The following is a 114,422-nucleotide window of genomic DNA, read 5'->3' on the forward strand; positions in this document are numbered from 1 at the left end:
ATGGATGCTTGGCCCCGCTGTCTGGAACGTCTCGAAGCCGAATTCCCGCCCGAAGATGTCCACACCTGGTTGAAACCCCTGCAAGCCGAAGATCGCGGCGACAGCATCGTGCTGTACGCCCCGAACGCCTTCATCGTCGACCAGGTTCGCGAACGGTACCTGCCGCGCATCCGCGAATTGCTGGCGTATTTCGCCGGCAACGGCGAAGTCGCGCTGGCGGTCGGTTCGCGTCCACGTGCGCCTGAGCCGGCCCCCGCAGCGGCGGCGGTGCCAAGTGCGCCGCAGGCTGCGCCGATGGTGCCGTTCGCCGGCAACCTGGATTCGCATTACACCTTCGCCAACTTCGTCGAAGGCCGCAGCAACCAGCTGGGTCTGGCCGCCGCGATTCAGGCGGCGCAGAAGCCCGGCGACCGCGCGCACAACCCGTTGCTGCTGTACGGCAGCACCGGCCTGGGCAAGACCCACCTGATGTTCGCGGCCGGCAATGCGCTGCGTCAGGCCAATCCGGCCGCCAAGGTGATGTACCTGCGTTCGGAACAGTTCTTCAGCGCGATGATCCGGGCGCTGCAGGACAAGGCGATGGACCAGTTCAAGCGCCAGTTCCAGCAGATCGATGCGCTGCTGATCGACGACATCCAGTTCTTCGCCGGCAAGGACCGCACCCAGGAAGAGTTCTTCCACACCTTCAACGCGCTGTTCGATGGCCGCCAGCAGATCATCCTGACCTGCGACCGCTACCCGCGCGAAGTGGAGGGCCTGGAGCCGCGCCTGAAGTCGCGCCTGGCCTGGGGCCTGTCGGTGGCGATCGATCCGCCGGACTTCGAAACCCGCGCGGCCATCGTGCTGGCCAAGGCACGCGAGCGCGGCGCCGAGATTCCCGACGACGTGGCATTCCTGATCGCCAAGAAGATGCGCTCCAACGTGCGCGACCTGGAAGGCGCGCTCAACACCCTGGTGGCGCGCGCCAACTTCACCGGCCGCTCGATCACGGTGGAATTTGCCCAGGAGACGCTGCGCGATTTGCTGCGCGCCCAGCAACAGGCGATCGGCATTCCCAATATCCAGAAGACCGTGGCCGATTACTACGGCCTGCAGATGAAGGACCTGCTGTCCAAGCGGCGCACCCGCTCGCTGGCGCGCCCGCGCCAGGTGGCGATGGCGTTGGCCAAGGAGCTCACCGAGCACAGCCTGCCGGAGATCGGCGACGCGTTCGCCGGCCGCGACCACACCACCGTGCTGCATGCCTGCCGGCAGATCCGCACGTTGATGGAGGCCGACGGCAAGCTCCGCGAGGACTGGGAAAAGTTGATTCGCAAGCTCAGCGAGTAGGCCATCGGCTGCCATCGGCGCCAGGCTGGAAAAAAGCGTGGAAACGTTGGGGTCAAATGCGGGAGAATCTGTGGATAACGTTGCACCGCAGTCCGGCTGGAAAACTATCCACAGGTTTTCCGACCAGCTCAGGCGCACTAGTCCAACGCGTTTCAGATGCTGAAATGTCTTTGGAAACAAATAGTTACGGTGGTTATCCGCTGAAAACGGCCCTACCATCACCACCAAGCTTTTGATTTATTCCATATCTTTTAAAGTATAGGGGCACGGAACCACATGCGTTTTACACTGCAGCGCGAAGCCTTCCTCAAACCATTGGCACAAGTGGTCAATGTGGTCGAACGCCGTCAAACCCTGCCCGTCCTGGCCAACTTGCTGGTCCAGGTCAAGGACGGACAGGTCTCGTTGACCGGCACCGACCTGGAAGTGGAAATGATCTCGCGCACGCTGGTGGAGGACGCGCAGGACGGCGAAACCACGATTCCGGCGCGCAAGCTGTTCGACATCCTGCGCGCCCTGCCCGACGGCAGCCGCGTCACCATTTCGCAGACCGGCGACAAGGTCACCGTGCAGGCCGGGCGAAGCCGCTTCACCCTGGCGACCTTGCCGTCCAATGACTTCCCGTCCGTGGACGAGGTCGAGGCGACCGAGCGCGTCGTGGTGCCCGAAGCCGGGCTTAAGGAGCTGATCGAGCGCACCGCGTTCGCCATGGCCCAGCAGGACGTGCGCTACTACCTCAATGGCCTGTTGTTCGACCTGCGCGACGGCTTGCTGCGCTGCGTGGCCACCGACGGTCACCGTCTGGCACTGTGCGAGATGGAGCTGGAGAAAGCCGGCGGCGCCAAGCGCCAGATCATCGTGCCGCGCAAGGGCGTGACCGAGCTGCAGCGTTTGCTGGAAGGTGCCGATCGCGAGGTCGAGCTGGAAGTGGGACGTAGCCATATCCGCGTCAAGCGCGGCGACGTGACCTTTACGTCGAAGCTGATCGACGGGCGGTTCCCGGACTACGAGGCAGTGATTCCGATCGGTGCCGATCGTGAGGTCAAGGTGGATCGTGAAGCGCTGCGCGCGTCGCTACAGCGTGCCGCCATCCTGTCCAACGAGAAGTACCGCGGCGTCCGTGTGGAAGTGTCGCCGGGTCAGCTGAAGATCAGCGCGCATAACCCCGAGCAGGAAGAGGCGCAGGAAGAGATCGAGGCCGATACCAAGGTCGACGACCTGGCTATCGGCTTCAACGTCAACTATTTGCTCGATGCGCTGTCGGCATTGCGCGATGAGCACGTGGTGATCCAGCTGCGTGATGCCAATTCGTCTGCATTGGTGCGTGAGGCAAGCAGCGAGAAGTCGCGCCATGTGGTGATGCCATTGCGTCTCTAACGCTCCGTTCCACGTGGAACACACAAAAGCCCGGCAGATGCCGGGCTTTTTGTTTGCGCCATTCGGGGGCTTGTTGTGTATAAATAGGCATCGTGGCCAAGTCGTCTGTGGCGACCAAATGGGGCGTGGGCCGAGCTATGGCGCCTGTGCATGATCTGAAGGGATAAAGCGCTGACGTAAGCGTGGGAGCTATGCCGTCGATCCGATCGATGGACCAAACGCGCTCCGCGCGCTTGCCACGGCGTTCCTGTATTGGCTGGACATCGGCGCCAGGGTTGAGACTCGGTAAACATCGAGTTTCAGAATTCACATGGGACGGCCGCGGATCCAGCTCCGATTTGGTCAAACGTCAGGACAAGATTCACCGCGGCGCGTACGTGGACCCTCTACGGACTGTTGCCGTCGCCACGCATCTTCGCGTTACGTCTGCAGTGTCCCGAAAATTTGGACGGACCTGGCAACTGGGACTCAGCGAGATCCGAAAGTCTCAACGTGGCCGGAGCCGAGCCTGATTCATTCGCCCTGTCTTTGGCCGTCGAGCTGGCCTGGTCCGAGACACAGCGAAAGCAGGCAGAGAACAAGACATCTTCTCTCTCATGCGCCGTCGGGTTTGAAACTACGTTCGTTAAAACTGAACAAATTCAGCTAAGGTTGAATCAACTGATTTGCTATCGCCCCCTGTCGGCGAGATCTAGCGTTCAGCTGTTCAGCTCCCACCGTTTTTGACTTATACACATAGCGCTTTGCTTTTAAATCTATAAATAACTTAAGAGCTTTGTGGTGATGGTAGGCGCAGATTTCGCGTAAAAACACCTCAAGTGATTGTTCTTAAAGGAAATTAGCGGGTCGAAACCCTGTGTTTATCGACCTGTTTTACGGCTTACAAGCTGTGGATAAGCAAAAACACCGCCCTCGGCCCCTTTTTTATCCACATGTTATCCCCTGCCTATCCCGCCGTTGTTGCCGGCCACAACTGCGCGCGTTTCATGCCGATCCCGTATCCTTCGACCCGACCGGCATGCCGGATTACAGCCCAGAGCACACCGATCGATGCATGTAGTGCGGTTGTCCATTCATCGGCTTCGCCGGTTTCACACGGTCGAGCTTCATCCCTCCAGTACCTTGAATCTGCTGACCGGCGACAACGGTGCGGGGAAGACCAGCGTGCTCGAAGCGCTGCATCTGATGGCCTACGGCCGCAGCTTCCGCGGGCGCGTCCGTGACGGCCTGATCCAACAAGGCGCCAACGACCTTGAAGTTTTCGTGGAATGGAAAGAAGGCAACGGCGCTGCGGGCGAACGGACGCGTCGAGCCGGCCTGCGTCATAGCGGGCAGGAATGGACGGGACGTCTGGATGGTGAAGACGTGGCGCAGCTTGGCGCGCTTTGCGCTGCGCTGGCAGTGGTGACGTTCGAGCCCGGCAGCCACGTGCTGATCAGTGGCGGTGGCGAACCTCGCCGCCGCTTCCTGGATTGGGGCCTGTTCCACGTGGAACCCGATTTCCTCACCATGTGGCGCCGCTACGCCCGGGCGCTCAAGCAACGTAATGCGTTGCTGAAGCAGGGCGCGCAGCCACGCATGTTGGACGCCTGGGACCACGAACTCGCCGAATCCGGCGAGAGCCTGACGTCTCGGCGCACGCGCTACCTGGAACGCCTGCAGGAGCGGCTGGTTCCCGTGGCAGACGCGATCGCGCCCGCGCTGGGACTGTCTGCGCTGACGTTCGCTCCCGGCTGGAAGCGGCACGAGGTCTCGCTGGCAGACGCCCTGCTGCTTGCGCGCGAACGCGATCGCCAGAATGGCTACACCTCGCAAGGCCCGCACCGGGCAGATTGGGTGCCCAGCTTTCAGGCACTCCCTGGACGGGACGCGCTTTCCCGGGGACAGGCCAAGCTCACCGCCCTCGCCTGCCTGCTCGCACAGGCGGAGGACTTCGCCTACGAACGCGGCGAGTGGCCGGTCATCGCCCTGGATGATCTGGGCTCGGAGCTGGACCGGCACCATCAGGGGCGTGTGCTGCAGCGGCTCGCGTCCGCGCCGGCACAGGTGCTCATCACCGCAACCGAAACCCCGCCTGGCCTTGCAGATGCCGGCGCACTATTGCAGCAGTTCCACGTGGAACACGGCCACATTGCGCGACAGGCAGCGGCCCACTGAGCCGCGACGGCCGGCTCGTGCCGGCTGGTATAATTTGCTCGCTATCCCCCTTTTCCCACGGTGCGGAGCGGCTATCGCCGACTGCGCCCGTGTTGTGGAGCCAACGGCACGCGCATGACCGACGAACAAAACATCCCGCCAACACCCAACGGCACCTACGACTCCAGCAAGATCACCGTGCTGCGTGGCCTGGAGGCCGTCCGCAAGCGCCCCGGCATGTATATCGGCGACGTCCATGACGGCACCGGCCTGCATCACATGGTGTTCGAGGTGGTCGACAACTCGGTCGACGAAGCCCTGGCCGGGCATGCGGACGACATCGTGGTGAAGATCCTGGCCGATGGCTCGGTGGCGGTCTCCGACAACGGGCGCGGCGTGCCGGTCGACATCCACAAGGAAGAAGGCGTCTCGGCGGCCGAGGTGATCCTCACCGTGCTGCACGCCGGCGGCAAGTTCGACGACAACAGCTACAAGGTCTCCGGCGGCCTGCATGGCGTAGGCGTCTCGGTGGTCAACGCATTGTCCGAGCACTTGTGGCTGGATATCTGGCGCGACGGCTTCCACTACCAGCAGGAATACGCGCTGGGCGAGCCGCAGTACCCGCTCAAGCAGCTGGAAGCCTCGACCAAGCGCGGCACCACGCTGCGCTTCAAGCCGTCCGTGGCCATCTTCAGCGACGTCGAGTTCCATTACGACATCCTGGCGCGGCGCCTGCGCGAGCTGTCCTTCCTCAATTCCGGCGTCAAGATCACCTTGATCGACGAGCGCGGCGAAGGCCGTCGCGACGATTTCCATTACGAAGGCGGCATCCGCAGCTTCGTGGAGCATCTGGCGCAGTTGAAGTCGCCGCTGCACCCGAATGTGATCTCGGTGACCGGCGAGCACAACGGCATCATGGTGGACGTGGCCCTGCAATGGACCGACGCCTACCAGGAAACCATGTACTGCTTCACCAACAATATCCCGCAGAAGGACGGCGGCACCCACCTGGCCGGTTTCCGTGCGGCGCTGACGCGCGTGCTCAGCACCTACATCGAACAGAACGGCATCGCCAAGCAGGCCAAGGTCGCGCTGACCGGCGATGACATGCGCGAAGGCATGATCGCGGTGCTTTCGGTCAAGGTGCCCGACCCCAGCTTCTCTTCGCAGACCAAGGAAAAGCTGGTCAGCTCGGATGTGCGCCCGGCGGTGGAAAACGCCTTTGGTGCGCGCCTGCAGGAGTTCCTGCAGGAGAACCCGAACGAAGCCAAGGCCATCACCGGCAAGATCGTCGATGCCGCGCGCGCGCGCGAAGCCGCCCGCAAGGCGCGCGACCTGACCCGCCGCAAGGGTGCGCTGGACATCGCCGGCCTGCCGGGCAAGCTGGCCGACTGCCAGGAAAAGGACCCGGCGCTGTCGGAACTGTTCATCGTCGAGGGTGACTCGGCGGGCGGTTCGGCCAAGCAGGGACGCAACCGCAAGAACCAGGCCGTGCTGCCGCTGCGCGGCAAGATCCTCAATGTCGAACGCGCCCGCTTCGACCGCATGCTGGCCTCCGACCAGGTCGGCACGCTGATCACTGCGCTGGGCACCGGCATCGGCCGCGACGAGTACAACCCGGACAAGCTGCGCTACCACCGCATCATCCTGATGACCGACGCCGACGTGGACGGCTCGCACATCCGCACCCTGCTGCTGACCTTCTTCTACCGGCAGATGCCGGAGTTGATCGAGCGCGGCTACATCTACATCGGCCTGCCGCCGCTGTACAAGCTCAAGCAGGGCAAGAGCGAGCTGTATCTGAAGGACGACGCGGCGCTCAACGCCTACCTGGCCAGCAATGCGGTCGAGGGCGCGGCGCTGATTCCGGCCACCGACGAACCGCCGATCACCGGCGAAGCGCTGGAGAAATTGTTGATGCTGTTCACCAGCGCCAACGAAGCGATCGCGCGCAACGCACACCGCTACGACCCCGCCCTGCTCACCGCGCTGATCGACCTGCCGCCACTGGATGTGGAAAAACTGCAGGCCGAAGGCGACCAGCATCCGACCCTGGATGCACTGCAGGCAGTGCTCAACCGCGGCACCCTGGGTACCGCGCGCTACCAGTTGCGCTTCGACCCCGGCAGTGAGAACGCGCCTGCCACCCTGGTGGCCATCCGCCGCCACATGGGCGAAGAGTTCACCCAGGTGCTGCCGATGGGTGCGTTCGAAAGCGGCGAGCTGCGTCCGTTGCGTGAGGTCTCGCTGGCCTTGCACGACCTGGTGCGCGAAGGTGCCCAGATCGTGCGCGGCAACAAGAGTCACCCGATCACCAGCTTCGCGCAGGCCCATGCCTGGTTGCTGGACGAGGCCAAGAAGGGCCGCCAGGTGCAGCGCTTCAAGGGCCTGGGCGAAATGAATGCCGAGCAGCTGTGGGAAACCACGGTCAACCCCGATACGCGTCGCCTGTTGCAGGTGCGCATCGAGGACGCGGTGGCCGCCGACCAGATCTTCAGCACCTTGATGGGCGATGTGGTCGAGCCACGCCGCGACTTCATCGAGGACAACGCGCTGAAGGTGTCCAACCTGGATATCTGAGGCACCCGCATCGGCCGGCACGTCGCAACCGCGGCGTGGTGGCCGGTGCGGTGTTCGCAGGATTGATGATGCGCACCGATCTTCCACCGCCCCCGGCACCACGCACGGTTGCCGGCAAGCCGCCGCTGCTGCCCGTGCTCGTGGGTTTCTGGGTCGACGTGCTCATCGCCGCCGGCCTGCTGTTGACCCTCAGCGTGGCCGGCTTTGCGTTGTGGGGCGCAGTGCGTGGCTTTGGCCACGTACAGGCGGCCAAGGCGCAGGGGCTGACCCCCTCGCCCACCGAGGTCATGGCCGCCATTGGCCAACCCGGCGTGATGGTGCAGCTGCTCACCGCCTTGGTCAGCACGGCCACGCCGGCGCTGCTGTTGTACTACTGGCGCCGCCGCGCCACCGCTGCCGAACAGACCGCCTCGCGGGCTGCCGCGCGTCGCGCCTCCACCTGGGGCTGGACCGCGCTGGTCGCCGCCGCAGTGTTCCTGCTCAGCAACCTGGTCAGCGTGGCGGCTTCGGCGTTAGGCATCAAGCCGGTGCCCACCAACCTGCCGTTGATGGAAGACGCGCTCCAGCAGTGGCCGCTGGCACTGACGCTGTTTGCGGTGGTCATCGCGCCGGCTTACGAAGAACTGCTGTTTCGTCGCGTGCTGTTCGGGCGCCTGCTCGCTGCCGGCCGCCCCTGGCTGGGCATCGTGCTGAGCGGGGCGATTTTCGCGCTGGTGCACGAAGTACCCGGCATCAGCGGCAACGGCCCGGCCGCGATCGCGCAGCTGTGGCTGGTGTACGGCAGCATGGGCGCGGCGTTCGCATGGCTGTACTGGCGCACCGGTACGTTATGGGCGCCCATTGCCGCGCATGGCATCAACAACACCACGGCCCTGGCAGCGCTGTACTTTTTCGGGCTTGGCTGAGTCCACAAGCGGTCACATGCGAGAACCCAGCCGCAGCGGCGCGGCGCCTGGGCACCGAATGGATCCGCACGCTTTGGACAGCCGATCGCCCCGGCTGGGCACGCGTCATCGGCCGCACGGAACCGTTTGACGAAAAGTTAAGACGAGCCTGCCAGAATGCCCCCATGGTTCTAGGGGGATCGAATGAAAGCTAGGCTGTTGATCGTTGTTGCCGTGCTTGCACTGACGGCGTGTGCCACCACAACTTCGCCAACCGGCCGCCGACAGGTGGTGGGCGGGGTATCGCAACAGCAATTGGACCAGTTGGGCGCGCAATCCTTTGCGCAGACCAAGGCCAAGGAAAAAGTCAGCACCGATGGCAAGCAGAACGCCTACGTGCAGTGCGTGGTCAATGCGCTGGTGGCACAACTGCCGCCGCAATGGCGCGAAACCAAGTGGGAAACCGCGCTGTTCGTGGACAACGAAGCCAATGCCTTCGCCCTGCCCGGCGGCAAGGTCGGTGTCAACACGGGCATTTTCACTGTCGCCAAGACCCAGGATCAACTCGCCGCCGTGCTCGGGCATGAGATCGGCCATGTCATTTCGCGCCATCACGAAGAGCGCATCACCCGTCAGCTCGGCGCGCAGACGGGCCTGGGCATCATCGGCGCACTCGCCGGCGCTGCCTATGGCGACGGGGCGGCCAGCGCAGTCAATCAGGTCGGCGGTATGACTGCCCAGACAGTGTTCCTGCTGCCCGGCTCGCGTACCCAGGAAAGCGAAGCCGATGTGGTCGGCCAACGTCTGATGGCCCAGGCCGGCTTCGATCCGGCGCAGGCGGTGACGCTGTGGCAGAACATGATGGCCGCCAGCGGCAATCGCCAACCGCAGTGGCTGTCGACCCACCCCGACCCTGCCAACCGCATCCGCGAACTGCAGGCCGACGTTGCCCAGCTCGAACCGGTGTACCAGCAGGCCAGGCGGAGCGGGCGCGTGCCGCGTTGTGGCTAGTGCTGCTAACGACATCCGTGCGGCCGCCGTCAACCTGGACGAACACCGATTCGATGCGACGCTTGCTTGCCTCCCCTGGTGGCGTACGCGCCGCTACACCGGTCAAGGTCTGTTAGCGACGCTAAGACATCGGTTCCCTGCTTCTGATTGCCGCAACACAACATGGAAACCGTTTTCGGGAACTGAGACTTTCTGCTAAGTTTGCCGGCTCAGATTTTTCGTACAGCGCCCATTCCGCTTTTCGTACCGCCCGACGGCGGATCGTCCGAGGTGAAACATGAAACTGCTCAACCGCAAGCAAGCCCTGTTGTCCCTGTTCATCGCCGCGTCGCTGGGTGGGGCTGTCGTCACCGATGCGGTCGCGCAGTCGGACCGTTCCTCCGAACGCGCCAGCCGCAAATCCAAAAGCGGCAAGGCCGAGGAGCTGTACCCGCAGTCGACCCGCCAGGCACCGACGATCAAGCCGTCCTCCAAGTTGAGCAGCAAGCTGCAGAAGCTGATCGAAACCTTCAACAAGGGCGAGGACTACCAAGGCGTGCGCACCCAGGCCGATGAGATCCTGGCCAACAGCGCTGCCAACGACGCCGACAAGGCGCTGGCGGCCCAGCTGGCCGCGCAGGCTGCCTACAACCTGGACGACACCGCCGCTGCCAAGAAGTACCTGCAGCAGGCCATCGGCCTGAACGCGCTGGACAACAACGGCCAGTTCCAGTCGATGCTGATGCTGGCGCAGTTGCAGATGCAGGACGACCAGCAGGCCGAGGGTTTGGCCACGCTGGACAAATATCTGGAAGAGAGCAAGTCGCAGCGTCCGGAAGACCTGATCCTCAAGGGCCAGGCGCTGTACCAGACCGAGCGCTACAAGGAAGCCATTCCGGTGTTGAAGCAGGCCATCGCTGCCTCGCCCGAGCCCAAGGACAGCTGGAACCAGCTGCTGATGGCGTCCTACGCCGAAGCTGGCCAGACCGGAGAGGCCGTTGCGGCCGCCGAGGCGCTGGCCGCCAAGACGCCCAACGACAAAAAGGCGCAGCTCAACCTGGCCAACATGTACATGCAGGCCGACCAGATGGACAAGGCCGCAGGCGTGATGGACAAGCTGCGTGCCTCCGGCCAGTTGACCGAAGAAAAGGAATACAAGCAGTTGTATTCCATCTACGCCAACACCGAGAACAAAGAAAAGGACGTCATTGCCGTCATCAATGAGGGTATGCAAAAAGGCATCCTCAAGCCTGATTATCAGACATACCTTGCCCTGGCCCAGTCGTATTACTACAGCGACGATGTCCCGAAGGCGATCGAAAACTGGCAGAAGGCCGCACCGCTTTCCAAGGATGGCGAGACCTATTTGAATCTGGCCAAGGTGCTGCATTCGGAAGGTCGCATCCCCGAGGCCAAGCAGGCCGCACAGCAGGCGATCGCCAAGGGTGTTAAAAAACCCGAAGACGCCAAGAAGATCATCAACCTGAAGTAAAAAAAGAAAATAAACCCCCGAAATCCCTGTGTTTTTAGTGGTTACAGGACTCGGGATTGGTATAAGCTTGGGAGTTCCTGCGGTGTCAAAGCCGTCCGAAAACCTGGGGATCATCACAGTGATCCGGGCCCCCACTGAAAGAGCCATTGGCGCATGACGGAACAACTCGTTATCCACAGGCATGACTACGATGCCGGGAACCAGGGTCTGAGCTGGGCCCGCATTATCGGCATTGCTTTTGTAATTGCTTTGCACCTCACTGCACTGATGATGTTGCTGATCCCTGCAGTGGCGCCGAAGGCTCCGGCAGAGAAGGAGCGCACCACCATGGTCACCTTGGTGGATGCACCGCCTCCTCCCCCGCCGCCGCCGCCGCCGCCGCCGCCGGAAGACAAGCCGCCGCCGCCGGTCAAGAATCTGTCGCCGCCGAAGCCGTCACCGGTTCCGCCGCCGCCGGAAGCTCCGGTGGTCGACGTTCCCGAACCGCGTCCGAGCGATATCGTCACGCCGCCGAGCCCGCCGAGCCCGCCGGCTCCGCCGAGCGACATTGGCGCCAGCGTCGATATCTCGTCCAAGAACATGAACCCGCCGAAGTACCCGCCGGCTGCATTCCGTGCCGGTGTCCAAGGTGAGGTCATCCTGATCGTGGATGTGGATGCCAGCGGCAACGTGACCAACGTGTCGGTCGAAAAGTCCAGCCGCAACCGCGACCTTGACCGTGCCGCGATGGACGCAGCACGCAAGTGGAAGTTCAACGCTTCCACCGTCAACGGGCAGAAAGCCGCCGGACGTGTCCGCGTCCCGGTCAACTTTGCTCTGAACTGATCCCACGGGCCGGCTACGGTCGGCCCAGGATCCTGTCTTCCTTTCGCTCCACCCTTCATCACCACACACAACAAAGGTAAGCGTCATGCTGCAGGAATTCTTTATCGCCGCCGCTGCAGGGGGCTCCAATCCGTCGGCCGCTCTGTCGCAGATGGGCTTCGAGCACTTGATCACCGAAATGACCTCCAGCCCCGGCGACTTCGCCGTGTCCTGGGTCGTGTTGATCACCCTGATCGCCATGTCCGCTGCCTCCTGGTACTGGACTGTCATCAACATCTTCCGTGCCACCCGCTTGAAGAGCGCGGCTGACCGCGTCACCACCGCGTTCTGGGATGCCCCGAATGCACAGGACGCCATCCGCGCCATGGAAGAACAGCCGGCTTCCGAGCCGTTCTCGAAGATCGCGCTGGACGCCGCCCAGGCTGCTGCGCACCACCAGCGTGCCGAAGGCAGCACCGGTGGCCTGGGCGAGAGCCTGAGCCGTTCGGAGTTCGTCGACCGCGCCCTGCGTCAGGCCGTGACCCGCGAAAGCACCAAGCTGCAGTCGGGCATGACCCTGCTGGCCACCGTCGGTGCAACCGCACCGTTCGTCGGTCTGCTCGGTACCGTGTGGGGCATCTACGGCGCGCTGATCAAGATCGGTGCAACCGGTTCGGCCTCCATCGACGCCGTTGCCGGTCCGGTGGGTGAAGCGCTGATCATGACCGCGATCGGCCTGTTCGTCGCAATCCCGGCCGTGTTCGCGTTCAACTTCTTCTCCAAGGTCAACAGCTCGGTGATCGCCAAGTTCGACACCTTTGCCCACGACCTGCACGACTTCTTCGCCACCGGTTCGCGCGTTCGCTAATCCGGTCGTCAAGAACGCCTTCGCAACGATTTAGACGGAGCCCGTTATGGCCTTCAGTAGTGGAAACAGCGGTGGCCCGATGGCCGACATCAACGTGACGCCCCTCGTGGACGTCATGCTGGTGCTGCTGATCATCTTCATCATTACGGCACCGCTGATGTCCCATAAGGTCAAGGTGGAGCTGCCAGAGGCCAACTTGATCCAGAAGGAAGATGCGGAGAAACGCGCCGCGCCGATTACTCTGGCCGTCAAGGAAGACGGGTCGCTGTACTGGAACGACGAGCCGATTTCCAAGGAAGCCCTGGAGTCGCGCCTGTCCACCGCTGCACAGCAGACCCCGCAGCCGCCGCTCAACCTGCGTGGCGACCGCACGACCAAGATGCGTACGATCAACGAGATCACCAAGATCGCGCAGGGTCAGGGCATGCTGGACGTCGGTTTCGTTGCAACCAAAGTGAAGGGGCAGTAAGCCATGGCATTTAGTACTGGTGGAAGCCGTGGGCCGATGGCCGACATCAACGTCACGCCCCTCGTGGACGTGATGCTGGTGCTGCTGATCATCTTCATCGTCACCGCGCCGATCATGACCTACCCGATCGCCGTGGATCTGCCGCAGCGGGTGCTCAACCCGCCACCGCAGACGACCGAACCGCCGCCGCCGATCGAGTTGCGTATCGACGCCAGCAACCAGGTGTTCTGGAACAACAGCCCGACTCCGGTCGATGTGTTGCAACAGAAGATGGAAGAAGTGGTGCAGGCCGATCCGACCAATCAGCCGGAACTGCGCATCGATGCAAATCCGGATGCGGAGTACGAGGTGATGGCCAAGGTGCTGGCCGCTGCGAAGAACTCGCAGATGAAGAAAATCGGCTTCATGCAGCAGTAAACGTATCTGCAAGACCGCAACACAACAGTCATGACGCGACTGCAACGCCACCGGAAACGGTGGCGTTTTTTTATGTGTGCTTCGACCCAAGCGCGTTAATGGCAGCGCTTGTAGACCCTTCAGCGTCAAGCCCCCATTGCCGAGCCGATGCCGTGCCGCCAGCGCGCCCGTACCCGCGTCGAGTTGCCGGTGCAGGTCGCAGGTGTGTGCTCGGCCGTGCAGCACCCACGATCACAGCACGGGAGGCAGTCATGGCTTTCAGTACGACAGGGGATCGGGGACCGCTGGCGGAGATCAATGTCACGCCGCTGGTGGATGTCATGTTGGTGTTGTTGATTATCTTCATCGTCACCGCACCGATGGTGACGCGGACAATCGCGGTGGATCTGCCGCAGCACATTTCGCAAGTGACCACACGGCCGGAGCCGCCTGCACCAATCGCCTTGCGTGTGGATGCCGACGCACAGCTGTTCTGGAACGCCAACCCGGTGACCTTGCAGCAACTCCAGTCCAGGTTGATCGAGCAGATGCAGGCAACTGCAGGACATCAGCCGGAACTGCGCATCGCCGCCAGTGTGGACGCCGAGTATGCCGTGATGGCCAGCGTGCTGGCGGCAGCGAAGAACGCGTAAGTGCAGCGCATCGCCTTTGTGCAGTAGTGTTTCTGCAAGCGCGTATTGCGCTTGGCCACGTGCAGTGCATGCAACAACGCACGATGCGGTCGCCCAGGCGCCGCATCGCGGCTTCGGACGCGACAGGTATGGGGAGTTAATCGAGGTTGTTTCTCACCGGCAGCAGCTGGCCGCCGCTAACCAGGCGCTCGTCGTGATGTTCCTGCGTAGCATCCACTACGCGAACGTGGTTGTCGCCAACCCGGGCATCGATCATTTACCGATGGACTCAAGCGCCAACGTGGCTGCCACGCAGGATGCCGACGTACGCGCGCACGCTTGCATCCAATCCCTGGTACAAGGCCTCGCTGATCAAGGCGTGGCCGATGGATACTTCCAGCACCCCCGGCACAGCGGCGAGAAAATCGCCCAGGTTGGCTTGCGACAAATCGTGCCCGGCATTGATGCCCAGGCCTGCGGCACTGGCGCGCTGCGCGGCATCGGCGAACAGCGCCAACGTGGCATCGGCCTGGCCGCTGGCGTGCGCGTGCGCATAGGGGCCGGTGTACAACTCGATACGGTCCGCACCGAGCGCGGCTGCGCGGGCGATGTCCGGGTTACCCGCATCGACGAACAGGCTGACCCGGCTGCCCAGCTGCTTGAACGCGGTGATCAGCTCGGCGAGCTGCGCGGTGTCCTGCGCAAAATCGAAACCGTGATCGGAGGTCAGCTGCCCGTCGCCGTCCGGCACCAGAGTGATCTGCTGCGGGCGCGTGGCACGGCACAATTCCAGCAACCCCGGGTAGCCTGTGCGCGGCGGCGCGAAGGGGTTGCCTTCGATATTGAATTCCACCGCCTGCGCACGCGTGAGCGCACTGAGCGCCAGCACGTCGTCGGCGCGGATATGCCGCTGGTCCGGGCGCGGATGCACGGTGATGCCATGCGCGCCGGCGGCAATGCAGGCGCGTGCGGCCTGCACCACGTCCGGGTCGGTGCCGCCGCGCGAGTTGCGCAGGACTGCAATCTTGTTGACGTTGACGCTGAGCTGGGTGGTCATGCGGTGATCAGGCCTGCGGCTCGCTGTCACGTGCGGCGGCCAGGGCGGCCGACTTGCGTGCTTCTGCCAGCTCGCGCAGGCGGCGCAGCTCGGCCGGATCGATCATGCTGCTGGTATCGCGTTGGGTGTCGCCCATGCGCGAGGCGAACCAACCGCGCGTCCACAACAGCAGCAGCACCAACGCCACCAGCAGCGAGACCACCAGCAACCACACGTGCGGCGTGCTGAAAGCCAGCACCAGCGCACCCAGTGCCATAAGCAGAAACAGCCAGTGCATGACGCGCTCCCCCGTTGAGTGGCGGCAGTGTAGCGCCGCGCCCGGCGCGGTTCCACGTGGGCGCCTCACCGTTGGTCAGAGCAGCGGCGACAACAGCCGGGCGAAGGCCTCCGGCAGGCGCGAGCGCCATAACGGCCGATGCCGCGCGAATTGCACCTCCTGCGCCTGCTGCAGATCGGTGCCGATCAGCCCGGCCATCTCTGCCGCCACCGCCTGGTCGCGGAACAGCATCGACAACTCGAAATTCAGCCGGAAGCTGCGGCTGTCGAAATTGGCGCTGCCGACGATGCAGACATCGTCGTCGGCCAGCAGCGCCTTGGTGTGCAGCATGCGCGGGCCGTACTCGTAGATGCGGACACCGGCTTCCAGCAACTCGTCGAAATACGAGCGTGCCGCGTAGGTGACCAGGCGCGAATCGCTGACCCGCGGCACCAGCAGGCGCACGTCCAGCCCGCCGAGCGCGGCCGAGGTCAGCGCCATGCGCGCTGCTTCGCCGGGCACGAAGTACGGAGTGACCAGCCACACGCGGTGCTTGGCTTCATGGATGGCGGCGACCATCAGGCGGTGGATCGCTTCCCACGACGAATCCGGCCCGGACACCAGCACCTGCGCATCCACCGTGCCTTGCGCGCGGGTGGGCACATCGTCCGGCCACAGCTGCTGGCCGTGGAAGGCCGCGCGGCCCTGGCCGGTGGCATAGAGCCAGTCCTCCAGGAACACCAGCTGCAGACTGCGCACCACATGGCCTTGCAGGCGCACGTGCAGATCGCGATACGCCTGCTTGCGCACCTGTTCGTTCTCGTCGTCGGTGACGTTGATGCCGCCGGTGAAACCCACGCGGCCATCGATGACGATCACCTTTCGGTGGGTGCGCAGGTTCAACCACGGCCGCTTGAATGGCTTGAGCAATTGCGAGGGATGGAACCAGGCGGTTTCCACCCCGGCCTCGCGCAGCGTGCGCAGTGCGCGTCGGGTCATTGCCGATGAGCCGATCGCATCCATCAGCAGCCGCACCTTGACTCCGGCACGGGCACGTTCCATCAGCGCAGCGCAGATCGCGGTACCGCTGTGGTCGGGCTGGAAGATGTAGTACTCCAGATGGATATGGTCGCGTGCGCCCCGGATCGCTTCGATGATGGCGGCATACGTGGCAGCGCCATCCACCAGCCAGTGCACTTCGGTGGCGCTGCTGGGCGCCAGCCCGGTGGTGGACTGGGCGATCTTGGCCAGCTCGGTACAGTCGGCATCCGGCGGGCAGACGCTGCTGTAGCTCTCCATGCCCGAGCGCGAGCGCCCGCGCCGCAGCCGCTGCCGTTTGACCTTTTGCGGGCCCAGCCAGTAGTAGATCAGCAGCCCCAGGTACGGCAGCGCCGCCAGCGACAACACCCAGCTCAGCGTGGCCACCGGTTCGCGCTTCTGCAGCACGATCCAGCCGGCGATCCACAGCAGATACAGCACATAGGCGGCCAGGAGGAGCGCTTCGAGGTGGGGAATGGTGGCCAGCCACTCCCACGCGCCCTGTGCAAGTGCGAGCATGCGCGGATTCTACGGGGCGCATGCGGTGTTGCGATGATCACTGCCCGCGTGAGCGAAGTGGCGATGGCGGCGGCGTTACGCAAACGCTGCCGATACCGGCCTGCACGCGCCGGTGCCCTCGAGCCGGCAAGACCTGCCCGCTCTGCAGGCGTCGGTCGCGTGCCCGGGCGCTTCCAGCCCTGGATGGCATTCGCCAGAGCGCGCTGCAGCGCTGGCGGCCAACCTGCCGGGGAAGCGCGCCGTGTGGGCGCCGATACCACGTTGCGCGCCGTGCCCCAGGCGGCAAGCCTGGGCCGCAGCGCACGCGGTGTCTCCACGCGCCATCGGACGCTTCGCACTCACCTCAAAGTACATGACACGCTCTAGGATGAGCGCCGGAATGCAAGGCTGTCGCGCGAAGGCTGATGGATGTCCAGGACAACCCGCCTGTTTGAACTGCTTGGCCTGCTGCGCGCGCACAGACGGCCGGTGTCGGCAGCTGCGCTGGCGTCCGAGTTGGGGGTATCGCAGCGAAGCGTCTACCGGGATATCGACACCTTGCGCGCGCTCGGTGCGCCGTTGGAGGGCCAAGCCGGCGTTGGCTATTACCTGAAGCCGGGATTCTTCCTGCCATCGCTGGCGTTTTCGCAGGAGGAACTGGATGCGGTCATGCTGGGCCTGGATTGGGTCAAACAACGCGCCGATCCTGCCTTGGCCAGATGTGGTGAAAGCGCCCTGGCGAAGATCTTGTCTGCCAGAAGGCACGGCGATGGCGTCGGCACAGACATGGCGCCAGCGGCGATTCTGACCGCCGCTTCCACATCCGAGTCGGTCGATCATCCGCAGACCGCCGTGTTGCGCGAGGCCATTCGGCGGCAATGCAAATTGGCGATCGGCTATGTCGATGCGCACGACACGCCCTCCGAGCGCATCGTCTGGCCGATCGCCCTGGTGTATTTCGACGACGTACGCGTCCTGGCGGCCTGGTGCGAGCGCCGCTGCGCGTTCCGGCATTTTCGTGTCGATCGGTTGCAGGTGCAGGCACTGCTGCAAACGCGTTACCCGCACTCGCGCCAGGCGTTGGTGAAGCAATGGCGACAGCAGGACCGCGACTGGCGTTCGCTACTGACAGTTTCTGACACGCCGCAACGCTAGCGTGTGTTGGCCGCTTCCACTGCGAGGAAGCCAGACCAAGGAGACTGACATGGTTGCGTTTTTACCCGATGCGCTCGGTGCGTTCCTGGATGACGAGGACACCTCGGCAATCGTCATGTTGAACCTGATTCGCTTCTAGGCCGATGGTGGCCGCGAGCGCTATCACCAGTACCTGCGGTTGGCCACGCCCATCCTGGCCCGGTTCGGCGCGCACATCGTCTTCAGTGGCGATGGCCTGCCGGTGCTGACCGCGGGCCAGGCACAGCCGTGGGATGCGGTCACGCTGGTGCAGTATCCGGGTCGATCCGCCTTCAAGCAGATGATTGCCGATGCGGAGTATCAGCACGCCTTCGAAGTGGGACGTTCGGCAATTGCCGAGATCGTGCTGCAACCCTTCCACGGCATCAGGTTGTAGCCTTCTGCTGGACGCGTTGCAGCGCGTTTGCCGGCGCTGGCGCATTGGTCCTGCTGCCGAACGCGTTGCCTGCGCGTCGGGGCCAAGGCCACTGCAGGCAGCGCGGACCCGGCAGGATCAAAACAAGTCCAGCTGCGGCGTGTCCGGTCTGGGTGGACGGAACTGCGTGGTATCGAGCCTGGGCAGCCGCCCGAATCCAAGGCGCCGATACGCGATGGAAAACCGCTGCGCGATCAGTTCTGCAAACGGGCCTTCGCCGACCATGCGCTTGCCGAAGCGGCTGTCGTAGTCCTTGCCGCCGCGCATCTGCTGGATCAGGCTCATGACATGCTTGGCACGATCGGGATAGTGCAGCTCGAGCCACTCGCGCCATAACTGGGTGAGCTCGTGCGGCAGGCGCAGCAACACGTAGCCGGCCGAACGTGCGCCGTGGGCTGCGGCTGCGTCCAGGATGCGCTCCAGTTCCTTGTCGTTGATCATCGGGATGACCGGAGCGACCAGCACGCCCACCGGTACGCCGGCAGCGTGCAGCGCCTGCATCGCGCGCAGTCGCGCGTGCGGCGCGGCGGCGCGCGGCTCCATCTTGGCCGCGAGGCGATTGTCGAGCGTGGTGACCGAGAAATACACCGACACCAGGTTGTGCTGCGCCATCTCGGCCAGCACATCGATGTCGCGTTCGATCAACGCTGCCTTGGTCACGAAACTGACCGGGTGACGGGCCTGCGCAAGCACTTCCAGGCATTGCCGGGAAATGTGCAGGCGCCGCTCGGTGGGCTGGTAGGCGTCGGTATTGATCCCCAACGCGATCGGCGAGCACTGGTAGGACGGGCGTGCGATCTCTGCGCGCAGCAGCGCTGCCGCATTCGGCTTGGCGAAGATCCGCGTTTCGAAATCCAGCCCTGGCGACAGATCCAGATACGCGTGCGAGGGCCTGGCAAAGCAGTACACGCAGCCGTGCTCACATCCCCGGTACGGGTTCACCGACTGCGAGAAGCCGATGTCGGGCGAGTTGTTGCGGCTGATGATGCTGCGCGCGATTTCCTCGGCCACCACGGTCTTGGGACGCATGGCGGCCTCGCCGTCGGCATCGAGCGCGCCCCAGCCATCGTCTATCTCGACGGCGGTGGTGACCGCGAAGCGGCCGGGCACGTAGGCGGTGATGCCGCGCCCCTTGATGACCGTACGCGAGCTGCGGACATCGCGCTCAGCTGCCGCGCTCGTGCCGGGGAAAGAGTTCTTCTGCATGCCGTTAGTATTCTTACTAACGAAGCCTGGTGCAAGCGACGTGTACCGGTCCGAGGAGCGAGCACAACTGCTACGACGCAGTGCAGGGCGCAGGCGCAGCTGGGGGAATGGAGAATCGGGAAACGGGAATCGGCAAAGCAACAGCAACAGCAACAGCAAAAAGCGCCGCCGTTGCGATTCCCGATTCCCGATTCCCTATTCCCCGCCGTAAAGCGCCTGCGCCGACTGAAACAGAATCCAGCTGGTGGCAATGAACTTGTCGCCGCCGACCGGGCGGTTGCCGCGGTGGGTGTGGGTGAAGGCGGTGGGAGCGATCAGCAGGCTGCCGGTGCGTGGGCGCGCCTTGCGTTGCTGGAACAGGAATTCGGTTTCGCCCTGCTCGAATTCCTCGTTGAGATACAGCGTCCACAGCAGATGTCGATGCAGCGTGTCGGCATTGGCATCGCGCGGATACAGCTCGCAATGCCAGTACGGGTAGCCGCCCTGGTCGGCGGTATACCACTGCAGATTGATCGCACCCGGGCGCAGGCAGGTGCGTGCCAGATCGCCCAGCGCCTGGTCGCTCATCTGCACGATATCCTCGGCCACCAGGCGATGCGCTGTGCCATCGGCGGTGGTGACCTGCAGCATCAGCGGTGAAATCAACGCCTGCGGATACTGCCGCAGATACGTGAGCACGCCATCGAACACGGCCTGTTGCAGGCGGTTTTCCACTTCCGCCCATTCGGCCATCCCACTGATGCGCAAGTCGCGGCTGTGTTTGAGGTCGGGAAAGACGCCGCCACCGATGCGGCCGGGATGCAGCTGCTGGCTCTGGCGCATGCGCTGCACGATGGCCACGCACTCTTCGCGCGCGATGGCGTTGTCGGTGATCTGGATGAAGTCGGGTTGGCTCATGCGCCTGACCATAGCAATCTGGCGCGCCGGCTGCAGCGTGCGACAGGCGGTGCGTGCCGGCGGGATCAACACGCGAGGTTGTCGGGATCACCCGTGCGTGGCCCGGTAGCGCCACCGCGAACGGTGGGCAAGCGCGGTGCCGAGGCGATGTGTCCTGCCTGCTTTGCTTGTTGCTTGTTGCCCGTTGCCCGTATCGTGGGTGGAGCATGCAAGGCGCCAAAGAAAAACCCCGCCGAAGCGGGGTTTTTCGTCACGCAACGCGTGCTGCGGCGATCAGAACTTGTAGTTGATCGAAGCGGCCAGCACGTCGCCCTTCACGTCGTAGCTGCCGGCCAGACGGTCGCCGGTGGCGCTGCGGGTGTCGCTGGTCGGGTCGCTGGTGAACAGGTGGGTGTAGCCGAAGTTGTACTCGGTCTGCGCCGACGGACGCCAGCTCATGCCCAGCGAAACCCACTTGCGGCTCGCGTCCGGCACGCGCACGTCGCGGTGTTCGGCCGTGGTCGGGGTCTGGTCGTACGCCAGGCCGCCGCGCAGGGTCACCGTGTCGCTCATGCGGTAGTCGGCACCGATCGAGGCGAAGGTGGTGTCGCGGTAGGAGAAGTCCAGCACGCTGTCGGGCTGGTTGGAGGCGAAGTCCACGGTCACCTGGTCGAACTTGCTCCAGGCGGTGCGGGTGACGTCGGCCATGATCGACCACTGCTCGTTCACGTTATGCGTGAAGCTGGCGGTGGCGCTGGCCGGCAGCTTGACGGTGGCGCGGCCCTTGGTGTCGACGAAGGTACCCGGCGCGGCTACGCCCAGCACGGCAGCAGCACTGCCCGGCACGGTGAAGTCGGCGGTGCCGTCGGTGATCTTGTGTTCCACCTGCGAGCGGTAGCTGAAGCCGATGTGGGTGTTCTCGTCGATGCTGAACAAGCCACCCAGGGTGAAGCCCACTTCGGTGCTGTCGCCCTTGATGCGCGAGTAGCCATCGGCGCTGCCCGGCGCGAAGCCCGGCACGCGGCGCGCAGCCAGCACGCTGCCGAAATCCACGGCGTTGGCCAGGTCGATATCCAGACGCTCGGCGAACACCGAGGCACCGAAGGACACGTACGGGTTCACGTCATAGGAGAACGCGACGTTGAAGTCGATCGCCTGCAGCTCGGTCTTGGTGCCGTGGTAGCGGCCGACCCAGTCGCGGTCGTATTCGGTCTTGAAGCCGAACGGCACGGTCAGCGAGGTGCCCAGGTGCATGTTGTCGTTCTCGCCGAACGGCACGTGGAAGTACATCGCCGGGACCGGCGCGATCATGCCGGCGTCGCCGCCGTTGCCGCCGGAGACCGGAGCGCCGTTGGCGTAGGCCGCGGTGTCGGGCTGGAACTTGGCCGAGAAGCTGATGGCGCTGACGTCGGCCTGGAACAGGCGACCGTCCAGCTGGCGCATGCCTGCCGGGTTGTTGGCGATGATGGAGGCATCATCCGGGGCGCTGCCCGAACCTGCGAATGCGCGGCCAAGGCCCTTGGCGCTGTTTTCCTTCAGCTGGAACGCGGCGCCGTGCGCCTGACCAACGGCCAGCACGCCAGCGATACCGACGGCCAACAGGGTGGCGCGGCTGAGAGTGGAAGCGGTAGACATAAGTTGTAGCTCTCCGGATAAGGACTGCAATGGTCGGTTCAGCGCCCGCGTCCAGCACCAATCCAGTGCCCGGAGCGCGCCGGAGACCCCCCCCCGACATACGACGCCGTACGCAGTATACCCATGACGATTAACCGAACAATAACGAGGCGCGCGCTGAACGTGCCGTCAGGTTAGGGCTGGGTTCAGCAGCGTGGACCGGCTATTGTCGCCGTCCGATGTTCGTCTCTCTTCCTTCCCGCAAGAAACCCACCCCGCGCTGGGCAGTGCCGTTGCTGTTCGCCACGGTGTGGCTGGCGTATCTGTGGTCGATCAGCCGGCCGGGCGAGGCGCGCAATACGTTGTGGCTGGACTGGGGCGCGCTCTCCAGCGGGGTCTCCAATCTGGGCGACTGGTGGGCCACCTTGCGCGACGGCAGCGTGCTGCGCCTGTTCACGGCGCTGTTCCTGCACGCGGACTGGTCGCATCTGCTCGGCAACCTGGTGTTCCTGCTGATCTTCGGGCTGCCGGCCGAACGCATCCTGGGCCCGTGGCGGTTGTTGCTGCTGTTTCTGGTCGGCGGCGCGGCCTCCAACCTGGCGGCGATCTTTGCCATCGGCACGCCGGACCGGGTGATCATCGGCGCCTCGGGTGCGGTGTCGGCGTTGATCGGCACGTACCTGGCGCTGTTTCCGGGCGCCAAGCTGGGCGTGGTGCTGCCGCTGGGCGTGTTTCTGGAATTCATTCGTGTGCCGGCGCCGCTATTGATCGGCGCCTGGGCACTGCTGCAGGTGGTGTTCGCCTATATCGGCCCGGCGTTCGGCATGGTGGCGTGGTCGGCACACATCGCCGGCTTCGTGTTCGGCATCGTGTACGGCCTGTACGTGCGCGCGGCGATCGCGCGGCGGCTGCGCAAGCGCCACGGTTTCTGAGCCGCGCAGCATCCGGGCTGTAGCGGCAGGCCGCAACCCATGCGTGGCCGAGGTACCGCCACGATGCTGCGCACGTCGCTGTCCAGGCGCGCGCCTATAATCGTGTGCATGTCCAAGTCTCTGTACAAAGTCACCTTCCTCAATCACGGCAAGGTGTATGAGCTCTACGCGCGTGAGGTCACCGGCAGCCATCTGTGGGGCTTCAACCAGATCGGCGAGCTAGTGTTCGACGTGCACGACGGGCTGGTGGTGGACCCCACCGAAGAACGCCTGCGCGAGGAATTCGGCAATACCAAGACCTTGCACCTGCCGATGCAGAGCATCGTGCGGATCGAAGAAGTGGAGAAAAAAGGCCAGTCGGTGATTCGCGATGCCACCACCGGCGACAAGGTGGTCACCCCGTTCCCCTCGCCGATCAAGCCACGCTGATGCGCATTGTGGTGCCCGACGACTACCAGGGCGCCGTCGCTCAGCTGCCCTGCCTGCAGCAGATGCAGGGCCACCCGGTGCAGGTGCTGGGCGCGTTGGGCGCGGAGCTCGACGCGCGTGCCGCATCTCTGGCCGACGCCGACGCATTGGTATTGATCCGCGAACGCACGCGCGTGGATGCGGCGCTGCTGCAACGGCTGCCGCGGTTGAAACTGATCAGCCAGACCGGGCGCGTTGGCGCGCATGTGGATGTGGCGGCGTGCACCGCATCGGGTGTGGCGGTGGCCGAAGGCGTCGGCTCGCCGGTGGCGCCGGCCGAGCTGACCTGGGCGCTGATCCTGTCGGCCAGCCGTCGGCTGACCGACTACCAGCATGCATTGCAGCAGGGACGCTGGCAGGCGCTTGGCGATCCCGGCCTGGGCCGCGTGCTGCATGGGCGCACGCTGGGGATCTGGAGTTATGGGCGGATTGGCCAACGCGTGGCCAGCTTCGGGCGCGCGTTCGGCATGCAGGTGCTGGTGTGGGGCGGGCCGGCATCCTGTGCGCAGGCAGCGCGCGATGGGTTCGCGGTTGCGGGCAGCCGCGAGGAACTGTTCGAACGCAGCGACGTACTGTCGCTGCATCGGCGCCTGACTGCGCAGACACGTCATGACATCACCGCACAGGATCTGGCGCGCATGCGCGCCGACGCGTTGCTGGTCAACACCAGCCGTGCCGAGTTGATCGCCCCTGGCGCCCTGCTCGCTGCGTTGGACGCGGGCCGGCCGGCGCAGGCCGCGCTGGATGTGTTCGAGCACGAGCCGGTGCTGGACCCGCGCGATCCGCTGCTGCGGCATGCGCGCGTGCTGGCGACACCGCATCTGGGGTACGTGGAGCGCGACAGCTACGCGCTGTATTTCGCCGCGGCGTTCGACAATGTGCTGGCGTTCGCGGCGGGCACACCGCGCAACCTGGTCAATCCTGAGGTGTTGGCCACAACCCAGCGGGTGTGATTCCGCGCTGGGTGAGCGCGGCCCGGAAGCAGCCGACCAGCCGCGCGCGCTGCTGCCAGGTGAGCGGCGATTGATGTTGGGTGCCGCATGCACCACTCCCACACCAATCCTCTGCGAGACGACCAAACCCGCCTGACGACGGGCCACGACGTTGCATGGGCCGCTCTCAGTTGGCCGGTTCGGTGGACGCTGGCGTGTCCTTTGGCGGCGCCGGCTGCACCGGTTCGGCTGGCGCTGCGGGTGCAGTGGCCGGCTTGGCCTTGCCTGCCGGTTCGGCCGATGTGGGCTTGTCCGTAGTCGCCGGGCGCGCTGCGGCGGGCTTGGGCTCGGCACCGGTCTTGGCTGGCTTGGCCTTCTGCGCGGCCTGCGCCTTGGCTTTGCGTGCAGCCTGCGCCTTGGCGACGGAGCCGGGTTGCTTGAGTTCGGCCAGGGCTTCGGCGATCGGGCCGTCGCCCGGCAGCACGTCGCCGGCGCTGTAGCCCTCTTCGCCTTCGTCGTCGCCGCGCAGGTGGCCCGGCAAGGTGGCTTCGCTGTAGTCGGTCAGGCTGGCCGGCACATCGGCATCGCCGGGCTGCGGTTCGGGGGTGAGCAGTACGTCCGGCACGATGCCGCTGGCCTGGATCGACTTGCCGCTGGGGGTGTAATAGCGCGCGGTGGTGAGCTTGACCGAGTCGCCGTTATCCAGCGGCAGCACGGTCTGCACCGAGCCCTTGCCGAAGGTGCGACTGCCGATGATGCGTGCGCGCTTGTTATCGCGCAGCGCGCCGGCCAGCACTTCCGACGCACTGGCCGAACCGGCATCCACCAGCACCACGACCGGTGCGCCGCTCAGCAGATCGCCCGGAGTGGCGTCGAACTTGGCATCGCTGATCGAGATGCGCCCGCGCGTGCTGACGATATTGCCCTTGTCCAGCAGATCGTCGGCCACCTGCACCGCCGAGGTCAGCAGACCGCCGGGGTTGCTGCGCAGGTCCAGCACCAGCCCGCGCAACTTGCCGCCGGCCTGCAGCTGCTTGAGGTTCTTCTGGAAATCGGCACCGGTGTCGGCCTGGAAGGTGCTGATGCGGATGTAGCCGTAGCCCGGCTCCAGCAGCTTGCTGCGCACGCTGGCCACGCGGATGGTTTCGCGCTGAAGGGTCACATCGAACGGCTTGGGCGTCTTGTCGCGCATGATGGTCAACACGACCTTGCTGCCGGATTCGCCGCGCAGCGGCTCCATCGCCTTGCTGGCATCGATCGGCTTGCCGTCGATGGCCACGATCACATCGCCGGCGCGGATGCCGGCGCGCGCGGCCGGGGTGTCGTCGATCGGCGCGATCACCTTGAGGGTGTTGTCCTGCTGCTGTAGCAATTCCACGCCGATGCCGTCGTAGGCGCCGGTGGCCTGTTCGTCGAAGGCTTCGGCATCTTCCTTGTCGAAATAGGTGCTGTGCGGGTCCAGGTCCGAGAGCAGGCCGCGCACGGCGGAGTGCATCAGCTTCTTGTCTTCGACAGGGTCGACGTAGGCCTGCTTGACCGCGTTGTAGACCGCCACGAAACGGCGGATCTCATCCAGCGGCACCTTGGAAACAGCGGCTTCATTGGCTTCCGGGTCGTCCGCGCTGGCCTGGGCGGCGGCGGGGCCGGCCTTCTGCGCCCAACCAGGCGACGCGAACAGGGCCAGCGACAGGGCAACGGACAGGACGGCTACGCGCATGAAGCACTCCGACAAAGAGATAAGGCGCCCCGCAGCGCGGAGCTGACCGGATTATGCGCGAAGCAGCGGTAAATCCGCGTTGAATCGCGGGCGGTGCGCGGCGCTCAGCGGCGTTGCAGCCAGCTCGATGGATCCACCGGCTGCCCGTTGCGTCGCAATTCGAAGTACAGCGCCGGCACGCCCTGCCCGCCCGAACTGCCGACCTTGGCGACCGCGTCGCCACGTTTGATCGATGCGCCGGCATCGCGCAGCAAGGTGTCGTTATGCGCATACAGGCTCATGTAGCCGTTGCCGTGGTCCACGATCAGGATCATGCCGTAGCCGGTCATCCAGTCGGAAAACACCACCGTGCCATCGGCCACTGCGGTCACGGTGGTGCCCTTAGGCGCGCCGATCAGCACGCCCTTGCTGGTGTGGCCATCGGGCAAGGTGGCGTTGAAGCGCGCCAGCAGATTGCCCGCCACTGGCCAGCTGAGCCCACCGACCTTGGGGGCCGGTGCGTTGGCGACCACCTTGGGCGGGGTCTTGCCGGGGCGATCGGAACGCTCGGTTTTGCTGCGTTTGGCCTGCGCGGCGGCTTCGGCGGCAGCGCGTTTTGCGGCAGCGCGCCGTTCGGCTTCGGCCTTGGCGGCCGCCGCGCGCAGATTGGCGAGCAGTTGTTCCAGCGCCTTGGCGTCCTGGCCGATTGCCTTTTCGCGCTCGGCGCGCTGCTTGTAACGATCGTCCAGCTGCGCGACGGTGGCCGCCTGTTGCGAGCGGTCCTTCTGCAGCGAGGCCGCCTGCGCCTTCTGCTGCGCGCGTGCGGCATCCAGTGCCTGGCGCCGGGTGGCGATGTCCTGTTCCACTTTCGCAAGGGCATCCAGTTGCGTGGTCAGGGCGTGGATGCGTTGCGCACGTGCGTTTTGCACATAGCGGTGATCGGCCAGCATGCGCGTGGCATCGCCCACCGTGTCCTGCGACAGCAGCACCTTCAACGGTGCATTGCGGCCCACCTGATCGGCAGCGCGCAACAATGCTGCCAGCTGCGTGCGCTGGCTCTGCAGGCCGCGCTGCAACTGCGCGCGTTCCTGCTGCAGGGTGGACAGATGCTGTTCCTGCGCGCGCATCGCCGCTTCGGTTTCGCTCAAGGCGCGTGCGGTCTTGGCCACTTTCTCGTCGGCCTGGCGTAGCTGTTGCGCAGCAGTGCCGCGTTTGCCTTCCAGTTCGCGCCGATCGGCGCTGATGGTCTTGAGCTCATCGCGCAGCTGCTGCAGTTTGCGCTCGGTCTCGCGCTGGCTCTGCGCGCTTGCGCCCACGCTGCCCAGCAACGTGCAGGCCAGCAACGTGCAGGCCAGCACACCCGCCGCCAGCCACATCCGCCCACGGCCGGTGGCGGGAGCGAGCGGCAGGTGCGGCAGCGGTGCGGACGAAGGGGGCAACGAAAGATCCAGTGACTTCAGGCAGGTGCGCGATTGTAGCCAAGCATGATGTGATCGCCGCCACGCCCCAGACTACCGCCGCCGCGCGAGGTTCAGCATGAAGCCCCAAATTCTCCTCCTGGCACTGTCCCTGGTCTGCACGAGCGCCTGGGCCGAGGAGGACGTCAGCAAGGTCAACGGCAAGATCAGCGCAGATGCCGGCAAGACCTACGGCGCCCTGGAAACGGTCAACGGCTCCATCGAGATCGGTGCCGGTGCGCAAACCAAGAACGTGGAAACCGTCAATGGCGGCATCCGCATCGGCGACAACGCGCGAACCGGTGGCGTGGAAACGGTCAACGGCTCGATCACGCTGGGCCAGAAAGTCACCGTGTCCGGCGGGCTGGAGACGGTCAACGGCAGCATCCTGGCCGAGCGTGGCAGCCAGATCAGCGGCGGCGTGGAAACGGTCAATGGCAGCATCGGGCTGGTGGGAACCGAGCTCGGCAAGGGCATCGAGACGGTCAACGGCGACATCACTGTCGGGGTGGGGTCGCATGTGCGCGGCGGCATCGAAGTGAGCAAGCCGAGCTTCGGTTTTTCGTTCCAGCCCTCGCGCAAGCCGCGCGTGGTGATCGGCCCGGATGCGGTGGTCGATGGGCCGTTGCACTTCGAGCGCGAGGTCAACCTGTACGTGCACCGCAGCGCCAAGATCGGCGCGGTGAGCGGCGCCACCGCGCGCAGCTTCGACAGCGACGTCGCACCGAAGGACTGACCAACGCAGCGCGCACCTGCCGGTGCGTGCGCCGGATCCAGGGCGCCCGCTCCAGGCGCCCTGCCCGGCCCGCCATGCAACCGCCGTACACGCAGCCGCGCGCTCACCCCGCCGTCCGACGCACGCTCTAAGATCGGGACTCCGCCGCACGAGGAGTTCCGATGCCCCGCAAGATCCTGTTGTGCCTGGCCGCGACGCTGGCCCTGGCCGGCTGCAAACGCGAACCCGCCGCTGCGCCCGGTGCGCCTGCCGCGCAGACGCCGACCGAGAGCGCGCCCACCGCGCCGGTCAGCCGCCACACCTTCTCCCCGGAAATGACCACCGGCGACTTCGCCGAACTGGTCAAGACACTGGCGTCGGACGACTTCGAAGGCCGCGGCCCGGGGACGCCGGGCGAAGAAAAGACCGTGACCTACATCCGCGACCAGATGCAGCGCATCGGGCTGCAGCCGGGCAATGGCGACAGCTGGTTCCAGGAAGTGCCGATGGTGGAAACCACCGCCGATGCATCCACCGCGCCCAGCCTGCGCAGCGGCGAGCAGACCCGCACCCTCGCCTTCGGCACCGACATCGTGGTCGGCACGCGCTCCGGCCAGGCCGAGGTCAAGCTGGACAACAGCGAGCTGGTGTTCGTCGGATACGGCGTGGACGCACCCGAGCAGCAGTGGAACGACTATGCCGGCCAGGAGTGGAAGGGCAAGACGGTGGTGATGTTCGTCAACGACCCGGGCTTCCACACCGACGATGCCAAGTTGTTCGATGGCAAGCGCATGACCTACTACGGGCGCTGGACTTACAAGTTCGAAGAAGCCGCACGCAAGGGCGCGGCTGCGGCGTTGATCGTGCACGACACGCCCGGCGCCAGCTACGGCTGGGACGTGGTGAAAAATTCCTGGTCCGGCCCGCAATACGACTTGCCGGCCAAGGACGACCCCGACCCGCGTCTGCCGGTGCAGGGCTGGATCAGCGCCGAAACCGCCAAGCAATTGTTCGCCAACGCCGGATTGGACCTGGCGCAGGCCTACAAGGACGCCAGCAAGCGCGGCTTCAAGCCGGTGCCGTTGAAGGCCAGCTGGTCGGTCGATCTCAAGAGCACCATCGCGGCCAAGACCTCGCGTAATGTGGTCGGCGTGCTGCCGGGCACCAGCCACGCCGACGAGGCGGTGCTGTACATGGCGCACTGGGACCACCTGGGCAAGCATCCGGGCGAACGCGGCGACAACATCTACAACGGCGCGGTGGACAACGCCACCGGCGTGGCCGGCATCCTGGAAATCGCCGATGCATTCGCGCACCAGGATCCCAAGCCGGCGCGCTCGGTGGTGTTCCTGGCGGTCACGCTGGAAGAATCGGGCCTGCTCGGTTCCAAGTATTACGTGGCCAACCCGAGCTTCCCGCTGGACAAGATCGCGGCGGTGATCAATCTGGATGCGATGTCGGTGGCCGGGCGCGCACGCGATGTCACCGTGGTGGGCATGGGCAGCTCGGAGCTGGAGGACATCCTCAAGCCGATCGCCGCCATGCAGGGGCGCACCCTGCACGCAGAAGCCACCCCGCAAAGCGGCTCGTACTTCCGCTCGGATCACTTCAACTTCGCCAAGGCCGGCGTGCCGGCGTTGTATGCCGATGGCGGCGAAGACCTGCGCGAGGGCGGCACTGCCGCCGGACGTGCCGCGGCCGAGGACTACGGACGCCATCGTTATCACGCCCCGGGCGACGAATACGACGCCGCCACCTGGAAGCTCGATGGCACCATCGAAGACCTGCAGGTGGTCTATGGCGTGGGCAAGGAGGTCGCTGCCGGCGAACGTTGGCCCAACTGGTACCCCGGCAACCCGTTCAAGGCCGCGCGCGATCGCATGATGGCCGGCAAGCCTGGCGCGAGCGCGGCGAGCGCGCAGCCGGCCGACGCTGACAGCGCGGCCACGCAGACGCACAAGGCCCAATCTCCACGCTGAGGCCGCCGCGCCGTCATTGCCGCACGGTGTGGCACGACTGCATCAGCGGCCTGCCTTGCGCGACCATCGCTGGAAACCAATCTGTTACGCAAAAGGCCTCCCACCGGAGGCCTTTTGCATTGTTGCCTCATATGAGGCCTCTGGCGATCAGCCACGCCACATCGTGCAGCTGCGATCTTGCGCGATCAGGGGCCTGCTGCACTGACCTTACATCTCAGCCCATGGATGGGACGCATGGCCATGCGGCAATCGCGCATGCTCTGCGACGCTCGATCTACCCTACCCGCCTGGCAGGCGAACGAGACGTGCGCCACTCAATCGTTCTCCACGCTCACCACGTGACCGTCTTCCGGATCCACGTGCAGTTCGACTTTCTGCCCGTTGCGCTTGGCATCGGCCTTCCACAGGCCATCCTTGAACTTGAGGTCGTGCACATCGGCATAGCCGCCGGTGGAGAGCGACGCGCGCACGTCGGCTTCGCTGAGCTTGGAGGTGGTCTGGTCGCCATAGACGCGGCCGGTCACCGGATCGATGTGCACGTCCACGTCCTTGCCGTCGCCGCTACGCGCGTCTGCCGTCCAGACGCCATGCTCGAACTTGACGTCGTGCACCTTGGTGTAGCCCTTTGCGGTGAGCATGCTGGTGACCTCACCGGAGGTGAGCGCCTTGGCCGGCTTATCGGCCGCCTGTGCCAACGCACCCTGCGACAGCAAGGCAAGGGCGCCGATCAGTGCGGTCTTCATCAATCGCTGTGTCATGGGAATGCTCCTGCAGTGAAGTGCGCTCATGCTGGAGGGCGGCCTATCGCCGTCAGGTGAAAACGGGCAAGCGGCCGCAACGAAAGTTCAGTTAGCTGAAACGCCGAGGTGCTTGCTCACCTGCGATGCACGCGATGTTTACATCGACGCGGATGTTGCGGCTGAGCACGCGTCGACGTGTTTTATCCACGATGGCAATCGCAGCGACGTGCGTGTGCTTCTCACCTTGCCGACACCGTGTGCCCGCGCGCGCTGCGTGCGCTGGAAAAGCCGCCTTGCGGCGGCTTTGCTTGGCATCAGCGTGTCGTGCGTGCAGCGGATGTGCTTGTTGCCGAGGTCGATGCAGCGGAGCTGCGCGCTGCGGCAGTCGCAACCGGCGCACGCGTGGCGAGTGCGGCCTGTGGCGACAGGATCGCCATCTGCGGCTTGTCGGTGCCGTCCTTGTTGGGGTGCACGTTGTACGCGTAGCTGAGGTTCCACCACGAACCGGCCGCCCACCAGGTCCAGCCCAGCCACACGTCTGCATTGGTTTCCATGTGTGCCAACATGCCTTGCAGCGCCTGGTTGCACACCGCATTGTTGGCGGTGCCGAATTCGCCCAGAAAGCCGCGCTTGCGGTTGGTGCGCAGCCACTGCGTGAAGTTGCGCAGGCGCTCGGCGCCGATGGTGCTGCTGACACAGGTGCTGCTGGTGCCGCTGGAATCGGCATCCAGATACTGGTGCACTTCGAAGGCGTAGCGATTGAGCGGGTCGTAGATGGCGGTCAGCGCGGTGGCGTTGGAATAGCCATCGCTCGTGGGGGAATACCAACTGTGCGCGCCGGTCCACAATGCGCCGGGCACCAGAATCAGGTTATTGGCACCGGTCCTGCGGATGGCATCGATGGCGGCCTGCGCTGCGCCGGCCCATTCGCTGGCCGAAATATTGTTGGGCTCATTCATCAGCCCGAACATCACCGCGTTGTCGCTGTTGAACGCCAGCGCCAGACGACGCCAGAGATCGGTAAACGTGGCCACCGGTACTTCCGGGCCGCCGATCTTGTAGCCGTAATACTTGGCGTAGTTGTGGATATCGATGAGCAGATACATACCGGCTGCCTTGGCGCGTGCCACCGCCTGCTGCAGCAACGCGAGCTGTGCCGGGTCCAGTTCGCCGTTCGCGCTGGGCTGCAGCCGCTCCCACAGGATGGGCAGGCGGATGGTATTCATGCCGACACCGGCGAAATAGGTGTAATCGTTGGTCGCGGGGTACATATAGTCCTTGTTGAGGACTCCGGGCTTCTTGGACGATGCGTACTCGGCACCTGACAGATTGACGCCGGCATAGGTGAGCGCGCGCGTCTGCGCGTGGGCCAGCGACAGGCTCCCGAACACGATGAAAAGCAGCGTAGAGCGCAGTAGCGCGCGCAACGAAAAGCAGACAGCAGACATGACACAACTCCTCAGACGGGGGCGATGCGGGTAAGTGCATGCGCGTTACGTGCGATGCACTGCATCGGTCTAAGTCAATGCATCAGCCGTGCCCAATTGCTGCCGGTGGCCAGTTCAGCGCCAATATGCGAACTGCATCGCAGTCACACTCTGCAAAGTGCGTTGTCGAGATTGATAGGCCGCACAAAAGCGCGAGATATGGGCCGGTATTTGCGCAAGTGCGGCGTGGGTTCGTCCGTGCTGTCGACTTTGCGTCGTATAGAAGCGCCTGCCGTCAGTGGCATGACGTCATGTCCATGACGCCATGCCACATTGAAGTGCCACCGAGGTTGCAGGCATAGGCTGCCTCGATCTTTCCGCGAAAAGACCAGGAAAAGTGGCCAATCGCGGCAATGCTCAGCCCGGTAGAAAGCGCGCTCGCTACCGGATGGAAGAGCGACGTGTGATGACGATTGCCTGCGGCGCCCGCACGTGCCTGCACTGGCGCTGTCGTTGCGAACAGCAGCGAAAGCACCTGCGCGCGGGCGTCAGGCGGGCGCCGCAGGCGTTTGCGTGGACACATCTACGGTGTGGTTTGCGTGCCATCCGCGCCCAGCTGACGACTATTTGCTAGGCGCGTTGGTCGCGCTTAATCGGTAATCCGGCGCGCACGTGGGCCCAATATCGACATCTGCGGCTTGTCGCGCCCCTGCGCATCCGGTTGCACGTTGAACGGATACGCCCTGCTCCACCACGCGCCTGCCGCCCACCAGGACCAGCCCATCCACACATCGCTGTTGGATTCCATGTAGCCCAGCATGCCGTTGAGCGCGAGATTGCAGGTGGCCGTGTTGCCGGTACCGAATTCGGCAAGAAACCCGCGTTTTTTGTTCAGGCGCAGCCATTCGGTGAAGCTACGCAGGCGCTCGACCCCGATCGTGGCACTGACGCACCCGCCGCTGGTGCCGCTGGAATCGGCATCCAGATATTGATGCGCTTCGATGGCATACCGATTGAGCGGGTCGCGAATGGATGCCATCGCCACTGCATTGGATTGCCCGGCCACTGTGGAGTACCAGCTATGCGCGCCTGTCCATAACGCACCCGGCACCAGAATCAGATTGTTTGCACCGGTTTTACGAATGGTGTCGATCGACGCCTGCGCGGCTCTTGCCCACGCTTGCGGATCGATGTCGTAAGGCTCGTTCATCAGCCCGAAGATCACGGCGTTGTCGCTCTTGAAGGCGATCGCCAGCCGTCGCCATAGATCGTTGAAGGTGCTGATCGGCACTTTCGTGCTGCCGATGGTGTGGCCGTAATACTTGGCGTAGTTGTGCACATCCACGATCACGTACATGTTGGCCGCCTTGGCGTTGGCGACCGCCTGCCGGATCAACGCCAGCTGCGCCGGATCCAGCTCGCCGCCCGCTTTTGGCTGCAGCCGTTCCCACAGGATCGGCAGGCGAACCGTGTTCATGTGCTTGCCGGCGAAGTAGGCGTATTCGTCGGCCGCCGGATAGTGATAATCGATGTTGAGCACGCCGGGTTTTTGCGAGGATTTGATCTCGGCGCCGGATAGATTGATGCCTGCATACTTCAGGCCGGAAGTGCTTTGCGCCTGCGCGAGCGGCATGAGGGCAAGCAATAGCAAAGACAGCGCGCGGCAACGCGGCCGGCGCGTACGCGTGGTGAGGGATTTCATGGGGGAACTCCTGAGACTTCTGCGTGCGAAAGACCTGTGCAAGGACGGCGCGCTGATGCGGGTATGAGCTCGTTCGATGTAAGACAGCAACGCGTCCATCACCAGACTAGGCGTATACGCCCGCACAAACCACGGTTGAGAGGGATCAATCGGCCAAGCTGTGCAGTGACCCGCAGTTCTTGTGTTAGAGCGCGCACGCATGGCGCGAACGTACCGCACCGTTTGCACACGCTTCGAACAGTGGCGCGCATCGCCTGCGCGATGGCGTGCTGTACATCGCGGGCGAATGCAGCTGCATTCGTGCAATGCCTTTGCGCTGCAGCGCCTATCTGTCCATCACGATGGGTTGCCTGATTGGCGATGCTGTCGCCGGGCAATGCCAGCCACAGCGGCAGACAGTGCGCAGGTTTAGTGCGGACGTCGACGCGATAGCGCGGATTGGATGAGATCGCTCGCGCGTCGTCCATGCATCGTGGCGCGCAGGCGTCGCATCAGGGCGTCGCCGAGACGGCAGCCTCGCACTGCAAGTTGCACCAGCGCATGGACGATATGGCCAGCGCTCGATACCGGGCTGTTGCATGCGATCGAACAGCGCACATCGGCAACACGCAGCGCGTGAGCTGGCGCGCGATTGCCTCTGCCTTCTGCTGCCCGCAGCGAGCCAGCGGCGGTCTGCCCTTCTCCGAAGCAGGCGGCCCCACGCGCTGCGGCAATGACAAAAAAGTGGCCGCAACACTGGTTGCGACCACCTCTGGCTGCGCCGCTGCTTACTTGCCGGCGCGGCGTGCGTACTTGCTCAGGATCGCCATCTGCGGCTTGTCGCTGCCGTCCTTGCCCGGTTGCACGTTGAAGGGATAGTCCGGCTTCCACCAGGCGCCCGCCGCCCACCAGGTCCAGCCCAGCCACACGTCGCTGTTCTTTTCCATGTAGGTCAGCATGCCTTCCAGCGCCTTGTCGCAGACCGGATTGTTGGCCGTGGCGAATTCGCCCAGAAAACCCTTCTGCTTGTTCTCGCGCAACCACGAAGTGAAGCCCTGCAGCTTTTCTTGGCCTACCGAGTCGCTGGTGCACACCGGCTTGGTGCCGCTGTAGTCCTTGTCCAGGTACTGATGCGCTTCGAAGGCCAGGTTGTTGCCCGGGTCCTTGAGGATTTCCAGCGCCTTTGCGTTGGAGACGCCGTAGCTGGTGCTGCGCCAGCTGTGTGCGCCGGTGTAGGCGGTGCCCGGCACCAGGATCAGGTTCTTCGCGCCGGTCTTGCGGATCGCGTTGATCGCCCCCTGCGCGGCATTGGCCCAGTCGGGTGCGGAAATGCCATTGGGCTCGTTCATCAGCCCGAAGATCACCGCCTTGTCGTCCTTGAACTCCAGCGCCAGCCGGCGCCACAGATCGGCCAACGCGCCGGCCGGCACATCGCTGGTGCCGATGCGCTTGCCGTTGTACGTGGCGTAGTTGTGCAGATCCAGGATCAGGTATTGCTTGTTGGCCTTGGCTGCTTCAAGCGACTTCTTGATCAAGCCCAATTGGGCCTGGTCCAGCTGACCATTGAGCTCGGGCTGCACGCGTTCCCACAGAAACGGCAGGCGGATCGTATTCATGCCTTTGCCGGCGAAATAGCTGAAATCCGAGGCGGCAGGGTAGGTGTAATCCTTGAACAAGGTGCCGGGCTTCTTGCGCGAGTTGAACTCGGCGCCGGACAGATTGACTCCGACATACTTCAGGCCGGCGGTGTCCTTCTTCGGGCCGGGCGGCTCCTTGGCCTGGACCAGTGGGGTGGCGGCGAGCAAGGTCAACGCGAGCGCGGCGATGCGCAAGCGGGGAAAGTGCGGGGGAGTGCGGAACATGGGAGTCTCCTTCGGCATCGACGTGGGCGGCCGCGGGGGAGGGCACGGCCAGCGCAGATGGTGCAGCGCGATCTGCTGCTGCGTGAGTCTGGGAGCTCGCACGTTAGTGCGCCATTCACGCGCATGGCGCGGATTTGACCGCGTGCGAACACGCGCAAGGCGCATCATGCCGCTGCGCTCGCGTTCGCAAGAGACCAGGTAAGACGCACTGTCGCAGGAGTGCGACATCCGCGCGTTTTAAGCTACCGACCCTTTCTTCCCGTTGTTGGCGCGCCTTGCCGACGACGCAACACCCCCCCGGAGTTTTCCCATGAGCACAGCCCACGCCTACGCTGCCCAGGCCGCCGATCAACCACTTGCCCCGTTCGTGTTCGAACGCCGCGCGCCCGGCCCCAACGACGTGCAGATCGACATCGCCTACTGCGGCGTGTGTCACTCGGACCTGCATACCGCACGCAACGAATGGCACAACACGCTGTACCCCTCGGTGCCCGGCCACGAGATCGTCGGCCGCGTGACCGCCGTCGGCAATGCGGTCACCGGCTTCAAGGTCGGCGACCTGGCCGGTGTCGGCTGCATGGTCGACAGCTGCCGCAGCTGCGCCTCCTGCCAGGAAGGCGAAGAACAGTATTGCGAACAGGGGTTCACCGGCACCTACAACGGGCCGATGTTCGGCGGCGGCGAGAACACCTACGGCGGCTATTCCGACCATATCGTGGTCGACCAGAAATACGTGCTGCGCATCACCCACAGCGACAACCTGGCCGCGGTGGCACCGTTGCTGTGCGCCGGCATCACCACCTATTCGCCGCTGGCACACTGGAAGGTGGGTCCGGGCCAGAAGGTGGGCGTGGTCGGCCTGGGCGGCCTGGGCCACATGGCGGTGAAGATCGCCAAGGCGATGGGCGCCACCGTGGTGCTGTTCACCACCTCCGAGAGCAAGCGCGCCGATGCGATGCGCCTGGGCGCCAGCGAAGTGGTGATTTCCAAGGACGAAGCGCAGATGGCTGCGCAGTACAACACCCTGGACTTCATCCTCAACACCGTGGCCGCGCCGCACAACCTGGACCCGTTCCTCAACGCGCTCAAGCGCGATGGCGCCATGGTGCTGGTGGGCGTGCCCGAGCAGTCGCACCCGTCGCCGGCGGTGTTCAACCTGGTGATGAAGCGCCGCACCCTGGCCGGCTCGCTGATCGGCGGCATCCGCCAGACCCAGGAAATGCTGGATTTCTGCGCCAAGCACAACATCGTCTCGGACATCGAAACCATCCGCGCCGACCAGATCAACGAGGCCTACGAGCGCATGCTCAAGAGCGACGTGAAGTACCGCTTCGTGATCGATATGGCGACGTTGGATAAGGCGGCCTGAGTCGCGATGCGTCAGGATGTGATGCCACCGCTTGCGTCCGTCGGACGCAGGCGGTGGCATATGAACATAGCGCCACTTTAAGGATGGGCTACACGTTAAATCTACTCATACGGCCTGCTGCAGCGATGCCATGTATTGCCCTAGCGTGAGCCCACTTTTTTCTACTTCGGCAGTGAGATAGACAATCTTTGCACCAAGTTTTGAAGCCGTTTTTAAGGGCCCCTTATTTTTATCAGTGGTCAGCACGAAGGCTCCAAATGAGCGGGCAGCCAGAGAGGCATCAGCTTGATTGGCACTCAGCCTGCTCTTACGTGGTTTTTTGCCAACCAACTGGGATTTGATCTCAGGTGACGCATAAAATGCGCGATCTGTAGCGGACTGAAACGTTCCCTGGCCAAACCCCCCATAAACCTGGACCTTTGAAGGTATGCCATCAATTCTATGGGTTTTAAAGCCGAATACCGAAGTTGTCTTTATGGACGACCTCTCGATACTAGATTTGATGTAAGCCTTGAGCGGTTGCTTTTTTTCGCCGTCTGGGATTGCCTCAAGTTCGATTTCCACCTCTCGAGTTAGGTATAGCGCATACGTGTCAGGGGGGAGCTCACGTAGGAGATCTATCGCTTTCTCATAAAGATAGTTCCACGCGCAGCTGTCGATATAAACAGCAATGGTCATGTCAAGAGCCTTTACGGGAGCAGGCGCGCCTGCAGCATTCAAGCTGTGCAATCTATTGAGTAGCGTTACTGGATCGGCCTATGAAGTTCGAGTTGTCAGCACGCCAAGTACACATTTTCCTCGAACAAGTGCATAACCCCAGTCAAATGGCTTGCCACTGGCCGGCCAAAGCTGTTCATAAGCCACGAAATAATCACCAGAGCGGTACTGCTTCTTGAGCCACAACCAATCTTTGTTGCCATAAGCAAACGGCACTTGCGGTGCCTTTGTATTTTTAGCGGCGTACGTGAGACCAATCTGCTCCATCTGCACGATGGAAAGAGGCAAGTGATCAAACCGCAGATTGTCCGATTCTTGGCATGTGGCGGCCGGCGCTGCAGTAGCGCTACTGGCTGTCAAGATCAGTAAACAGGTAACGAGTGACCTGAGCATGGGGCCAGCGTCCCTCACGCCGCAGCCGGCTCCTTGACCTGCGCGTTCACCCCCAGCAGCTGCACGATGCTTCCCGCCGCATCGCGGCCTTCGGCCACTGCGGTGACCACCAGGTCCGCACCGCGCACGCAGTCGCCGCCGGCGAACAGGCGCGGGTTGCTGGTCTGGTAGGGCAGGCGGCCGTTGCCGTCGGCCGGGGCGACGATGCGGCCGTTGCTGCCGGCTTCCACGCCCTGCGAGGACAACCAGTCGGGCAGGGTGGGCGAGAAGCCGAAGGCGATGATTACCACGTCCGCTTCCAGCAGCGATTCGCTGCCTTCCACCGGCACCGCATTGCGGCGGCCGCTGGCATCGGGCTCACCTAATCTGGTTTCCACCACGGTCACGCCGATGGCTTCGTCGTCGGCGCCGGATTCGATCGACAGCGGCTGGCGGTTGAACAAAAAGCGCACGCCTTCTTCGCGCGCGTTGGCCACCTCGCGCGCCGAGCCGGGCATGCTGGCTTCGTCGCGGCGGTAGGCGCAGGTGACCTTGGCCGCGCCCAGGCGAATGGCGCTGCGCACGCAGTCCATGCCGGTATCGCCGCCGCCCAGCACCACCACGCGCTTGCCGCTGAGGTCGGGCAGGGCGAGCTGGTCTTCCCAGCCGGCGATCGGCCGGCCGTGCGGGTCGTTGCCGCTGACGATGCGGCTGTTCTGCACCAGGAACGGCAGCGCCGGCAGCACGTTCTTCAGGTCTTGCCCGGGCAGGCCGCCGTCGGTGTAGCGATAGGCGCCGGTCCCTAAGAACACCGCATCGTATTCGCCCAGCAACTGCTCGATGCTGACGTCCTTACCGATCTCCACGCCCAGGCGGAACTGCACGCCCATGCCTTCGAGGATCTCGCGGCGCTTGCCGATCACCGACTTGTCCAGCTTGAAGCTGGGGATGCCGAACTGCAGCAGCCCGCCGATCTGCTCATAGCGGTCGTAGACCACCGCCTCGATGCCGGCACGCGCCAGCCGGTCCGCACACGCCAGCCCAGCCGGGCCGGCGCCGATCACCGCCACGCGGTGGCCGGTCGGCTGCACGTTGCCCAGGTCCGGGCGCCAGCCCATCTTGAAGGCGGTGTCGACGATGTACTTCTCCACCGCGCCGATGGTGACTGCGCCGAATTCCTCCAGCGTGCAGCTGCCTTCGCACAGGCGGTCCTGCGGACACACCCGCCCGCACACTTCCGGCAGCGGGTTGGTGGAATGGCATAGCGCGGCGGCTTCCTCGATGCGGTTTTCCTGCACCAGCTGCAGCCACTGCGGGATGGCGTTGTGTACCGGGCATTTCCAGCTGCAATACGGGTTACCGCAGTCCAGGCAACGGCCGGCCTGGTATTGCGCATCGGCCTTGTCGAACTTGCCGTACAACTCGCCCCAGTCGCCGGAGGTGCGCAGTTCCACCGGAATGCGCGTGGGCATGGTCCGGGGCAGGTCGAGGAATTGGAAGGCTTGCTTGCGGCTCATAGGGGCTGGGATTCGGGAGTTGGGATTGGGGATTCGCAACAGCGGGCGACATGGGTCTGACGCAGTGCGAATCTCGAACAGCAATCGACGCGTGAGAGCAGGGAGTGGAGATTCGGACATCGGGATTTGCCAAGGCGACGACAGGTCGCATGGCTTGAGCGAATCCCCAATCCCGAATCCCCAATCCCGTCACTCAGGCCGCCCGCCTGAGTGACTCCGTCAGCGACTCGATGCTGGCGGCCTTGGGTTTGACCAGCCAGAACTTGCCGATGTAGTCGCGGAACTCGTCAAGGATCTGCTGCGCCCAGATGCTGCCGGTCAGCTCGCGGTGGCGGCTGATCAGCGTATGCAGATGCTGGCGATGGTTCTCGAAGCCTTCGGCCGAGACGCGGTGGATGTCGATGAGCTCGTGGTTGTAGCGGTCCACGAAGTCGCGTTCGATATCCAGCACGTAGGCCAGGCCACCGGTGAAGCCGGCGCCGAAGTTCAGGCCCACCTTGCCCAGCACCAGCACGATGCCATCGGTCATGTATTCGCAGCAGTGGTCGCCGGCGCCTTCCACCACCGCAAGCGCGCCGGAGTTGCGCACCGCAAAGCGTTCGCCTGCGCGCCCGGCCGCGAACAGCTCGCCGCCGGTGGCGCCGTACAGGCAGGTGTTGCCGACGATCGGCGTGTTGCGTGCCTCGAAGCGCGCGCCGCGCGGCGGACGCACCACCAATCGCCCGCCGGCCATGCCCTTGCCGACGTAGTCGTTGGCTTCGCCTTCCAGCTCCAGCTGCAGGCCACCGGCGTTGAACGCGCCGAAGCTCTGCCCGGCGGTGCCGCGGAAGCGCAGGTTCAAGGGCGCATCGCTCATGCCGTGGTTGCCGTGCGCGCGCGCGATGGCGCCGGACAGGCGTGCGCCGATCGAGCGGTCGGTGTTGTGGATCAGGAAGCGATGGTCGCCACCGCTCTTGTGCGCGATCGCACCGGCGAGCAGGCCATCCATCTGCGTGGCCAGGCTGTCGGGCGATTCGTACAGGCGCTGGGCGGCGCAGTGGCTGCCGTCGTAGCGGGCATGCGTCAGCAGGCGCGAGAGGTCGACCTTGACGCCGGGACGCGGCGAAACCTCCAGCTGTTCCAGCAGGTCGGTGCGGCCGACGATCTCGTCCAGCGAGCGCACACCCAGGTACGACAGCCACTGGCGCACTTCTTCGGCCAGCAGGCGGAAGAAGTGCTCCACCCGCTCCGGCAGGCCGGTGAAGTAGCCGGCGCGCAGGCGCTCGTCCTGGGTGGCCACGCCGGTGGCGCAGTTGTTGAGGTGGCAGATGCGCAGGTACTTGCAGCCCAGCACGATCATCGGCGCGGTGCCGAAGCCGAAGCTGTCGGCGCCGAGCAGCGCGGCCTTGACCACGTCCAGGCCGGTCTTCAGGCCGCCATCGGTCTGCAGAATGGTGCGCTCGCGCAGATCGTTGGCCACCAGCGCCTGGTGCGACTCGGCCACGCCCAGTTCCCACGGCACGCCGGCATAGCGGATCGAACTGACCGGGCTGGCACCGGTGCCGCCGTCATGGCCGGACACGGTGATCAGGTCGGCGCCGGCCTTGACCACGCCGGCGGCAATCGTGCCGACGCCGGCATGCGCCACCAGCTTCACCGAGACCAGCGCGGTCGGGTTGACCTGCTTGAGGTCGTAGATCAGCTGCGCCAGGTCTTCGATGGAATAGATGTCGTGATGCGGCGGCGGGCTGATCAGGCCGATGCCGGGCTTGGCGTAGCGCAGCCGGGCGATCAGTTCGTTGACCTTGTGGCCGGGCAGCTGGCCGCCCTCGCCGGGCTTGGCGCCCTGGGCGACCTTGATCTGCAGCACCTCGGCATTGACCAGGTATTCCGGGGTGACGCCGAAGCGGCCGGAGGCCACCTGCTTGATCTTGGAGCGCTTCTCGGTGCCGTAGCGGGCCGGATCTTCGCCGCCTTCGCCGGAGTTGCTGCGCCCGCCCAGGCGGTTCATCGCAATGGCCAGCGCTTCGTGCGCCTCGGGCGACAACGCGCCCAGGCTGATTGCGGCGCTGTCGAAGCGCCGCAGCACATCTTCGGCCGGGGCCACCTGATCCAGTGGCGTCGGGGTGTCGGCACGCTTGAGCTGCACCAGGTCGCGCAGCGTGGAGGCCGGGCGCGCATGCACCGCGTCCACGTACTTCTGCCAGTCGCCGGCATCGCCGGTGCGGGTGGCACGCTGCAGCGTCATGACCACGTCGGGGTTGTACATGTGGTACTCGCCGCCGTGCACGTACTTCAGCAGCCCGCCCACTTCCGGCTTGAGCTGGTCGTTCCAGGCGCGCACGGTCAGCTCGCGCGCCTCGGTGTCCAGCCGTGCCAGATCCACGCCGCCGATACGCGCCGGGGTGTCGGCAAAGCACAGGTCCACCACGTCCGGGTCCAGCCCGACGATCTCGAACAGCTGCGCACCGCGATAGCTGGCGATGGTGCAGATGCCCATCTTGGAGATGATCTTGGACAGGCCCTTGTAGATGCCTTTGCGATAGCGGCGGCCGATCTGCGACTGCTCGCCACCCTTGCTCAGCTGCAGGATGCCGCGCCGACCCAGGTCGAACAGCGTCTGGTAAGCCAGGTACGGATACACCGCGGTGGCGCCGACGCCGAGCAGGCAGGCCATGTGGTGCGGGTCGCGCGCGGTGCCGGTCTCGATGATCAGGTTGACGTCGCAGCGCAGGCCCACCTTGCACAGGTGGTGATGCACCGCGCCGGTGGCCAGCAGCGCATGCGCCATCGGCCGGTCCGGCACCGGGTAACGGTCGGACAGCAGCAGCATCACCGCGCCGTCGCGCGCGGCGGCTTCCACCTCCTGGCAGATGCGCTCCAGCCCGGCCTTGAGGCCTTCTTCCAGGCTGTAGGACAGGTCGATCAGGCGGTTGCGCTCGACGTACTGCTCCATCTTCAGCAGCTGGCGCAGCTTGCGCTGGCTGAGCACCGGCGAGTTGAGGATGACGTGGTTCACCGTCTCCGCACCGGCATGGAAGATATTGGTCTCCCTGCCGAGCTGGGTGGTGAGCGACATCGCGATGCCTTCGCGCAGCGGGTCGATCGGCGGGTTGGTGACCTGCGCGAACGCCTGGCGGAAGTAGTCGTACAGTGGCCGGGTCTGGCGGCTGAGCACCGCCATCGGGGTGTCGTCGCCCATCGAGCCGGTGGCTTCCTGCTCGGTCTCGGCCAGCGGGCGCAGCACCTGTTCCACTTCCTCGGTGCTGAGCTGGAACAGCTTGTGATAGCTGCGCAGGGTCTGCTCGCTGAAGGGCTCCTCTACCAGCGAGGGGTCGATCAGCTCGGTCTGCAGGTAGGTCACGCCCTGCTGCAGCCATTGCTTGTACGGCGCGCGCGCGCGGTTGATGCGGTCGATGGCATCGGAATCGAGCAGGTCGCCGCGCTTGAGGTCGATGGCCATCATCTCGCCCGGGCCCAGCTTGCCCTTGCGGGTGATGCGCTCGGCCGGCAATTCCCACACGCCGGCTTCGGAGGCGACCAGGAAGTGGCGGTCGGAGGTCAGCATCCAGCGCGCCGGGCGCAGGCCGTTGCGGTCGAGCATGCAGGCCGCGTAGCGGCTGTCGCAGGCCACGATGCCGGCCGGGCCGTCCCAGGGTTCGGTATTGAGGCCGTAGAACTCGTAGAACGCGGCCAGGTCGGCGTCCTTGAACTCCAGCGACTGGGTCGCCGGCGGCACCAGGATGCGCAGCGCCTGCAGCAGGTCCATGCCACCGGCGATCAGCAGCTCCAGCATGTTGTCCAGGCTCTGCGAATCGGAGCCGTGCATGGAGATCACCGGATCGAATTCGGCAATGTCAAAGCGCGGGGTCTGCCACACCTTGCTGCGCGCCTGCGCCCAGCGCCGGTTGCCTTCGATGGTGTTGATTTCCCCGTTGTGCGCGAGCAGCCGGAACGGGTGCGCCAACGGCCAGCGCGGCAGCGTGTTGGTGGAAAAGCGCTGGTGAAAGACAATTGCGCTGGAGGACAGGTCGCTGCGCTGCAGATCCGGGTAGAACGTGCTCAGCTTGTCCGGCAGCACCATGCCCTTGTAGCTGATGCCGTTGGGCGAGAGGGTGGTGACGTAGAAGTCCGGCACGCCCTGCAGCTGCTGCTCGGCGCGACGGCGCGCCAGGAACAGCGCCAGGGTAAAGCCGTCTTCGGTCTGCTCCGCACCGGCATCGACGAATAGCTGCTCGATGCGCGGCAAGGTGTCGCGCGCCAGCTGGCCGCACACGCTGTCGTCGGTGGGCACCACGCGCCAGCCGCGCAGCTGCACGCCGGCGGCCTGCAGCTGCGCTTCCAGTTCGGCGCGACATCGCGCGGCCTCACTTTCGTCCAGCGGCAGGAACACCACACCGGCCGCGTAGCGCGTGCCCAGGGGGATGCCGGCATCGCGCGCGAGCCCGCGCAGGAATGCATCGGGTTTGCGAATCAGCAGGCCGCAGCCATCGCCGGTGAGCCCGTCGGCGGCGACACCGCCGCGGTGGGTCATGCGCGAGAGCGCCGCAATCGCGGTATCCACCAGCGCGCGGGAGGGTTGGTCGTCCAACTGGGCGACCATGCCAAAACCACACGCGTCGCGCTCGTCGCGCACGCTGTTGTAGAGACCGTAGTCGTTGAGCCCTTGGCGAGTGCGGGGGGCCATGTCTGCCTCTTTGCGATCTTAGGAGAGCGGCGACGACGTCGCAGCGCTCGATCCGTGGAGCGTTCGAAGAGGTCACCGGATGATCGACTAGACCACAGTTGATGCGGTGCCGCAATACACCGTTACAGCTGCAACGAGAACCGCTGCAACCCCTTGTGCCAGCAGGCTTGGCGCCGGTCTTGCGACAGGCGCCAAGGCCGTCTCAGCCGCAGCGCACCGAGGAGATCACGTTCTTGGCGTCCACTTCCAGATTGAGCCGTTCGCCATTGAATTCCATGGTGGTCATCTGGCCGGGTTTGAGCACACGCACCGACTTGGCGCCGGCATCGCTGCGTGCCTGTTCGCCCACCGCATCGGTCAACGGCTGGCCCACCAGCGATTGCACCTGGGTGGCATCGCAAGTGCCGATCGGCGGCGCTTCCGGCGCTGCATCCGGTGCGGGCGCAGCGGCTTGTTCGGCCGCGTGCTGGGCCTTGGCGGTGACGGCTTCCTGCTCATCGGGTTGCGGTTTGTTGCAGGCAGTCAATGCAGCCAGCATCACCAGGGTGCAGGTCAGGCGAGCAACAGGTAGAACAGCGCGCATCGATCACTCCAGCAAAGGGGGGATGCCCAAGCATAAGCACAAAGTCACGCGACGGGCATGGCTTGCGCACACGGCGTTGTCGTAGCGTTGACGCAGCCTAGTCTTGCTGCGGCCAACAATCGCGGCCAGTCCCTTGACCTGTGCGCAATGAAAGCCAAACGTGTTGTTCGCAATGCCGCAGTCGCCGTCAGTACCGCCGGCAAGCTCGCGGCGGTCGCCACCGGCGCCGCCGTCGCCACGGCCGCTGTGGCAAGCGCAGCCGCTGTGGCGCAGGCCAAGGCGACCGCGCGTGCGGCCGGGCTGACCTATGTCAACGACCAACAGCCCGGCATCAGTCGCCGCAAGGCCGGCAAGAGCTTCAGTTACCGCGATGCCGACGGGCAACGCATCGCCGATGCCGACACCTTGCAGCGTATCCGTTCGCTGGCGATTCCGCCGGCCTATACCGACGTGTGGATCTGCGCCAAGCCCAATGGCCACCTGCAGGCAACCGGGCGCGATGCGCGGCGGCGCAAGCAATACCGCTATCACGCCGACTGGGCGCAGGTCCGCGGCGAAGGCAAGTTCGAACGCGTGATCGCCTTCGGTACTGCGCTGCCCAAGTTGCGGCGGCGGTTGCGTCGCGATCTGGTGCTGCCGGGATTCCCACGCGAAAAGGTGCTGGCGATCGTGGTGGCGTTGCTGGCCGACACCCTGGTGCGCGTCGGCAATGCCGAATACGCGCGCAGCAATCGCTCGTACGGGCTGACCACGCTGCGCAACCGGCACATGGAATTTCTGAAGGGCGGACGCGCGCGGCTGAAATTCCGTGGCAAGAGCGGCCAGGACCACGATATCGAAGTGGACGACAAGCAACTGGTCAAACTGATCCGGCAATGCCAGCAGCTGCCGGGGCAATCGCTGTTCCAGTACCGCGACGACGACGGCCAGTTGCAGCCGGTGGATTCGGGGCAGGTCAACGACTATCTGCGCGAGGCGATGGGCGAAGACTTCACCGCCAAGGATTTCCGCACCTGGGGCGGCACATTGGCCGCGCTGCAACGCCTGGCCCGGCTGCCGCTCCCCGAGCGCAGCAGCGAACGTGCGCTCAAGCAAGTGCAGAACGATGTCATCCGTGAGGTGGCCGATGCCTTGGGCAATACGCCCTCGGTGTGTCGCAAGGCCTACATCGACCCATGCGTCTTCGAAGGCTGGCGTGCGGGCCAGCTGCAGGCCATGGCCACCGGTGTGCGTGGCGAGCGCCAGTGGGAAGCGGCCACGCTGAAGTTTTTGAGCGCTTCGCGCAGCAGGCTCAAGACGCAGTCGACGTCTGCGGCAAGGCGCAAGTCGGCCTAAGCGCCCGAGGCTGACACGCCACGGCATTCGCCACAGCCAGGGTGTCGGCGTGTGCGGGCATCACGTACCGCGCGCACGCCGGTTCCTGCGCGTCGCTCATGTCCGCCTGGCGACGATCAGCGACGCGGTGTCAACCATTCCAGGTGGCCGCCTCGGGACGCAGACAGCAGCGAGTGCCGTACCGGATCCCGAATTTCGATTCCCGAATCCCGAATCCTCAACCGCAATAGATGGCCGTGATGCTGTTGTTCGGGCCGGTTTCGATGGTGAGCTGATCGCCGCCGCTTTCGCTGGCGCCCTGGGCCGGGTCGGCCAGGCCGCTGGCGGTGGTGCCGCCGGTCGCGCGCTCGCCGCGGCGCACGATGACGCGCTGGCTGTCGCTATCCACGCGTGCACGTTCGATGGTCTGCGCGGCCGCCGCCAGACCCACCGCACCACGCACCTTGTCGCTATGGCACTGGCCGGAGATGGCGCCGTCGATGGGCTGCACCTGCGCCACCTGGTTGGAGGCACAGGCCGACAACAACGCAGCGGCAGCGAGTGGGGCGAGGATACGGATCATCGGGAAGCTCCAGGGCAAGAATGCCGCAAGCGTGAAGGTGGCGTTGTCGGGATGGCATGAAGATGCTGCGCGGCAGCGTGTCAGAGACGGGCCTCACCCGTGTCTGCCGATGATCGTCAGCGCGCCGGACACGCTGCGCCAACGCTGGGCTACCTGGATTCGCTTGCCAATCTAGCGTTTCCGGACAGCGCCTCGCCCAGCAGCGCGAGAGGTGCAGACTCCTGCTTCCAACCCAGACGATCAGTCGCATGACCATCAAACCGCTGCTGCTTGCATTGGTTGCCTGCGCGGCGCTGCCGCCTTCGGTTGCACGTGCAGCGCCCGCGCCCAGCCAGGCCACCATGACGGTGGCAGGTCTCCAACGGCCGGCGCAGATCCGCGTGGACAGGTGGGGCCTGGCACATATCTACGCGCAGACCGACGACGACGCGTTCTTCGTGCAGGGTTTCAATGTGGCGCGAGACCGTTTGTTTCAGCTGGATCTACTTCGCCGCAAAGGGCTGGGCCATCTCTCCGATGCGTTCGGGCCAACCTATGTGGAACAGGACCGTGCCGCGCGGCTGTTTCTGTATCGCGGCGACATGGCACAGGAATGGAGCAGTTACGGGCCTACTGCGCGGCGCGACGTGGGCCGATTCGTCGCCGGCATCAATGCGTATATCGCATGGCTGGACAGTCACCCGCAGGCACTGCCCTACGAATTCGACAAGCTGGGGTATCGCCCCGAACGCTGGGCGCCGGAGGATGTGCTGCGCATCCGCACCACCGGCCTGAGCCGTAATGTCAAAAGCGAAGTGGCGCGTGCGAACGTCGCCTGCAAGGCCTCGCTGGCTGTCGATGCGATACGCCTGAGACTGCAGCCGGCCTGGACCACCACGCTGCCGGACGGGCTGGACCCGTGTCTGCCGAAAGACGTGCTGAAGGTCTACGAGCTGGCGACGCAAAGCCCCAAGCTGAGCGCAAGCACGCAACTTGCGGCAATCGCATCGACGTCATCGGCCATTGACCAGGACGCCTCTGCCGAAGGCAGCAACAACTGGGTCATCGCGTCGCAGAAATCCGCCACCGGTCACGCGGTGCTGGCGGACGACCCGCATCGGGCCTACAACGTGCCCAGTCTTCGCTACTTCGTGCATCTCAACAGCCCTGGTCTGGACATCATCGGTGCCGGCGAGCCCACCGCGCCTGGCATCGCGATCGGGCATAACCGAACCAGCGCGTTCGGCCTGACCATCTTCAACATCGATCAGGAAGATTTATACGTGTATCGGTTGCGTCCAGACGACAACGCGGCGTACTGGTACCAGGGCAAATGGGAGCCGCTGCGCAGCGAGCACGAACAGATCGCCGTGCGCGGCGCCGCGCCGGTGACAACAGAGCTGCAATTCACCCGTCACGGGCCGGTGATCTATGTCGATGTCGAAAAACATGTGGCGTATGCGCTGCGGTCGGTATGGAGCCAGCCCGGCGCGGCGCCCTATCTGGGCTCGCTACGCTACCTGCGCAGCAACGCGTTCGTGCAGTTCAAGGCCGCACTCGCCCATTGGGGAGCGCCGTCGGTCAACCAGGTCTATGCAGATGTCGGCGGAACCATCGGCTGGGCCACCGCCGGCATGACCCCGCGCCGCGATCACGGCGATGGATTGCTGCCCGTGCCCGGCGATGGCCGCTACGAATGGAACGGCTTCTGGGACAGCACGGTGTTGCCCTGGTCGAAGAATCCCAGAGCCGGCTTCATCACCACCTCCAACGAGATGAACCTGCCCGCCGGCTACCCGGTTGCGCAGCGCAAACTTGGCTTCGAGTGGGCCAATGAGGCTCGCCATGCCCGCATTACCCAGGTGCTCTCGCAGCTGCCCAAGGTGACGCTGGAGGATTCGGAAAAACTGCAGAACGATCAGGTCGCGTTGCCCGCGCAACGCCTGGCCGCATTGTTGCGACCGCTGCGTTCGCAGGACCCTGATATCAGCGCCGCACTGACGCTGCTGCGGCCATGGAATGGCGAGGTCAGCGCTACGTCCCCCGCCGCAGCGCTGGAAGAGGTCTGGTTCAGTCGCTATCTGGGCAATGCATACAAAGCGTTGCGATTGCAGCCGTCGGAGGCCGACAGCTTCGGCGCGCCCGATGCCGCGGCCATGCTGGATGCGCTGGAACATCCTGGCGCCGCGTTCGGCGCAACACCGGCCGCACGCCGCGACCAGTTGCTGCTGCAGTCGTTGCGCAGTGCGTACCAGGCGCTTGTCTCGCTGCAAGGCCCCGATGCCTCGCAGTGGCAATGGGGCAAACTGCATACCAACAAGATCTCGCATGCGATGAGCGCGGTTGCCGGGGCCGATCGCGCGCTGCTTGATGTCGGTCCGTTCGCCAAGGGCGGCAGCCCTTATACGCCGAATCAGTCCAGCTACGACCCTGCCGATTTTCGCCAGACGATCGGTCCTTCTGCACGATTGATCATCGACCTGGGCAATTGGGATAACTCTCGCGCCATGAATTACCCCGGCCAGTCCGGCGACCCGACCAGCCCGCATTATCGCGACCTCGCACCGCTATGGCTCAAGGGACGCTATTTCCCGCTGCTGTACACGCGCGCTGCGGTAGATGCGGCAACCGAACAGATCTTCGACCTGGTGCCTGCGCAGGCGCACTAACGCAACCGCGAACCGACCTGACGCCGCGCACATCGCGTAGCAAGCGCGAGAATCCCCGCGTTTGCTACGCCGCCTGCGCTCACGCCGGCGCAGTCGCCTCGCGCACGAAGGCTTCGTAGGTGCGCAGCGGACGTCCCAGCAGCGCCTGCAACTGCGCCACCGCGCCCTCTGCCGCATGCATGCCCAGGCGCTGGATGCCGGCCATCATCAGGCGCATGTCATAGGCCAGCCACGACGGGCCGTACGTCGCCAGCTGTGCTTCGAAGGCGGCCACGTCATCGCCGGCGTAGGCGATCTCGCGCCCAAGCGCTGCGCTCCAGACCTTGGCCGCATCCACCCCGGTCAGTGCCTGCGGGCCGACCAAGTCGAGCGTGACGGGTGGCAACGGACCGTCCGCACGGTCGCGGCGCAGCAGCTCGACGACCGCGATATCGGCGATGTCGCGCGCATCGATCATCGCGATGCCCTGTGCGCCGATCGGCATCGGGTAGAGGCCGTATTCGGTGATCGTCTGCTGCACCATGCCTTCGTTCTGCATGAAGTACGCCGGCCGCAGGATCGTTGCCGGAATTTCCAGGCTTTCGATCATGCGCTCGACGGTGTGCTTGCCGGTGAAGTGCGGCACGTTGGTGTACGTGTCGGCATGGATCACCGACAGATACACGATGCGCTCGATGCCGGCTTCCTTGGCCAGATTCAATGCGATCAGCGCCTGGGTCACTTCGTCGGGGGTGACCGCATTCAACAGGAACAGCGTGCGCACCGATGCCAGTGCGGCGCGCATCGATGCGACGTCGGTGAGGTCTGCCACCACTTCGGTGACACCTGCCGGAAAGGAGCGTTTGCCTTGCTGGCGGACCAGCGCCTTGACCTGCGTGCCGGCGTCGGCAAGGCCTTGGGTGACCAGGGAACCGACGGTGCCGGTGGCACCGGTGACGAGAATGCTCATGGTGAATCTCCTGCGTTGGATGGACGGTTGGATCGGAGCGAAGCGGCCGGTGCGGTGGTGCTGCTGCCGGTGCGGCCGCCCGGTGGGTAGGGCAACGATATGCCGTTGCACTGCCAGTACGAAGACGCCAGGATGTAGACATCCCGTTTCAGATGTGGAACAGCATGGACCTCAATGCCCTGATCGATTTCTCGCTGGTGGCCGCCAACCAGGGGCTGGGCAAGGCCAGCCGCGCGAGCGGCAGATCGAAGGCGACCTTGTCGCGGCGCATCACCGAGCTGGAGGAACAGCTAGGGGTGCGCCTGGTCGAGCGCAGTGCCCGTGGACTCAAGCTCACCGAGGCAGGACAGCAGTTGATGGAGCGCACCCAGGTGCCGCTGAGCGAGGTGGCCGAGGCGATGACAGCCGCGCGCGAGGGGTTGTCATCGCCGCGCGGCCGCTTGCGCGTGGCGTCCCCGGTGTTGTTCTCCCAACTGGCGATGGGGCACATCGGCGCCGACTTCTGTGCGGCCTATCCGGAGATCACGCTGGAGGTGGTGGCCGAGGACCGCACTGTCGATCTGATGGAAGAGCAGTTCGATGTCGCCATCCGCATCAACCCAAGCCCGGACAGCCGCCTGGTCGGGCGTTGCTTTGCCAAGGACCGGTTGGTGGTGGTGGCCGCACCGTCCATCGCCATGCCGTCTGGCGATGCGGTGCATCCGGTGCCCGGCGTGGTGATGTCCAGCTTCGAGCCCACGACCTGGACACTGGATGGTGGGCGCCTGGTCCTGGAGCCGATTCCGCGGATGCGGTTTTCCTCGTTCCTGATGGTGCGCGATGCGGTGATTGCCGGTGGCGGCGTTGCGTTGATTCCGCAGTCGATCGCGTGGCAGCAACTCGCACGCGGCCAATTGCTGCAGTGGGGAACGATCTCCGGCGTGGCGCCGGCATTGTGGGTATTGCACACCTCCCGGCGCCTGGCAGCGCCGAAGGTGCGCGCCTTCGTGGATTTCATCTGCGCCCGCTATCCGGACGCGTCGTTGGTGTTGAAGGGGTAGGGCGGTGGCGCCGTTCTGTTGAACGTGCGCCAGGTCCGCCAGCGCGTGGCGAGCTTCTGCGCGCAAGCGGTTGCCCGTGCCATCGGGCCTTGGCAAAGGGACACAGACGCCACGGCCACCCACACGCCCCCCTGCCATCCGACCTATTGACTACAGCTGTCGTCAGGCCTACGGTAGCGACAACTGTAGTCATGGAGAGCGCCATGCGCGGCAAGACCATCGGGGACCAGGAGCTGGCCCTGCTGCAATACATCGAAGAACAGCGGCATGCCAGCGTGGGCGAAGTGGCGGGGGCGTTCGGCGAGCCGCGCGGGCTCGCCCGCTCCACCGTGCTGACCATGATGGAGCGGCTGCGGGCCAAGGGCTTCCTGCGCCGCAAGCAGGTCGAGGGTGTGTACCGCTACAGCGCCACCGCCGGCCAGGACGATGTGGTGCGCGGGGCGGTGGGGCAGTTCGTCGAGAAGACCCTGCAGGGCTCGGTGTCGCCGTTCGTGGCGTGGATGTCGCAACGCGCCGAAGTCAGCGATACCGAACTGGCCGAACTCGAAGCATTGGTTGCCAAGCTGCAATCGCAGCGCAAGGAGGATTGAGTCATGTCGCCCCTGATCGAAGCGGTGTTATGGAAGCTTGGCGCCACCAGCGTGCAGACCGCGGTGCTGGTGTTGGTGGTGTGGGCGCTGTGCCGCGGCGTGCGCCGCCTGCCGGCAGCCACGCAGACCTGGTTGTGGTGGCTGGTGGGCGTGCAGGCGGTGGTGGGCCTGGTGTGGAGCAACCCGGTGCAGTTGCCGGTGCTGCCGGCGCACAGCGTGACCACGGCGCTGGGCTCGGCCGACAGCCTGGCGCCACTGGCAAACGCCACCGCCGCGGCATCCACGGCCGCGCATGCGGGCGTCACCGCGCAGGCCATGCAGGTTGGCGCCCGGTCGACCTGGCCGGTGGCATTGCTGGCACTGTGGGCGGCCGGCGTGCTGGTGCTGGCTGCCGGCACGGCGCGCGCCTATCTGCGCAGCCGTGCATTGGTGCGCGCCGCGCAGCCCTGCAACGACCGCGCCCTGGTGCAGGCGTTGCAGATGGCTGCTGAAGCGCATGGCTTGTCGCGCCCGCCGGCGCTGCGGCTGTCGGCGCAGATCGATTCGCCCCAGTTGATCGGCCCGTGGCAACCGGTGTTGCTGTTGCCCGCTGCACGCTTGCCGCACATGGCCGATGACGATCTGGACATGGCGCTGACCCATGAACTGATCCATCTGCGTCGTGGCGATCTGTGGTGGGGCTTGCTGCCGGCGCTGGCGCAGCACCTGTTCTTCTTCCACCCGCTGGTGCATCTGGCCGCGCGCGAATATGCAATCGCCCGCGAAGCCGCCTGCGATGCCGCCGTGGTCGCCGGGCACCGCCATTGCCGCCACGACTACGGCCGCTTGTTGCTGCAACTGGGTGTGGCGCCGCGCCCGCGCGGTGGCGTGGCAAGCGCCTCGCCTTCGTTCATCAGCTTGAAGCGCAGGCTGTCGATGTTGCAGGACACCCACGCGTTTCCGCGGCTGGCTGCCGCGATGATTCTGGCCGCAGTGGCGGTCTGCGGTGTGCTGCCGCTGCGCCTGGTGGCCATGCCGGTGCCGGCACCGGTGACGTCTGCCGGCATGCAGCCGGTCGTGGTGACGGCCCCGGCAGCGCCGCGTGCACAGGTCAGCAGCACGGCGGAGCCTGCCGACGCCGCAGCGCCGATGCGCGCGTTGCCGGCGCTGCCAGCTGCGCCTGCGCAAGTGGCCGCCCCTGCCACGCACGGTGTCATCGCCGATGTGCTGGGCGCCGAACCGCTGCATGACGAGGACGCAGACCCGATAGACAGCGGCTGGAATCTCGACCTGGACCGCATCCGCCGCGATGCCCGCCGTGACGCGCAAGCCGCCGTGCACGATGCGCTCGCTGCCGACAACCACGACCTTGAACTGCAGCAAGACCGCATGCAGGCCGCGCAGGACGCATTGCAGGACGCACGCGAACAACTGGCCTCGTTAGGCCCGGAACTGGCGCAGGCCAAACAGGAAGCGCAACAGCAAGCGCGGCAAGCCGAGCAGCAGATTCGCGAAATGACGCAACAGCATCGTCAGGCGCAATACGCGTATGCGGCCGCGGTGCGCCAGGCGGACGCGCTGTCGCGGCACCAGGTCGAAATGGCCAAGCAGGCCGCTCTTCAGGGCCGCGCCGAGGCCGAACGTGGGCAACGGGAAGCGGCGCAAGCGCAACGCGAGGCCGAAAAAGCGCAAGCAGAGGCAGACCAAGCGCAAGCAGAAGCAGAGCGGGCGAAGAACAACTAGGCGCGATCGACCAGACGGCTGCGCTCACCGTCAGGGGCGCATGGTCGGTACCAGCAGTCGGCATGCACCACGTGCAGGTTCGGGAACGCATCGCTTCTTGGCGCGCGCATTACGCCAGCCGATCGCCATCGCCGACAGCTGTTCGCACCGGTTTGCCGGCTGCCCCAGCGGCCCAGTAGGGAGAACCAGCGCGGCTCGCGGTAGACCGCACGTTACCGCGGCGATGGGGTTCCGTTGGCCACGGAGCAGCAACGCATGGCATGCAGCCCGCTGCACATCCGGCCGTGCACGGCCGGCACACGCGCGGCCGCAGTAACAGCGGAGAACAGAGCGTCGCGAGCAGTCGTCGGGTGGGCGTGGCCAGCGCGATCGGAATCGCAGTGTAGGCGCGGTACATGCCGTTTCAGAGCACCGCCCGGCACCCACCGGGCGGTGAGTGGAGTCACCTTTCGCTGCTTTTCGGCGCAGGTCCCGACGCCAAGCAGCGGCCGGCGCACTGCATTGGCATCGCCTGGGTAACGGCAGCACCTGCATCACCACGGGCCCGCCACAGCCCGGCACTCCTGCGTCACGACGCCTGCAGCGTCGGCAACGCCGTGGCCGCGTGATCGCTGTTTCCATCCGCCTGCGTGCCCTGCGCAGGCGGCACTCAACTCGCTGTGCCTTTCGTGGAGATCTCACATGATCCAGACCACTTCCCCCGTGCTGTGCCTGCGCTCGGCGTTGCTGTTGGCCCTTGCCGCAGTTGCCGGCGGCGCGGCCATCGCACACGCCTCTGCCGTGCCTGCAGTTGCCGGTGTGCGCAGCTCACCTGCTGCACCGGTATTTGTTGGTTCTGCTGCGTCAGCAACAACGCAGCTTGCATCCATTGCCGATGTCTTGCCTGTGGATGGCATTGCAACGGTTGCGCCAGTCACGCCGGAGAGTACCGTTGCGCGAACCGTGCCGGTTGTCGCGGCACGGCGCGCGCCTGCGATCGCTCCGCTAGCGCCGGCCGTCTCGATGACGCCTGCGCTTGCCGTCGCCGGTGCCCGGACGGCACCAGCAGCGCCCGCTGCGCCTGCCATTTCTCCAGCGCCACCGGTCGCTCCCGCTGCACCGACTGCAGTTACTGTGCCGGCACGGCCGCGCATGGGCATGCCGACATCCTGCGGCCATGCCATTGCAAACACGCAGAGCCAAGGCGATGCCTACGTGCTGGTACATGGCGATCGCGAAGTGATGCACGGCACGCCCGATGATCTGCAGACGGCGCGCCGCTACGCTGGCGATGGAAGACGGGTGTTGTGGTTTCGCGCCGATGGCAAGCAGTACCTGGTGCGCGACCCGACCTTGCTCCATCAGCTGGCCGTGGCGCATCTGCGCAGCCAGCAATTGGCCGACGCGCAAGCCGGGTTGGCCGCACGTCAGCAGGCCTTGAGCGAACGGCAGGCCGCACTCGCCGCGCAGCTGTCTGCGCATGCCGCGCCGCGCCTGCTGCAGGCCTCGACACGCACCGCATCGGCCACGACCTCCACCTCGGCGCAGCCGCCTGCAACCCCCGATGCGCTGCAGGCGTTGTCCAGGCAGCAACAGGCACTGGCGCAACGGCAGGCCGAGTTGGCGAGCAAGCAGGCCGGTGCATCCCGCCTGGCCACGCAGCAGGCATTGAAGGTATTGCGCGAAGCACTGAGAAGCGGGCGCGTGACGCGTATCGACGGTTAGTCGCAGAGTGCCCTCGCGCAACAGCACAAGCGCAGATGACGGTGCGCGCGCCGATACTGTGCACAGACACAGGCGGCGGGCAGGCCATGACGTATCGGGTAGTGGTGTTGGGCGGCTTCGGTCATTTCGGTGCACGCATCGTGCGTGCGCTGGCGGCAACGGCGCAGATCCATGTCATCGCGGCAGGGCGGCATCCGGGCGATGTCGCGACCAAATGGCCGGGTGCCGCACCCGGTCGCATCTCCACCTGTCGCCTGGATATCGATGCCAGCGACTTCCCTGCGCAGCTGGCGGCCACCGGTGCCGATGCGGTGGTGCATACCGCCGGGCCGTTCCAGGGACAGGAGTACGCGGTGGCCCGCTGCTGCCTGCAGGCCGGCATGCACTACATCGATCTGGCCGATGGCCGCGCCTTCGTCCGCGATTTCCCCGCGGCGATGGATGCCGCCGCGCGGCAGGCCCAGCGCGTGGCGATCAGCGGCGCCAGTACCTTGCCGGCGTTGTCCAGCGCGGTGATCGATGCGCTGTTGCCGCGCTTTTCGGCATTGCACGAGATCGGCATCGTCATCGCGCCCGCACAGGGCACGCCATTGGGCCTGGCCACGGTGCGTGCGGTGCTGTCGTATTGCGGCACGCCCTTCCACTGGTGGCAGGCCGGCCGCTGGCAGCAGGTGGTGGGCTGGGCGCGCCCCACGCGCGTGCGCTTCGCGCAGCTCGCCCCACGCCTGGCCTCGCCGTGCGATGTGCCCGATCACGACCTGTTGCCGCAGCGCTATCCCGGCGTGCAGACCGTGCAATTTCGTGCGGCGCTGGAAGTGCCGTTCCTGCAGCGCTGCCTGGCCGGCGTCGCCTGGCTACGTCGACGCGGCGTGCCGCTACCGATGCAGCGCCTGGCCGATGTGTTTGCCAACGCCGGGCGCTGGTTCGACCGCTTCGGCACCGATCTGGGCGGCATGCGCGTGGAGCTGCGCGGCACCTGCGATGGCACGGACGGGGCAAGCCGCCCGCTGGTGCTGCACTGGGACCTCACCGCCGCGATGCTGCACGGCCCGGAAATTCCGTGTTTCGCCGCGGTCTTGCTGATACGCAAACTTGCCGCCGGGCATCGGTTGCCGATCGGTGCGCATGCCTGCATGGGGCTGCTGACGCTGGCCGAGTTCGAGCAGGAGTGTGCCGCGTGGCAGATGACCACGGCGGTGACGCAAGCGCACCGGTAGCGGGCGATGCGCAAGACGAGCGCAGCGCCAGGCCTTTGCCGAGCACGCCAGGCAGAAAACCAAGCGCTCTGTGCGCGGCGGGGAGTTCTGAAACCACGTGGCCGGCGCACATCGCTGCGCCGCCGACTCCACGCAACCTCAGACCTCTTGCACCGTGCGAAACGCGTCCATGTCGTTGAACGTACAAAAATGAAAGCGTGGCACCGTGATCGGCCCCGCGGCTGCCAGCTGTGTGAGCCAGCCGCGCACCGCGGAGCGATACGCCGTCTGTTCTGCCGCATCCAGCGTGTCGCACAGGTAGGCCAGCGAAATATGAAACTGGAAGTTGGTGTAGTCGGGGCGCTGCAAACGTGTCAGTTGCATCAGCGCCTGGCGCGCAGCTTCCAGGCGCTGCGCGGTTTGCGTGTCGGCCGGCTTCAACGGAATCAGCAGATTGTCGTTATTGCCGGTCCTGGCTGCGGTGGGGTTGACCAGGAAGCGGCAAGCGCCCAGCGGCGGTGCGGCGCGCTCCTTCAACCGCGCCAGATAGGCCGCGTTGATATCCGCCAAGGCATGGTCGCGCGGCAGATCGCTCGGCCAGGGCCCACGCGCACGGTCGATCTCATTGACCCCGCCCAGCAAGGTCACGTGGTAGCTGCTCGGCGGCAGCACGGCGAACTTGTGGGCAAAGCGCTGCTCGGGGAACTCGCGGTAGATGTTCAGCACGCGGTCGAAGCTGTCGTAGCCATCGCCCTGTTGTTCCAGGTGACCCACAAAGGTATTGCCGGCAAACGGCATCGGCCGTCGCGAGCGCAGAAACTTGCGGCCCACATCCGAGGGCGGCGGCGTCATGGCCCGTGTGGTGAGACCGGTGGCCAGCAGCGAGGCGCCGGTGGCAGCCATCAGGTGACGGCGGCTGATGCGTGTGTCCAGAAACGACGACATGGAAAAAACCCTCAGAGTTTGACGTTGACGCCGAGCATCACGGTGGGTGCCATTTTCCAGGCCGATTGCACGTATTCCTGGTGGCGGCCGATGCGGTATTCGTAGCCCTGGCCGGTCAGGTTGAGCACATCCAGGCTCACTGCCACTGCCGGCGAGACATCCCAGGCCAGTTTCAGGTCGAGACGGTCCAGCGGCTGTTGGTAGCGGTTGCGATAAAACTCCTGCTGGTTGCTGTAGTTGGGGTAGCGGTCGTCCCACAGCTCGCCGGTACGGCTCCAGGCCAGGGTGCTGCGCAGCGGCCCACGGGTGTAGTTCAGGGTCAGATTCCACAGCTGCTTGGGCTGCTGCGGCAGCACCGACAAGGTGGTGCGGCTGCCATCGCCGAGCACCACCGGGTAGTCCACGTCCAGGAAGGTGACATTGGCACCGACCGACAGCCCGGCCAGCGCGGGCAGCCACGGGCCCAGTTCCTTGATCGCGCCGAGTTCGGCGCCGCGCATGCGGACCGGCCGGTCGGTATTGCGCGGTTGGGTGACCAGCACCTGCTCGCCGTCGATGTTCTGCAGCTGGCCGTAACGGAAAATCTCGTTGTCGATGGTCTTGTGGAACAGCGCGATCGACAGCAGGCTGCCACCGTCGTCGAACGTCCAGTCGTGGCCAAGGTCCAGATTCTGCGAGCGACGCGGCTGCAGGTCCGGGTTGCCCTGGTTGAGCGTGGGCGGGTTGCTGCCCAGCGTGAGCACGCCGCCGTTCAACGCCATCTGGTCCAGGCGCGGTCGCCCGATCGAGCGCGAGGCGCCGAAGCGTAACGTGCCGTTGGCACTGGTCTGCACCTGGCCGGCCAGCGATGGCAACCAGTTGCGGTAGGTGCGTTGCGCACTGACAGGCGCCCAGACGGTGCCGCTCAATTGCTGGCCGCTGCTGCCGAAGCGGGTCTGCTCCAGGCGCACGCCGCCGGCCAACCGCCAGCGCTCGCCGCGCCACTGTGCTTGTGCAAAGCCGGCGCGCACCTGCTCATCCACGCTGTAGGTGCCGCTGTTCTGCGCGGTGATGTCCGCCACGCCGCGCGCCTGGCCGGACACCGCATCCCAGCGCGCGTCGGCCAGGTCCGGGTCGATGATCAACATGGGCGCATTGCAACCCAGGGCGCAGGTGGGGTTGCCCAGCACATCGGCCAGCGAATAAGGCAACCCGCTCCAGGTCGTGCGCTGGAACGCGGTCTGCATGTGCGTGCGCACCTGTCGCAGGCCAAAGGCCAGTCCCAGCCCCTGGCTGTCTTCGTCCATGTTGCGACGGAGCTCCAGTTGCAGGTCGCTCACCCGTTCGGCGTAGGTCGTGCGCTCCTGCTGGTGGTTGAGGTTGGCGTAACGGGTCGGGTCGTCGGCCAGGGCCGGGTCCAGGGCCGTGAATGCCGGCAGGGTGCCATTCCAATCGAAGCCGTAAGCCAGGCCATTCTGCTGGAAGCGGTCCCAGGTCTGCGGGTTGTCCACCGTGGCGCGCGAGGTACTTGCGCGCAGCGCGCCGCGCCACTGGTCAGGCAGCTCGGCCAGCAGTTCGCCGTTGATGCCGGACAGCCCGCGCTTCCAGCGCAGCTGCCCCAACTCGACGAGCTGGTTGAGATTGTCCAGCGTGCCGCTTTGCGGGCCGCTGCGGGTCAGGCGCGCGCTGTTCTGCACCTGGGCGACCTGGGCATTGCGGTCGGAAGATTCGTGCTGGTCGAACGTGTAGCCGGACACATGGCCGCTGAGCGGACCATCCGGCTGCCAATCCACGCGTGCGGTGACGCCGCGCCGTTCGCGGGTGTTGTCGTAGTTGTACCAGCGCCGTTCGCTGGGCACCGCCGCGCCGGTGCCGCCATAGGCCGACGACGCGCGCGTGCCGTCGGCGTTGTACCAATTGAGGGCGCCGCCATTTTCCTGCTGCGGCACCGAAATCTCACGGCGCCAGACGCTGGCCGCCCCCAAAAACGCGAACTGGCCGTCACGCCCGAAGCGCTTGCCCCATTTCAGCTCGCCTTCGCCCACCGGCGTGCGGCCGCCATAGCGGCTTCCCATGAGGTTGGCGCCGCCCTTGGCCGAGGCGGTCAGCAGGCCGTCGGGCCGGGCAAAGCCGGTGGCGGTGACCAGATTGGTGACACCACCGATCGCGCCGCCATCGTTCTCCGGCAGCAGCGACTTCACCACATCGATGCGGTCCACGAAGTTGGCCGGCAGCACATCCATCAGCGCTTGGCGGCTACCGATGTCGTTGCTGGCGAAGGCAAAGCCATCGATCAGCATGCTGTTGTAGTTGCCGTTGAGGCCGCGCACCGTCACATACCGTGGTTCGCCCTGGTACTCGACCGTGCTCACGCCGGTGACCCGGCGCAGCGCATCGCCCACATTGAAGTCCGGCAGTTGCCCGATGCTGTCGGCGGCGACCGAATCGACGATGGTGGGCGCCGCCTGCTTGGTGGCGATGGCGCGCGTGTTCTGCGACTGGAACGGGTTGCGCACCTGCACCGCGTCCAGGGTCAGCGCGTCGCCTCCGCCGGACATGTCGGCTGCGGTGGCGTGCGAAGGAAGCCAGCCGATCAAGGCCAGCCCCAGCGCAAGCGACAGCGCATGCGGAGGCTGTGGCCAAGACGGGGCAATGCGAGTGGGGCGGGAAGGGGGATGCAACAGGCGCATGGCACGATATCAACGTCGGTGGCCCCAACGCAGGGCCGCGGACGGATTAAATTAAGCTGCTTAATTAAAGCAATTATGACAACGAAGGACGTTTCGCCCTGCATGCCCTCTTTGTTCGCAAACGCAGCCATTCGTTCGCATTACCGTCGCCGCAGCGATGGGCAGGCCGCCGGTTCCAGCGAGCGCCTGCTGCTGGATCTGATCCGCAGGGCAGGGCAATTCGAGCGTGCGGATCTGCCGCGCGCCAGCGGGCTCAGCGTGCCCGGCATCAAGGGCATCGTCGACCCGCTGGTGGCGCACGGCCTGCTGCAGCTGCGGCCCTCGTTGCGGCGTGGCCGTGGCCAACCCAGCGCGCAGGTGAGCCTGGTGCCGGGGTATGCATACAGCGTGGGGGTGTCGGTGATGGTCGATGGCTTTGCGGTGGTGCTGATCGACTTCGCCGGCCAGGTCCGCGGCATGCGCCAGCTCACGGCTTTTCCGCTGACGCTGGCGGTGGTGCGTGCACAACTGCCGGCCCTGGTGGAGGCGCTGCTAACGGCGGCCGGCGTGGACCGGCAGCATGTGTTCGGCGTCGGTCTAAGCATGACCGGCCCGCGCATCGGCGACGGCACCCGGGTCAATCCGCCCTTGTCGCTGGCAGCGGAATGGATGCAGGTGGAGCTGGACCGGTTTGTCGCCGATTGCCTGCAGCTACCGGTCTGGATGGACAACGACGCCCATTGCGCCGCCCTGGCCGAGGCCGTGTACGGCATTGGCCGCCAATCGCCGGACCTGGTGTATCTGTCGATCTCCGACGGCTTTGCTGCCGGCGTGATTGCGGCCGGCAACGTGCGCCGCGGCGCGCACGGCAATGTGGGCGAACTGGGGCGCATCTCGGCCATCACCGGCATGGCCCGGCCAACCCTGGAAAGCCTGCGCCAGGCGCTGGCCGCCGATGGCCACGCGCTGCCGGACCTGCACACCATGCTGCAGCACTACGATGCGGCCTGGCCGCAGATCGATGCGTGGCTGGATGCAGTGGAGCCGACCGTGACGCTTGCGGTGGCGGCGATCATTGCGTTGATCGATCCGCGTGTGATTGTTTTTGGCGCGCGCCTGCCCACCGATCTTGCGCAACGGCTGATCGCCCGCATCGCCTTCGAACCTGCGCCGCGGCGTGGCGTTGCATTGCCGTATCCCACGCTGCAGGTTGGGCAGGTGACGGCGCATGCCACCGTGCTGGGCGCGGCCATGCTGCCGTTCAAGGAAACGCTGTTCTAGCGCACCGCATGCGCGGCGATATACGCGCCAAGTGCTGGGCAACGCGTCCAAACAAGGCCTGCGCCGCACGCCTGCCAGCGCGCGCAACGCAGGCATCGTTTCGCATCCGGGCGGTACTTTTCGCCTAATTTGCCAATTGTCATATGCCACGCGCTTTACTGGCCGCCCGCCGCGTTTTCGAGGTCATCATGCGTATCGGTCCTCTGCAACCTTCTGTCGCGCACACTGCCGCGCCGGCACTACCGACGCACACCAGTGCGATCAGCCCGACGCAGGTGCCGCACATGCCGGGCAACACCTCGCCACTGCGAGAAAGGCCGCGTCGCCGCGCCACCAATATGCCCCCGCTGGTGCCGTTGAACGACAGCGCGATGACCGGCAAGCCGGCCCTGGTGGCGCTCGACAGCGAATTCTCAGAGCAGCGTCTGGCCGAAGTGCAGGCGCGCCAGATCACCGTGCAGACCCTGCAAGCCAAGCTTGCCACGCATCTTGCGCAGGCCGGCACGGCGCTCAAACCCGACAGCATTGCCGCACGCTTTGCCGCCGGCACACTGGAGCCGGTGTATCTGGATACCGCCGCCTTCAATGCCATGTCGCGCGGGCTGCCCGCACGCGCACGTGCGGCCGCAGGCCCGGTGCTGATCGATGCACAACAAGGTCGCATCATCTTCAATCTGCAGCGCGCGTTTGCCCCTGGCGACACCTTCAGCGACGCGGCGCTTGCCGCGCTTGGCAAGCAGTTGAATCTCTCCGGCCACGGGCTGGCAACGCCCAACTGGCTGCAGCCTGCCGCAGGCACGCCGGGGCGGCGCAAGCTGCAGCAAGCCGCGCGCTATCACGGCCACGAGGTGCCGGCCCGCGACGGTGGCGCCGGGTTCTTCAAGGCCAACGACCATCGCCTGCTGGAAGGCAAGCAAGCGCTGTTGCGCAATCATCGAAAATCGCTCGTGCACGACCACTACTTCGAGGCACCCAGCACGCGTGCGTTCGGAAAGGACGTCATGGTGCATCGCGGGCTGTTCGATAATCACGCCGGCATTCCGGAAAACTCGCTGGCGTCCATCGATCATGCCTACGAGCAGGGCTACCGCAATCTGGAGCTGGACGTCGAAGTCAGTTCCGATGGCGTGCCGGTGTTGATGCACGATTTCAGCATCGGCCGCATGGCAGGCGACCCGCAGAACCGGTTGGTGTCGCAGGTGCCGTTTGCCGAGCTGCGTGAAATGCCGTTGGTGATTCGTAACCCGTCTGACGGAAACTACGTCAAGACCGACCAGACCATCGCCGGTGTAGAGCAGATGCTGGAGCACGTGCTCAAAAAGCCCGAGCCGATGTCGGTGGCGCTGGATTGCAAGAAAAATACCGGCGAAGCGGTGGCGATGCTGCTGATGCGCCGGCCGGACCTGCGCAAGGCTGCGGCGATCAAGGTCTATGCCAAGTACTACACGGGCGGCTTTGACCAATTCCTGTCCAATTTGTACAAGCACTACCAGATCAACCCGTTGCACTCGCAGGATGCGCCGCGCCGCGCCGCGCTGGATCGCTTGCTGGCCAAGATCAACGTGGTGCCGGTCTTGAGCCAGGGCATGTTGAACGACGAGCGCTTGCGCGGCTTCTTTCGAAGCAATGAGCAGGGCGCCGCGGGGCTCGCGGACACCGCAATGCAGTGGCTGGACAGCTGGACCAAGATGCGCCCGGTGATCGTGGAGGCGGTGGCCACCGACGACAGCGATGCCGGCAAGGCCATGGAAATGGCTCGGACGCGGATGCGCCAGCCGGACTCGGCCTACGCGAAGGCCGCGTATTCGGTGAGCTACCGGTATGAGGACTTTTCCGTGCCGCGCGCCAATCACGACAAGGACTACTACGTTTACCGCAACTTCGGTGAGCTCCAAAAGCTCACCAACGAGGCCTTCGGCGTCAAGCGCACCACGGCCGGCGCATTTCGCGACGATGGCGAAAGCCTGTTGACCGATCAGCCCGAGGCCGAATTGCTCGCCATCCTGGAAAACCGCACGCTGGCCCGGGGCCATACCGGCAACGAACTCGACGTGCCACCGGAAACGCCAATCGATATCAACCGGGATGCCGAGATCGTGAAGCAGCGAACCCAGCAATTTCAGGCCAGCTCCATCCCCGCCGACCCGAATCACATCGCCGCGGTTCGCGAAGGCAAGCAACACGATCACACCGTAGACATGGTCAATGACCCTGCAGCAACGCGTGCGCTGGACAAGCGCGCCAAAGCGCTTGGTTTGCTGACCGACAAATACCGTGGCGCGCCTGTGACCCACTATCTCAACGAGCAGGCCAGGCAGACCGAGACGGATTGAACCTTCCAAGCTCACCGCTTCGGTTGGCAGGTCGAGCGCGTGGGGCGGCATGCAGATGCTCCAAGCCACGCTCGGGCAGCGTCAGGGATTGCGAGAGATCACGCGCCTGCACCGGCAAGCCGGCGCCGGGAGCGGTGGGGCGGCCGATCAGCCGCATTGCAGTACCCTGCGTGCAGGTGCCGCGGCGTGCGCCGCCGCGTTACCTGCGTACGCATCCGACGTTGCCTCCCATCGATTCATCGGTGGAGGCGACTGCGTGGCCTGATCGGAATGACCCGCAGCTGCCTGCGGTGCGCCATCACGGCGTTGCATGTCGTCCACCGCAAGCATCCACCCATGGCTGGCGCGCCACGTGGCTCAACACGCCGCAATGAATGACCGGACGGGTGGTCGTGGAGTGCACGCAGCGTGCGTCAAGCGCCCTGTCGTGGGGCAAGTCCGGCCAACCTCCTGCCCCGCACCAACTCCCCACTTAAATCGCATGACCGGTCAAGGCGTGCGCGCCAATGTCAGCGCATTGCGCTCCTGCGCGTCCACTGCCACCAGCCGTTGCATCAGTAGCGACAGCGTCACCACATCCTGGTGGTTGTGTTCGGCCACGCGGCGCAGGTTGCGCGCGCTGCCGCCGCGCAGGTAACTCAACCAGGCGGCCGGGGCCTCGGAGCCGGGTAGGTCGTCTTCGCGCACCACGCGCAGCAGTTGCCGTTCGATGGTGGACAGCTTGCAGTTCTCCCAGGTGCCGCGATAGCGCCGGCGCGTGGGGAACAGCAGATCCACATGGTCCAGTGCAGAAATCGGGTCGCCGCGACGTGCCAGGCGGTAGCGCGTCTTCAGCAGCGGGGCGTCGTAGCAGCGGCCGTTGTAGCTGGACAGGACGGTGCGCGGTGTCAGCCAGGTGCGGAACAGATCCAGCATCGCGCTTTCGGCCGCCATCGTGGACATCATCAATTGACGCACGCGCAGGCCGTTGCCCTGCACGGCATCGACCACCCAATCGGCCACGCCGATCATGAAGGCGCGGGTGCCGGTACCGCCGGCCAGGCCGGTGGTTTCGGTATCGAAGAACAGCAGGTCCATCGGGTCGACGGCATCGTCGCGTTTGGCGAAGGCCAGCGAGAGTGCCTCGGTGGGAATCGCCTGTGGCAGGAACGCCTGGATCAGATGCAGGCCGGGCGCGATCTCGTTGCCAGGCAGAGATCGGTCGGTGGATGGCGCGCGGATGGGTGCATGCACCGAAACCGCGCGTTCGCGCAGGCCGATCATCTTGCGCAGGCCGGCGATATCGGTGCGGTGCTGTACCGGTGGTGCCGGCGATATCGATGCGGGCGATGTTGTCGCTGTGCTGCGCGCTGTGGGCCAATGGCGTGCGCTATCCGCATCCGCGGCGATGATTGCATCGACATCGACATTCGTAGGCAGCGCCGGCTTGTGGCGCACATCGTGCTCCACCCACGCAAATACCGATGCCTCGCGCGCAGGCGGTGCAGGCATGGGCGCCTGCAAGGCGCGGCGCGTGCGTGTTGATGCGTCGCGCGCCTCGTTGGGGCGAGCGGCCACGGCGCCACGACGTGCAGCTGCGTTCTCTCGCAGCGGCAAGCCCGCAGTAGGTAACGCGGCGCTGGAGACCGCTGCCCGCTGTGCACGTGTCGGCATGATCGCATCGTCCTTGCGCGCTGCCGGCGTCAGGCCGCCAACCTGACGGCGCAGCAGGCGCAGACGTTCGGCGCTGACGCCCGGGGCATGACCAGGCGCAGGCGTCGTGCCCTGCGTGTGGGCGCCGCAAGCTGGCTGCGCGGCCTCATCGACAGGCGCGGCATCCGCAGCCTGCGCATCGACCGCCGGCGCATCGTGCAGCGCATCGCCATCGTCAGCCTTCGCCGGCGCAGGCACATCCCCCTGCCCGGCCTGACGCCGCAACAAACGCAGCCGGTCCGCACTCACACTCATGCAAGCACGTCCAGCGCCAGGTCCTCGTCCACCTGTGTGGCATGCCGCAATGGCGCATCGGCATCGAACAACAACGCCAGCACCGTCAGCGCCAGCGACTTGGGCGATTCGCCTTTGGCGGCTTCATGTGCGGCCAGCACCGGGCCCACGCAGGCCGGGCAGCCGGCGCTGCAATCGCAACGCCGTACCAATTCGTCCGCGCGCTGCAGCAGCTCGGCCTGGCGCAGCCACAGCGGCTCGCTCAAGCCCACCCCGCCAGGGAAGTTGTCGTACAGATACACCGTGGGCACGAACGCCTGCTGCAATTCCACCGTGGCCGCATCGCCTTCTTCCACGCCGCGCAGTTGCCCACGCCCGGTCTGGTCGGCCACTGCAAACCAGGCGCCGTCGCCATTGCCCACCGCCTTTTGCAGATCGCGCGCATCGGCCATCACGGCGACCGTGGCCACCACGTGCAATGCATAGGCAGCGCCCAGAAATCCATCCAGCGCATCCTGCTTGCATGCAAAGGCTTTGCCCAGCGTGGCCTGCGGCAACTGCCACCATACCGCGGTGGTGTGCAATTCCTGGTCGGGCAGATTCACCGGCCCGTAGCCGATGTTTTCGTGCGTGTAGTAGCGGATCTTCTTATAGCCGGACACGCGCCGCACCACGTGCACTTCGCCGTGGTGGCAATCGCCACGGCCGGCCACGCCGCCGTCGAAGCGGTCCAGCACCTTCAACTTGGTGTAGTCGATGCTGTCGGTGTAGTAGTCCACATGCGTGCGCGTCACGTACGCCTTGCGGCCTTCCCAATCCAGCCGCTCCACCTGGTAGGGCGTGCTCTGCACCATGTGGATGGCGCCTTCGTACAATGTAAGTGCAGCGGCCGAATAATCCACCTCGGCGATGATCTGCTGCTTGCCGTCGCTCTTGTCCACCACCACGAAGTTGCCATCGGCCACCGAGCGCAGGCTCACCGCATTGGCCGGGTAGCTGTCGGCGATCCATTCCCAGCGGTCGCCTTCCTGGTGGATCACCTCGCTTTCGGCCAGCGCTTCCAGGATCACCAGCGGGTCGATCGGGCCGAATGGCTCGTCGGCAATGAACGGCAGCTCGAAGGCCGCGCAACGGATGTGATCGAACAGGATCAGCGGTTGGTCCGGCGCGGTACGCGCATGTTCGGGCGAGGCATCGGCAAAGAAATCCGGGTGTCGCACCACGTATTGGTCCAGCGGTTGCGAGCTGGCCACCAGCACGCCCAGCGCCGGTTGCTGGCGACGCCCGGCACGGCCGAAGCGCTGCCAGGTGGCCGCCACGCTGCCGGGGTAGCCGTTGAGGATCACCACGTCCAGTGCGCCGATATCCACGCCCAGTTCCAGCGCCGAGGTGGAAATGATGCCGTCGATCGTGCCGGCACGCATTGCACGCTCCACCTCGCGCCGCTCGGTGGGCAGATAGCCGCCGCGGTAGGCGCGAATGCGTGCCGGCTTGCGCGGGTCGTGGTCGAAGATGTCCTTCAGATACTTGGTCAGCACTTCCACCATCAGGCGCGTCTGCGCAAACACCAGCGTCTTCAGGCCGCTCTTGATGGCAATGCGCGCGATGCGGTTGCTCTGCGAACGCGCCGAGGCACGCAGGCCCAGATCCGCATTGACCACCGGCGGGTTCCACAACAGCACATGCTTGTCGCCGGTGGGCGCGCCCGATTCGGTGATGGCATGCACCTGCTCTTCGATCAAGGCCTGCGCGTGCGCATGCGGGTTGCCGATGGTGGCCGAGCACAGGATGAATTGCGGGGTGGCGCCATAGAATGCGCAGATGCGCTTGAGCCGGCGCAGCACATTGGTGACGTGGCTGCCGAACACGCCGCGATAGGTGTGGATCTCGTCGATCACCACATAGCGCAGGTTCTCGAAGAACTGCGCCCACTTGGTGTGATGCGGCAGGATCGCCTGATGCAGCATGTCCGGGTTGCTCACCACGATGTCGCCATGCAGCCGGATCGCCTGGCGCGCATCGCCGGGCGTGTCGCCGTCGAAGGTGAAGGCCTTGACCCCCAGCTCGCCGGCGCGGTTCAACTCCAGCAGCTCGGCCACCTGGTCCTGCGCCAGCGCCTTGGTCGGGAACAGGTACAAGGCCTTGGCGCCGCTGGTCATCGCCGCGCTCACCACCGGCAGCGTGTAGCACAGCGATTTGCCCGAGGCAGTGGGCGTCACGATCGCCACATGCTCGCCGCGCTGTGTCGCTGCCCAGGCGTCGGCCTGGTGGCTGTAGAGCTGGCTGATGCCGCGCGCCTGCAGCGCATCGGCCAGTGCGCTGGGCACATCATCGGGGATCGGCGCATAGCAGCCCGCGCGCCCGGGAATGGTGAAGCTGCCGGTGATGCGGTCGTGGTAACGCCGTTCCAGGCGCTGCGTGAGCAACGCGCCGTCGCGGCTGGGCCGGCCGTCGGTGGTGGCCAGCGCGCGTTCGGCGGTTTCGGTGCGGGGAGCGAGGGCAAACGGAGGCATACGGCAAGGGCTCCCAAAGAGGGAGATCAAACGAAAAGGATGTCTCAGGGTATGAGACCGGCGCGCCCGCGCCCAGCCTGCCTCACTGAGCGGATTCAGCAAGCCGGGTATCCTGTCGCCCCCACAGCGTCACGGCTGCCTTGCACGCTGTGGGATCCCCCACACCGAAGAAACGCCGTGCCCGTGCCTGCCAACGTCACTGCTCCGCATTACAAGTCCGTTTCTGCCCGCCGCGCCGATATCGCGGTGCATGCTGCCGGCCTGTTGCTGGCCATCGTCGGCGGCGCCTGGATGGTGGTGCGCGCGCACGCCAACCAGACCATGCTGCTGGCCACCTGCATCTACGCGCTGGGGCTGCTGGTGATGTTCGCCTGTTCGGCGGCCTACAACTTCGCACCGCCGCAGCGCCAGCCGATGCTGCGCAAGTTCGACCACGCCGGCATCTTCGTCATGATTGCCGGCTCCTACACGCCGTTTTTCCTGGTGGCGCTGGACGGCACCTGGCGCTGGGTGATGATCCTCAGCGTCTGGTGCGTGGCCCTGTTCGGCGTGTTCGCCAAGTTGTGCCTGCCCGGCATCGCCAAGGGCTTCTGGGTGGCGATCTATCTGCTGCTGGGCTGGGCCGGCATCGTGGTGATCAACCAGATGATCGCCGGGCTGGACAGCGCGGTGCTGTGGCTCATCGTTGCCGGCGGCGCCTTCTACACCGTGGGCGTGGCGTTCTACGTGCGCAAATCCATGGTCTACAACCGCGCCATCTGGCACGCCCATGTGCTGGGCGGCGCGCTGTCGCACTGGTGCGCCATCTGGCTGTGCCTGCGGCCGTTGGGCGAGGGGTGACCACGCAGTGTGGCGTCCTCGGGCCGGCCGCTTGCCCCGCCCGAAGTGATACTTGATGTCACTGCATGCGCACCGAACTTGTCACCACGCTCAAGCGTCAGGCGACCGAACCCCTTGCAGCTGCAGAGCGCGACAAGGAGCCAATCCTGATCACACAGCACGGTTTATCCAATGCCTATCTGGTGGATGTTGCCAGCGATGAGCGCATGCAGCAGCGCATTGCGCTCCTGGAAGGAATCGCCCGTGGAGAAATGGCAGTCGCGCAAGGCCGTACGCTGCGCCATGAACAGGCACAGCAACGCATGGCGCGATGGCTGAAATAATCTGGTCGGTGCCGGCATTGGCTGATCTGGACGCAATTGCGGACTACATCGCAATCGATAACGCACCCGCTGCAGCGGCGGCGCTGGTCAAATGGGTGTTGCCGCAGGTTGAGCAATTGATTGAACACCCGGACAGCGGAAGCCGGCCACAGGACTCCAGCGCTCGCGCTATCGCCAGATTGTCGAACCACCTTGCCGCGTGTTCTACCGCGTGGATGGGCAGCACATTGTGCTGGTGCACGTCATGCGGTGGGAGCGCGCGCTTCGCAGGAACCGTCTTTCACGCTAAGAAGAGCGGCCAACAAAACCACGGCACAGCCACCAGGCGGGCGCGGCCGGTGCTCGGTGCGGCATGCACCGCGCCGACACTTCGGTTGTGAGTGCGCCGTCCACAACCAGCTGACGACTGCTCGCACCGTCTGTTAGCCGCTCTACGGCCGGCAGGCACTCCAAGCGCCTGCCGCATCCCATCATTCCACCACGCGCGGTGCCAACAGATCATCCAATCCCACACGGTGCAGCATCTCCGCGCGCAGGCGATCGAGGACCGCAAAGCCCACGTCCGCGCCGTCGCCCGCCGGGTCGATATGCACCCGGAACGGCCGCTTGCCGAACGGTGCGTTCACCACCTGCACGATCGCCTGCGCCACCTCGGCCACGTCGGCGTCTTCGGGCACCAGGCGCGCAAATGCCTGCTGTACCTGTTCGCCAAAGCCCGCATACGGGCCGGCCTCGTACGCAGCGGCGCGCGCGGCATCGTCGGGCGTACCGGCATGGGCAAAGTGGTTGGTGCCCCTGGTGAAGGCGCCGGGCACGATGATCGAGGTCTCGACGCCCCAACGTGCTAATTCGCGTGCGTACTGCACCGCCAAGGCATCCATCGCCGCCTTGGCCGCGAAGTAAGGGCCCAGATACGGCGGTGTGCCGCCTGCCGAGCTGCTGCTGGACACCCACACCAACAGGCCCTGCTGCTGTGCCCGCAAGTGCGGCAGTGCCGCGCGGTTGACCCGCTGGGTGCCCAGCACGTTGATGTCGTAGACCTGCGCCAGCTGTTCGGCGGTGAACGCTTCGGCCGGGCCGAACACCATGTGCCCGGCGTTGTGCACCACCACGTCCAACCCACCGGCCTGCGCCACGATGGATGCCACCGCCGCGTCGGCCGAGGCCTGCGATTGCACGTCCAGCTCGACCGTGTGCAAGGCCAGCTGCTGCTTGCCCGCCAAGTCGGCCATCTCCTGCACCACGCCGGCATTGCGGCCGGCGGTATCGCGCATGGAGGCGTAGACGGTGTGGCCGGCGGCGGCCAGCGCTTGTGCGGCCAATCGGCCAAAGCCGCTGGACGCGCCAGTCACCAGAATGCGTTTGCGCATGTCATTGCTCCTTGAGAGGGAAAGCCAGCAGCGTGCGCACTGCCGCGCGCCACAGCGGGTCAGACCATGCCGCCGTTGGCGCGCAGGACCTGGCCGTTGATCCAGCCGCCATCCGGGCCGACCAGGAACGCCACCGCTGCCGCGATGTCGTCCGGGCAGCCAAGACGTTCCAGCGGGTTGGCCTTGGACAAGCGTTCGATCAATTCCGGCGACTTGCCGTCCAGGAACAGCGCCGTGCCGGTCGGGCCAGGCGCCACCGCGTTGACGGTGATGGCACGCCCGCGCAATTCCTTGGACAGGATCGCCGTCAGCGTTTCCACCGCCGCCTTGGTGGCCGCATACACCCCGTAGGTTTCCAGCTTCAGGCCGACCACGCTGGTGGACAGGTTGACGATGCGGCCGCCGTCGCGCAGCCGTCGTGCGGCCTGGCGCAGCGTGTTGAAGGTGCCTTTCAGATTGATCGCGATGTGTTTGTCGAACAAGGCATCGTCGCTGTCGGCCAGCGTGGCCAGCTGCATGATGCCGGCGTTGTTGACCAGCACATCCACGCCGCCGAACGCAGTCTCGGCCGCGGCAAACAGGCGCTCGACGGCGACCGGGTCGCTGACATCGGCCTGCACGCTGATCGCGCGGCCACCGGCCGCTTCGATGCTGCGCACCAGTTGATCGGCCTCATCCGCATGGCCGGCATAGTTGAGCACGACGGCAAAGCCATCGCCGGCCAATCGCTGCGCGATGGCAGCGCCAATACCGCGGGAGGCCCCGGTAATCACTGCAACAGTGTGCTGCTGAGTCATGCATGTTCTTCCGTTATGCCGCGGGCTGCGGCGTTGCGGAAACTATCCACTGCAATGACACGACGATCATCGCACTAAACTGCACAGCACTGTTTCCAGCGCCCGAACAGTGGGCAAGGAGTGTCATGGATCGGTTCGACGCCATGCGGTTGTTCGTGCGGATCGTGGAGCGGCGCAGCTTCACTGCAGCGGCCAACGACATGGAAATTCCGCGCTCCACCGCCACCAAGGTCATCGCCGAGATGGAAGCGCGCCTGGGCGTGCGCCTGTTACAGCGCACCACGCGCGTGGTGCGGCCCACGCTCGATGGCGAGCTCTTCCATCAACGCTGCATGCGCATCCTCGACGACGTGGACGATGCCGAAGGCAGCTTCCGTGGCGTGGCACCCAAGGGGCTGCTGCGGGTGGAAGTGCAGGGCACGCTGGCGCGGCACTTCCTGCTGCCCGGATTGCCGGCGTTCTTTGCGCACTACCCGCAGATCCAGCTGGTGATGAGCGAGAGCGACCGCTGGGTGGATCTGGTGGAAGAAGGCATCGACTGCGTACTGCGCTATGGCCCGCTGCGCGACAGCGAACTGGTTGCACGCCGCATGGCCATGCTCGAACGCCTCACCTGCGCCACGCCGCAATACCTGCAACGTTTCGGCATGCCTGCGCAGCTGGAAGCGCTGGAACACCACCGCATGGTTGGCTTGCGTTCGATCACCACCGGCGTGGTTACACCGCTGGAATTCCAGACCGCCCTGGGGCTGCGTACCTTCGCATTGCCCAGCCCGCTCAGCGTCACCGGGACCGAAAGCTATCTGGCCGGCATCCGGCTTGGCCTGGGCATCGCGCAGGTGCCGCGCTTCCATGTGGCGCACGACCTGCAGCAAGGCACTCTGGTGGAGATCCTGCGCGATACCCCGCCGCCGTCCAACCCGGTGTCGCTGCTGTATTCCCGCGCCCGCCAGCCGTCGCCACGCGTGCGCGTGTTTCTGGACTGGGCCGCTGGCGAATTTGCCAGACAGGCCGGCGTGGCGCAGCCCGTGGGGTAGTCGCGCTGGCGGTGCTCTGCGTGACGCAGCCAGGCAGCAGCGAGCGCGAGGCGGACGTCCTGGGGCAGAGCATGCCCACCCGCCGGTAGCGGTCTTGACCCTGCCAGCGCCGCCGCGCAAGGTGCTGGCTCATAGGGAGCAGTGCAGAGCCGGCAGCGTGCAAGCCCGGCACGGTGTGCACGCCAACAGGATCGCCTCATGACATTCGCCCGCATCGCGCTGGCCGCAGTCACCGCCATGGCAGCAACCACCTGCGAACTCGCGCCGCCAACCTCGCCTGAGCACGCGCCGGCATCCATCGCGCGTGCAGCTCGCACGCGCACTGCCAGCGACATCAACGCACCCAGCAGCGCGCCACCGTCGCAGGGAGCTCGGACCCTGAAGACCCATGCCGACACCGCGCCCTATCTCTGCCACCCCGGCTCAGACACCTGCGTCGCTGGCAGCCCGTTGCTGGCCAGCTCGCAGACAGAAGCGCGCTGGCTGATTGCCCACGGCTACCCATCGCCGGCCGAGCACGCACGCTTGAGCAAGCTGGATCTGGCCCAGTTGCAGGTCGAATTGCAGGCGGGCAATCCGGCCGCCACCGTGTTCTACGGCAGCAGGACCGCACTTAGCGGCCGCTTCGAGAGCGGCGTGGCGATCTTGCGCAAGGCCGCAGCCACCGGAAATATCTACGCCTACTACGGGCTGTCCGAGGCCTACAACGGCGACACCCCGCAAAAGAACCTGGTCGAGAGCGCAGCGTATCTGCGGCTCGCCTATCTGCTCGGCGATCGCAAGGCATCGGTGGCCATCGCTCGAAGAGGCTTGAGCGACATCGAGAACATCGCCGCAGACGAGCGCGCTGCAGTGCTGTACCAGATCTTTGCCAACTCCCCGCGCCCGTCTCCACGGCCGTTTGAGTGATGTGCGATGGTGGGCGACAGGCTGCTGCACGACCCTGGACGCGCGGCCGCGTAGATGGCATGCGCTACTAGCAACGGTGATGCGGTTGCACGTCATGACTAGCGCGGCATCATGCAAGCGAGGTCATGACGGGAGCATCATCGGCCCGCAGGCCCGCAGGCCCGCAGGCCCGCAGGCCCGCAGGCAGCTGGGCAGACCTGCACATCACAATGACGCAGCAGCTGTAGCCTGGAGTCAGCTGGTTGCGCTATCAGCAGATGCTCTTGCGACAAACAACCGCGCACCAATCGCGCGCGCTGTGTCCCAGTGCGATTGCGGAAAGCCCGCATCCGGCACTGTCAGCAACTCCGAGGTGCGCACCGGCGCACCGCAAAAATCGAAGATGCCGTGGTTGATCTGCGTTTTCATCGCACCGAAGTAGCCGTGCCGCGCATAGGTGCGCTCGTCCGCACCGCCAATGGCCAGCATGTGCACATCCAGGTGCTGCAGCTTCTTCACGATCTTGCCCTCGGCGCTTTCATCGAACGCCCAGCCCAGCGTAAACACCCGGTCGATCCAGCCTTTGAGCAGTGCCGGAAACGACCACCAGTAAATCGAGAACACCAGCACCAGCGCATCGGCCCGGTCCAGCCGCGCGTGTTCGGCTGCTACATCTGGCGCAGGTGCCGCGCGCTGCTGAAAGAGCGCGATGTCAGCCTGGTTGAAGCGCGGGTCGAAACCTTCCTGCGCCAGGTCAGCAACCTCGAACGTGTGGCCGCCGCCGGCTTCTGCCAGTCCTGCGCCTACCTGCGCGGCAATGGCGTGCGTCAGCGAGCGCGGCTCGGGGTGTGCAACAACAATCAGGGCATGCATGCGGGGAATCACTCCAAAGAAAAAATAAGCGCGGCTTCACGTGCAGCCGCATCAATGCGACAGCACGCTACCGGCGTGTTGCAAAAAGCGCCGTCAACGCGAAACGGGATGCGGTCAGGTAGCGAGCCACGCCAGCGATGGCGGGCAAGATCGCCCGACCACGCGCGGTGTAAAAAGGCCAGCAAGAAGCGAGCACAGCAGTGGCCATCTCACCCCACGCAGCGCCACACGCATCACCACGCAGAGCGCATCAATGAATTCGCAGCGCCGCAATCTTGCCGTCCACTAACCGGAACACATGCTCCAGCTGCAGCGGGCTCTGCGGGAAGGCGCCCGAAACCTGCGCCTCGGTGCTCGCGACCTTCGTCGTATACCACCACAGCATCGGCCAGGTGGGGCAGCAACAACGCCGCATCGCCGCTATTGCTGGCCGCAAAGAAGCAGGCAACCGCATCGGGCAGGGCAAATGCCATGGCGGGGTCTCCATTACAAAACGTGTGTGCCATCATCGGCAGCCGCCACGCCGGCCACAAGAACGCAGGCAAAGGTAAGTCACGCACCCATGGGAAAGCCGCACACCCCGGACACCGCACCGCTTTGGGGCAGGCGCTGTGCCCTGCGTCGGATGCAATGCTTACTTGGGGCGCGGCGCCAAAATAACGGGGTCAGGTTTACTTACCCACCCAAACACCGCTGCCACCCACCGGCAGGAGCCGCCACCTGCTCCCATCCATTGCGCAGCCGCTTCATCGCTTGCCCGCCCACGCATGCATAACCCAGCTGCTTGGCTTCTGCAGTGCCAAGACCCGGCAATGTGATGACGGAGTCCGACGGGGCAGGGCGCCCCTGACGCTGTGCTTCATTGCGCAGCATCATGTTCTCGACGCCTTGGCAGTAACGCACTATGCCCGGATGCGGGTGCGTGCGGTATTGCTCGCAGTTGAAGGGCGTGGTGTCGCGCGCCATCGAGTTATACGGCTGCGGCGTCGGCGCAATGTACTTGCTTGTTGCCGTGCCGGTGGCCGAGCGCATGCCTTGTGCATGCGCCGGCTGCACGTATGCCGCGCCACACAGCACTGACGTTGCCAGCACGAGGCATCGCGCGATGGTGGTGATCCTGTCCATGGTGTTCCCCCTGTATGCACCGATCCTAGCCCACGCGCTGCATGCGCGTGTGGATCAGGTCGCTTGACGGTGCGAGCTTGCGTGCTCGATCACATAGCGCCTTGCTTGCATCGAAGAAAGTGCGTTACCGGGCGGTGCCCAAATCCCCCAGCACATCATCCACCTGCTCAGCCAAGTGCTGCAGGCAATGCGCCCACTGCTGCAGGGGAATGGCCGGCATGCCCATTGCGCCTTCCTCGCGGGTGCGCGGTGTGGCCAAGGTGGCCAGCAGACGCAGTTGGTCGCGTACGCGTAGCAGGCGGTATTGCGTGCCTTCGGACATCCAGTAGCCGGGTTCGTCGTGCATGCCGCTCTCCTTGCCATGGGCTGGCTCCCGCTGCACAACGCAGCGGGATGCCGGGAGGCTAGAAACCGCAGACAGCCGGCGGGCTTATTCCCCTTGCGGGTGTTGTATTCGCCGCCCTCCCGGCGCAAGAACGCCGAGCCGTGCCAGGCCTTTCGGCCAGACACAAAAAACCCACCAAATTCTCGGAGGTGGGTGCCGCTGTCTGTGTGGAGTTTCTAGGCTCCGAGCGGGAGTGTGCGGGCGGTGGTGGCTAGGGTCAAGTTACAGCGCTCGCCCTGCGCCGGTGCGCAACTAGCATATGCGTACTGCGGGTTTGGCGTGTATCAAGCGGTGTGAGGTGATGCAACGCAGACCGCCATCGGGCTCTGATGGCGTCGTGGTGCTCCGCAAGCGTGCGATCTAGCGGGACAGGCTGCCCTGGTTAGGCTCGTTCATTCCACGCGCCAGCTCTTGCTGCTGCGTCAGCGCCCTTTCCTGCGCAATGGCTTGGTTGGCCGCCAGGAGTTTCTGGTCCGACTGTTCCACCGGGGTGCGGATTGCCTGGTCGATCTCCACGTGCACCCGCCTGTGCGCTGGGTCATCTAGCCGCCCTTCTACCGCAAACACGTTGCCGGTCTTGCCCATCACAACATGGTCCACGCGGCTCAACGCATTGTCTGCCAGCGAGCGATCCCCTGCGGCCGGGTAGGCCTCGCGGTTGTCTTTGCACACCGCCAGCAGGCTACGGCTGACGCGCTCGCTCATGTCGTCGTACGGCTTGCCCACGCTTTCGTCGATCTTGCGGACGCCACTGCGAATCTGCTCCAGCATGCGGTGATCCGGGTGCGCAGGATCGTCCGGCCCGAGCGAGCCCGTTGCAGCAGGCGCACTGGGCACAACCGGAACATAGGTATGGTCGTGCGCGGGATTCACGCTTCCATCCTGGGTATGGTCGAAATGATGCAGCGTGGGCGGCCGGGTACTTGTGTCCTGATACGGAAACGGTGACTTGTTGACGCCTCGGTCCAGCCCTTCGTTCTCGATCAAATGTTCTTGAGCCCCAGCGCTGCCATATCGATGGTCACTTGCGGCCGGGCACCTTGATACATCACGTTCGCGCGATCTTCGGCCTGCAGGATCTGCTCGACAGCCCAGGTGCCGTAGTAATTGGTGTAATCCGCAGTGGGCTGCAGCTGGCCAGCTTGATTGCGGTGCTCGCCGAGGCCTACCGGGTGCTGGCCTGGCTGCGCGTAGAGGGGAGATGGACGGTCGAAGTAATGCTGGCCCATTGCGGCGATGTTGCTGACCGTTGGAGGTTGGGCTACCCCTGATATCTCGGACACCCAAAAGCGAGGACAATCCTCGCACGGAGGTGTTCGATGCAGAAGCGTCAGCAATTCACTGCCGAGTTCAAGCGCGAAGCCGTTCGACTGCTTAGGGCCGGCGATCGACCAGCAGCCGTGATCGCGCGTGAGCTGGGGATTCCGCGTAACCGGCTCTACAAGTGGGCTACTGATCTCGATGCGAAAGGGGCCTCGGCGTTTGCTGGGAGTGGGCGCCCCAAGGCAAGTCAGGACGAGTTGGCCGTGCTGCAGCGCGAGTTGGCTCGCCTGCGTGAAGAGAACGAGATCTTAAAAAAAGCGGCGGCGTATTTCGCGCGAGCACTGCCATGAAGTACGCCTGGATCCGTGAGCAAGGCGAATACCGGGTGCGTCGGCTCTGCCACGCACTGGGGGTATCTCCGAGCGGCTATTACGCGTGGCGCGGACGTCGTCCTGGAACGCGTGTGCAAGAGAACGCGCGGCTATTGGAGCGGATCAAAGACATGCACCTGCAGACGTATCAAGCCTATGGTGCCCTGCGCATGTGGCAAGCCCTGCGCCAGCAAGGTGAAACCTGTGGCCGGCATCGGGTAGAGCGACTGCGTCGAGCGCACGGCATCCGCAGCAAGCGCCGTCAGCGCTATCTGCGCACGCGTAGCACCTACCAACGCACCATCGTGGCGCCGAACCGCTTGGCATGGCCCTTCGTCAGCCCTGGACGCGATCGGGTCTGGGTCGCCGATATCACCTTCGTGCCCACCCGCGGCGGTTGGCTGTACCTGGCAGCGATACTGGACATGCACAGCCGTCACCTTGCGGGCTGGGCGATGGGCGCTCGTGCCGACCAGGCCCTGGCCAGTGCGGCGTTGGAGATGGCACTACAACGCCGTCGACCATCAAAGGGCACCATCCATCACAGCGATCAGGGCTCGCAGTACACCAGCGGCGCGTATCAGCGGCAGTTGCAGGCGGCGGGCTTGGTGGCAAGCATGAGCCGCAAAGGCATGCCGTACGACAACGCAGTGATGGAAAGCTTCTTCAGTTCGCTCAAGCAGGAGCTGACGCACCACGAGCAGTTTGGAAGCCTCGACGAGGCACGCGCAAAGCTATTCACATACATCGAGGTGTTCTACAACCGCCAGCGCCTGCACAGTGCTTTGGGCTATCGCTCGCCGGTCGAGTTTGAAAGGACGGATGTTCCTTAATTAACCTGTCCGAGAAATCGGGGATGGTCCAAGACAAACTGCCATCCTGATTGAAGCCGAGGCCAGGATTTGCCACTGCCTTAGTGGTAAGCGGATCCCTGTGTACGAAATCTAGCGTCCTCGCATTCTTGGTGTTTAACATGAGATCAAGGCCATTGGCAGTCGGATTAGACTGTCTTTCGTGGCTGAGTAACGCATTCCAACCCGCGATTTCTGCTTTCGCTTCGTCCTCGCGTCCCGACTGGATATATGAACGCAGCTCGTTGGTGTAGTCGTGCACAGGAGTCTTGGCGATTGCCTGACTCCTTACATCATTCAGAAAGTTGGCGGTAGCTTTTGTTTTATCCGCATGATTAAAGCTGTGTTGAATTTCATGCCCAAGTACGAACACCATATCTTTCTCAGAGAATCTGCCCTGAGGGTTGTTGGCAGATGCTGTCTGCAAGCCAATCGGCGGCAAATTCATAACCTTGTTGTTGCCATCATAGGTCCCGCCGGCGGAGACACCCGGTCCAACAAATCCAAAGCTCTCAAGTTGTGCACGTTTCGGGCTTGATGTATCCGAAGGATCGACGGTGGTTGCCGCTTTCTTAAGCTGATCAGCAAGGAACGGTGATCTGTTTAGCGTGGACTGCAAGTTGTCCACCATATCCTGCGTCACAGGATGACTGACTCTGGCCACATCTTGATACGTGCTCCGAGCAAACACCAGAGTCATATGTTGGACTTGCAGCGTAGCCTTTAAATCACTACTAGGAGTTGTGCCTGCTGGCTGAAAGCTTGCCGTCGGGAGCGTGATAACTCCGCTTTGCATGTCGTAACTGCCCACTAAATTTGGGGCTCTATTGGCTGATGACTGTAAGGAAAATCCCTGCAAATGCCCTTGTTTAGCCTCTTTCTCGAACTCTTTAAGAAGCGTTGTGTTGGAGATAATTGCCGTGCGCAGTTGCTGTGCTTGATCCCGCGTCACACTTGGATCAGTTGAGAAACGGGCAAGCGCTGCTTCGAGTTGGGGGCTGACGGCTGCCATCTTTCGTTCCTTGTTGATTAGTTCAACGTACCGATAGATTTGACGCAAAGTCGACCAGGCTCACGGACCACAATGTTCCTCGGGACAACGGAAATAACGATATCCCCACCAACTCCATCTTTTGCAAATTTTGTGTAACGCCAATCCTCAAGCTGACCAATCGGTCCGTAAGTAGGTGAGGCATTAAAGCCCATTGCTTTAAGTGCCTTGTCATAATGATCAAAATCAAGCCCGCAGACAGCAGACATATTAGACCAATCGCCTTTATCGTTTTGAAAAGTCAAGTCCACGCCTTTTAAAAGCGAGGGCGATTCTGGAACATAGGTAAATGCATAGCGCCACCCATCTTGCAGATCGATGCTCCAGTACGCCACTGACAGCTCTGCTGGATCTGGTTTCTTAAGAGTGATCCCCATAACTTCCCGAATACGTTCGGGACTCAGGTCATCACGGGACTCTAGCCCCTCGATCAGTTTCAAGAACCGATTGCCTATTTCTTCAGCGCTAAGCGTAATTTTGTTGGCGGTGACAGCCTCTGGCAAAGTCATGTCAGCGTGCTCCTTCGGAAGCGGCTTCAGTGGTCCATGGGCACAAGCACTTAGTGCAGGTGCGCAGAGTGCGGTTAGGAAGAGCAGGGCTGCTCGGGGGAAGCGCATTGGCAGATCCTAAGGGGTGACAGACGCAGCATACAATGTGTGAATTCATACGTAGAAAAGCTGGCGAGAGCTGCTTCGAGTTGCGGGCTAGGCGTTGCCATCAGCTTCCGTCCTTGGTTAGTTCAGTGTTCCAATTGATTTGACACATAGCCTGCCGGGAGAAACAGGCACTTCATTTTGAGGAACGAGCGAAATCACAATATCGTTTCCGCTTCCGTCTTTCGCGAAATTAGCAAACCGCCAGCTTTGTAGTTGGCCGATCTCACCATGCACGGGCGAATCCACAAATCCCAACTCAATAAGCGAACTTTTGTATTCCTCAAAATCGACGCAGTTATCTTGAAGACTTGAAGATCCTTCATCCTCGTTGACAAAAGACAGACCAATGCCCTGCTTGAGAGCACGAGACTCGGGAGTAAGCTCCAATAAGTAGCTCCAGCCATTACTAAGCGCTTGGCCGTGGATATACGACTCAAGAGCCTCAGAGGGGAAGGAAACTTTTTTCAGAGAAATGCCAGTGACTTCGCGGACCCGATCGACTGTCAGATCTTTCCTGGAGTCCAACCCGCCCAGCAGTTTCAAAAATCTTCCTGATTAGCCCTGACCTTCAGCCGCCAGTCGCAGGATCTGCGCCGCGCTGGGTGGATGCTGCTGTCACTCTGAAGCCAACGAGGTGACGTGATGAGCATCAATGCGGTGCAGTTCCAGGCTGGATTGTCGATGCCTGAGTTCTTCGCGTTCTACGGCACCGAGGCCAAGTGCTATCGCGCGCTCTACACGTGGCGTTGGCCGCAGGGCTTTCGTTGCCCTGTTTGTGCCGGGCGCGTGCGCTCGCGTTTCAAGCGGCGTGCTGCGATCTACTACCAATGCAGCGCGTGCCGGCATCAGACCAGTCTGATGGCAGGCACGATGTTCGAAGGCACCAAACTGCCGCTGCGCACCTGGATGCTGGCCTTGCACCTGTTGACCTCGACCAAAACCAACATGGCCGCACTGGAGCTGATGCGTCATCTGGGGGTTAACTACAAGACGGCCTGGCGGATGAAGCACAAGATCATGCAGGTCATGGCCGAGCGTGAAGCCACGCGGAAATTGGCGGGTTTCGTGCAGATCGACGATGCCTATCTCGGCGGCGAGCGTAACGGTGGCAAGGCCGGACGCGGATCAGAGAACAAACAAGCGTTCCTGATTGCGGTGCAGACCGATGCCACCTTCACCGCGCCGCGCTTTGTGGTGATTGAGCCGGTGCGCAGCTTCGACAACACCTCGCTGCAGGACTGGATTGCCCGTCGCCTGGCGCCCGAATGCGAGGTCTACACCGATGGGCTGGCCTGCTTCCGCCGGCTGGAAGACGCCGGCCACGCGCACACCACGCTGGACACTGGCGGTGGTCGTGCCGCGACCGAAACGGCCGGTGCACGTTGGCTCAACGTGGTGCTGGGCAATCTCAAACGCGCCATCAGCGGCGTGTATCACGCTATCGCGCAAGGCAAATACGCAAGGCGCTACCTGGGAGAAGCGGCCTATCGTTTTAATCGTCGATTCCGCTTGCGCGAGATGCTGCCGCGACTTGCCACGGCCATGATGCAATCCAACCCATGTCCAGAGCCGGTCCTGCGTGCAGCGAGCAATTTTCATGGCTGAGAGTCAGGGCTAATCAGGAAAATCTTTCGCCAATCTCAACAGCGCTGAGCGTAGGGTTGACCATTGAAGTATCAGGCGTCGTCATTGCACGCGGCTTTTTTGGAAGTGGCGAAGTAGGTTTAACAAGTGTATGTGCGCATGCACATAGCGAAGTTACGCAGAGGATGGCAACTGAGAACATTGCAACCTTGGTGGGTCTCATACGCGATCCGTACACGTAGGCAGGTCATCGTACTTGAGCAAGGCAGGTCGCGGGATCACTTCCGCGCAAAGGATTCACTCATAGCATCGCTGCTCCACTGAGCATGTGACTCAGCGGCAGATCGGTGCACGCATACCATCTCGAATCCGTCCTGACATAACGTCATCGGCCCGGGTCGAAGTCGCGATGATCTTGAGCAGCCACGTCACCTGCGGGAACACTACGCGTTCCTCTCTGCTGTCTTCCATCAACCACAGCTCCGATGTCTTTCGGATGCTGGTGAAGTTAGGGATACTAACTCTTGTTGTCAACAGGCAGATTCTTCGAAAAGCGTGGCTTCCAAACGGTATCGCTTGCTCTAACTCATGCCCTTCAAAGCAGCCGACGTCACCACTCATCGCGTCGCCTCGACGGCATGCCTGTCGCGCTCATGCCGCTGCGCCGCTTCCAGCGCGGCCACGAATCCTGCATCGGCATCGGTATATGGGCTTGCGGTGCAGGTGCCGATGTCTTCTGCAATGCGGAAAACATCGCCTAGGCTGCTGCATTGGTGCGGCTCGCATTGCCGCGTGCTGCACTGCGTAGCAGCTGGCGTGAGGCGGCGAAGCTGCGGCCGCGGGTGATGAGATGGTTACCTTCCGTCTCGCATCCGTCACGCCAGGCGCTGCCATCAGTGAGTAGCCCCCATAGTCCCGGTGCTGGCAAGGCGCTCGCCAATATGCATACCCACCTGCAGACCCGGTTCGGTATGCACGCCAGCCTGCTGTTCCATACGTGCGATACAGCGTCAGCGCCGCGTGCCAAAACGCCAACGCCCCGACCAGGTCGGGGCGTTGGTGATCGAGCGCTGCTTGCGCTACATCACTGCGTGCGATGTACGCGACGCATAGTCCTGATGCGGTTTACAGCACGGCAGGCATCCGCCTACCGATCATGCACCCGATTTACTTATTCGATTTGACAGCGTCGCGCACGTCATCGGCAACTTCGCCGGCCTTGCGCTGCACCTTGCCAACATTCTTTTCGGCGGCGCCTTCCAGTTCGGTGCTCTTGTCGCCAGTGACGCGGCCGATGGCTTCCTTGACCGAGCCCTTGACCTGCTTGGCGGCACCGTCGATACGATTCTTATCCATGGATGTTGCTCGTCGTTTGGGGAACCCGGCCAGTCTGTGCGCGCCGGCGTGAGCATGATGTGCGCTTGCATCCGGATGCCCCAGTTGCGAATGCACTAATTGCGTTAGTGCATTTGCGCCAGCTGCAGCTAGCAGGGCCTGGCTAAGCCGAATCTTCAAGGCATGCAGTGGACATGGTCATCGGCTGATTGACGCTGGGATGCTGCGGTAAGCAACGGCCGTAGCGTTACTGCAACTCACTCCACGCTCGCTGCCACCAGCCGCTGCCACAGTGCGGCGTTGGCGTCGCTGTCCGGCTGCAGGGTGGCCAGGATGCCGAGCGCGCGGTCTTCGTGCTCGGCACCGTGGCGGGCGAGCATGGCCAGGGCGGCGGCGAGGCGGCCGTAGCGCAATGCCAGGCCGAGCGGGGTGGCGAGCAGGCTGGTGTCGTGTTCGGGGCGCTGTTCGTCCAGCGCGGTGCCGAGCTGTGGCGGCAGGTCCCAGGCGGTGGCAATGGTCTTGGCCACGGCGGCGGTATGGCGTTCGACCAGGGCGGCGGCTACCTCCAGGTTGTAGGGCACGCCGCGGCGCTCGGCGTAGGTGTCGCGCAGGACGCGCAGGATCACGATCGCGCCCAGGCCCTGCAGCAAGCCGGCGAGTTGACCGGACAAGGTGTCGCCGCCGCGTTCGCGCAGGTAGGCGGCAGCGGCGGTGGCGGTGCGCAGGGCGTAATCCCACACGGCGGCAGGCAGGCGTGAGTACAGCCCGCCATCCAGGCTCAGCACCGGCTGCATGACGGCCGCGGCGACGATCTGGCGCACGCCTTCGGTGCCGATATGCACGACCGCGCGCTCCAGGCTTTCCAGCGGACCGCCTTGCGGGCGGTACAGCGCACTGTTGGCGATGCGCAGCAGGTTGGCTGCCAACGCGGGGTCCTGCGCGATGATCGCGGCGATGCCGCGGCCGGAGGCATCGGGATCGTTCACCGCACGCATCAGCTGCGGCAACAGGTGCGGGCGACGCGGCAGCAATTGCGGCCGCAGGTCGACTTGTTCGAGCGCGGCGGCGACGGCGGCCAACACCTCGGCCTGGGCGGGGTCGGTGGGCAGCGTGCCCTCGGCCAGCGATGGCGTGGCCATCACCGCCGCATACATGCGCCGCAACAGCGGGCGCATCGGCGGTGGTTCGATTTGCAACGTCTGCGCAGCCGGCGGCGGCACGGGCTGCTGCAGCGGCGCGGCGGGCGATGGTGCCGGTGCAATCGGCGAGGGCGAGGGCGAGGCATGTGCTGTGGACGCATTGCTTGCCGACGGCGGCGCGATGTCATCGGCCTTGGCGTCGCGGCGTCGCGCCAGCAACCACCACAGACCTCCGGCGAGCACAACGGCACCTAGCAGTCCGGCGGCGAGCAGCAACACAGTGACGAGCATCATGGAAAAATCGTCTGATCAGTGCGGCGACTATCCGCGAAGCCGGTCGCGGCGGCAATGCGAGGGTGTGTCGCTGGACATTGCCGTCGGACTCTCGGGCAGGCTGGCGCGCACATGCAGCAGGCCAACGTCGCGTCGTTGCGGGCTGGGGCAACGCAGTGCGTGCAGCAGGCAGCAGCTCATACCTCGCCGAGCCGCCGCCGCCCGGGCGCGATAGTGGCGCACGCGGGCCATGGCCTGCCGATGATGTGCAACGGCCGGTTCATGGCTAGCATGCAGAGACGTTCTCTGCCCAAGCGAGTGCCCATGTCCACCGTCACGCTCCACCGCGTCATACGTGCCAGCCCCGAGCGGATCTATCGCGCCTTCCTCCAAGCCGATGCGGTGGCCAAGTGGCTGCCGCCCAATGGCTTCACCTGCACCGTGGAGCATTTGCATGCGCATGTCGGCGGCACCTTCCGCATGGCGTTCACCAATTTCGCCAATGGCCAGCGCCATGCGTTCGGCGGCACCTACCGCGAGCTGCAACCCAACGTGCTGTTGCGCTACGACGATGCGTTCGACGACCCCTCGCTGCCTGGCACCATGGTCACCACGGTGCAGTTGCATACGCTGCCGTGCGGTACCGATCTGCACGTGGTGCAGGAAGGCATTCCCGCGCAGATTCCGCTACACGCCTGCTAGCTGGGTTGGCAGGATTCGTTGATGCTGTTGGCGCATCTGGTGGAAGCGCATCCGGAGAATTGATCGGCTGCCGCGCACCGCGTGCTTGGTGCAGTGCAGCGATGAGAGGCATGTCTTCAGACTGACCGCTGCGCTGCACGTCGCGCTAACGCGGCGCGCGCCACTATGCATCACCAGCTGTGCAGCCCTAGAGCATCTAGGCAGCTTAAAGGGTGCAGGCATCCGCAGTTGGACCACATTCGCTCACCGACAGACACCGCGCACCGCGCGGTGTCTTCGTTTGGGTAAGAAGCCAATGCCGCGCATCGCACGCGCCGCTGTAGAGCGGTGCCTTCCAGGTCACATTGCGGCCATCGACCTGCGCTACAGCGTGCCCTGCTTCCACAGCTGCACGATTTCCGCAGGTGCATGTTCTTCGGGGATGCGCAGCGGCTCGCTGGCGCCATCCCAGACGATGCTGAAATAGCGGCGATCGCCACCGCCGGCCTGCGGCGCCGGCAACGCGTGCGCCATGCACTGATCCAGCACGCTGCGCAGTCGCACCCGCTGCGCATCGTCCAGCGCATCCATCGCCAACTGGCGCTCGCGGCGCATGGCCGGAAACGCCGCCACCCCGCCTTCGCGCGCCAGTCGCAAGGTCACGCCGGTTTCCACCGGTGGCCGTTGTGGGCTCATGCGAGCACGCCCACGTCGCGCCAGGCTTGCTGCACTGCTGCGGTTTCGCTGCTGTTGGCGCCGTACTCGGCGCTGGCCACCTCGACGGTCAGCGCGGCGAAGGTGGCGAAGTCCGCGCTGGCGGCCAGTTCGCCACCGGTGAGCGCGCGATACCAGATGCGCCCGGTCTTCTCCCACGCCGCACCACCGATCGCGACGGCGGCCCGATAGAACGCGTGATTGGGAATGCCGGAGTTGTAGTGCACGCCGCCATCGTCCTCTTGCGTGTCGACATAGCCGGCCATGGTCGCCGGCTGCGGGTCCTTGCCCAGCGCCGGGTCATCGTACGCGCTGCCGGGCGCCTGCATCGAGCGCAGGCCTACGCCCTTGATGCCGGGCATCAGCAAGCCGGCGCCGATGATCCAGTCGGCCTGGTCGGCGCTCTGGCGCAGCGTGTACTGCTTGATCAGCACGCCGAACACGTCCGAAATCGATTCGTTCAAGGCACCGGACTGGCCTTGATAGATCAGGTTGGCGGTGCGCTCGGTGACGCCGTGGGTGAGCTCGTGCCCGACCACATCCAGGGCGATGGTGAAGCGGTTGAACACCTCGCCGTCGCCGTCGCCGAACACCATCTGCTCGCCGTTCCAGAACGCGTTGTCGTAGCCACGCTCGTAATGCACGCTGCCGATCAGCGGCATGCCCGCCGCGTCGATCGAATTGCGCCCGTACACGGTCTGGAAAAAATCGTGGGTCGCGCCCAGGTAGTCGTAGGCTTCGGTCACCGCCACGTCCTGGGTGGCGGCGGCACCTTCGTCACGCACCAGGGTGCCGGGCAGGGCGGTGCCTTGCTGGGCATCGTAGATGCGCCGCTGCACCGCCGGGGCGGTCTGTTGCGCCTTGGCATCTGCCGCCGGCGCATCGGCGCGTGCCAGCAGCCCCAGTGCGCGCTGCTGCCGTAGCTGGGCGGTGATTTGCCGCGAAAGCAGCGCGCACTGGCGCGCGTGTGCGGGCGCAGCCTGCGCCACATGTTCGAGCAGATACGGCGGCAGGATCCCGGCGCGGCGCGCGCTGACAAACGCGGACATAAGCGACCTCCACAATGGCTGCGCCAGCGACTATGCGGGCGCCGGCTTTAGGAATTCGTTAGCCGGCGCCGGTGGCCGCGTGCAGTGCGGATCGCATGGGGTGTTGCGTTCATTCCAGCTGCGACAGCGCCTGCGCAATGGGGGTCTGCCCGTCGATAAAGCCGATCGTTTTGCCGATGCTGCCCGGCGTTGCCAGTGCGGCGGCGATCACCTGCGCCACGTTGGCACGCGAGACGCCGCCTTCGGCATCGCTGCCCGGGTCGCGGGTGATGCGGCCCGAGGGCGGGTCCAGGGTGAGCCGGCCGGGGCCGAGCACGGTCCAGTCCAGCGTGGTACTGCGCAGGTGCGCATCGGCAGCGGCCTTGGCCTGCGCATAGGCGAAGAAGGCATCGTCCGGCCCGATGCCGTGTTCCAGCCCTGCGCCGAGATAGGACACCATCACATAGCGCCGCACGCGCGCCTGCTCGGCCGCATGCATGGAGCGAATGGCCGCATCGCGATCCACCGCGTAGGTGCGCGCCGCCTCGCCGCCGCCCGCCCCGGCCGACCACACCACCGCATCGTGACCGGCCAGTTGCGCGGCGATGGCATCGGTCTGTGCGTGTTCGATATCGAACACCACCGGCGTGGCGCCATCGGCCATCACGTCGTCTTCGTGTGCAGGGTTGCGGAACAGCGCGGTGACCTGATGCCCGCCTTGCACCAACAGCGGCGCGAGCAGGCGCGCCACCTTGCCGTGGCCACCGATGACGAGAATTCGAGACATGCATCTCTCCAACAGCTGCGCGCCGACATGGCGCGGAAAGGCGGCCATCCTCGCCAATGCGGTGCTAAGGCGGTGTAATCGCGCGCCGGCACTGCCATACCGCGATAGGCGCATGCCTTCCGCAGTTGCGCGCTGCCGCCGTTGCTTCCTGGGTGGCGCTCCTCAGTGCCAAGGCGTGGCGATCGAACAGGCCGGCCAGCATTCCCCGCAGCCACCACATCTAGGACACTGACGGGCCAGAGTCTGCGAGAGTTGCTGATGCCGATGTCTTCCGAGTTACGCCCGCGCGTTGGCTGCGGTGCCTTCATCCAGCGCGTCGATGGCCGCCTGTTGCTGGTGCTGCGCGGGCGTGCGCCCGAGCAAGGCCATTGGGGGCTGCCCGGCGGCAAGGTGGACTGGATGGAAACCGTGGAAGCCACGGTGGTGCGCGAAGTGCTCGAAGAAACCGGCCTGCAGGTGCACCCGCAGCGCGTGCTCTGCGTGGTCAGCCACTTCGAGCCGGACATGGACCCGCCGCAGCATTGGGTGGCGCCGGTGTATCTGGCCAGCATCCAGGGCCCGGAACAGGCGGTGCTGCGCGAACCGCAGGTGCTGCTGGAACTCGGCTGGTTCGCACTCGATGCCCTGCCCACGCCACTGACCCGCTCGGCCATGCAGGCGGTGCAGCAGGTGCAGGCCGAGCGCGCCGCAGCCCGGGCATGACTGCCTGACAGCCGCGCTGCGGCTCTCGTGCGGCGGGCATGTGCTGCGCCGCGCAGGTCACATGGATTTTGTCGCCGCGCTCGGCTATTTTCTGCGCTGCCGGGGCGAGGGGACAGCGCGCCCGGCGGATCGAATCGCACGGCCGGGATGCCGAACGACTGCGTGGCGCCCGGCCACTCATCAGGGGACACGAATGGAATCGCTCTATCCGCAAGGCCCGGCCGTGGTGCCGGAACAGCTCACTGCGCCCAGCAGCAACTATCGTCGCAACGCCTGGCTGGCCATGCTCGGCCTGGGCGGTTTCATCGCCGTGTACCTGGGCCTGCTGGTGTGGTTCGGCTGGACCGCCTACCGGCTGGTCGCCGGCTTGCTGCAGGGTTCCGGTGGCGAGCAGGCGTTCTGGCTTTGGGTGGTGGCCGCCGGCGCGGTGTTTCTGGCGGTGTTCATGGCCAAGGCGCTGGTGTTCAACAAGCGCGCCGAACGCGACACCCGCGCGCTGGAACTCACCCCCGCCGAGCAGCCGGCGCTGTTCGCCTTCCTGTACCGGCTGGCCGACGATGCCGGGGCACCGCGCCCGCACAAGGTGTACCTGTCGGCGCAGGTCAACGCCGGGGTGTTCTACGACCTGTCGCTGATCAATCTGCTGCTGCCCTCGCGCAAGAATCTGGATATCGGGCTGGGCCTGGTCAATGTGCTCAACCTGGGCGAATTGAAGGCGGTGCTGGCCCATGAATTCGGGCATTTCGCCCAGCGCACCATGGCGGTCGGCCGTTGGGTGTATATCGCCCAGCAGATTGCCGCGCACATCGTGGGCAAGCGCGATGCGCTGGACCGCATACTGGCCACGCTGTCGCGCATCGACCTGCGCGTGGCGTGGATCGGCTGGGGGCTGTCGTTGATCGTGTGGTCGATCCGCTCGCTGGTCGAAATCGCCTTCCGCGGCGTGGTACTGGCGCAACGCGCCCTCTCGCGCGAGATGGAATATCAGGCCGACCTGGTCGCCGCATCGCTCACCGGCAGCGATGCGCTGGTGCATGCACTGCACAAGCTGGAAGCGGCCGATGACGGCTTCCAGCGCGCGCTGCGCTTTGCCGCGCGCGAATTCGCCCAGGACCGCCCGGTCAAGGATCTGTTCGCCATCCAGTCGCGCATCATCGAACACATGCGCGTGGTGTTGAACGACCCCGGCCATGGGGCGGTGCCGGCGGTACCGACCGAGACAGCGCCGATGCACCGGCTGTTTCATGGCGAAATCGCACAGCCCTCGCAGATGTGGGCCACGCATCCGCCCAGCGCCGCACGCGAGGAGAATCTCAAGCGCCGCTACATCGCCTGCCCCATCGATGCGCGCCCGGCGATGGAGCTGCTGCACGATGCCCAGGCGCTGCGTGAACGCGTGTCGCTGGGCATGTTCAACGGCCAGGCGCCCACCTGCGTGGACACTGCCGTTTCGCTGGAGCAGTTGGAACGCGACTTCGCCGCGTTGTCGTTGTCGCGGCGCTACCAAGGGCTGTACCTGGGGCGCTCGTGCACGCGTACCGCGCGCACCCTGGACGAGCTGTATGCCACGCCGCTGCCGTCCGGCGACCTGCTGCAGGCGCTGGACGGCCTGTACCTGCCCGACGATGGCCAGGCGATCGAACAACTGCGCGAGCGCGAGCGCCAACGCGCCACCTTGCAAGGCCTGATGGATGGCGGGTTGCGCGCCGCCGGCGGGGTGGTGACCTGGAAGGGCACCACGTTGTCGCGCACGCAGCTGCCGGCGGTGATCGCCGAGCTGGACGACGAGCTGCGGGTGCTGCGTGCGCGCGTCAGCGGCCATGATCAACGTTGCCGCAGCGTGCACCTGGCGGCAGCCAACCGTATCGGCGGCGGCTGGCCGGCGCTGCTGCGTGGCTATCTGGCCGTGCTGCATTACACCGACCACACCATCGCCGATCTGGAAGACGCCAATCTGCTGTACCTGCAGACCTTCCAGAGCGTGATCGCCGATGGCCGCGTCTCGTCCAAGGAATTGCGCAAGCTGGTGGCGGCCTGCAATCAGGTGCAACGCGCGCTGGGTCAGGTGTATGCGCAAGCCGGCCAGGTGCAGATGAACGCGCCGCTGGCGCAGGCCCTGGGCAAGCCGCAGTGGTCGCAGTGCCTGCCGGAATTTGGTCTGGTCGAGGCCGACGAGAACAACATCAATGCCTGGATGAAGGCCGCCGGCAGCTGGGTGCAAGTCACCCTGGACGCCCTGGGCACATTGCGCGATGCCAGCCTGGAAGAGTTGCTGCGTGCAGAAAACGCCGTGGCCGAGCGACTGCGCAGCGGCGACACCTCGCCAACCGACGCCACCCCTCCGGCGGCACCGACCGACTACCCGATCCGCCTGCCGGGCGAGATGCGCCAACGCGATCTGCGGCAGAACCTGTGGCAGCGCTTTCTGGCCGCCGACGGCGTGTTTCCGTCGGTGGCGCGGGTGGCGGTGGCCGCATCGATCGTGGCTGGCGTGTTGTGGGCCGGCGGCGCGGTGGGCATGGCCGAAGTGGTCGCCTACAACGGTTTGCAGCAGACCGTGACGGTGGCTATCGACGGGCAGTCGGCCACCATCCCGGCCAATGAGCGCCATGTGTTTCGCCTGTCAGAGCGTTCGACCCATCATGTGGAAACCCGCACCGCCAACGGCGCGGCGATCGAACGTTTCGATGCGCCCAGCGGCGGCCACGGCGGCCAGTTCGCCTACAACGTGGCCGGTGCCGCGCTGCTGCTGAACTGGCGTGCCAGCTACGGCTCGGCCAGCGAAGACACCACGCGCAGCCTGAGCACCACACGCTGGGAACGCACCCAGGCGCAGGACATCTTCAGCGAGCCGCCGCAGAAGGTCAGCGGCAAGGGCGGCCAGTACCGCGACGTGCTCACGGCCGTGTCCGGGCGTTCGCCCCACGAGCTGTTGGGCGAGCTGGGACCGGAGCGCGATCTGGCGCTGATCACCGCGCATGCGCGCTGGGACGCTGCGGACTCGGCGTATCTGGAGCAGTGGATGGAGCAATTGCGCAGCGCAGCGCCACAGGCCTTGCCCGCCATTTTGACCGAGCGCCTGCAGCGCAACCGGCAAGACGTGGTGGCGCTGCGGATGCAGCAGGACATCGCCACGCCCGAGCAACGGGCGCAGGTGTGCGGCCAGCAGACTACCGCTGCGCAGGCGCATCCGGATGCGCCTGCATTGCAGTACGCGGCGATCCGCTGCCGCAGCGATACCCCCGAACGCGACCAGGCGTTTGTCGCCGCACAGGCGCGCTGGCCGAATGACCCGTGGCTGCAGCGCGCTGCAGCGGCCGTGCAGGTCGGTCAGCTGCATCTGCCGCAAGCCCAGGCGCTGTACGAACAGGCAGCGCGCGCGCCGGCACTGGCCGATGAAGTGCTGCCGCTGCTGGCGCGTTTGCAGCGCTACCGCGGCCTGGCGACGGACCTGCCAGGCATGGCGCAGCAGTCGCCATCACTGGCATCGATCGTGGCACTGGAGGGCGGTGAGCGCACCCAGGGCACGCCGTACCACAGCTATTACGCCCTGGCCCACGGGCAACTGGACACGGCAGTGACAGAGGCGGCCGCCGATGCCGACGTGCAGGCGCGCATCGTCCGGCTCGCGGCCGCGTCCCATGGCGCCAGCGCCGCATTGCTGCAGCAGGCACGCGTGCTACCCGAAAGCGCCGGGCTCGACCCGATCACTGCACCGAGCGCCTGGGCACTGGCCGCGCGCGAGGGCTGGCAGACGGATGCGTTGCGTGCGGCAACCCTGCAAGGGACCGGCGAAGATGGCGCCTACATCGCCCGGTTCTTCGACGCGGTACAGGCCGGCGGCAGCCAGCAGCAGGCCGAAGCGGCGTTGGGCGGCGTGAGCCTGGTCGGCCGCGGCCTGGCCTACACGATGGCGGCGGTCCTACTGGGCCAGCGCTGCCCGGATGCATGGCGGCGTGGCGCCCAGCAGCTGTTGTTTGCCAGCGAGCGCCCCTATCTGGGCTGATGCAGTGCCCGGTGTACGACGATGCAATCGCTCAGGTGAGGGCGCCACGTCCCTCGCTCGGACACTGCCGGCGTAGCGCACGCGATGACGCCGCGTTGCCGAGCGGATGCCCAGCAACGAACAACACCTGCGCTCGCCGCCGTGCGGGTGCGGGCCGGCCGCGGCACAGCTTCCATTTCCCACGCCCCACGGAAAAAGCCAGCAGGCGCTACGCGCCATCGCGCGTTTTTTTCAGCAGGCAGCGCAGCTGCCGTTGCCGAAGTTCGACGCGCAGCCCTAACGCGCTGCTGACACCGGCTAGGCGCAATCCTTACATCTTCTCGCCTAGGTTGAGACCGACTGGCGCTGCAGTGGCAGTGTCAACATCGATCAGGAGAAATGGGATGAGTCTGCAAATTCCTCAGGGCGCCTTGGTAGTGGTGGCCGACGGCGGCGAAGCCCGCTGGTTCACCAACACCGGCAACGAATCCAAGGTGGTGTTGCGCCAGCACGCGCGCACCGACGTGCAGAACGTCGATGACGACGGCCCGGCCGGCAAGGCGCCGCAAGATCTCACCGAAACAGACCTGGACGAAATGACATTCGCCAAGCAGCTCTCGCACGCCTTGAACGATGGCGCCTTGAAGCACGAGTACACGCACCTGGTGCTGGTGGCCGACCCGACCACCTTGGGCCGCGTGCGCCCGTTGCTGCACAAGGAAACCCAGCAGCGCCTGGTGGGCGACCTGGCCAAGGATCTGACCAACCTGCCGCTGGAAGATATCCAGCGCGCCTTGTCGTAATCAAGCGGAGCATCCAGACGATGGGCTTCGTTCGCCAGTACGCCTCCCAGGCCCCGGAACGCAGCGCAGTGGAGGCACAGACCGGTTTGCAGGTTCTGGAATTCGGTACCGACTGGTGCGGCCACTGCATTGCCGCGCAGCCGCTGCTGCAAAAGCTGTTGGGCGGATACGAAGCGATCGACTACCGCAAGATCGAAGACGGGAAAGGGCGGCCGCTGGGCCGCTCTTTTCGCGTCAAACTGTGGCCCACCATTATCCTGCTGCGCGACGGGCAGGAACTGGCACGCGCAGTCAGACCGCAAACGCGTGAGGACCTGCAAGACCTGTTGTCGCTGCTGGATGCAGCCTGATTGCACGCAACATCGCATCGCCTTGAGATGCGCTTGCACGGCGCTGAGCATCGCTGACGAACGTTGGCGTGCGGTCGCCTGACGCAGGCGCAGCAGGTTTTCATTCTCTGTAAAAAGCGGGCTTGCGATGCATCGTGCTGCTGCAGGTGCTGCGTCACGCAGGGCGTGCGCGACATCGTCGCAGCGGATGCGTACACAGCGGACGGGCGCGTACGCATCGCGCACCAGTGCAGATGAATCGGCCAGAAAACAAGGTGTTTTGCGCGCCTGGCGCCGTCGCGCCTGCATCGATCGGCCGGCTGTAGTAACATAGCGCACTGATCAAGCCCTTGGGCAATGCCCATCCCTTGGTCGTCTGTCCCGCAGCGTCGTTGAATCCACGCGGCCGTCCGGGAATGCCTCCGGTGTCATCTAAGTGCAATGCGTTGCCGTACTTGCGTGATGTGCCGTGTCCTGTGCGTTGCCAGGGCGTGTGGGTAGCGACGGCCTGCGCCCGACGAGATATCCCGGGCGCAACTTACGGAGACCATAAATGCACGATGCCCGCGCGATGCGTTCGCACTTTGGCTGGTTCAAACGCCGCCGCCAGCTGCAACTGGATGACGTCACCGTGGTGGACCGCAGCATGCTGCGCAAGGCCGTCGGCGCTGCGGCGCTCGGTAATGCAATGGAGTGGTTCGACTTCGGCGTATACGGCTATTTGGCGGTGACGCTGGGCCAGGTGTTCTTCCCGGCAAGCAACCCCACCGCACAATTGATCGCGACCTTCGCCACCTTCACCGTGGCCTTTCTGGTGCGGCCGATCGGCGGCATGGTCTTCGGACCGCTCGGCGACCGTTACGGGCGCCAGAAAGTCCTGGCCGCCACGATGATCCTGATGGCGCTGGGCACCTTCAGTATCGGCCTGATTCCGGCTTACGAGCGCATTGGCTTATGGGCGCCTGCACTGCTGTTGCTGGCGCGTTTGCTGCAGGGATTTTCCACCGGCGGCGAATACGGCGGCGCGGCCACCTTCATTGCCGAATACGCCACCGACCGCAATCGCGGCCTGATGGGCAGCTGGCTGGAGTTCGGCACGCTGGGTGGCTACATCGCCGGCGCCGCCACCGTGACCGCCTTGCACATGAGCGTGACTCCGGCGCAGATGCTCGATTGGGGCTGGCGCGTGCCCTTCCTGATCGCCGGGCCGTTGGGGTTGCTGGGCCTGTACATGCGCATGAAGCTGGAAGAGACCCCGGCATTTCGCGCCTATACCGAACAATCCGAGCAGCGCGAACGGCAGACCGCCGCGCAGGGCCTGACCACGCTGCTGCGCCTGCATTGGCCGCAACTGCTCAAGTGCGTGGGCCTGGTGCTGGTGTTCAACGTCACCGACTACATGCTGCTGACCTACATGCCCAGCTATCTCAGCGTCACGATGGGTTACGCCGAGAGCAAGGGCTTGTTGCTGATCATCCTGGTGATGCTGGTGATGATGCCGCTCAACATCGTCGGCGGCATGTTCAGCGACAAACTGGGCCGGCGGCCGATGATCATCGGTGCCTGCATCGCGTTGTTTGCGTTGGCGATCCCGTGCCTGTTGCTGGTCGGTAGCGGCAACGACGGGCTGATTTTCGCCGGGCTGATGCTGCTTGGCCTGGCCCTGGTGTGCTTCACCAGCTCGATGCCGTCCACCTTGCCGGCGCTGTTCTACACGCCGGTGCGCTACAGCGCGTTGTCGATTGCCTTCAACGTGTCGGTGTCGTTGTTTGGCGGCACCACGCCGCTGGTCACCGCCTGGCTGGTGGAGCGTACCGGCGACCCGCTGGTGCCGGCGTACTACCTGATGGGCGCAGCGGCGATCGGCTTGCTGACGATGCTGTTCGTGCGCGAAACCGCGGGATTGCCGCTACGCGGCTCGCCGCCGGCGGTGGCCAGCGATGCCGAAGCGCGCGCCCTGCTGCAGGCCGACAGCCCGGTGACGGTGGATGCGCAATTGCCGGTCACCACCACAGCGTCGATGGGCCAACCGCGCACGGCGTGAGTTGTCGGCGATTCGCACGGCATGCATTTGTGGCTTCAGGCGCATGCGGTGCTGTTGCAGCAACCGATGAGATCACGCCAGAGGCGATGCGGGCGATGACGCTGCGCATCGCCGCCAATGTGAAGGCAGGCGACGGCCGGAACCTTTGAAGATGACGGTCGGCGGGCTAATAAAACCGTCGCGAGCAACCGCTTGGCGGTTTGCGTAGCAGCGGTGTTGGCTGTGCTTGTTCGTCACGCACAGGATGGGTGGAAACTTCGCTTCGCCAAGTTTCAGGTCCACATGCTGTTGCCCGTGATCGACGCAGCGCGTTGCACGATGCTGCGGTTCGCCGCTGCTGCCTTTAGCGTGCGGTGTACGGGTTGTGCTCTGGCAACACGGGCATGCGCATATCGGCCGACGGCGCGCCTTCGCCGGTTTCCACATAGCGTTTGAGGCTGCTGCCGAGAAAGAAGCGCCAGCCACGCGCGCAGGCCTCCTTGCACGGCGAATCGCGATACCCGGACTGCACGAAATCCACCTGCGTGCCCTGGCTGATGGAGCGCAGCTCAAAGCGCATCACCGTGCCTTTCCAGGCGTCGGTGTCGAGCATGTTGGAGTCGTGGCAGCGCCAGCACACCAGTTGGTGATCGGCGCCTTCGTCGATGCTCAGTTCCACACGCCAGCCCTGCCGGCTCCAGTCCAGGCGCACCAGATCGTCGGCCAGGCTCACTTCACGGGTCCACCAACGCGCAAGCTGCCTGGGCTCGGACAACGCGGCGCAGACCACTTCCGGCGCGGCGGCAATGACGATGCTGTGGCGGATCTCGCAATTCATCTGGTGAGCATTCGCTGCTTGGACGCCGATGATTGCCGCATTTTAACAGCCAATTGCGCTGCAGGCCCAACAGGGTCCGGTTCGCTTGTGCGGCACTCACATCGCGCTGGGTACCATCGGCCAGGTCCCAACCATGATGAGCAGGCATGACGACGCTTCCGATACCGGTGATGGACGCTGCCGCGCAGCGCGATCTGGCCACGGCCCACGCATTGCTGGAAAACCCCGGCGTGGCAGCGCAACTGGCCAATGCGCTGGGCGCGCCGATCGAGAGCCTGATCACCAAACGGCTTCCCAAAGTAGTGACCCGCAGCATCGACGGCGTGACCCGTCGCGCACTTCAGGTGGCGATGAAATCGGCGTTGCTGAGCCTGCGCGGCAAGGCCGATGCGCAGCAACCGGCATCCACGACGCGGCATACGCTGGCGGTGGCGGTTTCCGGCGGTGCAGGCGGGTTTTTCGGCCTGCCGGGCTTGATGGTGGAGGTGCCGGTGACCACCACGGTGATGCTGCGCTCCATCGCCGATATCGCCCGTGCCGAAGGTGAATCGCTGCACGACCCGGACACCGCGCTGGCGTGCCTGGAAGTGCTGGCGCATGGCGGGCGCAGCGCCAGCGACGACGGCGCCGAATCCGGCTACTTCGCAGTACGTGCGGCGATGGCGCAGCAATTGAGTGCGGCGGCCAGCTACGTGGCCGCACACGGTTTTGCCAGCAAGGGCGCACCGGCGTTGGTCTCGCTGGTCTCGCGCATCGCGGCGAAGTTTTCGGTCAACGTGGGCGAAAAACTCGCCGTGCAGGCAGTGCCGCTGGTCGGCGCAGTCAGCGGCGCCACGCTCAATACCGTGTTCATGCGCCACTTCCAGGCGATGGCGCGCGGACATTTCATCGTGCGTCGGCTGGAGCGTCGCTTCGGCGAAGATGCGGTGCGGCGCGCGTACGAGGCATTGCCGCCGCCGCGGTGATGCGTGCCGCTGCATGCGAAGGTCGCAGATGACTGCAAGGTCATCGTGCAGTAGGTGTCGCAGCCACGGGTGACGCTGGCCCAACGCAACGCAACGAAACGCGCTGCGGGCGAAGGGCCGCGGCATCCGGTTCACCGAACGGTTGCCGCCAAGCGATGCTTGGGCGCGATAATCGCCGCAACCACGACAGATGCCGATGATGCCCAAACCGTTTTCGCCAGCGTCCGCGCGCAACCGCGACCCCATTCTCGAGGTACTGCGCACGCATTTCGCCGACCGGCAGCAGGTGCTGGAAATCGGTGCGGGCACCGGGCAACACGCAGTGCATTTCGCTGCGGCGATGCCATGGTTGCAGTGGCAGGCCAGCGATCACCTCGATCATCTTGCCGGCATGCGGCAATGGCTGGACGAGGCGGCGCTGCCGAACACGCCGCCACCGATTGCACTGCAGGCCGTGCCCACGCCCACGCCCGGGCTCGCACCGCCGCCCAGCCTGCCGGTGCTGCGTGGCGGCCAGCGCGGCTTCGATGCGATCTACAGCGCCAATACCTTGCACATCATGGGCTGGCTGCAGGTGCAGGCCTTGTTCGCCGGATTGCCCGCGGTGATGGCGCCCGATGTGGTGCTGGCGATCTACGGGCCGTTCAACCGCGATGGGCAATTCACCAGCGACAGCAATCGCGCCTTCGACACCATGCTGCGCGAGCGCGACCCTGCCTCGGGTATTCGCGATGCCGAAGCGGTGGATGCGTTGGCGGCATCGGTGGGGTTGCAGTTGATCGATGACGTGGCCTTGCCGGCGAACAATCATTGCCGGGTGTGGCGGCGGCTGACGGCGGCGAGTTAATCACCGGCACTGCTGGGCGGACTTGATGGGCATGTTGTTGGTTCGGCGCGAAGTCTCACCGTGTAGCGACAAGCCTGCGCATTTGCGTGTGGAATCCAACGCGTGCTGCGTCGCGAGGCGCAAATGACGCACCGGTGAGCCGTCTGCTGCGAATCGCACCGCGGGATTCAAGACCACGCGCGACTCTGTGCAGCGGGCCATTCCGCCCTTGGCAACGTCGATCTGCAACGCCGCCTTTCCTAGGTCGTTCAAGCGCTTGTTACGGCACCCGTTGCGAAGGTCGCTTTCGCTCAAACCACCACAACGCGGCGGCCGCGCCGAGCCAGACCAGCAGCCACGGCCAGCGCGCGCCGGGTTGGGTAGCAGGGTGTGCAATGGGTGCGGAGGCAGCGCCGGCCGCCAGGGCGATGGTGGCGAGGCGGCTTTGCTGTGCGTACAGGGCCGGCGCTTCATTGGGCGCGCGGACATGGAGCCAGCGTTGGGTGTTGCCGCTCTCCAGGCGATGCCAGCCGGGGGTTGCCGGCCAGTAGCCGGCGCAACGCGGCCCATTGCCGTTGCGTTCCGGCAGTAATGGGTGGCGAGCCCGGTCAGGGTCGGTCACCAAGGCGTCGGCGTGCAGGTCGCACAGCGGCATGCGGTGTTGCGACCAGCCTTCCTGCACCGGGGTGGGCAGCGCGCCGCCTGGGCGGGCGACGGCGCCGGACAACTGCGCCCAGAGCGCGGCGTGCAGATCGCTGCGGCCGGCCAGCACCAGCGCGAAGCTGTCTTCCACCAGGCCGATGCCGATGCGCCCGCGGCCCTGGGCCCGCCACCAGCCCAGGGCGCTGCCATCGTCGGCGCGGGCGGCGACCAGGGCGTCGGTGGCTTGCGGTTGCAGGTCGCGACGTTGCAGCGGCGCCAGCGTCAGGGCGTCGCCGGGGCCGCCGGCAGGATTCGCGGGCGCGGCCGGCGGCGAGAGTCGCTGCGGTGCGGGCACCGGGCTGCTGGTGCTGCCGCCGCTGACGCCGAGGCCGAGCGCGGCCAGCGCAGCGCGGGTGTTGGCGTCCAGCGGCCCGTCGGTGCGCACCAAGACACCCAGGCCGCGCTGGATCGCGGCGCGTAAGGTCTGGCGCTGCGCAGCACCCAGTGCGACCAGGCGGCGCGGGTCGACGATCAGCAGGTCCAGCCGGTCCAGGCTGGCCGCATCCAGCGCGGCGCCCTCGCCGAGTTGCACGCCAGCGCCGACCGCGATCTGGCTACGCACGTCCAGCCCGGCATCGCTGGCCCAGCGGCGCAGGTATTTCAGCTCCGGCTGCGGCGCGCCGGCCAGGAGCAGCACGCGCATCGGCGCCATGGCAGCGATCAGCACCGGTACCTCCACGCGGCTGCGTTCTGCACCGGCGGCATCGCGTGCACGCACGGCGAACAGCACCTGGCCCGGCGCGCGCGCCAGGCCGCGCAGGCGCACGCGGCCGGCGCGGTCGGCCACGGCGCTGTCCACCACCTGCCCGGCCGGATCGAGCAGTTCCACGCGCGCGTCGGGAAGGCCCTGCACCTGCGCAGACACCGCAATGGTGTCGCCCGGGGCGACTGGCGGTGGGGGCGAGACCGCGACCACGCCGCGTGGGGCGGGGCTGAGCTTCAGCCGCAGCGGAATGTTCAGGCCCTCACGGTCGCGCGCGGGCAGGCCGCTGCCATGCACCACCAGCGCCGTGGTGCCGGGTGCGCGCCGCAGTGCGGTGGCCAGGTCCGGCACGCGCATCACGCCGGGTAATGCGGGCGCCTCGGGCAGGGCGACCCAGCGCGCGAGGTCGCCGGTGGAGATCTGCCCGGCGGCGGTGCTGGCGGTGGCGACATGCAGTTCCCCACCGGTACCGGCGCGCGGCGGGGGCAGCAGCACCGGATAGAGCAGTACCGCGAGCAACGGTTGGGCGGCGAACAGCAGCCAGAGCCGGGTGCGCGCATACGGCTGCCGGTGGTGCGCCCGCACCAGCCGCACGCAGCCGATGACGGCGATCAGCAGCAATGCCGCACCGACCAACCAGGGCAAGGAGGGCGTCATGGTTGGTGCTCCGGGCGCAATGCATCCTGAAAGCGCCCGCCGTACAGCCTTGGCGATGCGGTCCGCGCCCACGACGGCGGACCGCCTGCTGCCAGGTCTAAAGACCACCTCGGTCCGATCGAGCGGTGCACCGGGAGCAGGCGGATCAGTGCGGGACTCACGGCTGCATCTCCTGCCGCAGCGCATCCAGGTAGCGCTGGCCCCGAGCGTCGGGCGCGGCGCGGCGATGCGGTGCTGCCGACGGGGCGAGCAGGGTGCGCCAGACCTGGACGCGCAGCTGGGTGCGGCAGCGGGCGCAATCGGGTTCGGCGCGCAGGGTTTCCACGGCGGCGGCCAGGCCCAGCGGGTCGTGCAGGCGGTCGTGCTGGGTCTGCAGCCACTGCGCGTAGCGGGCCAGGGTGGCGTCGGGCACCGGGGCTGCCTCGCCCAGCGCATCCCACAGCTGCAGCGCGGACGGGTCCGGGGCCGGGCGGGTGTCCAACCCGGCGGCACGGTCGCCCAGGCCGGCGCGATCGCCGCTCAGCCGCCGGCTGGGGTCGATCGGCGGCAACTGCGTACCCACGCGCGCCAGGTAGATGCGTTCGGCCTGCTGCACCTGTTTGATGAAGCCCAGCGCCTTGTTGGCGTACGGCAGCGCGCGCTCGGGGTGGCCCTGGCGCAGCTCGCCTTCGGATTGCCACATCTGGTCCAGCGCGGCGCGCAGAAGGGCGCGGGTTTGCGGGTCGAGCAGGGTGGCGGCTTCGGCGTGGTCGTGGGTATGGCCGAATTCGGCCAGCACGTTCTCTGCCTGGCCGAAGCTGCTGCGCTCGGGCCGGCCGTCGCTGCCGCCATGGTCGTGGTCGTCCAGTGCGGCGGCGCCGGGCTCGCTGGCGTGGGCGTCGTGATCGTGATCGTGAGCGTCGTGGTCATGCGCGGCGTGCGTGTCCGAAGCAGCGGCCGGCGCGCTTGGCGCATCGGCGGTGGGCATGTCGGCGGTGGGTAAATCGTCGGCCGGGGCGTCGCTGGTGGGTGGCGCGTCGGCAGTCGGCGGACCTTGCGGCGCGCCTTCGCTCTCTTCGCCGAGGAATTGGCCATAGCGCAGCCGCAACAGGCGCTGGTCCACGCCGATGGCATCGGAGCGCTTGAGGAAGCTGGCCGCGTCCAGGCGCGGTTTCTCCTTCAGCAGTGCCTGCGCGTCGATGATGATCTGGCGCTGGCTGCGGAAGTAGGCCGGCAAGGTCTGCTTGACGCTGGCTTCCAGGCCGGAGGCCATGGTCTGTTCGGGCGGCGGCCAGCGCAGGATCACACTGGCGCTGCGGCCTTCCTGCGGGCCGGGCTGGCGGGTGTCGTGGACGATGAGCTGGGCAATCAGGTCGTCGCCCGCGGCCATGCCCAGTGCCTGTGGCTGCACAGTGGTGGCAAAGCCGCGTTGCCGGGCCGGGCCGCTGCCGGTGAGCGTGCGGCGCTGGGTGCTGAAGGTGATGTTTTCGCCGCTGCCCTGGGCCAGGGTGAGGCGCAGCTCGGCGCTGGCGGCCACGGCGTAGTCGTCGCTGGCTTCGAAACGTAGCGTCCAGCTGCGGTTGGCCGGGGACCACAGCACCAGGCTCTGTTCGGGGGCGAGCACACGCACCTGCGGTGGGCGGTCGGGCAGCACGTCCAGCCGATGCAGCTGGCGGTCGGCCGGCGCGCCGTCGATGAGGATGCGGTACAGGGTGGCGCGCTCGGCGACCCAATGGCCTTGCCACGTCTCGCTGCTGCCTTCTCGCGCCAGCGCGACGGTGCGGCCGTCGGTAAGCCGCAGGGCCACGCTGCGCGGCGCCGGGCTGACCTGCAGTTGCCAGTTCAGCCGGGTGCCGGCCGGCACCTTCGCATCCAGGCCGGGCAGGCGCGCGGCCGGCAGACCGGTGTAGGCCGGCGGGCTGCTGCGTAGCTGCGCCTGACGCAGCGTGGGGGCGCCACTGCTGGCACGCGCGGCGGCAACTCGGTCGGTTGGCGGGGTGCGTTGGGTGGCCGGTTGCGGCCACAGCAGCAACGCACCGCAGGCGAGCACACCCAGCACGCTCCAGGGCCAGGCGCGGCGCCACGGCCAGGCCGGGCGCAGATCGCGCGGGGTGCTGCGCAGGCGCTGCTCCAGCCGTTGCCGTTGCAGGGTCTGCAGCGGACCGAGTTGAGCGATCGGCGCGAACAGCAAATCGCTGCTGTCCTCCAGATCTGCATCGCGGTCCAGCCGGCGGATCAGCCAGGCCTGGTCGAGACGCCGCGCGGCCAGCAGCGCCGCGCCGCCCACTGCCAGCAGGCCCAGAAGCAGCAGCACCACGACGGCGACCTGCGCACCGGCGCGCCACGCCAGCGCCGCCGGCAGCGCTGCCCACGGCAGCCCGAACAACAGCACGCCTGCGGCCTGTCGCCGCCGTGCCGCCTGCCACGCCCGCTGCAGTGCCGGCGTGCTCATGCGGGAGTGGCCCGGCGCAGCGCGGTGGCCAGCCAGCGTTCGAGCGCAAACAGCAGCAGCACCAGGCCGATCAGCCACGGCGCCAGCGGTCGCGGCGTGGTCGTCAGGCGGGCGGCGGCACCGCGCTGCGGGTGCTGGGTCTGCGCCAGTGCGCGCTGCGGTGTGGGTGCTGGTTGCAGGGCGTCGTGCAGGCGGGTGGGGAAGTCGGCATCCAGCAGCGCCGGCAGTTGCTGCGGTTGCAATGGTGCGGCCCAGCGCAGCACGCGTCCGCGGCCGAGCGCTGCGGTATCGAGCCATGGCGCGCCAGAGGCGGTCTGTTGCACGGGCTGCAGCAGCGCGGCGAGGTTGGGCGGGAGAGGTGTCTGCGCATCCACCAGCAACTGCCCACCGGCTGCGACCCAGGCCATCACCGGCGCCGGCGGGGCACTGCGCGACAGCCACGCCACCACGGTGCCGGGACCCCAGCGCGAAGGCTGCGCGTTGGCCGGCGTGCTTATCGGCAAGCTGCCCGGCAGCGCCCAGGCGGCATGTACGGCACGCAGATAGCGCAGGGCCGGCGTGGTGCTGTCGTCGGCAATCGCCTGCAGTCGTAGCGGCGCGGCAGCAACGGGCGCCGCAAGCGGCGACTGACCGGGCACGACCTGCCAGCGCACCTGATGCGACAACTGCAGCCGTTGCGCATCCAGCGGGCCCCACTGGGCCGGCACGATCACGCTGAGCGCCGCATCCGCCGGCAGGCTGGCATCGAGCTCGCGCAACAGGCTGGAGACCGGCTGCGTCGCGCCTGCAGGCCTAGCGAGTGTCTTGTGGGTATCGGCATCCGCATCTGCATCGACCGGCGGGAAGCCCGGCGCCAGCCATACCCACCGCGCGTCCGCGACGTGGCGCAGCTGGCGTGCGGCGGCCACATCGACTCCCGGGCTGAGCGCAATGCGTGGGCGTGCATCGTCATGATCGCGCACGGCCGGTTCGGCCAGCAGCAGCGCCACCGCAACCAGCAGCAACAAGCGCGCCAGCAGCAGCGGCCATTCGTCCAGACGCACGCGGTGGCGTGGGCGCGGCAGCGCACGCAACCAGCGCAACGCGGCGAAGTCGGTCGGCCGGTGTTCGCTGCGCCGGGCCAGATGGATCAGCAGCGGCAGCAGCAACGCGGCCAACGCGGCCAGTCCCGCAGGGAAAAGCAACAGCAGGTTCATCGCGGCACCCGCCTGGCGGCGTGGTCGCGGCCGAACGGCCAACTCATCGCTGCGCACCTTCGGATCCAAACAACCGGCGCAATGCCGCGTCGGGTGCTGCGTCCAGATACTGCACTGCGTGCGTGATGCCGGCGGCCTGCCAGCGCGCCTGCTGCGCGCGCTGTGCCGCGCCGAAGCGGTGCAGATAATCGGCGCGCATGGCCGCGCCATCGCCCAGCAATTCTTCGCCGGTTTCCGGGTCGCGAAACCGGTGCCCGCCGCTGAAATCGAAATCGCGTTCGTCGCAGGTCAGCACCTGCAGTTGCATGACCTCGCGGCGCGCGGCGGCGAGTTTTTCCAGTGCAGCGTTGAGTTCTTCGTCGAAGCCATCGCCGATCGACAGCACCAGCGCATGCGTGGCGATGCGTTCCCACAACGGGCGCACGGCGGCCATGCCCGGCCAACGCCCACCGGCGCGCAGTCCATGCAGGGCCAGCCATAGCCGGTCGCGCTGCCGCGGACCGCCACCGGCCGGCACTGCCACCAGCCCGCCGCCGTGTACCGCAAACAGGCCGACCTGATCGCCCTGCTGCAGCGCGATCTCTGCAGCGCAGGCCGCCAGCATCGCCATTGTTTGAAGCCGCGTGCTGCCGGGGCGCGCGTGATCGGCCTGGCCGGCAGATGCGGTGGCGTCGAGCAATAACCACAGCGTGAGCGGGCTTTCGCGCTCGGCTTCGCGCACGAAGAAGCGGTCCGAGCGCGCGTAGAGTTTCCAGTCGATCTGGCGCAGCGCATCGCCCGGTTCGTAGGCGCGGTATTGCGCAAATTCCAATCCAGCGCCGCGGCTACGGCTGGCATGTTGGCCGATGCCGTGCGCACCCTGTGCATGACGCGCACGCAGCTGCAGGCCACGCAGGCGGCTGCGTACGTCGCTGGGAATCAATGCCGGCACGTCCACACTCACGCCGCGCGACGCCTCAGGTAGGGAATGGCACGGCGCGCAGCAATGCGGCGACCACGTCGTCGGCTGTGCGTTGTTCGGCCTCGGCCGCGAACGAGAGCAACAGGCGGTGGCGCATCACCGGCGCCGCAAGCGCCACCACGTCTTCGCGGGTGGCTGCAAAGCGGCCATGCAGCAGTGCGCGCGCCTTGGACGCCAGCACCAACGACTGCCCGGCGCGCGGGCCGGCGCCCCACTTGATCCACTGACGCACCTCGTCGCTGGCCTGCGGGCCAGGACGGCTGGCACGCACCAGACGGTTGATCCAGGTCAGCAACTCTGCGCCCACATGCACCTGCCGCACATGCTGTTGCAGCGCCTGCACGCTGGCCGCGTCCATCACCTTGGGTACCTGCGCGATTGCGCTGCCGGTGGTCTGGCTAAGGATGTCGCGCTCTTCCTGCTCGCTGGGATAATCCACCCGCACATGCAGCAGGAAGCGATCCAGCTGCGCTTCGGGCAACGGGTAGGTGCCGGCCTGTTCGATCGGGTTTTGCGTGGCCAGCACGAAGAACGGCGCCGGCAGCGCATAGGTGGTGCCGGCATAACTCACCGTGCGTTCGCTCATCGCTTCCAGTAATGCGGCCTGGGTCTTGGGCGGGGTGCGATTGAGTTCGTCGGCCAGCAGCAGATTGGTAAAGATCGGCCCTTGCTGAAAGCGAAAATGCCGATGCCCGGTGCCGTGGTCTTCTTCCAGCAACTCGGTCCCCAGGATGTCGCTAGGCATCAGGTCGGGGGTGAATTGCACGCGGCGAAACTGCAGTTCCAGCGCCTGCCCCAGCGAGCGCACCAGCAGCGTCTTGCCCAGGCCCGGCGCGCCTTCCAGCAGGCAATGGCCGCCGGCGAGCAGGCCGATCAGCAATTGCTCCACCACCGCGTCCTGGCCCACCACGGCCCGGGCCAGGGCGGCGCGCAACGTGCCCAGCTGGGAGAGCTGCGCGGTGAGGATGTCGTCGTTGGGGGAGGTCATGCGGGAACTCTCGTTGGATGGTTGCTGATGCGCGGCGCGCTTGCGCGCGAGGCCTCAGCGGTGATTCTTGATTGCGCAAGCCTGGTTCGCCATGGCGAGCACCCTGCGGCGATCAATTGGTCAATGCATACATCACGATATTGACGCCGAACTTGGTGTTGTCTTCGGCCAGAAAACGCTTGTTGCGCCAGTCGTAATCCCATTCGCAACCGTAATCCTTGTTGCTGTAGAGCACCCCGAGCCGGCCATCGATGCTGATGCCTTTGAGATAGTCGTGCACCAGGTCGTCGCCCCAGCCATTGAGTTCGAAACCGGTGGCCGGCGGGCCGTCGGGGAAGGTGAAGAAGGCGCTGTAGAGTCGATGGTTCTTGGGCAGTTTCTGCAACGCCGTCTTGCCGAAGATCGAGGTCATCTGCGCTTCGAACGAGGTGGCGAACAAACCATCGATATCGTGGTTGCAATCGTCCACGAACACGAAGCCGCCGTTACGCACATAGCGCTCGAAGTTGCGCCGCTCGGCCGGGTTGAACTCCACCAGCTTGTGACCGGACAGATAGCAGAACGGCGCCTGCAACATGCGCGGATCGGCCAGATCCAGCACATGTTCCTGCGGGTCCACCCGCAGCTGGGTGTAGTCGATCAGCGAGGTGATCAGATTGGACGGCATGCGCGCGTCCACATCCCAATCGCCGGAGTCGTAGCGCAACCGGGTGAACCAGAAATCGTAATTGCCGGCCGCCCGCACGCGCTGCGGCAGCGCCAACGCAGCGACGCTACCGAGCAACAGGCCGAGAAAGTGGCGGCGCGTCGCAGGCGCCGCCAAGTGACGTAGACCGGAAACGGAAGGTGCAGGAAAAGTATCAGGATGCAGAGAGCCTGCTGTGCTCTCCCATTCTCGAATCCCGACTCCCGATTCCCGGCTCCTACTCACACCGCATCCGACAACGAAGTAAACGTAAAGTCCCGCAGCCGCATCGGCGGAATCATCATCACGAAGTTGGATTCATCGCCAGCCACGCGCACCGGCTTGCCCAACTCATCGATGTTATTGAGCATGATCACCGGCGATTCGTTGAAGCGGAAATTCTTCACCGGGTATTTGATCTGGCCGTTCTCGATGTAGAACGTGCCGTCGCGGGTGAGCCCGGTCAGCAGCACGGTCTGCGGGTCGACCATGCGGATGTACCAGGTGCGCGTGACCAGGATGCCCTTCTCGGTACCACGCACCAGCTCGGCGATGTTCTTGTCGCCGCCGGCCATCAGCAGGTTGCCTGGCTCGCCGACCGCACGCTTGCCGTTTTTCTGCGCCCAGAAGCGCGAATACTGCAGGTTGGCGATCTTGCCGTTTTCCACGATGGACATCTTCTCGCGCGGCAGGCCTTCCTCGTCCCACGGCATCACTGCCGCACGCGGGTCCCACGGGTCGGCGGTGATGTTCACGCGCGGGTCGTAGACCTGTTCGCCGAGCTTGTTGCCGCCACCTTTCTTGGACAGGAAGCTGCGCCCCTCATCGGCCATGCGCGCATCGAAGAAATTCATCATGAACGAGATCAGGCCTGCGGCCGCCGCCGGCTCCAGGATCACCGTGTATTTGCCCGGCTCCAGCGCCTTGGCTTCGGCCGAATCGCTGGCCTTGCGCATCGCGATGCGGATGTCCTGCTCGGCCTTGAAGTCGGCGGCATCCTTCAGATTGCGGCCCACCCAGCCCGAGCCGCGACCATCTTCGGTGCGCACGGTGCAGGTGTAGTCGAAGCGCGCACCGCGCTGATAGCCGAAGTTGCCCTTGCTGTTGGCGAATGCGGTAAAGCTCTGGCCGTCTTCGAGGAAGCCTGCGGCGATCAGCCCCTTGCCCTTGCATGGGGCGATCGAGTCGGCCGCCACCTGCGCGCGGAACGCCGGATCGACCGCTGCCGTGGATTCGCTGAAGGTCGGGCTGGGCCTGTAGGTCTGCTTGTCGACCGCCGGCATGAATTCCGGGTTTTCCGGCGCCAGCCGTGCGAGGTCTTCGGCACGGCGCACCACGCGCTCCAGCGAGGCGTCGTCGAACGCGTTGATGGTGGCAACGCCCACGCGCTTGCCGAACGCCACCTGCACCTGCAGGTCGGTGTTGTCGACGATGCCGCTGGTGGACACGTTGTTGAGCGCAAAACGGATATTGCCGTCGATCGAGCCGGTGAGCGTGGCGGTGCACTCGTCGGCCTTGGACAGCTTGATGACCTTGTCCAGGATGGCCTTGGCCTGCGCTTCGGTAAGGATGCTCATGTGGGTTTCTCCTGTCAGCCGAGCGAGCGGGCGGTGCTGATGACATTGATGCCATCGAAGCGGGCGGTGGACGAACCGTGCGAGACCGCCGAGACCTGGCTCGGCTGGCCCTTGCCGTCGAAGAACGAGCCGCCCAGGCGGTAGTCGCGCTGGTCGGCCACGGCGCTGCAGGCATTCCAGAACTCTGGGGTGCGGATCTGGTAGGCCACGTCTTCGAGCATGCGGGTGATGGCGCCGTTCTTGATTTCGTAGAACAGCTGGCCACCGAACTGCGCGTTGTAACGCTGCTGGTCGATGGAGAACGAGCCATCGCCGATGATGTAGATGCCGTTTTCCACGTTCTTGATCAGATCGCTCACGCTCAGCGGCGTCTTGCCGGCGGCCAGCGACACATTGGCCATGCGCTGGAACTGCACGCTCGACCACGAATCTGCATAGCAGCAGCCATCGGAGGCGGTCTTGCCCAGGATATGCGCCTGATCGCGGATGGCCTGGTAGTCCACCAGCTTGCCGTCGCGGATCAGGTCCCACTGCTTGGTCTTGACGCCTTCATCGTCGTAGCCCACCGCGCCGAGGCTACCTGCCTGCGTCTTGTCGGCGAGGATATGCACCTTGTCGCTGCCGTACTGGAAACCGGCCTTGAGCTTGTCCAGCGTGGCGAAACTGGTGCCGGCGTAATTGGCTTCGTAGCCAAGCACGCGGTCCAGTTCCAGCGGGTGGCCCACCGATTCGTGGATGGTGAGCCAGGTGTGCGAGGGATCCAGCACCAGGTCGTACTTGCCCGGCTTGACCGACGGCGCCTTGAGCTTCTCCTGCGCCTGCTTGGCTGCCGCAATCGCATCTTCCTTCATGTCGTAGGACAGGCCGTAATTGACCACGCCGTTGGGCGAGACGAACTTGCCGGAGGCGGCGCCATCGAGATATTCATAGCCCAGCCCCATCGGCGCGGACAACCCGTCGCGGGTGCGGAACTTGCCGCTGGCCTTGTCGATGGCCGTCACGCTCATCGGCGCCCAGATGCGGTGCACGTCCTGGTCGATGTAGGAGCCGTCGGTGCTGGCGAAATACTTCTGCTCGTTGACCACGAACAGCATCGAGTTGACGAAATTGGCCCCGGCCGCAGTGGCGGCGGCATTGACGCCGAGCAGCAGGTCCACCTTGTCCTTGATCGGCACTTCCATGGCGTTTTTCTTGATCGGCGTCTTCCAGCTCACCTCGCCCACGCCCGGCGTCGGCGCCAGTTGCACCGGCGTGCCCTGCACCTTGGCATTGGCCTTGGCGATCGCCGCCGCCTGCGCGGCGGCCTTGGCCACGCCCTGCTCGGTGAGCTCGTTGGTGGCGGCAAAGCCCCACGCGCCGCCCACGATGACGCGGATGCCGGCGCCGATGGACTCGGTGTTGACCACGTTCTGCACCTTGTCTTCGCGGGTGATCACGAACTGGCGCAGGTAGCGGCCGATGCGCACATCGCAATAGCTCGCTCCGGCCTGGCGCGCCGCGTTCAAGCCGGCATCGGCCAGACGCTTCTTGCGGCCCACATCGAAGGGCGTGAGCAACTGCTCGGCGGCAATGGCCTTGCCGAAGTAGGCAGGCACGATCAGCCCGCCCATGGTCAGCCCGGTGAGGGCCAGGAAATCACGTCGCTGCACGGGCAACTCCCCAATAGTCCCGCGCGGCGCGCAGGTGGTGTGGTGACACGCACATGGCTCTGCGCGCGGTATCGGCCGATTCTTGCCGGGCGATGAATGCTGCGTCAAATGACTTTCGGCAGGGGTGCGTGTGCAAACGTTGTGCGCAGGCCGATGGCGTGGCACAACCGGCGTGCATCGAGTGGATGGCGAGCGCGGCTGGCGGTGTGCGATGACTATCGCTGTACGTTGGATGCGCAGATCCATTCCTTAAATCAGGTGCAGAGCGCATGCTCTGCGCGCTCACTGCAGGGTCCTTGCCCGCCCACCATCGCAGGACACGCTGCAAGTACGTCCCTGTAAGCTCCGTGGCGGCATCCATGCCGCCAAGGGTCCCGCGACGGTGAGCAGGCAAGGACCAGTCAAGTTGGTCGGTGTGCAAAGTTTTCAGCGAGCAAACAGCAATGGTCTCGCGCGGTGCTCTCTGTTCTTCAACAAGCAACCAGCGGACTTTCTGGTGCGGTGTCCTCGCCGATTGCGGGACCGTTGGCGGCATGGATGCCGCCATCGAGCCCCCATGGACGGGTTCACGGCGTGTCCCGCGAGCGGTGAGGGCACCGCGCGCTCGACTGACCAAGCTTGAAGATAGTTAAGCGACCGCAACAAACACAATCTCAGTGCCTAAATGTGCTGAGCCAACGCAGACAACTCAATCACCACGCAGTCGATCCACCAACCCTCAACCCAACGAACGCGCGGTATTGATCACGTTGATGCCATCGAAGCGCGCGGTGGACGCGCCATGCGACACCGCCGAGACCTGGCTCGGCTGGCCCTTGCCATCGAAGAACGAGCCACCCAGGCGGAAGTCGCGCTCGTCGCACACGGCACTGCAGGCATTCCAGAATTCCGGCGTGCGGATCTGGTAGGCGCCGTCTTCCACCAAGCGGGTGACCTGGCCGTTTTCGATCTCGTAGAACAGCTGCCCGCCGAACTGCGCGTTGTAGCGCTGCTGGTCGATCGAATACGAACCGCGCCCATGGATGTACAAGCCGTGCTCCACGTTCCTGATCATGTCGGCAACCGCCAACGGCGTCCTGCCTGGCGCCAACGACACATTGGGCATGCGCTGGAATTGCACGTTCGACCACGAATCGGCGTAGCTACAGCCATCGGACGCAGTCTTGCCGAGCAGGTGCGCCTGATCGCGCGTGCATTGGTAGTCGACCAGGATGCCGTCCTTCACCAGCTCCCATTGTTTGGTCTTGACGCCCTCATCGTCGTACCCCACCGCACCCAGGCTGCCCGGCTGGGTCTTGTCGGCGACGAAGGTCACCGCATCGCTGCCCCAGCGGTAACCTGCATCGCGCTTGTCCAGGGTGGCGAAACTGGTGCCGGCGTAGTTGGCCTCGTAACCCAGCACGCGATCGAGCTCCAGCGGGTGCCCGACCGACTCATGGATGGTGAGGAACAGATTGCTCGGGTCGATCACCAGATCGTACTTGCCTGCCTTCACCGACGGCGCGGTGAGTTTGGCGCGCGCCTGCCTGGCCGCGGCGATCGCATCTTCGCGCGCATCGTAGCTGTGCCCGTAACCGATCAGCCCGCCTGGCAGCTGGTGCTTCTGGCCGGCATCGCCATCCAGATATTCGTAGCCCATGCCCATGGGCGAGGACAGCCCATCGCGGGTGCGGAACTTGCCGCTGGCCTTGTCCACTGCAGTGACGGTGAAGGGCAGCCACAACCGGTGCACGTCCTGATCGATGTAGGAGCCATCGCTGCTGGCGAAATACTTTTGCTCATTGATCGCAAACATGCGCGAGGCCACGAAGGTGGCCCCGGCATTGAGCGCAGCTGCATTGACGTCCATCAGCAGCGCCACCTTGTCCTGCAGCGGCACTTCCATGGCGTTCTTCCTGATCGGCGTCTTCCAGCTGACCTGTCCGGCCGGCGTCACCGGCGCCAGCTGCACCGGCGTGCCGCCCAAGCGCGCATTCGCCTTGGCAATGGCCAACGCCTGCCGCGTGGCGGTGGCCACGCCATCGCTGGTCAATGTGTTGGTGGCCGCAAACCCCCAGGCGCCATCGGCCAGCACGCGCACGCCCACCCCGATGGATTCGGCATTGACCACGTTTTCCACCTGCGCCTCGCGGGTGATCACGAACTGGCGCAGATAACGCCCCACGCGCACGTCGCAATAGCTGGCACCGGCAGCCTTGGCGGTGGTGAGTGCGGCATCTGAAAGGCGCCGGTTGCGTGCTGCATCCACTGGGGCAAGCAGCTGCTCGGCGGCGATTAGCCGCGTGTTGGGGAGTAGCAGCTCGGCGGCGCCGATGCCGGACAGGGTGAGGAAGGTACGACGGTCCACGTGCGGTCTCTCCAATCGATGCGTGCAGCGCGAGAGGCGCACACCGGCATCCGAGCGTTACCGCGTACACCGATTTGGTCAAGTGCTAGCGGTGTTCGATCCAAACAGTTCCCTGCAATGCAAACCGAACGTGGCCCGCATAAGCGAACGCGAGCAAGCGTGAATCGTGCGCATGGCGGTGGGCCGCGACGACGCAACCTTGACTCGGCTGCGGATGTACCAGCGCTCCAGCGGGGCGTGCGCTGTCTATCGTACGCAGGGAAATTCGACGACACCCTCGAATCACTGCACTGCACTGCACTGCACTGCACTGCATCTGGGCGCAGGCGCACTACCGGACAGTGTCGGACGGGATGTTGAAGCCGGCACTTCAGCGCAGTCTCAGGGCGTCCCGCTACGGCGGAGCTTTCGGTCCAGTACATAGCCGAGTACGCCGCCCAATGTGATCGGCAGCAACGCGTAAATCGGAATGAAGATCAGCGCCAATGCCGACTGTGCATCGGCGCGTAAATCGAGGGTTGCATGCGCCCAGGCGAGCACACCAAAGCCAAGCAGGCACGGCACCAACAATGCAATCGGCCGCCGGTACAAAAAGCTGATGCACAGCAGCGCACCCCAGGCGATCGCATTGAATCCACCCAACAACAGCCAACCACCGAGGCCGACATCCGTGTACTGGCGCAACCACCCCAGTCCGAATGGCAGGCGTGCCGCATACGGCAGCACCACGCCGGCGATCACGAGCAGGAAGCGGGCACTCGCTAAAGTCATTGCAGTCTTCCCTACCTGTCGTTCAAGAGGAAACGCTAGCGCATGCGCGTGAACCGGAGAGGGTCCTACCTTATGAAATCGGTGGGTCGTTCCAGCTGGAATATCGATTCGCCCAAGTCGTCCAGCTTCTTGGCAACGATGGCCTGCGCATCGCAGATACCCCGATTGTAGAAATAAGCTCCCACCTCTTCGGCGAAGAAATCCAGCAGAAACTCCGCATCGAAGCGTCCTATCTGCTGCTTCAGTTCCTCGGTGAAATACAGCTGGATCTTGCGCGTGATTGCCGCCCGCTCGCCTTCGCTGAATTTGATCTCGGTCATGGATGCTCTGGTTGGCTCAACCACGGTATCGGGGCGATTTGCGTTGCCACACCGGCAACTTGGGGCGATTGCCGGCGGTTGAACCCAATCACTTGCTGGTCGGCATCGAGATGAAGGGTCAGATGGCAACCGGCCAGCGGGAAGGCCGCCCTGCCCGAATGTAGTCAAGGTATTCGGACTCGGCAATCCCGAGCTTGGTCCAGCGAGTAGGGTCCGCCGCCAGGAATGTGCTGGCATACGTCACGGCAGCGGCAGCGTCCGCAAAGATGGCGGCAGGGGCACAAGGCCCGTCTGGCTCGAAATATGCGAAGTCATGCAGATCCGAATAGTCTTCGCTGCCAACGTCCTCGACGTCATACATCCATACCTCGATGCAATCGTTTGCCGGCCGTAGCTCGACATGGCGAACGTATGCTGCATCGACTGGGCTTTTTCCGAGAAATTGCTCGACCGACGTGCTGCGCCCTAATGTGGCTGGAATATCGATCGGCAAAAGATGTCGCATACGGGCTCCCTGCCTTCAAATTGCCGTTGCTCCTCAAGTAAATCGAGCCGCGCCGCGCCGCGATGCGGCGTCGGCTCGATTGTGCTTACTTGGACTGACTTGCCGCGCGCTTGAAATAGGCCGTGCGCATCATCGGGTTGCCGTCCTTGAAATACGCTTCGATTTCGGTCATGACCTTGCCGTCGGCACTGACCGTATAGGTGCGGGTGGAGGCCGGCACGCCTTGATACATCAACTGCATCACCAACACGCCGGGCTCGGGCATTTTGACCGCGGCACGGTCCACCAGGTAGGTGCCCGACGCCTGACCCGGTGTGCCGTCCAGCAGTAGCGTGGATTGCGCCTGCAACTTCGTGTCATCGTGTTCGACGATTTCGGCAGTGGTTGCCCATTTGTTACCCGGAACCTGCTTGAACTGCAGGACGACACGTTTGGGGCGTACAGCTTCCGGCATCGGCAGGCTGCTGGTGTC

92 protein-coding genes, 2 other RNA genes and 6 pseudogenes (1 of these 100 running past the window's edge) are annotated in these 114,422 nt (G+C 65.3%); 46 read left to right on the forward strand and 54 right to left on the reverse strand.

Going from position 1 to position 114,422, the window contains the following annotated elements; translation table 11 throughout:
- The 12 genes from dnaA (at position 1) to ACCQ16_RS00060 (ending at position 13,978) form a co-directional block, all read left to right on the forward strand.
- Positions 1-1,329 (forward strand): chromosomal replication initiator protein DnaA, encoded by a 1,329-nt coding sequence (dnaA, locus tag ACCQ16_RS00005; protein WP_008572980.1) that lies wholly within the window; start codon positions 1-3, stop codon positions 1,327-1,329.
- Positions 1,330-1,605: 276 nt separating this feature from the next.
- Positions 1,606-2,706 (forward strand): DNA polymerase III subunit beta, encoded by a 1,101-nt coding sequence (gene dnaN, locus ACCQ16_RS00010; RefSeq protein ID WP_005912436.1) that lies wholly within the window; start codon positions 1,606-1,608, stop codon positions 2,704-2,706.
- A 1,050-nt stretch (positions 2,707-3,756) separates the two neighbouring features.
- Entirely contained in the window at positions 3,757-4,863 is a 1,107-nt protein-coding gene (gene recF, locus ACCQ16_RS00015; protein ID WP_277573424.1) for a DNA replication/repair protein RecF, read from the forward strand.
- Positions 4,864-4,977: 114 nt separating this feature from the next.
- Entirely contained in the window at positions 4,978-7,422 is a 2,445-nt protein-coding gene (gene gyrB, locus ACCQ16_RS00020; RefSeq protein WP_008572975.1) for a DNA topoisomerase (ATP-hydrolyzing) subunit B, read from the forward strand.
- A gap of 68 nt (positions 7,423-7,490) precedes the next feature.
- Positions 7,491-8,327 carry a CPBP family intramembrane glutamic endopeptidase gene (locus tag ACCQ16_RS00025; protein ID WP_031420453.1) on the forward strand — a complete coding sequence of 279 codons (837 nt, stop codon included), beginning with the start codon at positions 7,491-7,493 and terminating at the stop codon, positions 8,325-8,327.
- Between the two features lie 183 nt (positions 8,328-8,510).
- Positions 8,511-9,317, forward strand: coding sequence for a M48 family metallopeptidase (locus ACCQ16_RS00030; protein ID WP_031420454.1), 807 nt, complete (start codon positions 8,511-8,513; stop codon positions 9,315-9,317).
- Positions 9,318-9,594: 277 nt separating this feature from the next.
- Positions 9,595-10,788, forward strand: a complete 1,194-nt coding sequence (locus ACCQ16_RS00035) for a tetratricopeptide repeat protein (protein ID WP_008572970.1) — start codon at positions 9,595-9,597, stop codon at positions 10,786-10,788.
- 153 nt (positions 10,789-10,941) lie between these two features.
- Positions 10,942-11,613 (forward strand): energy transducer TonB, encoded by a 672-nt coding sequence (locus tag ACCQ16_RS00040; protein ID WP_005912443.1) that lies wholly within the window; start codon positions 10,942-10,944, stop codon positions 11,611-11,613.
- 85 nt (positions 11,614-11,698) lie between these two features.
- Positions 11,699-12,460 (forward strand): TonB-system energizer ExbB, encoded by a 762-nt coding sequence (gene exbB / locus ACCQ16_RS00045; RefSeq protein WP_005912445.1) that lies wholly within the window; start codon positions 11,699-11,701, stop codon positions 12,458-12,460.
- Between the two features lie 46 nt (positions 12,461-12,506).
- The gene (locus ACCQ16_RS00050) at positions 12,507-12,929 is read left to right on the forward strand and encodes an ExbD/TolR family protein (RefSeq protein ID WP_005912447.1); all 423 of its coding nucleotides are present in this window, start codon (positions 12,507-12,509) and stop codon (positions 12,927-12,929) included.
- A gap of 3 nt (positions 12,930-12,932) precedes the next feature.
- Positions 12,933-13,346 carry an ExbD/TolR family protein gene (locus ACCQ16_RS00055; RefSeq protein WP_005912449.1) on the forward strand — a complete coding sequence of 138 codons (414 nt, stop codon included), beginning with the start codon at positions 12,933-12,935 and terminating at the stop codon, positions 13,344-13,346.
- Positions 13,347-13,597: 251 nt separating this feature from the next.
- On the forward strand, positions 13,598-13,978 hold the full coding sequence (locus ACCQ16_RS00060; protein ID WP_029818092.1) for an ExbD/TolR family protein: 381 nt from the start codon (positions 13,598-13,600) through the stop codon (positions 13,976-13,978).
- 268 nt (positions 13,979-14,246) lie between these two features.
- Here ACCQ16_RS00060 and ACCQ16_RS00065 read toward each other — a convergent pair whose 3' ends face one another.
- The 3 genes from ACCQ16_RS00065 to cls form a co-directional block, all read right to left on the reverse strand.
- A complete protein-coding gene (locus tag ACCQ16_RS00065) occupies positions 14,247-15,014 on the reverse strand; it encodes a pyridoxine 5'-phosphate synthase (protein ID WP_277573407.1) in 768 nt (255 codons plus the stop codon).
- Between the two features lie 7 nt (positions 15,015-15,021).
- A complete protein-coding gene (locus ACCQ16_RS00070; protein ID WP_008572960.1) occupies positions 15,022-15,291 on the reverse strand; it encodes a hypothetical protein in 270 nt (89 codons plus the stop codon).
- Positions 15,292-15,366: 75 nt separating this feature from the next.
- On the reverse strand, positions 15,367-16,827 hold the full coding sequence (gene cls / locus ACCQ16_RS00075) for a cardiolipin synthase (protein WP_011345777.1): 1,461 nt from the start codon (positions 16,825-16,827) through the stop codon (positions 15,367-15,369).
- 408 nt (positions 16,828-17,235) lie between these two features.
- Between cls and ACCQ16_RS00080 the strand changes: the two genes are divergently transcribed.
- Positions 17,236-17,961, forward strand: coding sequence for a helix-turn-helix transcriptional regulator (locus ACCQ16_RS00080; RefSeq protein ID WP_218499423.1), 726 nt, complete (start codon positions 17,236-17,238; stop codon positions 17,959-17,961).
- Positions 17,962-18,010: 49 nt separating this feature from the next.
- Positions 18,011-18,376, forward strand: a pseudogene (locus ACCQ16_RS00085) (DUF1330 domain-containing protein).
- A 117-nt stretch (positions 18,377-18,493) separates the two neighbouring features.
- On the opposite strand, the gene ACCQ16_RS00090 reads toward ACCQ16_RS00085, so the two are convergent.
- The 3 genes from ACCQ16_RS00090 to ACCQ16_RS00100 all read right to left on the reverse strand — a co-directional run bounded on the left by ACCQ16_RS00090 (position 18,494) and on the right by ACCQ16_RS00100 (position 22,132).
- Positions 18,494-19,621 (reverse strand): PA0069 family radical SAM protein, encoded by a 1,128-nt coding sequence (locus ACCQ16_RS00090; RefSeq protein ID WP_277573406.1) that lies wholly within the window; start codon positions 19,619-19,621, stop codon positions 18,494-18,496.
- 195 nt (positions 19,622-19,816) lie between these two features.
- Entirely contained in the window at positions 19,817-20,518 is a 702-nt protein-coding gene (locus tag ACCQ16_RS00095; RefSeq protein ID WP_029818096.1) for a 2OG-Fe(II) oxygenase, read from the reverse strand.
- Between the two features lie 273 nt (positions 20,519-20,791).
- On the reverse strand, positions 20,792-22,132 hold the full coding sequence (locus ACCQ16_RS00100; RefSeq protein WP_011345782.1) for an outer membrane protein transport protein: 1,341 nt from the start codon (positions 22,130-22,132) through the stop codon (positions 20,792-20,794).
- Between the two features lie 218 nt (positions 22,133-22,350).
- Here ACCQ16_RS00100 and ACCQ16_RS00105 point away from each other — a divergent pair, with 218 nt between their 5' ends.
- The 3 genes from ACCQ16_RS00105 to ACCQ16_RS00115 all read left to right on the forward strand — a co-directional run bounded on the left by ACCQ16_RS00105 (position 22,351) and on the right by ACCQ16_RS00115 (position 24,464).
- Positions 22,351-23,043, forward strand: coding sequence for a rhomboid family intramembrane serine protease (locus ACCQ16_RS00105; protein ID WP_003482177.1), 693 nt, complete (start codon positions 22,351-22,353; stop codon positions 23,041-23,043).
- 108 nt (positions 23,044-23,151) lie between these two features.
- A complete protein-coding gene (locus ACCQ16_RS00110) occupies positions 23,152-23,472 on the forward strand; it encodes a DUF1820 family protein (protein WP_008572943.1) in 321 nt (106 codons plus the stop codon).
- On the forward strand, positions 23,472-24,464 hold the full coding sequence (locus ACCQ16_RS00115) for a D-2-hydroxyacid dehydrogenase family protein (RefSeq protein WP_011345784.1): 993 nt from the start codon (positions 23,472-23,474) through the stop codon (positions 24,462-24,464). Before ACCQ16_RS00110 ends, ACCQ16_RS00115 begins: the two co-directional genes overlap by 1 nt.
- Before the next feature lie 166 nt (positions 24,465-24,630).
- Here ACCQ16_RS00115 and ACCQ16_RS00120 read toward each other — a convergent pair whose 3' ends face one another.
- Positions 24,631-26,160, reverse strand: coding sequence for a S41 family peptidase (locus ACCQ16_RS00120; protein ID WP_008572939.1), 1,530 nt, complete (start codon positions 26,158-26,160; stop codon positions 24,631-24,633).
- A 104-nt stretch (positions 26,161-26,264) separates the two neighbouring features.
- Positions 26,265-27,578 (reverse strand): murein hydrolase activator EnvC family protein, encoded by a 1,314-nt coding sequence (locus tag ACCQ16_RS00125; protein WP_277573404.1) that lies wholly within the window; start codon positions 27,576-27,578, stop codon positions 26,265-26,267.
- A gap of 97 nt (positions 27,579-27,675) precedes the next feature.
- Between ACCQ16_RS00125 and ACCQ16_RS00130 the strand changes: the two genes are divergently transcribed.
- Both ACCQ16_RS00130 and ACCQ16_RS00135 read left to right on the forward strand, forming a co-directional pair.
- Complete coding sequence (locus ACCQ16_RS00130) at positions 27,676-28,332, forward strand: DUF4097 family beta strand repeat-containing protein (protein ID WP_008572935.1); 657 nt, start codon at positions 27,676-27,678, stop codon at positions 28,330-28,332.
- Positions 28,333-28,493: 161 nt separating this feature from the next.
- Positions 28,494-30,290: a M28 family metallopeptidase gene (locus ACCQ16_RS00135; protein WP_029818099.1), complete on the forward strand. Its 1,797-nt coding sequence runs from the start codon at positions 28,494-28,496 to the stop codon at positions 30,288-30,290.
- Between the two features lie 314 nt (positions 30,291-30,604).
- Here ACCQ16_RS00135 and ACCQ16_RS00140 read toward each other — a convergent pair whose 3' ends face one another.
- The 5 genes and pseudogenes from ACCQ16_RS00140 to ACCQ16_RS00160 all read right to left on the reverse strand — a co-directional run bounded on the left by ACCQ16_RS00140 (position 30,605) and on the right by ACCQ16_RS00160 (position 36,000).
- Positions 30,605-31,048 (reverse strand): PepSY domain-containing protein, encoded by a 444-nt coding sequence (locus ACCQ16_RS00140; protein WP_011345787.1) that lies wholly within the window; start codon positions 31,046-31,048, stop codon positions 30,605-30,607.
- 296 nt (positions 31,049-31,344) lie between these two features.
- On the reverse strand, positions 31,345-32,478 hold the full coding sequence (locus ACCQ16_RS00145) for a glycoside hydrolase family 5 protein (protein ID WP_008572930.1): 1,134 nt from the start codon (positions 32,476-32,478) through the stop codon (positions 31,345-31,347).
- Between the two features lie 628 nt (positions 32,479-33,106).
- Entirely contained in the window at positions 33,107-34,159 is a 1,053-nt protein-coding gene (locus tag ACCQ16_RS00150; protein ID WP_014088879.1) for a glycoside hydrolase family 5 protein, read from the reverse strand.
- Positions 34,160-34,291: 132 nt separating this feature from the next.
- Positions 34,292-34,693, reverse strand: a pseudogene (locus tag ACCQ16_RS00155) (hypothetical protein); the annotation flags it as partial.
- Between the two features lie 233 nt (positions 34,694-34,926).
- The gene (locus tag ACCQ16_RS00160) at positions 34,927-36,000 is read right to left on the reverse strand and encodes a glycoside hydrolase family 5 protein (RefSeq protein WP_033837217.1); all 1,074 of its coding nucleotides are present in this window, start codon (positions 35,998-36,000) and stop codon (positions 34,927-34,929) included.
- 310 nt (positions 36,001-36,310) lie between these two features.
- On the opposite strand from ACCQ16_RS00160, the gene ACCQ16_RS00165 reads away from it, so the two are divergent.
- On the forward strand, positions 36,311-37,369 hold the full coding sequence (locus ACCQ16_RS00165) for an NAD(P)-dependent alcohol dehydrogenase (RefSeq protein ID WP_008572924.1): 1,059 nt from the start codon (positions 36,311-36,313) through the stop codon (positions 37,367-37,369).
- Between the two features lie 105 nt (positions 37,370-37,474).
- On the opposite strand, the gene ACCQ16_RS00170 is transcribed toward ACCQ16_RS00165, so the two are convergent.
- From ACCQ16_RS00170 to ACCQ16_RS00190, 5 genes are all read right to left on the reverse strand, one after another.
- On the reverse strand, positions 37,475-38,047 hold the full coding sequence (locus ACCQ16_RS00170; protein ID WP_029818103.1) for a hypothetical protein: 573 nt from the start codon (positions 38,045-38,047) through the stop codon (positions 37,475-37,477).
- A gap of 78 nt (positions 38,048-38,125) precedes the next feature.
- A complete protein-coding gene (locus ACCQ16_RS00175; protein ID WP_277573403.1) occupies positions 38,126-38,374 on the reverse strand; it encodes a hypothetical protein in 249 nt (82 codons plus the stop codon).
- A 119-nt stretch (positions 38,375-38,493) separates the two neighbouring features.
- On the reverse strand, positions 38,494-39,975 hold the full coding sequence (locus tag ACCQ16_RS00180; RefSeq protein ID WP_014088881.1) for a glutamate synthase small subunit GltD family protein: 1,482 nt from the start codon (positions 39,973-39,975) through the stop codon (positions 38,494-38,496).
- Between the two features lie 193 nt (positions 39,976-40,168).
- A complete protein-coding gene (gltB, locus tag ACCQ16_RS00185; RefSeq protein WP_277573402.1) occupies positions 40,169-44,641 on the reverse strand; it encodes a glutamate synthase large subunit in 4,473 nt (1,490 codons plus the stop codon).
- Between the two features lie 202 nt (positions 44,642-44,843).
- Positions 44,844-45,224 (reverse strand): I78 family peptidase inhibitor, encoded by a 381-nt coding sequence (locus ACCQ16_RS00190; RefSeq protein ID WP_371886696.1) that lies wholly within the window; start codon positions 45,222-45,224, stop codon positions 44,844-44,846.
- 57 nt (positions 45,225-45,281) lie between these two features.
- Here ACCQ16_RS00190 and ACCQ16_RS00195 point away from each other — a divergent pair, with 57 nt between their 5' ends.
- The gene (locus ACCQ16_RS00195; RefSeq protein WP_014088883.1) at positions 45,282-46,559 is read left to right on the forward strand and encodes a DNA topoisomerase IB; all 1,278 of its coding nucleotides are present in this window, start codon (positions 45,282-45,284) and stop codon (positions 46,557-46,559) included.
- 217 nt (positions 46,560-46,776) lie between these two features.
- Here the strand turns inward: ACCQ16_RS00195 and ACCQ16_RS00200 are convergent, their stop codons facing one another.
- Positions 46,777-47,121, reverse strand: a complete 345-nt coding sequence (locus ACCQ16_RS00200; protein WP_008572913.1) for a hypothetical protein — start codon at positions 47,119-47,121, stop codon at positions 46,777-46,779.
- Between the two features lie 248 nt (positions 47,122-47,369).
- Here ACCQ16_RS00200 and ACCQ16_RS00205 point away from each other — a divergent pair, with 248 nt between their 5' ends.
- Complete coding sequence (locus tag ACCQ16_RS00205; RefSeq protein WP_277573401.1) at positions 47,370-49,769, forward strand: penicillin acylase family protein; 2,400 nt, start codon at positions 47,370-47,372, stop codon at positions 49,767-49,769.
- 79 nt (positions 49,770-49,848) lie between these two features.
- On the opposite strand, the gene ACCQ16_RS00210 is transcribed toward ACCQ16_RS00205, so the two are convergent.
- Positions 49,849-50,718, reverse strand: coding sequence for an NmrA family NAD(P)-binding protein (locus ACCQ16_RS00210; RefSeq protein ID WP_277573400.1), 870 nt, complete (start codon positions 50,716-50,718; stop codon positions 49,849-49,851).
- 164 nt (positions 50,719-50,882) lie between these two features.
- Between ACCQ16_RS00210 and ACCQ16_RS00215 the strand changes: the two genes are divergently transcribed.
- The 3 genes from ACCQ16_RS00215 (at position 50,883) to ACCQ16_RS00225 (ending at position 54,070) form a co-directional block, all read left to right on the forward strand.
- A complete protein-coding gene (locus ACCQ16_RS00215; RefSeq protein WP_014088886.1) occupies positions 50,883-51,758 on the forward strand; it encodes a LysR family transcriptional regulator in 876 nt (291 codons plus the stop codon).
- A gap of 191 nt (positions 51,759-51,949) precedes the next feature.
- The gene (locus ACCQ16_RS00220) at positions 51,950-52,348 is read left to right on the forward strand and encodes a BlaI/MecI/CopY family transcriptional regulator (protein ID WP_008572904.1); all 399 of its coding nucleotides are present in this window, start codon (positions 51,950-51,952) and stop codon (positions 52,346-52,348) included.
- A 3-nt stretch (positions 52,349-52,351) separates the two neighbouring features.
- Positions 52,352-54,070 carry a M56 family metallopeptidase gene (locus ACCQ16_RS00225; RefSeq protein ID WP_277573399.1) on the forward strand — a complete coding sequence of 573 codons (1,719 nt, stop codon included), beginning with the start codon at positions 52,352-52,354 and terminating at the stop codon, positions 54,068-54,070.
- Between the two features lie 320 nt (positions 54,071-54,390).
- On the opposite strand, the gene ACCQ16_RS00230 is transcribed toward ACCQ16_RS00225, so the two are convergent.
- Positions 54,391-54,467: non-coding RNA, sX9 sRNA (locus ACCQ16_RS00230), on the reverse strand.
- 740 nt (positions 54,468-55,207) lie between these two features.
- Between ACCQ16_RS00230 and ACCQ16_RS00235 the strand changes: the two genes are divergently transcribed.
- Positions 55,208-55,774 carry a hypothetical protein gene (locus ACCQ16_RS00235; RefSeq protein ID WP_127166473.1) on the forward strand — a complete coding sequence of 189 codons (567 nt, stop codon included), beginning with the start codon at positions 55,208-55,210 and terminating at the stop codon, positions 55,772-55,774.
- Between the two features lie 35 nt (positions 55,775-55,809).
- Positions 55,810-56,991 carry a saccharopine dehydrogenase family protein gene (locus ACCQ16_RS00240; RefSeq protein ID WP_169306447.1) on the forward strand — a complete coding sequence of 394 codons (1,182 nt, stop codon included), beginning with the start codon at positions 55,810-55,812 and terminating at the stop codon, positions 56,989-56,991.
- A gap of 138 nt (positions 56,992-57,129) precedes the next feature.
- On the opposite strand, the gene ACCQ16_RS00245 is transcribed toward ACCQ16_RS00240, so the two are convergent.
- Complete coding sequence (locus ACCQ16_RS00245; protein ID WP_277573398.1) at positions 57,130-57,915, reverse strand: DUF1868 domain-containing protein; 786 nt, start codon at positions 57,913-57,915, stop codon at positions 57,130-57,132.
- Positions 57,916-57,926: 11 nt separating this feature from the next.
- Positions 57,927-60,584: a TonB-dependent receptor gene (locus ACCQ16_RS00250; RefSeq protein WP_277573397.1), complete on the reverse strand. Its 2,658-nt coding sequence runs from the start codon at positions 60,582-60,584 to the stop codon at positions 57,927-57,929.
- A gap of 102 nt (positions 60,585-60,686) precedes the next feature.
- On the opposite strand from ACCQ16_RS00250, the gene ACCQ16_RS00255 reads away from it, so the two are divergent.
- Together ACCQ16_RS00255 and avrBs2 are read left to right on the forward strand one after the other, a co-directional pair.
- Positions 60,687-61,844 carry an ROK family protein gene (locus tag ACCQ16_RS00255; RefSeq protein WP_033478806.1) on the forward strand — a complete coding sequence of 386 codons (1,158 nt, stop codon included), beginning with the start codon at positions 60,687-60,689 and terminating at the stop codon, positions 61,842-61,844.
- A 143-nt stretch (positions 61,845-61,987) separates the two neighbouring features.
- Entirely contained in the window at positions 61,988-64,177 is a 2,190-nt protein-coding gene (avrBs2, locus tag ACCQ16_RS00260) for a type III secretion system effector avirulence protein AvrBs2 (RefSeq protein WP_372380158.1), read from the forward strand.
- Positions 64,178-64,666: 489 nt separating this feature from the next.
- Here avrBs2 and ACCQ16_RS00265 read toward each other — a convergent pair whose 3' ends face one another.
- Positions 64,667-66,124, reverse strand: coding sequence for a ribonuclease H-like domain-containing protein (locus ACCQ16_RS00265; protein ID WP_277573394.1), 1,458 nt, complete (start codon positions 66,122-66,124; stop codon positions 64,667-64,669).
- A complete protein-coding gene (locus tag ACCQ16_RS00270) occupies positions 66,121-68,616 on the reverse strand; it encodes a DEAD/DEAH box helicase (protein WP_372380159.1) in 2,496 nt (831 codons plus the stop codon). Before ACCQ16_RS00270 ends, ACCQ16_RS00265 begins: the two co-directional genes overlap by 4 nt.
- Before the next feature lie 177 nt (positions 68,617-68,793).
- On the opposite strand from ACCQ16_RS00270, the gene trhA reads away from it, so the two are divergent.
- From trhA to ACCQ16_RS00290, 4 genes and pseudogenes are all read left to right on the forward strand, one after another.
- A complete protein-coding gene (trhA, locus tag ACCQ16_RS00275; protein WP_011345814.1) occupies positions 68,794-69,456 on the forward strand; it encodes a PAQR family membrane homeostasis protein TrhA in 663 nt (220 codons plus the stop codon).
- A 65-nt stretch (positions 69,457-69,521) separates the two neighbouring features.
- Entirely contained in the window at positions 69,522-69,779 is a 258-nt protein-coding gene (locus ACCQ16_RS00280; RefSeq protein ID WP_184423124.1) for a type II toxin-antitoxin system prevent-host-death family antitoxin, read from the forward strand.
- A pseudogene (locus tag ACCQ16_RS00285) lies at positions 69,767-70,068 on the forward strand (type II toxin-antitoxin system RelE/ParE family toxin). Before ACCQ16_RS00280 ends, ACCQ16_RS00285 begins: the two are co-directional and overlap by 13 nt.
- A gap of 63 nt (positions 70,069-70,131) precedes the next feature.
- Positions 70,132-70,207, forward strand: a non-coding RNA gene (locus tag ACCQ16_RS00290) — sX9 sRNA.
- A 42-nt stretch (positions 70,208-70,249) separates the two neighbouring features.
- Here ACCQ16_RS00290 and ACCQ16_RS00295 read toward each other — a convergent pair.
- The gene (locus tag ACCQ16_RS00295) at positions 70,250-71,149 is read right to left on the reverse strand and encodes an SDR family NAD(P)-dependent oxidoreductase (RefSeq protein ID WP_127166483.1); all 900 of its coding nucleotides are present in this window, start codon (positions 71,147-71,149) and stop codon (positions 70,250-70,252) included.
- Positions 71,150-71,208: 59 nt separating this feature from the next.
- Positions 71,209-71,946 (reverse strand): SDR family oxidoreductase, encoded by a 738-nt coding sequence (locus tag ACCQ16_RS00300; RefSeq protein WP_008574050.1) that lies wholly within the window; start codon positions 71,944-71,946, stop codon positions 71,209-71,211.
- A gap of 125 nt (positions 71,947-72,071) precedes the next feature.
- Between ACCQ16_RS00300 and ACCQ16_RS00305 the strand changes: the two genes are divergently transcribed.
- Together ACCQ16_RS00305 and ACCQ16_RS00310 are read left to right on the forward strand one after the other, a co-directional pair.
- Positions 72,072-72,983 (forward strand): LysR family transcriptional regulator, encoded by a 912-nt coding sequence (locus tag ACCQ16_RS00305; protein ID WP_218488957.1) that lies wholly within the window; start codon positions 72,072-72,074, stop codon positions 72,981-72,983.
- A gap of 198 nt (positions 72,984-73,181) precedes the next feature.
- Positions 73,182-73,892, forward strand: coding sequence for an SEL1-like repeat protein (locus ACCQ16_RS00310; protein ID WP_057682012.1), 711 nt, complete (start codon positions 73,182-73,184; stop codon positions 73,890-73,892).
- A 234-nt stretch (positions 73,893-74,126) separates the two neighbouring features.
- Here ACCQ16_RS00310 and ACCQ16_RS00315 read toward each other — a convergent pair whose 3' ends face one another.
- The 5 genes and pseudogenes from ACCQ16_RS00315 to ACCQ16_RS00335 form a co-directional block, all read right to left on the reverse strand.
- On the reverse strand, positions 74,127-74,744 hold the full coding sequence (locus tag ACCQ16_RS00315; protein WP_277573392.1) for an NAD(P)H-dependent oxidoreductase: 618 nt from the start codon (positions 74,742-74,744) through the stop codon (positions 74,127-74,129).
- A gap of 250 nt (positions 74,745-74,994) precedes the next feature.
- Entirely contained in the window at positions 74,995-75,129 is a 135-nt protein-coding gene (locus ACCQ16_RS00320; protein WP_008574043.1) for a hypothetical protein, read from the reverse strand.
- Between the two features lie 290 nt (positions 75,130-75,419).
- Positions 75,420-75,869: a hypothetical protein gene (locus tag ACCQ16_RS00325; protein ID WP_277573487.1), complete on the reverse strand. Its 450-nt coding sequence runs from the start codon at positions 75,867-75,869 to the stop codon at positions 75,420-75,422.
- A 124-nt stretch (positions 75,870-75,993) separates the two neighbouring features.
- On the reverse strand, positions 75,994-76,215 hold the full coding sequence (locus ACCQ16_RS00330; protein ID WP_277573486.1) for an XAC0095 family protein: 222 nt from the start codon (positions 76,213-76,215) through the stop codon (positions 75,994-75,996).
- 399 nt (positions 76,216-76,614) lie between these two features.
- A pseudogene (locus ACCQ16_RS00335) lies at positions 76,615-77,504 on the reverse strand (XVIPCD domain-containing protein); the annotation flags it as partial.
- A 69-nt stretch (positions 77,505-77,573) separates the two neighbouring features.
- On the opposite strand from ACCQ16_RS00335, the gene ACCQ16_RS00340 reads away from it, so the two are divergent.
- Both ACCQ16_RS00340 and ACCQ16_RS00345 read left to right on the forward strand, forming a co-directional pair.
- Positions 77,574-77,867 carry a transposase gene (locus tag ACCQ16_RS00340; protein WP_011346252.1) on the forward strand — a complete coding sequence of 98 codons (294 nt, stop codon included), beginning with the start codon at positions 77,574-77,576 and terminating at the stop codon, positions 77,865-77,867.
- Positions 77,864-78,721: an IS3 family transposase gene (locus tag ACCQ16_RS00345; RefSeq protein WP_218533069.1), complete on the forward strand. Its 858-nt coding sequence runs from the start codon at positions 77,864-77,866 to the stop codon at positions 78,719-78,721. Before ACCQ16_RS00340 ends, ACCQ16_RS00345 begins: the two co-directional genes overlap by 4 nt.
- A 25-nt stretch (positions 78,722-78,746) precedes the next feature.
- Here the strand turns inward: ACCQ16_RS00345 and ACCQ16_RS00350 are convergent.
- From ACCQ16_RS00350 to ACCQ16_RS00360, 3 genes and pseudogenes are all read right to left on the reverse strand, one after another.
- Positions 78,747-79,691 (reverse strand): annotated as a pseudogene (locus ACCQ16_RS00350) (XVIPCD domain-containing protein); the annotation flags it as partial.
- Positions 79,692-79,768: 77 nt separating this feature from the next.
- Complete coding sequence (locus ACCQ16_RS00355) at positions 79,769-80,407, reverse strand: hypothetical protein (protein ID WP_372380160.1); 639 nt, start codon at positions 80,405-80,407, stop codon at positions 79,769-79,771.
- 117 nt (positions 80,408-80,524) lie between these two features.
- The gene (locus ACCQ16_RS00360; RefSeq protein ID WP_372380161.1) at positions 80,525-80,989 is read right to left on the reverse strand and encodes a hypothetical protein; all 465 of its coding nucleotides are present in this window, start codon (positions 80,987-80,989) and stop codon (positions 80,525-80,527) included.
- Between the two features lie 99 nt (positions 80,990-81,088).
- On the opposite strand from ACCQ16_RS00360, the gene ACCQ16_RS00365 reads away from it, so the two are divergent.
- Positions 81,089-82,051 (forward strand): IS1595-like element IS1595 family transposase, encoded by a 963-nt coding sequence (locus ACCQ16_RS00365; protein WP_011347617.1) that lies wholly within the window; start codon positions 81,089-81,091, stop codon positions 82,049-82,051.
- Positions 82,052-83,197: 1,146 nt separating this feature from the next.
- Here ACCQ16_RS00365 and ACCQ16_RS00370 read toward each other — a convergent pair.
- Together ACCQ16_RS00370 and ACCQ16_RS00375 are read right to left on the reverse strand one after the other, a co-directional pair.
- Positions 83,198-83,386, reverse strand: a complete 189-nt coding sequence (locus ACCQ16_RS00370; protein ID WP_008575250.1) for a CsbD family protein — start codon at positions 83,384-83,386, stop codon at positions 83,198-83,200.
- A gap of 236 nt (positions 83,387-83,622) precedes the next feature.
- On the reverse strand, positions 83,623-84,798 hold the full coding sequence (locus ACCQ16_RS00375) for an HDOD domain-containing protein (RefSeq protein WP_122272043.1): 1,176 nt from the start codon (positions 84,796-84,798) through the stop codon (positions 83,623-83,625).
- A gap of 213 nt (positions 84,799-85,011) precedes the next feature.
- On the opposite strand from ACCQ16_RS00375, the pseudogene ACCQ16_RS00380 reads away from it, so the two are divergent.
- A pseudogene (locus ACCQ16_RS00380) lies at positions 85,012-85,542 on the forward strand (SRPBCC family protein).
- Positions 85,543-85,842: 300 nt separating this feature from the next.
- Here ACCQ16_RS00380 and ACCQ16_RS00385 read toward each other — a convergent pair.
- The 3 genes from ACCQ16_RS00385 to ACCQ16_RS00395 form a co-directional block, all read right to left on the reverse strand.
- Positions 85,843-86,154 carry a protealysin inhibitor emfourin gene (locus ACCQ16_RS00385; RefSeq protein ID WP_005917446.1) on the reverse strand — a complete coding sequence of 104 codons (312 nt, stop codon included), beginning with the start codon at positions 86,152-86,154 and terminating at the stop codon, positions 85,843-85,845.
- A complete protein-coding gene (locus ACCQ16_RS00390; RefSeq protein WP_277573439.1) occupies positions 86,151-87,221 on the reverse strand; it encodes a M4 family metallopeptidase in 1,071 nt (356 codons plus the stop codon). The genes ACCQ16_RS00385 and ACCQ16_RS00390 overlap by 4 nt, the downstream gene beginning before the upstream one ends.
- A 109-nt stretch (positions 87,222-87,330) precedes the next feature.
- Positions 87,331-87,987 carry an SDR family oxidoreductase gene (locus tag ACCQ16_RS00395; RefSeq protein ID WP_218499722.1) on the reverse strand — a complete coding sequence of 219 codons (657 nt, stop codon included), beginning with the start codon at positions 87,985-87,987 and terminating at the stop codon, positions 87,331-87,333.
- 258 nt (positions 87,988-88,245) lie between these two features.
- Here ACCQ16_RS00395 and ACCQ16_RS00400 point away from each other — a divergent pair, with 258 nt between their 5' ends.
- The 5 genes from ACCQ16_RS00400 to proP all read left to right on the forward strand — a co-directional run bounded on the left by ACCQ16_RS00400 (position 88,246) and on the right by proP (position 95,850).
- Complete coding sequence (locus ACCQ16_RS00400; RefSeq protein ID WP_029818138.1) at positions 88,246-88,689, forward strand: NUDIX domain-containing protein; 444 nt, start codon at positions 88,246-88,248, stop codon at positions 88,687-88,689.
- A gap of 283 nt (positions 88,690-88,972) precedes the next feature.
- Positions 88,973-92,695, forward strand: coding sequence for a M48 family metallopeptidase (locus ACCQ16_RS00405; protein WP_277573441.1), 3,723 nt, complete (start codon positions 88,973-88,975; stop codon positions 92,693-92,695).
- Positions 92,696-93,078: 383 nt separating this feature from the next.
- Positions 93,079-93,477, forward strand: coding sequence for a host attachment family protein (locus tag ACCQ16_RS00410; protein WP_008577854.1), 399 nt, complete (start codon positions 93,079-93,081; stop codon positions 93,475-93,477).
- Between the two features lie 20 nt (positions 93,478-93,497).
- Entirely contained in the window at positions 93,498-93,827 is a 330-nt protein-coding gene (locus ACCQ16_RS00415) for a thioredoxin family protein (RefSeq protein ID WP_008577855.1), read from the forward strand.
- A 532-nt stretch (positions 93,828-94,359) separates the two neighbouring features.
- Positions 94,360-95,850, forward strand: a complete 1,491-nt coding sequence (gene proP / locus ACCQ16_RS00420) for a glycine betaine/L-proline transporter ProP (RefSeq protein WP_014088919.1) — start codon at positions 94,360-94,362, stop codon at positions 95,848-95,850.
- Positions 95,851-96,193: 343 nt separating this feature from the next.
- Here the strand turns inward: proP and ACCQ16_RS00425 are convergent, their stop codons facing one another.
- Entirely contained in the window at positions 96,194-96,667 is a 474-nt protein-coding gene (locus ACCQ16_RS00425; protein WP_008577858.1) for an SRPBCC family protein, read from the reverse strand.
- A gap of 170 nt (positions 96,668-96,837) precedes the next feature.
- On the opposite strand from ACCQ16_RS00425, the gene ACCQ16_RS00430 reads away from it, so the two are divergent.
- The gene (locus ACCQ16_RS00430) at positions 96,838-97,632 is read left to right on the forward strand and encodes an EcsC family protein (RefSeq protein WP_372380340.1); all 795 of its coding nucleotides are present in this window, start codon (positions 96,838-96,840) and stop codon (positions 97,630-97,632) included.
- 190 nt (positions 97,633-97,822) lie between these two features.
- Positions 97,823-98,479 carry a DUF938 domain-containing protein gene (locus ACCQ16_RS00435; protein ID WP_122272045.1) on the forward strand — a complete coding sequence of 219 codons (657 nt, stop codon included), beginning with the start codon at positions 97,823-97,825 and terminating at the stop codon, positions 98,477-98,479.
- Between the two features lie 259 nt (positions 98,480-98,738).
- Here the strand turns inward: ACCQ16_RS00435 and ACCQ16_RS00440 are convergent, their stop codons facing one another.
- The 13 genes from ACCQ16_RS00440 to ACCQ16_RS00500 form a co-directional block, all read right to left on the reverse strand.
- Positions 98,739-100,520 carry a carboxypeptidase-like regulatory domain-containing protein gene (locus ACCQ16_RS00440; RefSeq protein ID WP_277573438.1) on the reverse strand — a complete coding sequence of 594 codons (1,782 nt, stop codon included), beginning with the start codon at positions 100,518-100,520 and terminating at the stop codon, positions 98,739-98,741.
- Between the two features lie 157 nt (positions 100,521-100,677).
- Complete coding sequence (locus tag ACCQ16_RS00445) at positions 100,678-102,951, reverse strand: DUF4175 domain-containing protein (protein WP_277573437.1); 2,274 nt, start codon at positions 102,949-102,951, stop codon at positions 100,678-100,680.
- A complete protein-coding gene (locus ACCQ16_RS00450; RefSeq protein ID WP_277573436.1) occupies positions 102,948-104,147 on the reverse strand; it encodes a BatA domain-containing protein in 1,200 nt (399 codons plus the stop codon). Before ACCQ16_RS00450 ends, ACCQ16_RS00445 begins: the two co-directional genes overlap by 4 nt.
- Positions 104,148-104,190: 43 nt before the next feature.
- Positions 104,191-105,090 (reverse strand): DUF58 domain-containing protein, encoded by a 900-nt coding sequence (locus tag ACCQ16_RS00455; RefSeq protein WP_136733078.1) that lies wholly within the window; start codon positions 105,088-105,090, stop codon positions 104,191-104,193.
- 13 nt (positions 105,091-105,103) lie between these two features.
- On the reverse strand, positions 105,104-106,096 hold the full coding sequence (locus ACCQ16_RS00460; RefSeq protein WP_029818155.1) for an AAA family ATPase: 993 nt from the start codon (positions 106,094-106,096) through the stop codon (positions 105,104-105,106).
- Positions 106,097-106,208: 112 nt separating this feature from the next.
- Positions 106,209-107,027 carry a DUF4159 domain-containing protein gene (locus tag ACCQ16_RS00465; protein WP_011345840.1) on the reverse strand — a complete coding sequence of 273 codons (819 nt, stop codon included), beginning with the start codon at positions 107,025-107,027 and terminating at the stop codon, positions 106,209-106,211.
- The gene (locus tag ACCQ16_RS00470; protein ID WP_008573991.1) at positions 107,024-108,358 is read right to left on the reverse strand and encodes a TldD/PmbA family protein; all 1,335 of its coding nucleotides are present in this window, start codon (positions 108,356-108,358) and stop codon (positions 107,024-107,026) included. The genes ACCQ16_RS00465 and ACCQ16_RS00470 overlap by 4 nt, the downstream gene beginning before the upstream one ends.
- Positions 108,359-108,372: 14 nt before the next feature.
- Positions 108,373-110,007, reverse strand: a complete 1,635-nt coding sequence (locus ACCQ16_RS00475; RefSeq protein ID WP_057678686.1) for a TldD/PmbA family protein — start codon at positions 110,005-110,007, stop codon at positions 108,373-108,375.
- Between the two features lie 718 nt (positions 110,008-110,725).
- Positions 110,726-112,354 (reverse strand): TldD/PmbA family protein, encoded by a 1,629-nt coding sequence (locus ACCQ16_RS00480; RefSeq protein ID WP_372380162.1) that lies wholly within the window; start codon positions 112,352-112,354, stop codon positions 110,726-110,728.
- Positions 112,355-112,735: 381 nt separating this feature from the next.
- On the reverse strand, positions 112,736-113,125 hold the full coding sequence (locus ACCQ16_RS00485; RefSeq protein ID WP_011345843.1) for a hypothetical protein: 390 nt from the start codon (positions 113,123-113,125) through the stop codon (positions 112,736-112,738).
- Positions 113,126-113,190: 65 nt separating this feature from the next.
- Complete coding sequence (locus ACCQ16_RS00490; protein ID WP_029818161.1) at positions 113,191-113,445, reverse strand: DUF2164 domain-containing protein; 255 nt, start codon at positions 113,443-113,445, stop codon at positions 113,191-113,193.
- A 118-nt stretch (positions 113,446-113,563) separates the two neighbouring features.
- Positions 113,564-113,950: a hypothetical protein gene (locus ACCQ16_RS00495; protein ID WP_277573435.1), complete on the reverse strand. Its 387-nt coding sequence runs from the start codon at positions 113,948-113,950 to the stop codon at positions 113,564-113,566.
- A gap of 85 nt (positions 113,951-114,035) precedes the next feature.
- Positions 114,036-114,422, reverse strand: partial view of a hypothetical protein gene (locus ACCQ16_RS00500; RefSeq protein ID WP_029818163.1) — the 3' portion only. It continues 81 nt past the right edge of the window; only the last 387 of its 468 coding nucleotides appear in the window; its start codon lies beyond the right edge, outside the window; its stop codon occupies positions 114,036-114,038.

Origin of the sequence: Xanthomonas sp. NCPPB 1062 (assembly GCF_041481705.2) — a bacterium.
GTDB lineage: Bacteria > Pseudomonadota > Gammaproteobacteria > Xanthomonadales > Xanthomonadaceae > Xanthomonas > Xanthomonas euvesicatoria.

Excerpts from the sequence above, each read along its gene's own strand:
- ACCQ16_RS00345 (WP_218533069.1), top strand. The coding sequence starts at position 77,864 with ATGAAGTACGCCTGGATCCGTGAGCAAGGCGAATACCGGGTGCGTCGG.
- ACCQ16_RS00165 (WP_008572924.1), top strand. The coding sequence starts at position 36,311 with ATGAGCACAGCCCACGCCTACGCTGCCCAGGCCGCCGATCAACCACTT.
- proP (WP_014088919.1), top strand. The coding sequence starts at position 94,360 with ATGCACGATGCCCGCGCGATGCGTTCGCACTTTGGCTGGTTCAAACGC.
- ACCQ16_RS00170 (WP_029818103.1), bottom strand. The coding sequence starts at position 38,047 with ATGACCATTGCTGTTTATATCGACAGCTGCGCGTGGAACTATCTTTAT.
- ACCQ16_RS00425 (WP_008577858.1), bottom strand. The coding sequence starts at position 96,667 with ATGAATTGCGAGATCCGCCACAGCATCGTCATTGCCGCCGCGCCGGAA.
- ACCQ16_RS00415 (WP_008577855.1), top strand. The coding sequence starts at position 93,498 with ATGGGCTTCGTTCGCCAGTACGCCTCCCAGGCCCCGGAACGCAGCGCA.
- ACCQ16_RS00105 (WP_003482177.1), top strand. The coding sequence starts at position 22,351 with ATGTTCGTCTCTCTTCCTTCCCGCAAGAAACCCACCCCGCGCTGGGCA.
- ACCQ16_RS00110 (WP_008572943.1), top strand. The coding sequence starts at position 23,152 with ATGTCCAAGTCTCTGTACAAAGTCACCTTCCTCAATCACGGCAAGGTG.
- ACCQ16_RS00355 (WP_372380160.1), bottom strand. The coding sequence starts at position 80,407 with ATGCGCTTCCCCCGAGCAGCCCTGCTCTTCCTAACCGCACTCTGCGCA.
- ACCQ16_RS00430 (WP_372380340.1), top strand. The coding sequence starts at position 96,838 with ATGGACGCTGCCGCGCAGCGCGATCTGGCCACGGCCCACGCATTGCTG.
- ACCQ16_RS00495 (WP_277573435.1), bottom strand. The coding sequence starts at position 113,950 with ATGCGACATCTTTTGCCGATCGATATTCCAGCCACATTAGGGCGCAGC.
- gyrB (WP_008572975.1), top strand. The coding sequence starts at position 4,978 with ATGACCGACGAACAAAACATCCCGCCAACACCCAACGGCACCTACGAC.
- cls (WP_011345777.1), bottom strand. The coding sequence starts at position 16,827 with ATGCTCGCACTTGCACAGGGCGCGTGGGAGTGGCTGGCCACCATTCCC.
- ACCQ16_RS00065 (WP_277573407.1), bottom strand. The coding sequence starts at position 15,014 with ATGACCACCCAGCTCAGCGTCAACGTCAACAAGATTGCAGTCCTGCGC.
- ACCQ16_RS00340 (WP_011346252.1), top strand. The coding sequence starts at position 77,574 with ATGCAGAAGCGTCAGCAATTCACTGCCGAGTTCAAGCGCGAAGCCGTT.
- ACCQ16_RS00060 (WP_029818092.1), top strand. The coding sequence starts at position 13,598 with ATGGCTTTCAGTACGACAGGGGATCGGGGACCGCTGGCGGAGATCAAT.
- ACCQ16_RS00095 (WP_029818096.1), bottom strand. The coding sequence starts at position 20,518 with ATGAGCCAACCCGACTTCATCCAGATCACCGACAACGCCATCGCGCGC.
- ACCQ16_RS00255 (WP_033478806.1), top strand. The coding sequence starts at position 60,687 with ATGCCCTCTTTGTTCGCAAACGCAGCCATTCGTTCGCATTACCGTCGC.
- ACCQ16_RS00100 (WP_011345782.1), bottom strand. The coding sequence starts at position 22,132 with ATGTCTACCGCTTCCACTCTCAGCCGCGCCACCCTGTTGGCCGTCGGT.
- ACCQ16_RS00055 (WP_005912449.1), top strand. The coding sequence starts at position 12,933 with ATGGCATTTAGTACTGGTGGAAGCCGTGGGCCGATGGCCGACATCAAC.
- ACCQ16_RS00220 (WP_008572904.1), top strand. The coding sequence starts at position 51,950 with ATGGAGAGCGCCATGCGCGGCAAGACCATCGGGGACCAGGAGCTGGCC.
- ACCQ16_RS00215 (WP_014088886.1), top strand. The coding sequence starts at position 50,883 with ATGGACCTCAATGCCCTGATCGATTTCTCGCTGGTGGCCGCCAACCAG.
- ACCQ16_RS00225 (WP_277573399.1), top strand. The coding sequence starts at position 52,352 with ATGTCGCCCCTGATCGAAGCGGTGTTATGGAAGCTTGGCGCCACCAGC.
- ACCQ16_RS00280 (WP_184423124.1), top strand. The coding sequence starts at position 69,522 with ATGCGCACCGAACTTGTCACCACGCTCAAGCGTCAGGCGACCGAACCC.
- ACCQ16_RS00035 (WP_008572970.1), top strand. The coding sequence starts at position 9,595 with ATGAAACTGCTCAACCGCAAGCAAGCCCTGTTGTCCCTGTTCATCGCC.
- ACCQ16_RS00450 (WP_277573436.1), bottom strand. The coding sequence starts at position 104,147 with ATGAACCTGCTGTTGCTTTTCCCTGCGGGACTGGCCGCGTTGGCCGCG.
- ACCQ16_RS00050 (WP_005912447.1), top strand. The coding sequence starts at position 12,507 with ATGGCCTTCAGTAGTGGAAACAGCGGTGGCCCGATGGCCGACATCAAC.
- ACCQ16_RS00180 (WP_014088881.1), bottom strand. The coding sequence starts at position 39,975 with ATGAGCCGCAAGCAAGCCTTCCAATTCCTCGACCTGCCCCGGACCATG.
- ACCQ16_RS00460 (WP_029818155.1), bottom strand. The coding sequence starts at position 106,096 with ATGACCTCCCCCAACGACGACATCCTCACCGCGCAGCTCTCCCAGCTG.
- ACCQ16_RS00375 (WP_122272043.1), bottom strand. The coding sequence starts at position 84,798 with ATGATGCTCGTCACTGTGTTGCTGCTCGCCGCCGGACTGCTAGGTGCC.
- ACCQ16_RS00370 (WP_008575250.1), bottom strand. The coding sequence starts at position 83,386 with ATGGATAAGAATCGTATCGACGGTGCCGCCAAGCAGGTCAAGGGCTCG.
- ACCQ16_RS00265 (WP_277573394.1), bottom strand. The coding sequence starts at position 66,124 with ATGAGTGTGAGTGCGGACCGGCTGCGTTTGTTGCGGCGTCAGGCCGGG.
- ACCQ16_RS00250 (WP_277573397.1), bottom strand. The coding sequence starts at position 60,584 with ATGCGCCTGTTGCATCCCCCTTCCCGCCCCACTCGCATTGCCCCGTCT.
- ACCQ16_RS00160 (WP_033837217.1), bottom strand. The coding sequence starts at position 36,000 with ATGTTCCGCACTCCCCCGCACTTTCCCCGCTTGCGCATCGCCGCGCTC.
- ACCQ16_RS00080 (WP_218499423.1), top strand. The coding sequence starts at position 17,236 with ATGTCCAGGACAACCCGCCTGTTTGAACTGCTTGGCCTGCTGCGCGCG.
- ACCQ16_RS00410 (WP_008577854.1), top strand. The coding sequence starts at position 93,079 with ATGAGTCTGCAAATTCCTCAGGGCGCCTTGGTAGTGGTGGCCGACGGC.
- recF (WP_277573424.1), top strand. The coding sequence starts at position 3,757 with ATGCATGTAGTGCGGTTGTCCATTCATCGGCTTCGCCGGTTTCACACG.
- ACCQ16_RS00490 (WP_029818161.1), bottom strand. The coding sequence starts at position 113,445 with ATGACCGAGATCAAATTCAGCGAAGGCGAGCGGGCGGCAATCACGCGC.
- ACCQ16_RS00400 (WP_029818138.1), top strand. The coding sequence starts at position 88,246 with ATGCCGATGTCTTCCGAGTTACGCCCGCGCGTTGGCTGCGGTGCCTTC.
- ACCQ16_RS00150 (WP_014088879.1), bottom strand. The coding sequence starts at position 34,159 with ATGAAATCCCTCACCACGCGTACGCGCCGGCCGCGTTGCCGCGCGCTG.
- ACCQ16_RS00245 (WP_277573398.1), bottom strand. The coding sequence starts at position 57,915 with ATGTCGTCGTTTCTGGACACACGCATCAGCCGCCGTCACCTGATGGCT.
- ACCQ16_RS00240 (WP_169306447.1), top strand. The coding sequence starts at position 55,810 with ATGACGGTGCGCGCGCCGATACTGTGCACAGACACAGGCGGCGGGCAG.
- ACCQ16_RS00030 (WP_031420454.1), top strand. The coding sequence starts at position 8,511 with ATGAAAGCTAGGCTGTTGATCGTTGTTGCCGTGCTTGCACTGACGGCG.
- ACCQ16_RS00365 (WP_011347617.1), top strand. The coding sequence starts at position 81,089 with ATGAGCATCAATGCGGTGCAGTTCCAGGCTGGATTGTCGATGCCTGAG.
- ACCQ16_RS00090 (WP_277573406.1), bottom strand. The coding sequence starts at position 19,621 with ATGCAGAAGAACTCTTTCCCCGGCACGAGCGCGGCAGCTGAGCGCGAT.
- ACCQ16_RS00435 (WP_122272045.1), top strand. The coding sequence starts at position 97,823 with ATGCCGATGATGCCCAAACCGTTTTCGCCAGCGTCCGCGCGCAACCGC.
- ACCQ16_RS00025 (WP_031420453.1), top strand. The coding sequence starts at position 7,491 with ATGCGCACCGATCTTCCACCGCCCCCGGCACCACGCACGGTTGCCGGC.
- ACCQ16_RS00040 (WP_005912443.1), top strand. The coding sequence starts at position 10,942 with ATGACGGAACAACTCGTTATCCACAGGCATGACTACGATGCCGGGAAC.
- ACCQ16_RS00315 (WP_277573392.1), bottom strand. The coding sequence starts at position 74,744 with ATGCATGCCCTGATTGTTGTTGCACACCCCGAGCCGCGCTCGCTGACG.
- avrBs2 (WP_372380158.1), top strand. The coding sequence starts at position 61,988 with ATGCCACGCGCTTTACTGGCCGCCCGCCGCGTTTTCGAGGTCATCATG.
- ACCQ16_RS00305 (WP_218488957.1), top strand. The coding sequence starts at position 72,072 with ATGGATCGGTTCGACGCCATGCGGTTGTTCGTGCGGATCGTGGAGCGG.
- ACCQ16_RS00200 (WP_008572913.1), bottom strand. The coding sequence starts at position 47,121 with ATGATCCGTATCCTCGCCCCACTCGCTGCCGCTGCGTTGTTGTCGGCC.
- ACCQ16_RS00115 (WP_011345784.1), top strand. The coding sequence starts at position 23,472 with ATGCGCATTGTGGTGCCCGACGACTACCAGGGCGCCGTCGCTCAGCTG.
- ACCQ16_RS00295 (WP_127166483.1), bottom strand. The coding sequence starts at position 71,149 with ATGCGCAAACGCATTCTGGTGACTGGCGCGTCCAGCGGCTTTGGCCGA.
- ACCQ16_RS00445 (WP_277573437.1), bottom strand. The coding sequence starts at position 102,951 with ATGAGCACGCCGGCACTGCAGCGGGCGTGGCAGGCGGCACGGCGGCGA.
- ACCQ16_RS00235 (WP_127166473.1), top strand. The coding sequence starts at position 55,208 with ATGCCGACATCCTGCGGCCATGCCATTGCAAACACGCAGAGCCAAGGC.
- ACCQ16_RS00195 (WP_014088883.1), top strand. The coding sequence starts at position 45,282 with ATGGCTTGCGCACACGGCGTTGTCGTAGCGTTGACGCAGCCTAGTCTT.
- ACCQ16_RS00330 (WP_277573486.1), bottom strand. The coding sequence starts at position 76,215 with ATGCACGACGAACCCGGCTACTGGATGTCCGAAGGCACGCAATACCGC.
- ACCQ16_RS00130 (WP_008572935.1), top strand. The coding sequence starts at position 27,676 with ATGAAGCCCCAAATTCTCCTCCTGGCACTGTCCCTGGTCTGCACGAGC.
- exbB (WP_005912445.1), top strand. The coding sequence starts at position 11,699 with ATGCTGCAGGAATTCTTTATCGCCGCCGCTGCAGGGGGCTCCAATCCG.
- ACCQ16_RS00320 (WP_008574043.1), bottom strand. The coding sequence starts at position 75,129 with ATGCTGTGGTGGTATACGACGAAGGTCGCGAGCACCGAGGCGCAGGTT.
- ACCQ16_RS00270 (WP_372380159.1), bottom strand. The coding sequence starts at position 68,616 with ATGCCTCCGTTTGCCCTCGCTCCCCGCACCGAAACCGCCGAACGCGCG.
- ACCQ16_RS00145 (WP_008572930.1), bottom strand. The coding sequence starts at position 32,478 with ATGTCTGCTGTCTGCTTTTCGTTGCGCGCGCTACTGCGCTCTACGCTG.
- ACCQ16_RS00470 (WP_008573991.1), bottom strand. The coding sequence starts at position 108,358 with ATGAGCATCCTTACCGAAGCGCAGGCCAAGGCCATCCTGGACAAGGTC.
- ACCQ16_RS00135 (WP_029818099.1), top strand. The coding sequence starts at position 28,494 with ATGCCCCGCAAGATCCTGTTGTGCCTGGCCGCGACGCTGGCCCTGGCC.
- ACCQ16_RS00485 (WP_011345843.1), bottom strand. The coding sequence starts at position 113,125 with ATGACTTTAGCGAGTGCCCGCTTCCTGCTCGTGATCGCCGGCGTGGTG.
- ACCQ16_RS00395 (WP_218499722.1), bottom strand. The coding sequence starts at position 87,987 with ATGTCTCGAATTCTCGTCATCGGTGGCCACGGCAAGGTGGCGCGCCTG.
- ACCQ16_RS00440 (WP_277573438.1), bottom strand. The coding sequence starts at position 100,520 with ATGACGCCCTCCTTGCCCTGGTTGGTCGGTGCGGCATTGCTGCTGATC.
- ACCQ16_RS00140 (WP_011345787.1), bottom strand. The coding sequence starts at position 31,048 with ATGACACAGCGATTGATGAAGACCGCACTGATCGGCGCCCTTGCCTTG.
- ACCQ16_RS00405 (WP_277573441.1), top strand. The coding sequence starts at position 88,973 with ATGCTCGGCCTGGGCGGTTTCATCGCCGTGTACCTGGGCCTGCTGGTG.
- dnaN (WP_005912436.1), top strand. The coding sequence starts at position 1,606 with ATGCGTTTTACACTGCAGCGCGAAGCCTTCCTCAAACCATTGGCACAA.
- ACCQ16_RS00190 (WP_371886696.1), bottom strand. The coding sequence starts at position 45,224 with ATGCGCGCTGTTCTACCTGTTGCTCGCCTGACCTGCACCCTGGTGATG.
- ACCQ16_RS00070 (WP_008572960.1), bottom strand. The coding sequence starts at position 15,291 with ATGCACTGGCTGTTTCTGCTTATGGCACTGGGTGCGCTGGTGCTGGCT.
- ACCQ16_RS00325 (WP_277573487.1), bottom strand. The coding sequence starts at position 75,869 with ATGGACAGGATCACCACCATCGCGCGATGCCTCGTGCTGGCAACGTCA.
- ACCQ16_RS00385 (WP_005917446.1), bottom strand. The coding sequence starts at position 86,154 with ATGAGCCCACAACGGCCACCGGTGGAAACCGGCGTGACCTTGCGACTG.
- ACCQ16_RS00120 (WP_008572939.1), bottom strand. The coding sequence starts at position 26,160 with ATGCGCGTAGCCGTCCTGTCCGTTGCCCTGTCGCTGGCCCTGTTCGCG.
- ACCQ16_RS00310 (WP_057682012.1), top strand. The coding sequence starts at position 73,182 with ATGACATTCGCCCGCATCGCGCTGGCCGCAGTCACCGCCATGGCAGCA.
- ACCQ16_RS00205 (WP_277573401.1), top strand. The coding sequence starts at position 47,370 with ATGACCATCAAACCGCTGCTGCTTGCATTGGTTGCCTGCGCGGCGCTG.
- dnaA (WP_008572980.1), top strand. The coding sequence starts at position 1 with ATGGATGCTTGGCCCCGCTGTCTGGAACGTCTCGAAGCCGAATTCCCG.
- gltB (WP_277573402.1), bottom strand. The coding sequence starts at position 44,641 with ATGGCCCCCCGCACTCGCCAAGGGCTCAACGACTACGGTCTCTACAAC.
- ACCQ16_RS00390 (WP_277573439.1), bottom strand. The coding sequence starts at position 87,221 with ATGTCCGCGTTTGTCAGCGCGCGCCGCGCCGGGATCCTGCCGCCGTAT.
- ACCQ16_RS00300 (WP_008574050.1), bottom strand. The coding sequence starts at position 71,946 with ATGACTCAGCAGCACACTGTTGCAGTGATTACCGGGGCCTCCCGCGGT.
- ACCQ16_RS00210 (WP_277573400.1), bottom strand. The coding sequence starts at position 50,718 with ATGAGCATTCTCGTCACCGGTGCCACCGGCACCGTCGGTTCCCTGGTC.